The sequence below is a fragment of the Rhizobium nepotum 39/7 genome, from assembly GCF_000949865.1.
GTDB lineage: Bacteria > Pseudomonadota > Alphaproteobacteria > Rhizobiales > Rhizobiaceae > Agrobacterium > Agrobacterium nepotum.
Genome location: NZ_JWJH01000019.1, coordinates 113,934 through 219,533 on the forward strand (window position 1 = coordinate 113,934; position 105,600 = coordinate 219,533).

104 protein-coding genes and 2 pseudogenes (1 of these 106 cut by a window edge) are annotated in these 105,600 nt (G+C 59.9%); 62 read left to right on the forward strand and 44 right to left on the reverse strand.

Going from position 1 to position 105,600, the window contains the following annotated elements:
* The 3 genes in view from RS75_RS19250 to RS75_RS19260 are tightly spaced (each overlapping or abutting the next) and all read left to right on the forward strand, a layout consistent with a single transcriptional unit that may run on beyond the window.
* On the forward strand, positions 1-775 hold the 3' portion of the coding sequence (locus tag RS75_RS19250) for a heme/hemin ABC transporter substrate-binding protein (RefSeq protein WP_045023630.1). 119 nt of this gene lie to the left of the window's left edge; 775 of the gene's 894 nt are visible here — the last part of the coding sequence; its start codon lies off the left edge, out of view; its stop codon occupies positions 773-775.
* Entirely contained in the window at positions 772-1,860 is a 1,089-nt protein-coding gene (locus RS75_RS19255; RefSeq protein ID WP_045023451.1) for a FecCD family ABC transporter permease, read from the forward strand. The genes RS75_RS19250 and RS75_RS19255 overlap by 4 nt, the downstream gene beginning before the upstream one ends.
* Complete coding sequence (locus tag RS75_RS19260) at positions 1,857-2,642, forward strand: heme ABC transporter ATP-binding protein (protein WP_045023453.1); 786 nt, start codon at positions 1,857-1,859, stop codon at positions 2,640-2,642. The genes RS75_RS19255 and RS75_RS19260 overlap by 4 nt, the downstream gene beginning before the upstream one ends.
* A gap of 12 nt (positions 2,643-2,654) precedes the next feature.
* Here RS75_RS19260 and RS75_RS19265 read toward each other — a convergent pair whose 3' ends face one another.
* Positions 2,655-3,011 carry a YbaN family protein gene (locus RS75_RS19265; RefSeq protein ID WP_045023632.1) on the reverse strand — a complete coding sequence of 119 codons (357 nt, stop codon included), beginning with the start codon at positions 3,009-3,011 and terminating at the stop codon, positions 2,655-2,657.
* A 260-nt stretch (positions 3,012-3,271) separates the two neighbouring features.
* Between RS75_RS19265 and RS75_RS19270 the strand changes: the two genes are divergently transcribed.
* The 5 genes from RS75_RS19270 to RS75_RS19290 all read left to right on the forward strand — a co-directional run bounded on the left by RS75_RS19270 (position 3,272) and on the right by RS75_RS19290 (position 7,535).
* Entirely contained in the window at positions 3,272-3,667 is a 396-nt protein-coding gene (locus tag RS75_RS19270; protein WP_045023455.1) for a VOC family protein, read from the forward strand.
* Positions 3,668-3,681: 14 nt separating this feature from the next.
* Positions 3,682-4,374: a uracil-DNA glycosylase gene (gene ung / locus RS75_RS19275; protein WP_045023457.1), complete on the forward strand. Its 693-nt coding sequence runs from the start codon at positions 3,682-3,684 to the stop codon at positions 4,372-4,374.
* Positions 4,375-4,496: 122 nt separating this feature from the next.
* Positions 4,497-5,573, forward strand: a complete 1,077-nt coding sequence (locus RS75_RS19280; protein WP_045023634.1) for a siderophore-interacting protein — start codon at positions 4,497-4,499, stop codon at positions 5,571-5,573.
* A gap of 171 nt (positions 5,574-5,744) precedes the next feature.
* Entirely contained in the window at positions 5,745-6,689 is a 945-nt protein-coding gene (locus tag RS75_RS19285; protein ID WP_045023636.1) for a VOC family protein, read from the forward strand.
* Between the two features lie 231 nt (positions 6,690-6,920).
* Positions 6,921-7,535, forward strand: coding sequence for an alpha/beta hydrolase (locus RS75_RS19290; protein WP_045023459.1), 615 nt, complete (start codon positions 6,921-6,923; stop codon positions 7,533-7,535).
* Positions 7,536-7,763: 228 nt separating this feature from the next.
* Here the strand turns inward: RS75_RS19290 and RS75_RS19295 are convergent, their stop codons facing one another.
* Positions 7,764-8,348, reverse strand: a complete 585-nt coding sequence (locus RS75_RS19295; protein WP_045023460.1) for a transglycosylase SLT domain-containing protein — start codon at positions 8,346-8,348, stop codon at positions 7,764-7,766.
* Between the two features lie 679 nt (positions 8,349-9,027).
* On the opposite strand from RS75_RS19295, the gene RS75_RS19300 reads away from it, so the two are divergent.
* Positions 9,028-9,561 carry a transglutaminase-like cysteine peptidase gene (locus RS75_RS19300; RefSeq protein WP_045023638.1) on the forward strand — a complete coding sequence of 178 codons (534 nt, stop codon included), beginning with the start codon at positions 9,028-9,030 and terminating at the stop codon, positions 9,559-9,561.
* 54 nt (positions 9,562-9,615) lie between these two features.
* Here RS75_RS19300 and RS75_RS19305 read toward each other — a convergent pair whose 3' ends face one another.
* Positions 9,616-10,503, reverse strand: a complete 888-nt coding sequence (locus RS75_RS19305) for a DMT family transporter (RefSeq protein WP_045023461.1) — start codon at positions 10,501-10,503, stop codon at positions 9,616-9,618.
* Between the two features lie 243 nt (positions 10,504-10,746).
* Here RS75_RS19305 and RS75_RS19310 point away from each other — a divergent pair, with 243 nt between their 5' ends.
* Together RS75_RS19310 and RS75_RS19315 are read left to right on the forward strand one after the other, a co-directional pair.
* Positions 10,747-12,045: an adenylosuccinate synthase gene (locus RS75_RS19310; protein WP_045023463.1), complete on the forward strand. Its 1,299-nt coding sequence runs from the start codon at positions 10,747-10,749 to the stop codon at positions 12,043-12,045.
* A gap of 70 nt (positions 12,046-12,115) precedes the next feature.
* Positions 12,116-14,389, forward strand: a complete 2,274-nt coding sequence (locus RS75_RS19315; RefSeq protein WP_045023465.1) for a hypothetical protein — start codon at positions 12,116-12,118, stop codon at positions 14,387-14,389.
* Between the two features lie 341 nt (positions 14,390-14,730).
* On the opposite strand, the gene rpoH is transcribed toward RS75_RS19315, so the two are convergent.
* The 3 genes from rpoH to RS75_RS19330 form a co-directional block, all read right to left on the reverse strand.
* Positions 14,731-15,633 (reverse strand): RNA polymerase sigma factor RpoH, encoded by a 903-nt coding sequence (gene rpoH, locus RS75_RS19320; RefSeq protein ID WP_045023467.1) that lies wholly within the window; start codon positions 15,631-15,633, stop codon positions 14,731-14,733.
* A 165-nt stretch (positions 15,634-15,798) separates the two neighbouring features.
* Complete coding sequence (locus tag RS75_RS19325; RefSeq protein ID WP_045023469.1) at positions 15,799-16,623, reverse strand: class I SAM-dependent methyltransferase; 825 nt, start codon at positions 16,621-16,623, stop codon at positions 15,799-15,801.
* A gap of 286 nt (positions 16,624-16,909) precedes the next feature.
* Complete coding sequence (locus RS75_RS19330; protein WP_045023471.1) at positions 16,910-17,932, reverse strand: RluA family pseudouridine synthase; 1,023 nt, start codon at positions 17,930-17,932, stop codon at positions 16,910-16,912.
* Positions 17,933-17,970: 38 nt separating this feature from the next.
* Between RS75_RS19330 and RS75_RS19335 the strand changes: the two genes are divergently transcribed.
* Both RS75_RS19335 and RS75_RS19340 read left to right on the forward strand, forming a co-directional pair.
* The gene (locus RS75_RS19335; RefSeq protein WP_045023474.1) at positions 17,971-18,363 is read left to right on the forward strand and encodes a hypothetical protein; all 393 of its coding nucleotides are present in this window, start codon (positions 17,971-17,973) and stop codon (positions 18,361-18,363) included.
* Positions 18,353-19,213, forward strand: coding sequence for a TrmH family RNA methyltransferase (locus RS75_RS19340; protein WP_045023475.1), 861 nt, complete (start codon positions 18,353-18,355; stop codon positions 19,211-19,213). The genes RS75_RS19335 and RS75_RS19340 overlap by 11 nt, the downstream gene beginning before the upstream one ends.
* A gap of 257 nt (positions 19,214-19,470) precedes the next feature.
* Here the strand turns inward: RS75_RS19340 and RS75_RS19345 are convergent, their stop codons facing one another.
* Both RS75_RS19345 and RS75_RS19350 read right to left on the reverse strand, forming a co-directional pair.
* Positions 19,471-20,661, reverse strand: coding sequence for a coiled-coil domain-containing protein (locus RS75_RS19345; protein ID WP_045023477.1), 1,191 nt, complete (start codon positions 20,659-20,661; stop codon positions 19,471-19,473).
* Positions 20,662-20,965: 304 nt separating this feature from the next.
* On the reverse strand, positions 20,966-21,562 hold the full coding sequence (locus RS75_RS19350; RefSeq protein WP_045023479.1) for a DUF1134 domain-containing protein: 597 nt from the start codon (positions 21,560-21,562) through the stop codon (positions 20,966-20,968).
* A 251-nt stretch (positions 21,563-21,813) separates the two neighbouring features.
* Here RS75_RS19350 and chpT point away from each other — a divergent pair, with 251 nt between their 5' ends.
* From chpT to RS75_RS19365, 3 genes are all read left to right on the forward strand, one after another.
* Positions 21,814-22,461, forward strand: coding sequence for a histidine phosphotransferase ChpT (gene chpT / locus RS75_RS19355; protein ID WP_045023481.1), 648 nt, complete (start codon positions 21,814-21,816; stop codon positions 22,459-22,461).
* Between the two features lie 84 nt (positions 22,462-22,545).
* Positions 22,546-23,073: a GNAT family N-acetyltransferase gene (locus RS75_RS19360; RefSeq protein ID WP_045023483.1), complete on the forward strand. Its 528-nt coding sequence runs from the start codon at positions 22,546-22,548 to the stop codon at positions 23,071-23,073.
* Between the two features lie 118 nt (positions 23,074-23,191).
* Positions 23,192-24,238, forward strand: coding sequence for an alpha/beta hydrolase family protein (locus RS75_RS19365; RefSeq protein ID WP_045023484.1), 1,047 nt, complete (start codon positions 23,192-23,194; stop codon positions 24,236-24,238).
* A gap of 36 nt (positions 24,239-24,274) precedes the next feature.
* On the opposite strand, the gene RS75_RS19370 is transcribed toward RS75_RS19365, so the two are convergent.
* Together RS75_RS19370 and ctrA are read right to left on the reverse strand one after the other, a co-directional pair.
* Positions 24,275-24,790, reverse strand: a complete 516-nt coding sequence (locus RS75_RS19370; RefSeq protein ID WP_045023485.1) for a GNAT family N-acetyltransferase — start codon at positions 24,788-24,790, stop codon at positions 24,275-24,277.
* A gap of 82 nt (positions 24,791-24,872) precedes the next feature.
* Positions 24,873-25,577 carry a response regulator transcription factor CtrA gene (gene ctrA / locus RS75_RS19375; protein WP_045023486.1) on the reverse strand — a complete coding sequence of 235 codons (705 nt, stop codon included), beginning with the start codon at positions 25,575-25,577 and terminating at the stop codon, positions 24,873-24,875.
* Between the two features lie 479 nt (positions 25,578-26,056).
* On the opposite strand from ctrA, the gene RS75_RS19380 reads away from it, so the two are divergent.
* Positions 26,057-26,407 carry a flagellar export protein FliJ gene (locus tag RS75_RS19380; protein ID WP_045023487.1) on the forward strand — a complete coding sequence of 117 codons (351 nt, stop codon included), beginning with the start codon at positions 26,057-26,059 and terminating at the stop codon, positions 26,405-26,407.
* 313 nt (positions 26,408-26,720) lie between these two features.
* Complete coding sequence (locus tag RS75_RS19385) at positions 26,721-26,924, forward strand: DUF1059 domain-containing protein (RefSeq protein ID WP_045023488.1); 204 nt, start codon at positions 26,721-26,723, stop codon at positions 26,922-26,924.
* Between the two features lie 151 nt (positions 26,925-27,075).
* On the opposite strand, the gene RS75_RS19390 is transcribed toward RS75_RS19385, so the two are convergent.
* From RS75_RS19390 to cysQ, 4 genes are all read right to left on the reverse strand, one after another.
* Positions 27,076-27,357, reverse strand: a complete 282-nt coding sequence (locus RS75_RS19390) for a GNAT family N-acetyltransferase (RefSeq protein WP_045023489.1) — start codon at positions 27,355-27,357, stop codon at positions 27,076-27,078.
* A gap of 230 nt (positions 27,358-27,587) precedes the next feature.
* Entirely contained in the window at positions 27,588-27,863 is a 276-nt protein-coding gene (gene sciP / locus RS75_RS19395; protein WP_004430042.1) for a CtrA inhibitor SciP, read from the reverse strand.
* Positions 27,864-28,054: 191 nt separating this feature from the next.
* Complete coding sequence (locus RS75_RS19400) at positions 28,055-29,098, reverse strand: DUF2793 domain-containing protein (RefSeq protein WP_045023493.1); 1,044 nt, start codon at positions 29,096-29,098, stop codon at positions 28,055-28,057.
* Between the two features lie 386 nt (positions 29,099-29,484).
* Positions 29,485-30,276 (reverse strand): 3'(2'),5'-bisphosphate nucleotidase CysQ, encoded by a 792-nt coding sequence (gene cysQ, locus RS75_RS19405; protein WP_045023496.1) that lies wholly within the window; start codon positions 30,274-30,276, stop codon positions 29,485-29,487.
* A gap of 347 nt (positions 30,277-30,623) precedes the next feature.
* Here cysQ and RS75_RS19410 point away from each other — a divergent pair, with 347 nt between their 5' ends.
* From RS75_RS19410 to RS75_RS19435, 6 genes are all read left to right on the forward strand, one after another.
* Positions 30,624-31,526 (forward strand): branched-chain amino acid ABC transporter permease, encoded by a 903-nt coding sequence (locus RS75_RS19410; protein ID WP_045023499.1) that lies wholly within the window; start codon positions 30,624-30,626, stop codon positions 31,524-31,526.
* Positions 31,527-31,575: 49 nt separating this feature from the next.
* The gene (livM, locus tag RS75_RS19415) at positions 31,576-32,928 is read left to right on the forward strand and encodes a high-affinity branched-chain amino acid ABC transporter permease LivM (protein WP_407691575.1); all 1,353 of its coding nucleotides are present in this window, start codon (positions 31,576-31,578) and stop codon (positions 32,926-32,928) included.
* Positions 32,928-33,794, forward strand: a complete 867-nt coding sequence (locus RS75_RS19420) for an ABC transporter ATP-binding protein (protein ID WP_045023502.1) — start codon at positions 32,928-32,930, stop codon at positions 33,792-33,794. The genes livM and RS75_RS19420 overlap by 1 nt, the downstream gene beginning before the upstream one ends.
* Entirely contained in the window at positions 33,794-34,522 is a 729-nt protein-coding gene (locus RS75_RS19425) for an ABC transporter ATP-binding protein (protein WP_045023504.1), read from the forward strand. The genes RS75_RS19420 and RS75_RS19425 overlap by 1 nt, the downstream gene beginning before the upstream one ends.
* 169 nt (positions 34,523-34,691) lie before the next feature.
* The gene (locus RS75_RS19430; RefSeq protein WP_045023506.1) at positions 34,692-35,045 is read left to right on the forward strand and encodes a DUF6867 family protein; all 354 of its coding nucleotides are present in this window, start codon (positions 34,692-34,694) and stop codon (positions 35,043-35,045) included.
* Between the two features lie 117 nt (positions 35,046-35,162).
* Positions 35,163-36,281 (forward strand): branched-chain amino acid ABC transporter substrate-binding protein, encoded by a 1,119-nt coding sequence (locus tag RS75_RS19435; protein WP_045023507.1) that lies wholly within the window; start codon positions 35,163-35,165, stop codon positions 36,279-36,281.
* Between the two features lie 122 nt (positions 36,282-36,403).
* Here RS75_RS19435 and RS75_RS19440 read toward each other — a convergent pair whose 3' ends face one another.
* The 5 genes from RS75_RS19440 to RS75_RS19460 form a co-directional block, all read right to left on the reverse strand.
* Positions 36,404-36,940, reverse strand: a complete 537-nt coding sequence (locus RS75_RS19440) for an AAA family ATPase (protein ID WP_045023509.1) — start codon at positions 36,938-36,940, stop codon at positions 36,404-36,406.
* A 280-nt stretch (positions 36,941-37,220) separates the two neighbouring features.
* Positions 37,221-38,150 carry a response regulator gene (locus tag RS75_RS19445; protein WP_045023511.1) on the reverse strand — a complete coding sequence of 310 codons (930 nt, stop codon included), beginning with the start codon at positions 38,148-38,150 and terminating at the stop codon, positions 37,221-37,223.
* Entirely contained in the window at positions 38,147-41,554 is a 3,408-nt protein-coding gene (locus RS75_RS19450; protein WP_045023513.1) for a hybrid sensor histidine kinase/response regulator, read from the reverse strand. Before RS75_RS19450 ends, RS75_RS19445 begins: the two co-directional genes overlap by 4 nt.
* Before the next feature lie 43 nt (positions 41,555-41,597).
* The gene (locus RS75_RS19455; RefSeq protein ID WP_045023515.1) at positions 41,598-42,368 is read right to left on the reverse strand and encodes an SDR family oxidoreductase; all 771 of its coding nucleotides are present in this window, start codon (positions 42,366-42,368) and stop codon (positions 41,598-41,600) included.
* Between the two features lie 217 nt (positions 42,369-42,585).
* Positions 42,586-43,620: a glutamine synthetase beta-grasp domain-containing protein gene (locus RS75_RS19460; protein WP_045017676.1), complete on the reverse strand. Its 1,035-nt coding sequence runs from the start codon at positions 43,618-43,620 to the stop codon at positions 42,586-42,588.
* A 480-nt stretch (positions 43,621-44,100) separates the two neighbouring features.
* Between RS75_RS19460 and RS75_RS19465 the strand changes: the two genes are divergently transcribed.
* From RS75_RS19465 to RS75_RS19555, 19 genes are all read left to right on the forward strand, one after another.
* On the forward strand, positions 44,101-44,298 hold the full coding sequence (locus RS75_RS19465; RefSeq protein ID WP_052679715.1) for a DUF2735 domain-containing protein: 198 nt from the start codon (positions 44,101-44,103) through the stop codon (positions 44,296-44,298).
* 367 nt (positions 44,299-44,665) lie between these two features.
* Positions 44,666-45,955 carry an urea ABC transporter substrate-binding protein gene (gene urtA / locus RS75_RS19470; RefSeq protein ID WP_045023516.1) on the forward strand — a complete coding sequence of 430 codons (1,290 nt, stop codon included), beginning with the start codon at positions 44,666-44,668 and terminating at the stop codon, positions 45,953-45,955.
* Positions 45,956-46,237: 282 nt separating this feature from the next.
* Entirely contained in the window at positions 46,238-47,851 is a 1,614-nt protein-coding gene (gene urtB / locus RS75_RS19475) for an urea ABC transporter permease subunit UrtB (RefSeq protein ID WP_045023517.1), read from the forward strand.
* Complete coding sequence (gene urtC, locus RS75_RS19480) at positions 47,848-49,026, forward strand: urea ABC transporter permease subunit UrtC (RefSeq protein ID WP_045023518.1); 1,179 nt, start codon at positions 47,848-47,850, stop codon at positions 49,024-49,026. The genes urtB and urtC overlap by 4 nt, the downstream gene beginning before the upstream one ends.
* 7 nt (positions 49,027-49,033) lie before the next feature.
* Positions 49,034-49,795 carry an urea ABC transporter ATP-binding protein UrtD gene (gene urtD, locus RS75_RS19485; RefSeq protein ID WP_045023519.1) on the forward strand — a complete coding sequence of 254 codons (762 nt, stop codon included), beginning with the start codon at positions 49,034-49,036 and terminating at the stop codon, positions 49,793-49,795.
* 211 nt (positions 49,796-50,006) lie between these two features.
* The gene (gene urtE, locus RS75_RS19490) at positions 50,007-50,702 is read left to right on the forward strand and encodes an urea ABC transporter ATP-binding subunit UrtE (RefSeq protein WP_045023643.1); all 696 of its coding nucleotides are present in this window, start codon (positions 50,007-50,009) and stop codon (positions 50,700-50,702) included.
* A gap of 251 nt (positions 50,703-50,953) precedes the next feature.
* Entirely contained in the window at positions 50,954-52,207 is a 1,254-nt protein-coding gene (locus RS75_RS19495; RefSeq protein WP_045023520.1) for an alpha/beta hydrolase family esterase, read from the forward strand.
* Entirely contained in the window at positions 52,114-52,965 is an 852-nt protein-coding gene (locus RS75_RS19500; protein WP_045023645.1) for an urease accessory protein UreD, read from the forward strand. The genes RS75_RS19495 and RS75_RS19500 overlap by 94 nt, the downstream gene beginning before the upstream one ends.
* 109 nt (positions 52,966-53,074) lie before the next feature.
* Positions 53,075-53,377, forward strand: a complete 303-nt coding sequence (locus RS75_RS19505; RefSeq protein WP_045023521.1) for an urease subunit gamma — start codon at positions 53,075-53,077, stop codon at positions 53,375-53,377.
* Positions 53,378-53,387: 10 nt separating this feature from the next.
* Complete coding sequence (locus tag RS75_RS19510; RefSeq protein ID WP_045023522.1) at positions 53,388-53,642, forward strand: DUF1272 domain-containing protein; 255 nt, start codon at positions 53,388-53,390, stop codon at positions 53,640-53,642.
* A 20-nt stretch (positions 53,643-53,662) separates the two neighbouring features.
* Complete coding sequence (locus RS75_RS19515) at positions 53,663-53,968, forward strand: urease subunit beta (protein ID WP_045023523.1); 306 nt, start codon at positions 53,663-53,665, stop codon at positions 53,966-53,968.
* 1 nt (position 53,969) lies between these two features.
* Positions 53,970-54,326: a GFA family protein gene (locus RS75_RS19520; RefSeq protein WP_045023524.1), complete on the forward strand. Its 357-nt coding sequence runs from the start codon at positions 53,970-53,972 to the stop codon at positions 54,324-54,326.
* A 3-nt stretch (positions 54,327-54,329) separates the two neighbouring features.
* Positions 54,330-54,743: a lysozyme inhibitor LprI family protein gene (locus RS75_RS19525; RefSeq protein ID WP_045023525.1), complete on the forward strand. Its 414-nt coding sequence runs from the start codon at positions 54,330-54,332 to the stop codon at positions 54,741-54,743.
* Between the two features lie 5 nt (positions 54,744-54,748).
* On the forward strand, positions 54,749-55,393 hold the full coding sequence (locus tag RS75_RS19530) for a Urease operon accessory protein (RefSeq protein WP_045023526.1): 645 nt from the start codon (positions 54,749-54,751) through the stop codon (positions 55,391-55,393).
* A gap of 4 nt (positions 55,394-55,397) precedes the next feature.
* Positions 55,398-57,107 carry an urease subunit alpha gene (gene ureC, locus RS75_RS19535; RefSeq protein ID WP_045023527.1) on the forward strand — a complete coding sequence of 570 codons (1,710 nt, stop codon included), beginning with the start codon at positions 55,398-55,400 and terminating at the stop codon, positions 57,105-57,107.
* A 9-nt stretch (positions 57,108-57,116) separates the two neighbouring features.
* Positions 57,117-57,788, forward strand: a complete 672-nt coding sequence (locus RS75_RS19540; protein ID WP_045023528.1) for a TIGR02117 family protein — start codon at positions 57,117-57,119, stop codon at positions 57,786-57,788.
* A gap of 168 nt (positions 57,789-57,956) precedes the next feature.
* Positions 57,957-58,493 (forward strand): peroxiredoxin, encoded by a 537-nt coding sequence (locus RS75_RS19545; RefSeq protein ID WP_045023530.1) that lies wholly within the window; start codon positions 57,957-57,959, stop codon positions 58,491-58,493.
* Positions 58,494-58,818: 325 nt separating this feature from the next.
* Complete coding sequence (ureE, locus tag RS75_RS19550) at positions 58,819-59,301, forward strand: urease accessory protein UreE (protein ID WP_045017642.1); 483 nt, start codon at positions 58,819-58,821, stop codon at positions 59,299-59,301.
* 55 nt (positions 59,302-59,356) lie between these two features.
* Positions 59,357-60,058, forward strand: coding sequence for an urease accessory protein UreF (locus RS75_RS19555; RefSeq protein ID WP_045023647.1), 702 nt, complete (start codon positions 59,357-59,359; stop codon positions 60,056-60,058).
* A 19-nt stretch (positions 60,059-60,077) separates the two neighbouring features.
* Here RS75_RS19555 and RS75_RS19560 read toward each other — a convergent pair whose 3' ends face one another.
* Positions 60,078-61,103 carry a glycosyltransferase family 4 protein gene (locus RS75_RS19560; RefSeq protein WP_084687097.1) on the reverse strand — a complete coding sequence of 342 codons (1,026 nt, stop codon included), beginning with the start codon at positions 61,101-61,103 and terminating at the stop codon, positions 60,078-60,080.
* A gap of 312 nt (positions 61,104-61,415) precedes the next feature.
* Between RS75_RS19560 and ureG the strand changes: the two genes are divergently transcribed.
* Positions 61,416-62,027 (forward strand): urease accessory protein UreG, encoded by a 612-nt coding sequence (ureG, locus tag RS75_RS19565; protein WP_045023535.1) that lies wholly within the window; start codon positions 61,416-61,418, stop codon positions 62,025-62,027.
* Between the two features lie 151 nt (positions 62,028-62,178).
* Here ureG and RS75_RS19570 read toward each other — a convergent pair whose 3' ends face one another.
* The 12 genes and pseudogenes from RS75_RS19570 to RS75_RS19625 all read right to left on the reverse strand — a co-directional run bounded on the left by RS75_RS19570 (position 62,179) and on the right by RS75_RS19625 (position 76,422).
* Positions 62,179-62,649 carry a hypothetical protein gene (locus RS75_RS19570; protein ID WP_200893650.1) on the reverse strand — a complete coding sequence of 157 codons (471 nt, stop codon included), beginning with the start codon at positions 62,647-62,649 and terminating at the stop codon, positions 62,179-62,181.
* Positions 62,650-62,858: 209 nt separating this feature from the next.
* A complete protein-coding gene (locus RS75_RS19575; RefSeq protein WP_045023649.1) occupies positions 62,859-63,548 on the reverse strand; it encodes a Crp/Fnr family transcriptional regulator in 690 nt (229 codons plus the stop codon).
* A gap of 451 nt (positions 63,549-63,999) precedes the next feature.
* Positions 64,000-67,320, reverse strand: a complete 3,321-nt coding sequence (locus tag RS75_RS19580) for an efflux RND transporter permease subunit (RefSeq protein WP_045023539.1) — start codon at positions 67,318-67,320, stop codon at positions 64,000-64,002.
* Positions 67,321-67,333: 13 nt separating this feature from the next.
* A complete protein-coding gene (locus RS75_RS19585; RefSeq protein WP_045023541.1) occupies positions 67,334-68,527 on the reverse strand; it encodes an efflux RND transporter periplasmic adaptor subunit in 1,194 nt (397 codons plus the stop codon).
* A gap of 360 nt (positions 68,528-68,887) precedes the next feature.
* Positions 68,888-69,880 carry an ABC transporter substrate-binding protein gene (locus RS75_RS19590; RefSeq protein ID WP_045023543.1) on the reverse strand — a complete coding sequence of 331 codons (993 nt, stop codon included), beginning with the start codon at positions 69,878-69,880 and terminating at the stop codon, positions 68,888-68,890.
* 21 nt (positions 69,881-69,901) lie between these two features.
* A complete protein-coding gene (locus RS75_RS19595) occupies positions 69,902-70,774 on the reverse strand; it encodes an ABC transporter permease (RefSeq protein WP_045023545.1) in 873 nt (290 codons plus the stop codon).
* A complete protein-coding gene (locus tag RS75_RS19600) occupies positions 70,771-71,655 on the reverse strand; it encodes an ABC transporter permease (RefSeq protein WP_045023547.1) in 885 nt (294 codons plus the stop codon). The genes RS75_RS19595 and RS75_RS19600 overlap by 4 nt, the downstream gene beginning before the upstream one ends.
* Positions 71,656-71,877: 222 nt before the next feature.
* A complete protein-coding gene (locus tag RS75_RS19605; protein WP_045023549.1) occupies positions 71,878-72,672 on the reverse strand; it encodes an ABC transporter ATP-binding protein in 795 nt (264 codons plus the stop codon).
* Positions 72,669-73,112 carry an NUDIX hydrolase gene (locus tag RS75_RS19610; protein ID WP_045023551.1) on the reverse strand — a complete coding sequence of 148 codons (444 nt, stop codon included), beginning with the start codon at positions 73,110-73,112 and terminating at the stop codon, positions 72,669-72,671. The genes RS75_RS19605 and RS75_RS19610 overlap by 4 nt, the downstream gene beginning before the upstream one ends.
* A complete protein-coding gene (gene hydA, locus RS75_RS19615; RefSeq protein WP_045023553.1) occupies positions 73,109-74,566 on the reverse strand; it encodes a dihydropyrimidinase in 1,458 nt (485 codons plus the stop codon). The genes RS75_RS19610 and hydA overlap by 4 nt, the downstream gene beginning before the upstream one ends.
* Before the next feature lie 153 nt (positions 74,567-74,719).
* Positions 74,720-75,241 (reverse strand): annotated as a pseudogene (locus tag RS75_RS27455) (endonuclease domain-containing protein); the annotation flags it as partial.
* On the reverse strand, positions 75,175-76,422 hold the full coding sequence (locus RS75_RS19625; protein ID WP_045023557.1) for a Zn-dependent hydrolase: 1,248 nt from the start codon (positions 76,420-76,422) through the stop codon (positions 75,175-75,177). The pseudogene RS75_RS27455 and the gene RS75_RS19625, both read right to left, overlap by 67 nt.
* A 261-nt stretch (positions 76,423-76,683) precedes the next feature.
* Here RS75_RS19625 and rutR point away from each other — a divergent pair, with 261 nt between their 5' ends.
* The 3 genes from rutR (at position 76,684) to RS75_RS19640 (ending at position 78,196) form a co-directional block, all read left to right on the forward strand.
* Positions 76,684-77,325, forward strand: coding sequence for an HTH-type transcriptional regulator RutR (gene rutR, locus RS75_RS19630; RefSeq protein WP_045023559.1), 642 nt, complete (start codon positions 76,684-76,686; stop codon positions 77,323-77,325).
* A gap of 177 nt (positions 77,326-77,502) precedes the next feature.
* Complete coding sequence (locus RS75_RS19635) at positions 77,503-77,928, forward strand: DUF2325 domain-containing protein (RefSeq protein WP_045023560.1); 426 nt, start codon at positions 77,503-77,505, stop codon at positions 77,926-77,928.
* A complete protein-coding gene (locus RS75_RS19640) occupies positions 77,909-78,196 on the forward strand; it encodes a hypothetical protein (RefSeq protein WP_045023562.1) in 288 nt (95 codons plus the stop codon). The genes RS75_RS19635 and RS75_RS19640 overlap by 20 nt, the downstream gene beginning before the upstream one ends.
* A gap of 127 nt (positions 78,197-78,323) precedes the next feature.
* On the opposite strand, the gene RS75_RS19645 is transcribed toward RS75_RS19640, so the two are convergent.
* The 5 genes from RS75_RS19645 to uppO form a co-directional block, all read right to left on the reverse strand.
* Positions 78,324-78,689, reverse strand: coding sequence for a DUF423 domain-containing protein (locus RS75_RS19645; protein ID WP_045023564.1), 366 nt, complete (start codon positions 78,687-78,689; stop codon positions 78,324-78,326).
* Positions 78,686-79,087: a group II truncated hemoglobin gene (locus tag RS75_RS19650; RefSeq protein WP_045023566.1), complete on the reverse strand. Its 402-nt coding sequence runs from the start codon at positions 79,085-79,087 to the stop codon at positions 78,686-78,688. Before RS75_RS19650 ends, RS75_RS19645 begins: the two co-directional genes overlap by 4 nt.
* 103 nt (positions 79,088-79,190) lie before the next feature.
* On the reverse strand, positions 79,191-79,544 hold the full coding sequence (locus tag RS75_RS19655) for a HepT-like ribonuclease domain-containing protein (RefSeq protein ID WP_045023568.1): 354 nt from the start codon (positions 79,542-79,544) through the stop codon (positions 79,191-79,193).
* Positions 79,544-79,840, reverse strand: a complete 297-nt coding sequence (locus RS75_RS19660) for a nucleotidyltransferase family protein (protein ID WP_045023572.1) — start codon at positions 79,838-79,840, stop codon at positions 79,544-79,546. Before RS75_RS19660 ends, RS75_RS19655 begins: the two co-directional genes overlap by 1 nt.
* A 36-nt stretch (positions 79,841-79,876) precedes the next feature.
* Positions 79,877-81,292: a polysaccharide biosynthesis phosphomannomutase UppO gene (uppO, locus tag RS75_RS19665; protein WP_045023651.1), complete on the reverse strand. Its 1,416-nt coding sequence runs from the start codon at positions 81,290-81,292 to the stop codon at positions 79,877-79,879.
* Between the two features lie 258 nt (positions 81,293-81,550).
* On the opposite strand from uppO, the gene uppM reads away from it, so the two are divergent.
* Positions 81,551-83,185 carry a polysaccharide biosynthesis protein UppM gene (gene uppM, locus RS75_RS19670; protein WP_045023574.1) on the forward strand — a complete coding sequence of 545 codons (1,635 nt, stop codon included), beginning with the start codon at positions 81,551-81,553 and terminating at the stop codon, positions 83,183-83,185.
* Between the two features lie 20 nt (positions 83,186-83,205).
* On the opposite strand, the gene RS75_RS26795 is transcribed toward uppM, so the two are convergent.
* Positions 83,206-83,415 (reverse strand): hypothetical protein, encoded by a 210-nt coding sequence (locus RS75_RS26795; RefSeq protein WP_045023576.1) that lies wholly within the window; start codon positions 83,413-83,415, stop codon positions 83,206-83,208.
* A gap of 240 nt (positions 83,416-83,655) precedes the next feature.
* Between RS75_RS26795 and uppL the strand changes: the two genes are divergently transcribed.
* A complete protein-coding gene (gene uppL, locus RS75_RS19680; RefSeq protein WP_045023653.1) occupies positions 83,656-84,471 on the forward strand; it encodes a polysaccharide biosynthesis UDP-hexose transferase UppL in 816 nt (271 codons plus the stop codon).
* Between the two features lie 255 nt (positions 84,472-84,726).
* The gene (locus tag RS75_RS19685) at positions 84,727-84,975 is read left to right on the forward strand and encodes a hypothetical protein (protein WP_045023578.1); all 249 of its coding nucleotides are present in this window, start codon (positions 84,727-84,729) and stop codon (positions 84,973-84,975) included.
* A 23-nt stretch (positions 84,976-84,998) separates the two neighbouring features.
* Here the strand turns inward: RS75_RS19685 and uppJ are convergent, their stop codons facing one another.
* Together uppJ and uppH are read right to left on the reverse strand one after the other, a co-directional pair.
* Positions 84,999-85,943, reverse strand: coding sequence for a polysaccharide biosynthesis UDP-hexose transferase UppJ (gene uppJ / locus RS75_RS19690; RefSeq protein ID WP_045023579.1), 945 nt, complete (start codon positions 85,941-85,943; stop codon positions 84,999-85,001).
* A gap of 8 nt (positions 85,944-85,951) precedes the next feature.
* Positions 85,952-86,863, reverse strand: a complete 912-nt coding sequence (gene uppH, locus RS75_RS19695) for a polysaccharide biosynthesis endo-1,4-beta-xylanase UppH (RefSeq protein ID WP_045023581.1) — start codon at positions 86,861-86,863, stop codon at positions 85,952-85,954.
* A gap of 276 nt (positions 86,864-87,139) precedes the next feature.
* Between uppH and uppI the strand changes: the two genes are divergently transcribed.
* Positions 87,140-88,210, forward strand: coding sequence for a polysaccharide biosynthesis UDP-hexose transferase UppI (gene uppI, locus RS75_RS19700; protein WP_045023583.1), 1,071 nt, complete (start codon positions 87,140-87,142; stop codon positions 88,208-88,210).
* 2 nt (positions 88,211-88,212) lie between these two features.
* Positions 88,213-89,292 carry a polysaccharide biosynthesis glycosyltransferase UppG gene (uppG, locus tag RS75_RS19705; protein ID WP_045023584.1) on the forward strand — a complete coding sequence of 360 codons (1,080 nt, stop codon included), beginning with the start codon at positions 88,213-88,215 and terminating at the stop codon, positions 89,290-89,292.
* A 37-nt stretch (positions 89,293-89,329) separates the two neighbouring features.
* Here the strand turns inward: uppG and RS75_RS19710 are convergent, their stop codons facing one another.
* Complete coding sequence (locus RS75_RS19710) at positions 89,330-90,403, reverse strand: hypothetical protein (protein ID WP_045023655.1); 1,074 nt, start codon at positions 90,401-90,403, stop codon at positions 89,330-89,332.
* A gap of 516 nt (positions 90,404-90,919) precedes the next feature.
* Here RS75_RS19710 and uppW point away from each other — a divergent pair.
* From uppW to RS75_RS19755, 9 genes are all read left to right on the forward strand, one after another.
* Positions 90,920-92,290, forward strand: a complete 1,371-nt coding sequence (gene uppW, locus RS75_RS19715) for a Wzy-type polysaccharide biosynthesis protein UppW (protein ID WP_045023586.1) — start codon at positions 90,920-90,922, stop codon at positions 92,288-92,290.
* Positions 92,291-92,464: 174 nt separating this feature from the next.
* Positions 92,465-93,241: an ABC transporter ATP-binding protein gene (locus RS75_RS19720; RefSeq protein WP_045023588.1), complete on the forward strand. Its 777-nt coding sequence runs from the start codon at positions 92,465-92,467 to the stop codon at positions 93,239-93,241.
* A 43-nt stretch (positions 93,242-93,284) separates the two neighbouring features.
* Positions 93,285-94,055 carry a transporter substrate-binding domain-containing protein gene (locus RS75_RS19725; protein ID WP_045023590.1) on the forward strand — a complete coding sequence of 257 codons (771 nt, stop codon included), beginning with the start codon at positions 93,285-93,287 and terminating at the stop codon, positions 94,053-94,055.
* Positions 94,056-94,077: 22 nt separating this feature from the next.
* The gene (locus RS75_RS19730; protein ID WP_045023592.1) at positions 94,078-94,800 is read left to right on the forward strand and encodes an ABC transporter permease; all 723 of its coding nucleotides are present in this window, start codon (positions 94,078-94,080) and stop codon (positions 94,798-94,800) included.
* Between the two features lie 12 nt (positions 94,801-94,812).
* Positions 94,813-95,505, forward strand: a complete 693-nt coding sequence (locus RS75_RS19735; protein ID WP_045023594.1) for an ABC transporter permease — start codon at positions 94,813-94,815, stop codon at positions 95,503-95,505.
* Between the two features lie 20 nt (positions 95,506-95,525).
* Positions 95,526-96,440 carry a homocysteine S-methyltransferase family protein gene (locus RS75_RS19740; RefSeq protein ID WP_045023596.1) on the forward strand — a complete coding sequence of 305 codons (915 nt, stop codon included), beginning with the start codon at positions 95,526-95,528 and terminating at the stop codon, positions 96,438-96,440.
* A gap of 138 nt (positions 96,441-96,578) precedes the next feature.
* Positions 96,579-97,151 carry an NADPH-dependent FMN reductase gene (locus tag RS75_RS19745; RefSeq protein ID WP_045023598.1) on the forward strand — a complete coding sequence of 191 codons (573 nt, stop codon included), beginning with the start codon at positions 96,579-96,581 and terminating at the stop codon, positions 97,149-97,151.
* A gap of 2 nt (positions 97,152-97,153) precedes the next feature.
* Positions 97,154-98,356, forward strand: a complete 1,203-nt coding sequence (locus tag RS75_RS19750; protein ID WP_045023600.1) for an MFS transporter — start codon at positions 97,154-97,156, stop codon at positions 98,354-98,356.
* A gap of 441 nt (positions 98,357-98,797) precedes the next feature.
* Positions 98,798-100,747, forward strand: a complete 1,950-nt coding sequence (locus RS75_RS19755) for a methyl-accepting chemotaxis protein (RefSeq protein WP_045023602.1) — start codon at positions 98,798-98,800, stop codon at positions 100,745-100,747.
* Between the two features lie 334 nt (positions 100,748-101,081).
* Here the strand turns inward: RS75_RS19755 and RS75_RS19760 are convergent, their stop codons facing one another.
* The 3 genes from RS75_RS19760 to RS75_RS19770 all read right to left on the reverse strand — a co-directional run bounded on the left by RS75_RS19760 (position 101,082) and on the right by RS75_RS19770 (position 105,103).
* The gene (locus RS75_RS19760) at positions 101,082-101,780 is read right to left on the reverse strand and encodes a glutathione S-transferase (protein ID WP_045023657.1); all 699 of its coding nucleotides are present in this window, start codon (positions 101,778-101,780) and stop codon (positions 101,082-101,084) included.
* 527 nt (positions 101,781-102,307) lie between these two features.
* Positions 102,308-103,603, reverse strand: a complete 1,296-nt coding sequence (locus RS75_RS19765) for an ImmA/IrrE family metallo-endopeptidase (protein WP_045023604.1) — start codon at positions 103,601-103,603, stop codon at positions 102,308-102,310.
* 210 nt (positions 103,604-103,813) lie between these two features.
* Positions 103,814-105,103 (reverse strand): DUF6161 domain-containing protein, encoded by a 1,290-nt coding sequence (locus tag RS75_RS19770; protein ID WP_045023606.1) that lies wholly within the window; start codon positions 105,101-105,103, stop codon positions 103,814-103,816.
* A 37-nt stretch (positions 105,104-105,140) separates the two neighbouring features.
* Here RS75_RS19770 and RS75_RS25830 point away from each other — a divergent pair.
* Positions 105,141-105,600 (forward strand): annotated as a pseudogene (locus RS75_RS25830) (transposase); the annotation flags it as partial.

Below are 105,600 nucleotides of genomic sequence, written 5' to 3' on the forward strand. Positions count from 1 at the left end.
CGCGGTGGGCGGAACGGTGACGGAAATCCTTTATGCGCTGGGCGCGAAAGACCGCATCGTGGCGCGCGACAGCACCAGCAGCTATCCTGCGGATGCGCTTTCCAAGCCGGATATCGGCTATATGCGGGCGCTCTCGTCGGAAGGCATCCTGTCGCAGCAGCCCGATCTCATTCTGTCTGAGGACGGCTCCGGTCCGGCGGATGTCATCGCCATTCTGAAAGCAAGCGCTGTTCCTTTCGTCACCGTCGATACGCCGCCGAGCGGCGACGCCATCCCGCAGAAAATCGAGGATGTCGGCGCGGCAGTCGGTCTTTCAGACAAGGCCAAGACATTGGCTGCGGAAACCAAAGCGGGGCTTGATGCGCTTGCCAGGGATGTCTCTGCCGTGCCGGAAAAGGACAGGAAGCGTGTGCTCTTCGTGCTGTCAAGCGCCGGCGGCCGCATCATGGCGGCGGGCAAGGACACCGAAGCTGCGGCGATCATCGAAATGGCCGGCGGCATCAATGCTGCGCAGGAGATCAGCGGTTACAAGCCGTTGAGCGACGAAGCGGTCATCGCGGCAGCACCCGATGTGGTGCTGACCATGGATCGCGGCGATCATGCGGGCAAGGCGAACGAGATTTTTGCGCTGCCCGCTTTCCAGTCCACACCGGCTGCCGCAAACAAGGCGCTGATCAGCATGGACGGACTTTATCTCATCGGTTTTGGCCCACGTACCCCGGCTGCCGGCCGCGATCTGGCGATCAAGCTTTACCCTGACGTGGTGAAGCCGTGAGCCTTGCCGCCTTGAGTTCCACTGAGGGCAACGCTCCGGGCGACAGATCACGCCAAGGGGCCGTCACTCTCTTGGTGCTCGTCGGCATCCTGCTTTTCGCCTGTGGTGTGTCGCTTGTCAGCGGACCCACGGGCGTCGGCATGTCCGAACTCTGGGCCTATCTCACCGGCGGCGCGGATCAACTTGGCGCGCGCGACAAAGTCATTCTCGAAGCGGTGCGCCTGCCGCGCACGGCGCTCGGCATATTGATCGGCGCGGGGCTTGGCGTCTCGGGCGCCATGATGCAGGGCCTTTTCCGCAATCCGCTGGCCGATCCCGGCATTGTCGGTGTCACCTCAGGTGCTGCACTTTTCGCCGTCGCCGCCATTTCTCTCGGAGAGGGCGCGCTGGCCACGGTCGCCGTGTTTTTCGGTCCGCATTTTCTGCCGGTTATGGCGTTTTTCGGCGGGCTTTTGAACACCTGGCTGCTTTACGTCATCGCCACAAGGGATGGCGCGACCTCCACCACCACACTCATTCTCGCTGGCATCGCGGTTGCGGCGATCAGCGGCGCGCTGACCGGCCTGATGATCTTCATGGCCGACGACAGGGCGCTTCGCGATATCACCTTCTGGTCTCTCGGCTCCCTCGGTGGGGCGACGCCCGCCAAGGTGCTTGCCACCTTGCCTTTCATCGTGGTCGTGCTCGCCATCATACCCTTCGTCGCAAGGGGGCTGGATGCGCTGATCCTTGGCGATGCCGCCGCTTTCCACATGGGCATTCCCGTGCAGCGGCTGAAACGGGTCGTCATTCTGGCCGTTGCCGCCGCCTGCGGGGCAAGCGTGGCGGCTGCCGGTTCCATCGGTTTTGTCGGCATCGTCGTGCCGCATCTGCTGCGGCTCGCCATCGGGCCGTCGCACCGGTTCCTGCTGCCGGCCTCAGCGCTCGGCGGTGCAGCGCTTCTGCTGTTTGCCGACAGTTTCGCCCGCACGGTCGCTTCCCCGGCGGAATTGCCCATCGGCGTTGTCACGGCGCTGATCGGCGCGCCGGTCTTTCTGTTCCTGCTGCTCGGTCGTGGCGGCTTTTCCCTGCGGAATATGCCATGATCCGGGCTGAAAACCTCACCCTCATCCGCTCCGGCCGCCGCCTGCTCGATGCGGTCAGCGTCGATCTGAAGCCCGGCAAGGTCAATGTGATCATCGGCCCGAACGGTGCCGGAAAATCCACGCTGATGAAGGTGCTTTCGGGGGAGATGCGCGCCGAGGAGGGCGGTTCGGTGACCTATAATGATGTCGCCCTGCCGCTTTTCACGCCGGTTCAGCTTGCCCGCATCAGGGCCGTGCTGCCGCAGAATACCCAGCTTGCCTTTCCTTTCACCGCGCTTGAAATCGTGCGCATGGGCGCAGTTGCGCAAGGATCGCGCGCGCCGGAAGAGCAGGCCCGCCGGGCGCTTGCGAGGGCCGGGCTTCGCGGGTTCGAGCAGCGTTCCTACAACATGCTGTCGGGTGGCGAGCAGCAACGGGTGCAGTTTGCCCGTGCGCTGGCGCAGGTGCCGCATCCGGTGGAAAACGGCGAGGTGCGGGCGCTGTTTCTTGACGAGCCGACGGCCAGTCTCGATATCGGCCACCAGATCGCGGTGCTGGAAACGGCGCGCGATTTTGCGGCAGGCGGCGGTCTGGTGCTTGCCATCCTGCACGATCTCAATCTTGCGGCAGAATTTGCCGATCAACTTATCGTCATGCATGGCGGCCGGGTAACGGCGAGCGGGCCATCGCTTGAGACGATCAGCGATGAGACGATCGCAAGGGTTTATGGCATTGGCGGCGTCGTCGGACGGCTGCCGGCGCGGCACATTCCTTATGTGCTGCCGCAGTCGAGGCATCGCTGAGACCGGCCGGTTTCAGCTTTCCGGCCGGGTGACGATGAACAGCGCCGAACCGAGCATGACGGCGGCGACGATTGCCGCGCGCAGAGCCGGCGGTTCGCTCAGAAACCAGAAGGCGGCGTAACTCACACACATGGCCGAGAGCGCAGCGATCTTCGCCTTGCGGGCGATTGCGCCGCGTTCGCGCCACTGCCGAAGCGAAGGGCCGAATCTGGGGTGCGCCAGAAGCCATGCCTCCAGTTTCGGGGAGGAGCGGGAAAAGCACCAGAGCGCCAGGAGCAGAAACGGCGTGGTGGGCAAAACGGGAAGAAACGCGCCGACGATGCCGGTCGCGACCATAAGCCAGCCAAGACAGAGGTATAGAAGGCGCATGGGATATGCCGGTATCATGAGTTCTCTACTCATGATAGAGCGGCGGGGCGAAAACTGTCCGCTGGTTTCACCGGAAATCCCGGATTTACGGGCAACCCGCCGCTCCTTGCGCCATCACATTTGCCGTGATCGGGTGGTTTCCCCCGGTCCTAAATCCGTCTTTAGGGTTGAAAGCGCGGCACTCTGTCTTTATCCCCTTGGTCCGCAATGTCCGGAGCAAAACCGGGTTACGACGAGACAAGAAGCAGAAGGAAAACACCATGGCCAAGCTGATCCACTCGATGGTCCGGGTGCTGGAAGAAAAGCGTTCGGTGGAATTTTACACGCAGGTTCTAGGACTGGAGATTGCTGAACGCGTCGAGTTCGAAAACTTCACGCTGATCTATCTCAGCAATGCCGAAGGCGATTTCGAGCTGGAACTGACCGTCAACCGGGGTCGCGAAGTGCCCTATGCACTGGGCGACGGCTACGGCCATCTCGCCGTCAGCGTTGCCGATGTGGATGCGGAGCATCAGCGCCTCATCGAGCTTGGCCTGTCTCCGGGAAAGATCATCGAATCTGAACACAAGGGTCAGCCTTTCGCGAAATATTTCTTTATCTGCGATCCTGATGGCTACAAGATCGAAGTGCTGCAGCGCGGCAACCGGTTCAAGTAACAAAGAGGCACATCATGGCAGAGGCAGGCGTCAAACTCGAAGATAGCTGGAAACGCGTTCTTTCCACCGAATTCGCCAGCCCCTACATGCAGAAGCTGAAAGATTTCCTGCTTGCCGAAAAAACCGCCGGCAAGCACATCTTTCCCAAGGGCGCCGAATATTTCCGGGCGCTGGATCTGACCCCGCTCGACAAGGTCAAGGTCGTCATTCTGGGGCAGGATCCTTATCATGGGCTTGGCCAGGCACATGGGCTGTGCTTTTCGGTGCAGCCCGGCGTGCGTATCCCGCCTTCGCTCGTCAATATCTACAAGGAATTGCAGGCCGATCTCGGCATCCGCCCCGTCAATCACGGCTTTCTGGAAAGCTGGGCGAAGCAGGGCGTGCTGCTGCTCAACAGCGTGCTGACGGTGGAACAGTCGCGCGCCGCCTCGCATCAGGGGCAGGGCTGGGAAAAATTCACCGATGCCGTCATTCGCGTCGTCAATGACGAATGCGACCATGTGGTGTTCCTGCTCTGGGGTTCCTACGCCCAGAAGAAGGCGGCCTTCGTGGATCAGAAAAAACATCTGGTGCTGCGCTCGCCGCACCCTTCGCCGCTTTCCGCCCATAACGGCTTTTTCGGCAATGGTCATTTTTCCAAGGCAAATGCCTTTCTCGCCTCGCATGGCCGCGAGCCGATCGACTGGCAATTGCCTGAAACCGCTTAAGCAGCCTTGCCAGCCCACTCCGTCATTCCGGCCTTGAGCCGGAATGACGGGGAGTGCAGCAAACACCTTTACAGCGCAGTCGTGTCCGGTTTAAGAATACTCGACTACAAAGTGAAGGATTTATACCCGTGTCTCTCCTGTCTGCTGAAACCTCCGTCTCGCTGCCCGATCCGTTGTTGATTGTCGACGCATTCGAAGATCATTTTTCCGAGCACATGGAGATGGAGCGCGAGGGGCCAACGGTGCGTTTCAAGACGGAATACGGCCATGGCAGCTTCAGCGCCGAAGGCGGCCGGTTTGCCGCCCGGGTAAGCTGTACGACCGAACACATTTTGATGTCGGTCAAGGCCATGGTGGCCGAGCATATCGTCGAGTTTTCCGGTGAGACGGGGCTGGATTTCCGCTGGAGCGGCCACGGGGCTCACCAGCGCGAATTGCCCAATCTCTTCGTCGGCAGGGTTGCCCGCGCCTATAATCTGACGCCGCATATGCGCCGCCTCGTGGTTTCCGTCGAAAGTGGTATCGAAAGACTGCTCACCAGCGGCATGCATGTTCGCCTGTTGCTGGTGCCGGATCAGGCCCGCGCGCCGGTCTGGCCTTACCTTGCGCCCACCGGCGCCATCGTCTGGCCGGCGGACGAGGATCTCCTGACGCGGCGCGTTTATACCATCCGTTCCGGCGATGTGGGTCGCGGTGAGGTAGATATCGATTTCGTCATGCATGAGGGCGATCGCATGCCGGGCGCAAATTTCGGAGCCACGGCAAAACCGGGTGACGTCCTCGGCATCATCGGCGCCAGCGGCGTCTGCCCGGAAGCGGAGCGTTATGTCTTTGCCGGCGACGAGACGGCGCTGCCGGTGATGTTGCGCATGGCGGCGGAAATGCCTGTTGGCAAGAAGCTCAGCGTCTATGCCGAAATCGACGACGAGGCGGAACGGCAGGAAATCGCCTGCGCCGCCGATGTCGAATGGACATGGCTTTATCGTCGCGGCAAGCCCGCCGGCACCGCTGGCCTCATCGAACAGGCGCTGCGCGGCCACGCCTGGAGCGACAACCACGAGGGCCTGCATGTTTTCGTCGCCTGCGAGAAGACCGAAGCGAGGGCGGCGAAATCCTTCCTCACCGACGAAATCGCTTTCCCGAAAGCGTCGCTGCGTGCGGTCGGTTACTGGACGATGGGTCTCGCCGACGATCATTGAGGTCCAGACTGTTTTTGGGCAGGCAAGTGAACAGTAAATTTTATCGTTCACCATTTGGGAACAATCCGTTCCGCTTGTCTGGTCTATGCCTTTTCCGCCTCTTACCCCATCTTCACGCCATGAACACGGCTGGCCCGATCAATGGGCCGCCAAGGCGAAAAGGGGTTTATCATGCTGAACCAGATCAAGGGCCTGCACCACGTCACGTCCATGGCCGCCAGCGCGCGCCAGAATAATGGGTTTTTCACCGATACGCTCGGCCTGCGCCGGGTGAAGACGACCGTCAATTTCGACGCGCCTGATGTCTATCATCTTTATTATGGCGATGAGGCCGGTACGCCCGGCTCCGTCATGACCTATTTTCCGTTCCCGCATATCGCCCGTGGCCGTCCCGGCACCGGCGAGGTGGGCGCCACGCTGTTTTCAGTCCCGGAAGGCTCGCTCGCCTACTGGCAGGACCGCCTCTCCAAGGCGGGCGTTGATGGTCTGAAGACCGACGAGGCATTCGGCAACAGGCGCCTGCACTTCGCCGGGCCTGATGGCGATGGTTTCGCGCTGGTCGAGGTCAAGGATGACGCCCGCGCGCAATGGACTGGCAATGGCGTTGGCGCGGATCAGGCGATCCACGGCTTTCAGGGCGCTTCCTTGCGTCTTCGCGACGAAGGCGCGACCGCCGAGCTTCTGAAATTCATGGGTTATGAGGAAGTGGATCGTCAGGACGGCGTGCTGCGCCTCGGCATTGCCGGCGGCAATGGCGCTGACGTCATCGATATCGAGACCATGCCGAATATCTCCGGCGCGCGCCTCGGCGCGGGTTCGGTGCACCATATCGCCTTTGCGGTCGAGAACCGTGAAAAGCAGCTCGAAGTCCGCAAGGCGCTGATGGATACCGGCTATCAGGTAACCCCGGTGATCGACCGCGATTATTTCTGGGCGATCTATTTTCGCACACCCGGCGGTGTGCTGTTCGAAGTGGCCACCAACGAGCCCGGTTTTGACCGCGACGAGCATACGGCCCATCTCGGCGAGGCGCTGAAACTACCTTCCCAGCACGCGCATCTGCGCGCCCAGCTGGAAAAGCAGCTGGAGCCGCTTGGGGACGAGAAAACGGCTTAACCGTTCTCGCTGGCTTCTTCTCCCCGTCCGGGGAGAAGGTGGCCCGAAGGGTCGGATGAGGGGGCAACCTCTCAGCATATCTCTGGCCTAGCCCCCTCATCCCGCTGCCGCGACCTTCTCCCCGGCGGGGAGAAGAAACCAGCGGCGCTCGCTCGCTCCATATGGGACTCCGCTTGGCTGAAGAAGTCGTGCGGAAGCCGTTTAACCTCTCCTTCCAGAAAGGATTATCCGATGAACAAGGACACATATTTCCACAAATCCCGCCCCGGCGTTGCGGGTGCGCCGCTCTTCGTGGTGCTGCACGGCACCGGCGGCGATGAGAACCAATTCTTCGATTTTGGTGCGCGGCTGTTGCCGCAGGCCACCGTCCTCTCGCCACAGGGCGATGTCTCCGAACATGGCGCGGCGCGGTTTTTCCGGCGCACCGGTGAGGGTGTCTACGACATGGTCGATCTCCACCGGGCAACGGTCAAGATGGCGGATTTCGTGAAAGCCAACCGGGAGCATTATCAGGCCGGGCCGGTTATCGGCCTCGGCTTTTCCAATGGTGCGAATATTCTCGCCAATGTGCTGATCGAGCAGCCCGATCTGTTCGACGCCGCCGTGCTGATGCATCCGCTCATCCCGTTCGAGCCGCAGGCGGCTGCGGCCAAATCCTCGCGCCGGGTGCTGATCACGGCGGGCGAGCGTGATCCGATCTGCCCGGTGCCGCTGACCAAGGCGCTGGAGCAGAGCCTCATGGCGCAGGGCGGCACGGTGGAAACCATGTGGCATCCGGGCGGGCATGAAATCCGCTCGAACGAGATCGATGCGGTCAGGGGCTTTCTGGCGGCTTATGGGGAATAAGGCGTGCGCGCGATTGTCGGTGTGGCCTTCTACGTCAGGCGGTACCGTTACGTTGCCACGTAAGGGTTTTGGCAAAGGGTTGCACCAACTCGACGTCATCCTCGGGCTTGACCCGAGGACCCACAACCGTTGAAATCAATGGATCCTCGGGTCAAGCCCGAGGATGACGGAGGAGAGGTTTCGACACCTTCGTCCGGCATTGTGGGGTCGGGTTACTCCAACCCAGCCTCAGCGATACCCGCATTGCTGCAATTGCCCCTCGTAACGCAGCGCCATGTTGGCGGAGCGGCGGGCGGCTTTCTGGACGGCGGAATTGTTGCGCCAGCTTCCCTTCGCGTAACCGGCATGGCCGGAATAATAGGCAAGGTAGAGATTATAGGGGTCGTTCAGCGAAATGCCGTTTTCGCGCCGGCTCTTGGCGTGGTACCAGCCGACGAAATGGATCGCATCGGTGAAGTCCGTGCGGCTTGCCGACCAGCGGCCGGTTTCGCGCTTATAGACCTCCCATGTACCGTCCAGCGCCTGGGCATAACCGTAAGCGGTCGACTGGCGCGTCCAGGGAATGAAGCCGAGAAGCTTGGTGCGCGGCGGGCGGGCATAGGGGCGGAAGGCGGATTCGGTGTAGATCGTCGCCATCATGACAGGCACCGGCACGCCGAATTCGCGCTCTGCCGCCTTGGCGTCGCGCCGCCAATTGTTGAAGACGCCGTTCCGCTGCTCGAAAATCGCACAGGCATTGGTCACTTGCGACGGTGCGGTCGCACAGCCGGCCAGAACAGTCATCAGAAAAACAACGGCAAATACGCCACGCATCGCGGAACCCTTTCGTTCCGCTATTCTTAAATTGCTAACCATTAACGCCGGGTTTTAAGACAAGGTTAATTCAAATGCCGCCGATCAAGCGCCTGTTAACCCACTGAAAATTCCTGTGTCCGGGATGCGGCGAAACCATGGGGTAAGTGGCGCTTTTTTCCGGAAATGGCATTGGCCGCATCCCCGCGCGTCCCCGGTCTTTCAAAGCCGCTTATGATGATCCCATCCCGGTCATCAAGCGTGCGCGCGGCGCAAGGTGGACGGGGCAGGCGGCCGAAACCGGGGAGTTTCCCGATGTCACGGTTGAGGCGGCCGGCATATGCCCACCTTCCAAACAGGAACCGGTTTGGCGGGCGGGTCATATGTTGAAGCCGGGGCCGCATCGACTGCAAACCCTTACCACACCATCTTATACCCCCGCAGCGATGCGGCCCCTTTATAGCTTCTCAAGCGTTGCCTCGGTTTCGGGGCGACGGTATTTGCGCATACTCGAAAAAAGCGCCCGCTGTACAAAAATGAAAACCGATAAAATTGTAGCAATCGGCTTAAAGCGGCTGAAAACAGTGCTGTGCCATTGTGGGATCACAGACAAGGAGCGGACATCCTGCAAAGACAGGGCGCTTCGAAAACAGAAATCGAGACCGGCACAAGCCGGCGGATCGCCAAACGGGGTATGAAAATGCTGAAGAAGATCATTGCTGCCGCCATCTGCGGAATTGCCATTGCTTCCATGTCCACTCATGCCGATGCGGCGGGTGCCGCCGGTTTTGCCCGCAGCTTTGCCGCCGTCGAAAAAACGACGGTCGCGCAGATCGCCATTTCCGCGCCCGGCGGTTTTGATGGTTGTGTTCTTTCCGCCGGCCAATGCGTTTCGACGATTGCCGCACCGCTGACCGGCGAACGCCGCGAGGAACTGCTGCGCGTCAACCGTGAAGTGAACGCCACCATGGGCGCGCTTGATGACTATTTCTCCGGTTTTGCAACCGATGTTCCGGCAACGCCTGCGATGAGCGCTGAGGATTGCGGCGATTGCGCCGCGATCAAGCGAACGGCGCTTGCCGGCGCCGGCTGGTCTTCCGCAGCGCTGCGCCTCGCCTTCGCGCTTGATGATGACGGATCGCTCGAAAAAGTGCTGATCGTTACCACCGACAAGGGCGATATCGTGCTCGGAAATGCCGCTTTCTCTCCGGTTAAGCGCGAAACCGCGCTCTGACCCGAACCTTTTCATGCCTGCCAGACTGCGCCGGTTTTCCAGATCCTCACGGGATCATGGAGCCGGCGATTTTTTTCGTTCCGCCACGGCAATGCCGGCCAGCGCCATGACCAGCGCCGCGATCTGGTAGGTATGCAGGGTCTCGCTGAGCACGACGACGGAAAGCAGCGTGCCGAAGACGGGTACGAGATTTATGAAAAGGCCGGCACGGTTGGCGCCGATCTGCTCCACGCCCTTGATGAAGAAGATCTGCGCCACCAACGAGGCGAAGATGGCGGCATAAAACACCAGCACCCAGCCTTTTTGATCCGGCCAGATCACATTATCCTGCGACATCTCCCAGAAAATCAGCGGCACCGAGCTGACGAGTGCGAAAAAGGCGGGGATCGCCATCAGCGTGCGCCAGTCAACGGCGGGTTTCCAGCGCAGGATGACGGTGTAGATGGCATAGACCAGCACGGCGAGCAGCATGATGGCGTCGCCCGCATTCATTTCCAGCTGCAGCAGCGATACGGGATCGCCATGCGAGGCGAGAAGCGCCACACCGGCAATGGTGAGACAGAAACCGGCGATCTGGCCGAACAGCACGCGGGTGCGGAACAGGACGAAGTTCAGCACGAATATGACCATGGGAATGCCCGCCTGGATGACGGCGGCATTGATGGCGGAGGTGTGTTGCAGCGCCGTGTAGAGAAAGACGTTGAAGGCGGTGTAGCCGACGCTGCCGAGCACGAAGAAATAGGGCAGGCGTTTTTTCACCACCGGCCAGTCCTTAATGAGCTGCGGCACGGAAATGGCGAAGATGATGGCGACGGCGAAGACCCACCGCAGGAAGGTGAAGGCCATGGGGCTGATGTGGCCGACGGCGAGCTTTCCGGCAACGGTGTTGCCGCCCCAGCAGAGCGTGGCGATGATGAGGGCGATATAGGCTTTCGAAGGCACGCTGATGTTTCGCTTCTTCAAGGGGGGCGGAAAAACGAGAGGGGGTGAACGGCGGCCTCGCGCCCGCGCTTGTCCTCCCCACGGGGCGAGATAATGCGGAATTCGGCATTTTGTCACGGAAAAAGCAAAATTCACCATAAGAAACAGGGTCGCTTTCCGTAAAACAACACAGTATACATTCGCGGGTTTGGGTTTCCCATCGGGTTATCGGGCGCGCAAGCGCCATGAGCAGGAAAGCAAGAAATGACGAATGTTGTGGTGGTCGGCTCGCAATGGGGCGACGAAGGCAAAGGCAAGATTGTCGACTGGCTGTCCGAGCGGGCAGATGTCGTCGTGCGGTATCAGGGCGGCCACAATGCCGGCCATACGCTTGTCATCGATGGCATCAGCTACAAGCTTTCGCTTCTGCCTTCCGGCGTCGTGCGTCCCGGCAAACTCGCCGTCATCGGTAATGGCGTCGTGGTCGATCCGCATGCGCTGATTGCTGAAATCGGCCGTCTGGAAGTGCAGGGCGTCACGGTAACGCCTGAAAACCTGCGCATTGCCGACAATGCCACGCTCATTCTTTCCCTGCATCGCGAGCTGGACGGCATGCGTGAAGACGCCGCCTCCAACAGCGGCACCAAGATCGGCACCACGCGTCGCGGCATCGGCCCGGCTTACGAAGACAAGGTCGGCCGCCGCGCCATCCGCGTCATGGATCTTGCCGACATGGAGGCGCTTTCCGCCAAGGTCGATCGCATCCTGACACATCACAACGCCCTTCGCCGTGGTTTCAGCGCCGCTGAAGTCTCGCATGAGACCATCATGGAAGAGTTGAGCTCGGTTGCCGAGCGCATCCTGCCGTTCAGCGAAACCGTGTGGCTGCTGCTCGACAAGAAGCGCCGGGCCGGTGCACGCATCCTGTTCGAAGGCGCACAGGGTTCGCTGCTCGATATCGACCACGGCACCTATCCTTACGTGACCTCTTCCAACACGGTTGCCGGCCAGGCCGCTGCCGGTTCGGGCATGGGTCCGGGTTCGCTCGGCTATATTCTCGGCATCACCAAGGCCTATACGACCCGTGTGGGCGAAGGCCCGTTCCCGACCGAGCTGCATGACGAGATCGGCCAGTTCCTGGGCGAAAAGGGCCATGAATTCGGCACCGTCACCGGCCGCAAGCGCCGCTGCGGCTGGTTCGATGCGGCACTGGTGCGCCAGTCGGTCGCCACCAACGGCATTACCGGCATCGCGCTGACCAAGCTTGACGTTCTCGACGGTCTGGATGAGCTGAAAATCTGCGTCGGCTACAAGCTCGACGGCCAGGAAATCGACCATCTTCCGGCAAGCCAGGGCGCGCAGGCGCGCGTCGAGCCGATTTACGTCACGCTGGAAGGCTGGAAAGAATCTACCGTCGGTGCCCGAAAATGGGCGGATTTGCCTGCTCAGGCAATCAAATATGTCCGTCAGGTCGAGGAATTGATCGGTGCGCCTGTCGCGCTTCTGTCGACAAGTCCGGAGCGTGACGACACCATACTTGTGACTGATCCGTTTGAGGACTAATGTCCTCGACGATCTAGATTCATAAACCATATCGGGCCGGTACGTCGCCGGTCACGACGAGAAAGTGCTTATGGCGGATTTTGTAGCAGTCATTCGCAAGGCCGTGGATGGCTTGGCGAACAATACTCCCGAAAACCGGGCGAAGGTTTACGACAAGGCGCGCAGTGCGGTTGTGCGCCAGCTCGAGAATATGAAGCCACGTCCGCCGGAAGAATTGTTGCGTCGGCAGATCGCCAAGCTCGATGCCGCAATCGCCGAGGTGGACAGCGAATATGCCGAGGCCTTGCCAGCGCTGGAGGAGGATGAAGCCTTCTCCCCCGCTGCGGAAGAGGCGGCAGCGCCGTACCAGCAGGACTTTGCCGACGAGCCTACGGTCCAAGCCGGGGAGCAGGATGAGCGGCACGAGCCGGTTGAAGAAGAACCTGCTCCGGTTGAACCCGCAGAGCCTGAGCCGGTTTACGAAGAGCCTGCCCGTGAGGAAGAGCCTCTGCACGAGGCGCATGTTTCCGCTGTCATCCCGCATGAGGAGCAGCGTTACGGGCAGCACCAGCCGGAAGAGCTTTACGACGCGCCGGAACCTGTTCATACCGCCCCTTCTCACGAAGAGGTTGGCACCTATTTCACCCGCGCGGATGAAGAGCCGGCTCATCAGCCGGAAGACGAGCGTGTTGGCGATGTGGAGCCCCATGCCGACGATTCCGTTCCGCCCCATTGGGCGCAGCCGGTAGACGAGGACGACTGGCGCAAGCTCGACAAGGCCGATGACGAAGATGTCCGCCCGGCCGCCGAGGAATATGCCGAAGTGCGCAACGAGGCGGGCGACCATTCCGTCGTTGCCGGCTATTCCGCGCAGCATTATCAGGCACCGGATGTCAGCTTCGAGCCGGAAAGGCGCGACGAGGACGACCATGCCGACCACCGCGCCAGCGTCGATCCGGTTTTTGGTGGACGGGACGATTTTTCCGAACCTCGCCAGACGGAAGACACAGCCCCGAAAAAGGCGGCTGTCGTCGAGGATTTCTCGTCCTATTTCGAGGACACGGATCTCGCCATTCCCGCGAAGGATGCTCCGGCGCTTCCGCGCGCTGATAACGATCCCTTCGGTGACCGGACCGCAGTCAAGGACAACAAGGAACGCACGCCCTGGGACGACCTGGACGAGCTGATCGGTTATGACGGCGCGTCGTCTTCCAGCCGGGCAACTGCGGATGAAACGCCTGCTTTGGGTACTGCGGCTGCGACGCCGGCTTACATGGTCAAGAAGAAGCCGCGCCGCAATTATGCGTCGCTGGTGCTTGCCCTTGTCGGTGCCGGGCTTCTCGCCGGTGGCGGTTACGCGCTCTGGCAGAATCGCGACGCGCTGAACGACATGGTCGGCGGACTGGTGCAATCGGCGCAGAATGGCGGGGGAACCCAGACGCCTTCGACCGATACGACGCAGCCGCAGACATCCACCCCGCCCGCTGGCCAGCAGCCGCCTGCGGCCGGGCAGCAGCCGGCAACAAACCCGACCAATCACCAGGCGCAGCCCCATGGCGATGACGGTTCCGTCACCGGCACGAAGTTCACCCAGCGGCTTCTGGCCGACGGGACCGAACGTGACGAGGGGCCTGCACCGGGCGCCAACGGCCAGCCGGTCACGGCGGAAGGCCAGTCGGTCTACGAACAGAATGTCGCGGCGCCGCCTGCGGGCGAGGCTCCGGCCAACACAGCGCCCGCGCCCGCTGGCGCGCCCACGGGAACGCCTGCCGGTACGCCGCCTGCCCAGCAGCCTGCCGCTGCCGCCACCGGCGACCGCATGTTCCTTTACGAGGAAGTGCTGGGCCAGACGGTTCCGACCGCCATTCAGGGCAGCGTTTCCTGGTCGTTGCAGCAGGAAAACGACAATGAGGGCCGTCCGTCTCCAACGGTGCAGGGCCAGATCACGGTTCCCGGCCGTGGCCTCAGCGCGCTCATCACCTTCAAGCGCAACACCGACCCGTCCCTGCCGGCAAGCCATCTGATCGAAATCGTCTTCTCGGTTTCGCCCGGCTTCGAAGGCGGCGCTATCGACAGCGTCCAGCGCATCGCGATGAAGAGCACGGAACAGGATCGCGGCAACGCCCTGATCGCGGTTCCGGCCAAGATCACCGACGATTTCCACATGATCGCGCTCAATGACTTCCCGGATGCGATGAAGACCAATCTGGAGCTGCTGAAGAGCCGCAACTGGATCGATATTCCGGTCTCCTATCGCAACGGCCGCCGTGCGCTTCTGACCCTGCAAAAGGGTACCGACGGCATCGCCGCCTTCGATACGGCGCTGCGCGAATGGGCGGCTGCAAAGCCGGCGACCGGACAGTGATGGTTTGTGGGGGGCGTTCCACCGATAGCTCGCCCCCTCATCGCCTCGCTACGCTCCGGCACTTCTCCCCGGCGGGGAGAAGAATTTGCCGCGCCCTCTCGACCTCTCAACGCGCAACCCTGAAGTTTCATGCGGAATGAGACAGTGCTCCAGCTTCTTCTCCCCGGTCGGGGAGAAGTGCCGGAGCGTAGCGAGGCGATGAGGGGGAGCGCTCCCGTTTCTTCGCAAGGGTGCGTCTAACAAAAAACCCGCAGACCTTGCGATCTGCGGGACTAGCTCATTCCTAAATTCGACGTCATCCCCGGGCTTGACCCGGGGATCCATACCGCCGGAAGGCTTCCTTAAGCATCCACCACGCGCAGCGCGCGGGCGGCTTCGAGGGCTTCCTTCTGAACGGCTTCCTGCACCTTCTCGAAGGCGCGAACCTCGATCTGGCGCACGCGTTCGCGGCTGATGTCGAACTCGGAGGAGAGTTCTTCCAGCGTTACCGGGTCTTCGGCGAGGCGGCGAGCCTCGAAGATGCGGCGTTCGCGTTCGTTCAGCACGCCCATGGCCTTGGCCAGCATGCGGCGGCGGGTTTCCAGCTCGTCCTGCTCGATCAGCACGGCTTCCTGGCTTTCATGGCCGTCCACCAGCCAGTCCTGCCACTGGCCGGATTCGCCTTCGGACGCCTTGATCGGCGCATTCAGCGACGCGTCGCCATGCAGGCGGCGGTTCATCGAGATGACTTCTTCCTCGGAAACCTGCAGCTTGGTAGCGATTTCCTTGACGTGTTCCGGCTTCAGATCGCCCTCGTCGATCGCCTGGATGCGGCCTTTCAGCCGGCGCAGGTTGAAGAACAGGCGTTTCTGGTTGGCCGTCGTGCCCATCTTCACCAGCGACCACGAACGCAGGATGTATTCCTGGATCGAGGCCTTGATCCACCACATGGCATAGGTGGCAAGACGGAAACCGCGTTCAGGATCGAACTTCTTCACCGCCTGCATCAGGCCGACATTGCCTTCGGACACGACTTCGCCGATCGGCAGGCCGTAACCGCGGTAACCCATGGCGATCTTGGCGACGAGACGCAGATGGCTGGTGACGAGCTTATGGGCGGCGTCGCGGTCGCCATGCTCGGCGTAACGCTTGCCAAGCATGTACTCTTCCTGCGGCTCCAGCATCGGAAATTTGCGGATGTCGTCGAGATATCTATTGAGACCGGCTTCACCGGCCGTAATCGTAGGCAAACTATTGCGGGCCATAAAGCACCCCCTTATCTATGGTCTGGAACGGCACCCTCCTGAATTGACGATTACTCGCCCGAGGCACACCGCTAGTGGCGGGTCGTTACCGACCCCGCACGAACCCATGTAACAAATATGTACGCGCCCGCCGCGTTTCAAGCGAAGGGGGCGTTCACACATGCGTTATGTTCCGGCGACACTGTCTCTGACCTGTTTAACTTTCGAGCGGTAGATTCGTTCCGAAAATCCGCCGAGGCCGGAGCGCACCATCAGTTCATACATCACCCGCCTGCGCATGGGATTGTGCAGTCGCACGACGGCGGAGCCGAGAAATTGCGTTTCGACATGGCCAAGCGCCTGCAAATCGGGTTCGTCGGCGATGGCGCCGGCGTAAACCGCGTGAAATTCGCGGTGGCAGACATAGGTCTTGTATTTGGTCATGGCGAAGCAGGCGAGGCTGTGGCCATGCGTGCGCAGAAAATCGGCGACGCCAACAGTCACTTCCGGCCAGGCAGGGTTGAAGGTGTCGTCGAAGACGATGACGCCGTGCGGGGCGATCGCCTCCATCGCCAGTTTCGCATCGGCCAGCACATGATGCAGGTGGTGCCCGCCATCGATGCTGAAGAACCGAACCGGGCCGATCTTCGAGGTGATGTCGGCGGCTGCGAGCCGGGTGCTGTCACCCTTGATGATCAGGTCCCTGTCCATGGCAAAACCCAGCCGCCGGCCGTTTTCCATCAGACGGTCATACTGGTCGAGGCTGCCATCCTCCGGCGGGTCCATTTCGAACAGGTCGACGCCAAGTACCTTCTCCTGCACCTGCGCGAATTTGCGCAGCAGAAAATAGGAGCGGCCATAATAGACGCCGATTTCCGCCATGCCGCCCTCAAGGCCGTCTCTCGTCTGCGCCTGCAGAAGCGCCTTGAAGACAAGGGCGTCGGGTGGATCGATATAGCCTTCGACGCTGCGTAGATCCTGAAATATAAACCGGCGTTCATCGATGTTCATGCGCGATAGATCCCGTCATCATGCCGGTTTCGTTCAGCTCTGCGGATCGAACGAAAAGCGTCCCTTGCGGCGTTTGTATTCGGCAAGCTCGTTATGCGGCCACGGTATTTACGGGGACGATTTCAAGCAGGCCGGGGGGCCGAGGAGGTGCGATGATTGAAGCGGAATTGGGGCGGTCTACAAAAAGGACCATTCGTGGAATATCGCTATCCGCTAATCTTTTTTTATTATCCGGGGCTTCCGGCAAGATGCATGGCGCGGTTTTTTGCCGCGCCATGCGGCTTTTTCAGCCGCGCAGGGCGGTGATCAGTTCCTGCATGTCATCCGGCATGTCGGTTTCGAACTCCATCACCTCGCCGGTGCGGGGGTGTTCGAAGGCGAGCAGATAGGCATGCAGCGCCTGTCGCGGGAAGGCGTTGACGGTGCTTCTGGCCGGTTCGTCCAGCAGGTTCGCCTTGGTGCGGAAGGCTGCGCCATATTCCGGATCGCCGATCAGCGGGTGGCCGATATGGGCCATGTGCACGCGGATCTGGTGGGTGCGGCCGGTTTCCAGGCGGCATTCCACCATGGAGGCGAGGCAGGACGCATCCGGCCTTTCATGGAAGCGCTCCATCACTTCGTAATGGGTGATTGCCTCGCGGGCATCGTAGGTATCCTCGCGCTTGACGGCACGTTTGGTGCGGTCGGCGCCGCGGCCGAGTGCTGCGTCGATAGTGCCGCGCAGCGTGCGCGGCCGACCCCAGACCACGGCCTTGTAGGCGCGTTCCAGCGGGCCGGTGCGGCCATGGTCGGCAAATTGCGCGGCGAGATGGCGATGGGCGTTGTCGTTCTTGGCCACGACCATGACGCCGGAGGTTTCCTTGTCCAGCCGGTGCACGATGCCCGGCCGCTTCACGCCGCCGATGCCGGAGAGGCTGTCGCCGCAATGGTGAATGAGGGCATTGACCAGCGTTCCCGTCCAGTTGCCGGCACCCGGATGCACGACGAGACCGGCGGGCTTGATGAGCACGATCAGGTCCTCGTCCTCATATTCCACGTCGAGCGGGATATCCTCGCCCTTGGGTTCGGGGTCTTCCGGCTCCGGCATCACGATCTCGATGCGGTCCTGCGGGTGCACCTTCTTTTTCGGTTCGGTCACCGGCGTCCCGTTCAGGAAAACCGCGCCCTGCTCGATCAGCGCCTTCAGGCGGCTGCGCGACAGGTCGCCGCCAACTTCGGCCGCCAGCCAGGAATCGAGGCGGCCTTCGGCGTCTTCCCCGGCAATCAGGACTTTCCTTGCGTCTCCGCCTTGTTTAAAGGGGTCGTTCATTCTTATTTTTCCGATCAATCAGCATTTCAGGGAACCCGATGACGCAGATCGAGCAAGACGAACAGGAAGACAAACCGCTTGATCCGGCCATGGATAAAGTTCGCCGCAAGATGATCCGTTTGCAGATCGTGTCTGGCTCCGTGATGTTTATCAGCCTTATGGCCGTCTTCGGCGCGGTTGTCTACAAGGCGGTGGGGCCGTCGAAAACCGTTGCGACGCAGAGCGTACCGCAAAATCTGGGCGTTCCCACCGGCAATGGACCGCTTGCCGTGACCGCCAGCCTGCCACAGGGCTTTACGATCGACAATGTCAGCTATTCCGGCGGCGACATGCTGTTTTACGGCAAGCTTGCCAACGGCACCCGCAAGGCATTGGTCTTCAACGTCGCGACCGGCCGGTTCCTCGCCGATGTGACGGTCGATGCCCAGTGAGGGTATTAATCCGGCGCTCCTCGACGGGCGGACGCTGATCCCGGTCGAAGACCCGGCCGATCCGCGCATTGCCGCCTTTCGCGACATTCGCGAGCGCGACCTGACCGGCCGGCAGGGCCGCTTCATCGCGGAAGGCACGGTCGTGCTGCGCATGCTGGCCGCCGCGCACAAAACGGGCGGCGCCTTTGCGGCGGAAAGCATCCTCATCCTCAAAAACCGGCTTTCCGGTGTGGCCGATATCCTTGCTGATTTTCCGCCCGATGTCCCGGTCTATGTGGCGGAAGCACCGGTTCTGGACGGTATCGTCGGTTTTCACCTGCATCGCGGCATTCTGGCGCTCGGCCGCCGGGTGCGTGACATGACGCTGGACGGATTGACGGACACGCTTCCCGTCTCGTCGCTGGTGCTGGTAGGCTGCGGCATTTCCAACCACGACAATCTGGGTGCGATGTTCCGCAACGCGGCGGCTTTTTACGCCGATGCGGTGTTTCTGGACGAGACCTCATGCGATCCGCTGTATCGCAAGGCGCTCAGGGTGTCCGTCGGTTCGGTTCTGTCGGTTCCCTATCATCGCGGCGGCGGCGCGGTGGAAATGCTGGAGCGGCTCGCTGCCGCTGGTTTTGCGATCTGGAGCCTTTCGCCCAACGGAACGACCGAGATACGCGACATTCCCCGTTCCGAGCGCATGGCGCTGGTCATCGGCACGGAAGGCGAGGGGCTGCCGCAATCGGTGCTGTCTCGGTTCCATACCGCGCGGATTGCGCAGTCGCCGCAGCTGGACAGTTTGAATGCGGGGACGGCTTCGGGGCTGGCGCTTTATCAGATGGCGGGGGCGATAGGGCGGGTGTAAATCTTGCGGCGTTTGTGGGGGAGGGGTTATCCCTTAGCGAATGCCGCTCACCCCCCTCTGTCCTGCCGGACATCTCCCCCACAAGGAGGGAGATCGACCCGAGGCGGGGTCCCGCCCATCTCGACGTTTGAGAATGAAGTGACGGTAAAGCTTCTTGCCGATCTCCCTCCTTGTGGGGGAGATGCCCGGCAGGGCAGAGGGGGGTAAACCTCACGCGCAAAGGCGAGGATAAGCTCACCCGCCGAAGACCCGTAGTATCAACCCTTCCGCTTACCCATCAATTCACTCGCCCGCGTCGCGAGACTATCGCGGCCGGTCGAAGCGGCGGCTTTGGCGAGAATTCCCGGAATCGGCGATTTGTCGCCCTCCTGCGCAGCGGTGAGTGCGATCATCTGGGCGGCGATGCGGGCGATTTCGCGGCGGATCGGTTCGTCATTGCCGGTGCCGCGCACGTTCAGCAGGCGTTCGGTGAGCGCCGTTCCCTGATTGCGGATATCCTCGATCTCCTGCGCCAGACCTTCCGGGGGCGGTGTCGCCGGTTCCACGATGGGGGAGGTGTCTGCCGGAACGACGGGCGCGATTTCGGGGGCCGGGACCGCCTTTTGCGGCGGCGTTACGGTTTTCTCAACGGGCACGGCGGGGTTCGGCAGGCGGATGATCATGTCGTTGGCGCGGCCGCCGGTTGCCGCAAGCTGTTCCTTCAGGCGGGCGACCTCCTGATTGCGCAGCGTCAGCATGGTGTCGAGATCGGCGTTTTTCGCCATGAGACTGGCGAGCTGGTCCTCCAGCCGGGTAACCTTGCGGCTCTCTCGCGCAACCGCTGTCATGGCTTCCTTGTTGCGGGCCGCCACATCCTGCAATTCGCGGCTTGCCGTCTCGCCTTCCTTGCGGAAACGGGAAGCGCTCTGTTTTGCCTGCTCGGCCTCCAGATCGCGGGTGGCGGCGAGGATTTTCGAATCATCCAGCTCGCGCGTCAGATTGGTGAGGCGGGCGGTGATTTCCGACATCTGGCCGGCGCGCTCGTTTGCGGCCTTTTCCTGCTCCAGAAGACTTGCCTGTATCACGCCGGCGCGTTCCTCGCTGGTGTCGAGGGCGGCGCGCAGGTCGCCGATCTCCAGCGTCAGCTCCTCGATTTTCAGCAAAAGGCCACGGTTTTGTTCGCCGAGGCGGTAGGCATCGCTGGAAGCGGCCTCGTTGGCGAGGCGAAGCGAGGTGTTTTTTTCCCGCTCCGTATCCAGTTCCTGGCGGGCCTTGGCGTTTTCGGCGGCGTAGAGGGCGCGGGCCATGTCCTTCTGGGCGCGGACTTCCTGCGGGCTGATGGGCATCGTCGCGCGCAGGCGGTTTTCCGTATAGGCGACGATGCGGCGATGGATCGCGGGCGCGATCAGCAAGGCCAGCAGGGTTGCGGTGAGAAAACCCAATCCGAAAAGAATGGCATATTCAATCACGCGAGACAGTCTCCGAAACTCAGATACGCGCGCATTCGGAAAGAGGGCGCGAACGCACGTTACGCTATTATTGCAACCGTGGGGAGGGGGCTCCGCCAAGGCGTTGATAGAGGGCGACGGGGCTGCCGCTTGTTTCTTCTCCCCGCAGGGGAGAAGGTCGCGGCAGCGGGATGAGGGGGCGAGCGTTCCGAAATCCAGAGAGGGTGCCCCCTCATCCGACCCTTCGGGCCACCTTCTCCCCCACGGGGAGAAGAAACATGCCGCGACGTCTTGCCCTAGGTCAAATCCCTCAGGTGCCGGTCAATCAGAAGGGGTTCCAGGTCGGCTGCTGGGTGAGCTTCAGGTAGCCGACATTGATGCCGAGGCGCGCGCCGATGCCGGTGCGGATGGGCGCCAGCGTGACATCGCTGCTCTTGAGATAGGTCATGCCGACGCCGGCGACGATGAAGGCGGAACCGCTGACGCCGCCATAACGGCGGTAAAGCGCATCGACCGAAGGCAGGTTGTAGACCAGCATCATGGCGCGGGTGCCCTGGCCACCGTAATCGAGGCCGAGCGACGGACCCTGCCAGAAGACCGGATGCTGGCCGGCATTCTTGGTATAAAGTGTGCCTTCGCCATAGGTGAGGCCCGCGACGAAAGCGCCGGAGCCTTCCTGACCCAGAATATAACCGTTCGGAAGACCGTATTGCTGGAAGGCGCGTTCCACCACCTTGGCAAGGCCGCCGGTGGTTTCCCCAAAGAATCCGTGGCCTGCATCCACGACTTCCTGGAAAGAATATTGATCGCTGTTCTGGGCCGAGGCCGGCGCGACCCACATCAGGAGGCTGGCAAGGAGCGCAAAAATCTTTCCCAGTCCGAGGCGTGCAATGGTGCGGGTTTTCGTAAGGCGCATCGTCATGTCCGTCCGTCTGTTCGTTGGTGCATCAGTCCGAAAATCCGGATTCGATTTTCGACAGGACCGATGCGCAGATTCAAAGTGCTGGAACATTCCTTGTCCGTCCGAACGGATGCGGGGCGCTCCAGGGTGGCCTGTTAAGGCATTTGGCATTTTGAAACCATCCTATTAACAATCGGTTTACCAAATATGGTGTCATTATGGCTTAACAATTTCCACACCGTCCGCGCCTCCCTTGCGCAGGAGAGAATTTTATGACGAGCAAACTCAATATCACGCTGTCCGGTCCCGATCTGGCGGCTCTTCTGTGCAGTCGTGTGTGCCATGACGTGATCTCTCCTGTCGGCGCCATCAATAATGGCCTCGAATTGCTGGACGAGGGCGGCACCGATGACGATGCGATGGATCTCATCCGTACTTCGGCCCTTAACGCATCCGTGCGGCTGAAGTTCGCACGGCTGGCTTTCGGCGCCTCCGGTTCCGCCGGCGCTTCCATCGATACCGGCGAGGCCGAAAAGGCCGCCAAGGATTTCGCCGCCGCCGAAAAGAAGGCCGAAGTGAGCTGGAACGGCCCACGCGCCATCGTTGCGAAAAATCGTGTCAAACTTTTGCTCAACCTCTTTCTCGTCTCCTACAGCGCCATCCCGCGCGGCGGCAATGTGGATGTGGTGCTGGAAAACCCTGAGGGTGACGCCAAGTTCGAAATCACCGTCAAGGGAAAGATGATGCGTATTCCGGCGAAATTCGCCGAGATTTACGAAGGCAGGCTGGAAGAGGCGGTCGACGCTCATTCCGTGCAGCCCTATTACACGCTGCTCTTGGCGGAAGAGGCCGATATGGCGGTGGAATACAAGGTGCATGAGGATCGCATCGTGTTTACCGCAAAGACGATTGCCGCGTGATCGTTCAATTGCAGAGGTGAGTTTTCGAAAGGTCGGGCCCGCATCTGTCGGTACGCCGACCTTTTCTGTCCGGGGAACAGGTTCATGACACGTCTGACAACCGCTCGCCTCGTCTTGCGGCCGCACGTCATCACGGATGAAGCGCTTTATCGCGCGTTCTGGGGCGCGGACGTTCACCCCATCGAAGGGGTCAGATCGATTGCTCCGCTCGACCCTGAACTCGCTTTTGCCCGGCTTTTACGCTTCATCGGCCATTGGTCCGCTTTCGGCTTCGGCCCCTTTGTCGTGGAGGAGGCAAGCACCGGACGTATCGTGGGTGAGGTGGGTTTCGCCCATATGCGCCGTGGAAACGGGACCGATTTTGATGGCGTGCCCGAGGCGATGTGGAAAATCGACGCGGAACTGACCGGCAAGGGCGTGGCGACGGAAGCGGTGGCGGCGGCAACGGAGTGGTTCGACAGCAGCGGGATTTCGCAGCGCACCGTCTGCATGATCGATCCGCTCAACACCCCTTCGCTCGCCATCGCCGCCCGTTTCGGCTTTCGCCCGTTTCGCGACACGACGTTCAGGGACAGCCCGGTCCGGCTTTTCGAGCGGATGGTGGAGATTTAGCGCGGCTTGCGGCCGGCCGTCTCGATCGCGTTTCAGGACGACCTGAAACCTGTTTGAGGTCTCGGGCGGTGGCGGTTTGAACCAAGGGTTGGTCCAAGATCAACTCCTGGAGCTTCACATGCGCTATATTTTTCTGGTCGCAATCGCCATCCTCTCCATCGCTGCGCCCGCAATGGCGGAAACCGCCGTTGGTTTCAAACAACTTGAATTGCCCGATGATGCCGGGGCGAGAAAGCTGAACCTGTCATTGTGGTATCCGGCTGCGGCGTCCGGGAAAAGCGAGATCGTGGGTGAAAACGCGGCCTTCTATGGTCTCGAGGTCCAATCTGGTGCGTCGTTTCTGGCCGGTTCCCGCCCCCTCGTGCTGCTGTCTCACGGTTTCGGCGGAAGCTGGCGCAATCTGAACTGGATTGCCGGAGAGCTTGTGCAGCAGGGTTATGTCGTGGCCGCGCCGGATCACGCCGGCGAATCATTCACTGAAGAGAATGCGGCGGAGATCGTCCCGTTGTGGGAACGGCCGCGCGATATCAGCAGAACGCTGACGGCGCTGCTCGACAATGACCAGCTCGCCGGCAAAATCGACAGGACGCGCATCGCCGTGATTGGCCATTCTCTTGGAGGCTGGACCGCGATGGAGCTGACTGGTGCCCGCTACAGCGCCGATCTCGCTCTAAAAGACTGCAAAACGGAGAAAGTTTTGCCGCAATGCAAGGCGCCGCGGATGCTGGGCAAGGTCGGAATCGTTAACGAGGGCAAGGCCGATCCACGCCTTTCGATGGATTTGAGCGATGTTCGCATCCGCGCGGTGGTCGCGCTCGACCTTGGCCCGGCCGCCGGTTTTCTGCCGGAAACGCTAAAACGGGTGGACGTGCCGGTTCTGGTTCTGGCCGCCGGTGTGGAAACGCCCGAGATTGCCGCCATCAAGGCCGATTCGGAATATATCGCCGGGCATCTGCCAAAGGTGACGACGGTTTATCGGGAAATACCGGATGCCAGCCACTTCAGCTTCATGCAGATATGCAAGCCAAACGGCAAAAAAATCGTCGAGGAGCTTTCGCCGGGAGAAGGTTTCGTCTGCCGTGATGGCGGCGGCAGGGACCGCGCAGCCATCCACCGGCAGATCGCGGAGGCGATTGTCGGCTTCCTGAAAGTGGAAATGCATTAAGATGGGTGTTTGAGACGTCGCGCGGCGTCTTGTTTTTCAAACCGCGTTGATCTGATGATACCGATAGGCAAGGTCTTCGGGGTCGGAACGTGGTGCCGATGGGTCGAGAATGCCGCCGAGGCGCTGCGCAACCGCTGCGGATTTGCTGTTGTGCGGCGAGACATAGCTGACCAGCGTTTGCAGTTTCAGGGTCTCAAACGCCCAGTCGCGCAGTGCAGAAGCGGCTTCCGCAGCATAACCGCGGCCTTCCTGGCCGTCGTAAAGCAGCCAGCCCAGTTCTTTTTCCGGAAACAGCGGGCCGTGATTGATGCCGACCTGGCCGATACATTGCCCGGTTTCGCCAAGTTCGATCATCAGCGCGCCGTGGCCGAAAAAGTGCCAGTTGGCCAGATCGTGGCAGAAAACGCCCCAGGTCGAGGGCAGATCGTATGGCCCGCCGACGCCGATGGAGCGGGTGGACGCCATGAAATCCCGATAGGCGGGGAAATCCGCCATGACCTGCGGGCGCAAAGTCAGGCGTTCGGTCCTGAGGGTGGGGATAGAATGATCCATGGCACTACCCAATCATGAAATCGCAAGAAAAAACCCGCTGTCACCAGCGGGTTTTTTAAAAACTGCCATACCCTGAAAAGGATCAGGCGGTTTCGAGAAATTCCGCGGCGGCATCCGGCTCGCGCAGCACATAACCACGACCCCAGACGGTTTCGATGTAATTCGCGCCGCCTGCGGCGTTTGCGAGCTTCTTGCGCAGCTTGCAGATGAAGACGTCGATGATCTTCAGTTCCGGTTCGTCCATGCCGCCATAAAGGTGGTTCAGGAACATTTCCTTGGTCAGCGTCGTGCCCTTGCGCAGCGAAAGCAGCTCAAGCATCTGATATTCCTTGCCGGTCAGGTGAACGCGCTGGCCACCCACTTCAACCGTCTTGGCATCGAGATTGACGATCAGCTCGCCGGTGGAGATGACCGATTGCGCATGGCCCTTGGAACGGCGGACAATGGCGTGAATGCGGGCAACAAGCTCGTCCTTATGGAAGGGCTTTGTCATATAGTCGTCTGCGCCGAAGCCGAGACCGCGAACCTTGTCCTCGATGCCGGCCATGCCGGAGAGGATGAGGATCGGTGTCTTGACCTTGGAAAGGCGCAAGGTTCTCAAGACCTCGTAACCCGACATGTCGGGAAGATTGAGGTCGAGAAGAATAATGTCGTAATCGTAGAGCTTACCGAGGTCCACGCCTTCCTCACCGAGGTCGGTCGTGTAGACGTTAAAACTTTCCGACTTGAGCATCAGTTCGATGCTCTGCGCTGTCGCGCTGTCGTCTTCAATAAGTAGAACCCGCATAATTATCCCCTTTGCCGCCCGCAGATTGGTAAATCATTGCCTCGCGCGATGCGGATCCAGACGTTGCCTGATTTGCAGGCTGCCACCAAATGGTTAACAAATTCTAATTGCCTTTGGCAAGGTGTATCGAATTTATTAAGCAAAGTAGGCATTTTGCTGTTTTTGCACGTGAATCCACCATCGCCAAAATTGAAGCTTAACGTGAGGATATCGCGCTAAGTGATTCAATCGACTCTTACATCGTCTGGCCCGTTTTTTGGACCTGGCATTTACCGACCCTTAAATGATCGTGTTTATCATTAACGATGCCCGTAAACGAAAGGTTAACGGCGGCGTTTTTTTATTAACGCCCGGTAACTTTTGGGAATCATTCCGGCACAACGGGTTAACCCGGCCGGTTGAACGGGCGGGTTAAACGGGCCGATCAGGGGGCATAGTGCCTTTTTGATCCGGGTCTCGCTATCCATGGAGTATTGCGTATGAAGTCGCGTGACAGCCTGGTTCGCCTGAAGGAATTTCAGGTCAACGAAAAACGTCGGCAATTGCAGCAGTTGCAGCAGATGATGTCCGAGTTTGAACGGATGGCAAAGGAACTGGTGCATCAGATCTCTCTTGAGGAGACCAAGTCTGGAATTACCGATCCGACACATTTTGCCTATCCGACCTTCGCCAAGGCCGCGCGTCAGCGGGCGGACAATCTTCAGGTCTCGATCCGGGAACTGAAGGCCCAGCAGGAGGCCGCGGAGGCTTCTCTGGAAGAGGTGCAGGCCGAATATGAAAAGGCGGCGGCACTGGAAAACCGCGACGGAGCGATCCGCGCCCGCGCCTGAATATCGGCGCAAGATCAGATATGATCGTCCTCATTGACGGCTGCCAGTGGATCAGGAGGCGTCTTTCAATGACGGGATGCCATGTGTTTTTTTGAGAGGCCGCCCTTTGTGGCGGCCTTTCACTTTGGCGAACCGCCAACCTTTTCCAGGCAAGATTTTCCCCAGAGTGACAAGGGGCCGGGGGCATCCGGGATTTCGATTGTCCGGGGTTGGGGAAAGGCGTAATTTAACGGGGTTCCGACCGAGAGCCGGAGGCTTGTCCCACGCGCGTTCCGCGCGAACGCGGGTGGGCCAGACGCAGGGAGGAAAACAAATGGCCCGCCAATATATCGATTGCCGTGAATTCCCGAGCGACAGCAAATGCTCGATCGCCATCTCCGCCGATACGCCGGAGGAGCTTATGGAAGCGGCCGTCCAACATGCGATGACGGTGCACGGCGCAAAGGATACGCCCGAGTTCCGCGAGGAAATCCGCAGGAGCATGCATGCCGGGACACCGCCGCTGAAGGCGGCGTAACGGGTGGACGATGCCCTTGTATGAATAACGCGGTCTTGGAACGATTGCGAGGGGTCGAGTGTAGGCCGCTCGCTTCTTCTCCCCGGCGGGGAGAAGAAATACGCCGCGCCGCTTGTGATTATTCTGCTGTCAGGCTGAAGATGGAGCTGACCTACCCCTGAATAACATCCGCCCATTCGGGGTGGCGCAGCGTCTGGGCTTTGAAGAACGGGCAGAGCGGAATGATTTTCCATCCGCCCTTGCGGGCCTCGTCGATCGCGTGGGCCGCGAGCGCCTGACCGACCCCCTTGCCGCGCAGGGCATCGGGTACGCCGGTATGGTCGATGATAACAAGGGAAGGGGAGGTGCGGGAATAGGTCATCTCCGCCGTATGGCCGTCGACGGTTGCCGAATATTCGCCGCGCGATCCGGTTTCTGTGCTGAGGATGTCCATGGTTTGCGCCTCCTTGTTGCTGCTCGTATTCGCCACTGTAACGGCTCGCGCCTGAATTGAAACAGCGGGAATGTAAACGCAGCGGACACAAACCGGCGACAATGGTTTTTACCAAAGTGGGCGGACATGCTTCTTTCGGGAAGACCCGACATCAATCCAAAAGCCCCGTCGATGGTCCGGCGGGGTTTTTGAAAATCCGGCTTCGGCGCGTTGGGCTCGCGCGTGCGATATCAGTGACGATATTGCTGGATGCGCGTGGTGCGCAGGCCGGCAAGGCCATGATCGGAAATCGAAGACTGCCAGGACAGGAACTCTTCGACGGTAAGCGTATAACGCTCGCAGGCTTCCTCGAGGCTCAACAGTCCTCCGCGAACCGCTGCAACCACCTCCGCCTTTCTGCGAATGACCCAGCGACGGGTATTGGCAGGCGGAAGATCCGCAATCGTCAGAGGGCTGCCATCGGGGCCGATGACATATTTAACTCGTGGGCGTATCATTTCGGTCATTGGACACTCTATACAAACTCAAGACCATATGACGGGAACTTTATCCCGGTACCTTTAAAAATTGACTAAGCAGCTCGTGACAATTTATTAAGAATTTGAACGGTTTCGCCTGATTTGTTCGAGTCGCCTTATTTTGCCGGGAAAAATTTTTTCCAAAAATCGCATTTTTTATCGCCCATCGGTTGTTTGCTTCACAGCGCCGCAAGCGAAAGGCACGTTTTTCCGCTGCCGTGGGTAAATTCCGCCACGCCCCCATGCAGCAGCCTCAGGCGGTCGCCAGCATTGAGGGCAAGGATGACGGTGGCCGACTGCGAGGCGCCGGCATTGGATGCATTGCCGGCCACGCTGAGGTCACCTGCTGCGCCATTCACGGCAAGCGATACCCGGTGGCCGGAAGAGGACACCAAGGCAAGCGACAGGATGGCCAGATAGAGGCCCTTTGCGGGAACGACGAGTTCCTTTCCGCCGCCGGTTCCGACCGGATCGCCCAGACTAAAACCACCCTCATCGATGAAGAGCAGGGAAAACCCCGCCGCCGAACCGTTAGCCGGCTTCGTCGTGCCCGCCGGCAGGCCCGCCAGAACCACGGGCCGGTTGGGCATCGAGACCCTGCCGTCGCCGCCGCAGACTAGGGCGGTGCGCCAGGAAACGCCGTCCGTGCTGGTCTTGATCGAAAAACCGTCATTGCCGGCAAGGCCAATTTCCGCGCGTCCGCTCCAGCCGGACTGGAACAGCAGCGATGCGGTATCGGCCTTCGCCGCCTTGTTGATCGTCATGCGGTGGCTGCCATCCTCTTGGGCGTGGCTGAAGAGGCTGGCGGGGGAGGCAAGCGCCAGGCGGTTGGCGGCATCGGCCTGCGTGCCGATGCCGAGCCTTTCGAACCTGCCTGTCGCGGGCAGCGGCATGTCCCGCCATGCGCCGTCCCGCAGGACGCGGTGTTTGTTCTCAGCGGCAAACCACGCCGTCCAGCCGGGCTGCGGCGTGATCAGCAGCCACGCGCCATCCTGCCGGAAGGCGAGCTTTCCGCCCTTGCCGGCCCAGTCGCCGGCGGCGTCCACGGACAGGAGGAAACAATCGGCTTCCGGGGAATTGTCAGGCGGTGCGGCGACCACGTCCCCGATGACCAGTTGCACAATCGCGTCCAGCCTTTGCAGCGCCTCGTTATGGGTGACATGTTTCTGCGCCTGCGAGGGCAGGATGTAAGGAAGCCGAAGTCTCGCCGTCTGTTCCGTCATGATGTCTCTTCCGCGCTCGATTTGCCGTTCGCCAGCGATTGTGATGCGGCGGGGATGAGCGGGGATGAAATTATTTTTGGCGGCTTCGGCGGGAGTGTGTTTAGTGGTTGTGGGCGAGCGGGAGAGGCGATGTCTTTGCTTCGGTGTATGCGGCTTCACCCCCCTCTGCCCTGCCGGGCATCTCCCCCACAAGGGTGGAGATCGACTCGTGGCGAGGTCCCGTCAATCTCGACGTTTGAGAACGAAGCGGTGGTAGCGCATCTTGCTGATCTCCCTCCTTGTGGGGGAGATGCCCGGCAGGGCAGAGGGGGGTAAGCCGCATACACCGAGGCGAACGTCTAAAAACGCCCAATCACCCAAGCCAGCACCGCCGCTTCGCCGCAAACCTATCCCGCGATTTCCACCGCCGCCATTGCGCCCTCGGCAATAAAATCCGGGTTGGCCAGCGCATCCTCACTGTCGCCTCTCACCTCATAGGTAAGCGGACGGCCTTCACAATCGAGCGTTCGGCCGCCGGCGGCGCGCAGCACGGCGTCGCCGGCCGCCGTGTCCCACATCATGGTGCGGCTGAAGCGGGGATAGATATCGGCGACGCCTTCCGCGAGCATACAGAATTTCAGCGAGGAACCGACGGAAATACAGTCCTTCAGGCCGTGTTCGGCCACGAAGGCTTCCGTTTTCGCGGTGCAATGCGAGCGGCTGATCAGCGCCACCGGAGATGCGCCGCGTCGGCGCGCACGGATGGGGTGGCGCGCAAGGATCGCGCCTTCGCCGGAGATTGCGAGCTTTTCGGCGCTGTCGTCCTTGCCGGTCCAGGCTTGCCCGCGACAGGGGGCGTAAACCACACCGGCGACCGGAACGCCGTTTCGGATCAGGGCGATATTGACGGTGAAGTCATCCTTGCCGGAAATGAATTCCTTGGTCCCATCAAGCGGATCGACCAGAAAGAATTCCGTGCCCGTCTCCGGCAGGATGCCGTTCGAGACCGCTTCTTCGGCTATCACCGGGATTTCGGGAAAATGGGCGGCCAGCGCCTCGAGAATGATCGTCTCGGCGCGCTGATCGGCTTCTGTCACCGGCGAGCAATCATCCTTGTAGGACACATGCGGGCCAGCGCGATGGACCGCCATGATCGCCTGTCCGGCGTCCAGCGCCGCTTTCGTCAATATGTCGATCATCTCTGTGCCGTTGCCATCTCGTGACGGAATATTGCGATCTTCAATGTCGCTACTCCTTTGCCCGCCGTCCGTCAAACAATGCGGCGTACAATGCGTCAGGCAATGCTTAAATAAGGGTTCGGACGCCGTTTTTTTAGCACTTCCTGCCAAAATCATGGCTTATTTGATGGGGAAAAGGGCAGCGGATGTGGAAATTCCAAATTTTGTGCAGGATCGCCCGTTTTTGACTTCACATTTTTAGCGAACACGATATGGATTTTGCAGGTGGGGGGCTGCCTGAAAGGGTTCCCTCTATAATTAACATAAACGAGGCGTGGCTCATTTGAGGTCATGCCCAGGGGAAAGACATGGAGTATTTTATCCAGCAGCTCATCAACGGGCTGACTCTTGGATCGATCTACGGCCTCATCGCAATTGGCTACACGATGGTCTACGGCATCATCGGCATGATCAACTTTGCCCATGGCGATATTTTCATGCTTGGCGGTTTTGCCGCGCTGATCGTTTTTCTGATCGCAACATCGTTTTTTGCCGGTATTCCGGTGGCGCTTCTCCTGCTTTTGATGATGGTCGTCGCCATGCTGATGACCGGCCTGTGGAACTGGGTCATCGAACGCGTCGCCTACCGTCCGCTCAGAGGTTCGTTCCGCCTCGCACCGCTGATCACCGCCATCGGCATGTCGATCGCGCTGTCCAACTTCATCCAGGTGACGCAGGGTCCGCGCAACAAGCCGATCCCGTCCATGGTGACGGAAAACTATCATTTCGGCTCCGTCACGGTCTCGCTGAAGCAGCTGATCATCATGGTGGTGACCTCCGTACTGCTCTTCGCCTTCTGGTACATCGTCAACAAGACCCCGCTCGGCCGGGCGCAGCGCGCCACGGAACAGGACCGCAAGATGGCGGCGCTTCTGGGCGTGGATGTCGATAAGACGATTTCCATTACCTTCATCATGGGCGCGGCGCTCGCCGCCGTGGCCGGTTCGATGTATCTGATGTATTACGGCGTGGCGTCGTTCAGCGACGGCTTCATCCCCGGCGTCAAGGCCTTCACCGCAGCCGTTCTCGGCGGCATCGGCTCGCTTCCGGGCGCTGTGCTCGGCGGTCTGCTGATCGGTCTCATCGAATCCCTGTGGTCGGCCTATTTCTCCATCGCCTACAAGGATGTTGCGGCATTCGGCATCCTGGCTTTCGTGCTGGTCTTCAAACCGACCGGTATTCTCGGTCGTCCGGAAGTCGAGAAGGTGTGATCCCATGACCAATATCGCTTCCGAAACCGATACTTCCAGCCCAAGCCCGATGGCGGCGGCCGTGAAAGAAGGCTTGATTGCGGGCGTTGTCTCGTTCGGCATGTTCATTCTTTACGTCGGCATCGTCACCTATCAGGATATCAACAACCAGCTCATCTGGGGCACCCGCTGGGGGCTTCTGGCGATCTTCGTCGCCATCGCCGCTATCGGCCGCTTCCTCGTGGTCGGCTTCATCAAGCCGTCTCTGGATCGTCGCCGGCTTGCCAAGGCAAAAAGCGGCATTCTGGAAATCTCCGAGGAAAAGGGCTTTTTCCACAAGCACTTCCTGAAAATCGCGCTGGTTCTGCTGCTGCTTTACCCCATTATCGCCGTTCAGCTGTTCGGCTTTCAGGGTTCCCTGAAATTCGTCGACAATTTCGGCATCCAGATCCTGATCTACGTGATGCTGGCCTGGGGCCTCAACATCGTCGTCGGTCTGGCCGGCCTGCTCGATCTGGGTTACGTGGCCTTCTACGCGGTGGGCGCTTATTCCTATGCGCTGCTGTCAAGCTATTTCGGCCTGTCCTTCTGGGTGCTGTTGCCGCTTGCCGGCATTCTGGCGGGCTTCTGGGGCGTCATCCTCGGTTTTCCCGTGCTGCGGCTTCGCGGTGACTATCTGGCGATCGTCACGCTTGCCTTCGGTGAAATCATCCGTCTCGTGCTTTTGAACTGGACGGCCGTGACCAAGGGCACTTTCGGCATTTCCAGCATCGCCAAAGCCTCGGTCTTCGGCATCTGGTCCTTCGATGTCAGCGCGCCGAACAATTTCGCCAAGGCCTTCGGCCTGCCAATGTCGTCGGCCTATTACAAGATCTTCCTGTTCTACGTGATCCTGCTTCTGTGCATGCTGACGGCCTATGTCACCATAAAGCTGCGCCGCATGCCGATCGGCCGGGCGTGGGAAGCGTTGCGTGAGGATGAGATCGCCTGCCGTTCGCTCGGCATCGACACCGTCATCACCAAGCTCACCGCCTTTGCGACGGGGGCGATGTTCGGCGGTTTCGCCGGTTCGTTCTTCGCCGCGCGCCAGGGTTTCGTGTCGCCGGAAAGCTTCGTCTTCCTGGAATCGGCCGTCATCCTTGCCATCGTCGTTCTCGGCGGCATGGGGTCGCTGACGGGTATCGCCATTGCCGCCCTCGTCATGGTCGGCGGTACGGAGCTTCTGCGCGAAATGGAGTTCCTGAAACATGTCTTCGGACCGGATTTCACGCCGGAACTCTACCGCATGCTGCTCTTCGGCCTCGCCATGGTCATCGTCATGCTGTTCAAGCCGCGCGGTTTCGTCGGCTCGCGTGAACCCACGGCCTTCCTCAAGAAACGCAAGGCCGTTTCCGGCAGCTTTACCAAGGAAGGTCACGGTTGATGGCTTCCGGAACGACAACAATGACAACTGACACGATCCTCAAGGTCGAACATCTCTCGATGCGCTTCGGCGGCCTGATGGCCATCAACGACTTCTCCTTCGAGGCGAAGCGTGGCGAGATCACCGCGCTGATCGGCCCGAACGGGGCCGGAAAGACCACGGTTTTCAACTGCATCACCGGTTTCTACAAGCCGACGATGGGCATGATCACCATGCGTCAGCAAACCGGCGAGGCGCATCTTCTGGAGCGCCTGCCGGATTTCGAGATCACCAAGAAGGCGAAGGTGGCGCGCACCTTCCAGAATATCCGCCTGTTTTCAGGCCTGACGGTTCTGGAAAACCTGCTGGTGGCGCAGCACAATGCGCTGATGAGGGCCTCCGGCTACACCATTCTCGGCCTTCTCGGCCTGCCCACCTACCGGCGGGCGGTGGATGCCTCGATCGAGAAAGCCAAATACTGGCTGGACAAGGCCGACCTGACCGAGCGCGCCGACGATCCGGCCGGCGATCTGCCCTATGGCGCCCAGCGCCGTCTGGAAATCGCCCGCGCCATGTGCACGGGGCCGGAGCTTCTGTGCCTCGACGAACCGGCGGCCGGTCTCAACCCCAAGGAATCGCTGGCGCTCAACGCGCTGCTGCGCGGCATCCGCGATGAAGGTACGTCGCTGCTTTTGATCGAGCACGACATGTCGGTGGTGATGCAGATCTCCGACCACGTCGTGGTTCTGGAATACGGCCAGAAGATTTCCGACGGCTCGCCGGACCATGTGAAAAACGACCCGAAGGTCATCGCCGCCTATCTGGGTGTCGAGGATGATGAAGTGGAAGACGTGATTGCGGAAGAACTCGACGGAGGAGCGGCCTGATGTCCGGTGAACCGCTTCTCAAAGTACAGGGTGTCGAAACCTATTATGGCAACATCCGGGCGCTGGCCGGTGTCGATGTCGAGGTCAACAAGGGCGAGATCGTCAGCCTGATCGGCGCCAACGGCGCCGGCAAATCGACGCTGATGATGACGATCTGCGGCAGCCCGCAGGCGCGGGTGGGCCAGGTGACCTTCGACGGCGAGGATATCACCCATCTGCCGACACATCTCATCGCCCGCAGGCGCATCGCCCAGTCTCCCGAAGGCCGCCGGATTTTCCCGCGCATGACGGTGCTGGAAAACCTGCAGATGGGCGCCAATCTCGACAACCTCAAATATTTCAAAGAGGACGTCGAGAAAATCTTCGTCATGTTCCCGCGGCTGAAAGAACGCCAGAGCCAGCGCGGCGGCACGCTTTCCGGCGGCGAGCAGCAGATGCTCTCCATCGGCCGCGCGCTGATGGCAAGGCCGAAGCTTCTGCTGCTCGACGAACCCTCGCTGGGTCTCGCGCCGCTGATCGTCAAGGGCATCTTCGAGGCGATCAAGAAGCTCAACCAGGAGGAGGGGCTGACCGTCTTCCTCGTCGAGCAGAACGCCTTTGCCGCGCTGAAGCTTTCCGACCGCGCTTACGTGATGGTCAACGGCAAGGTGACGATGAGCGGTTCGGGCAGGGAACTGCTCGCCGATCCGCAGGTGCGCGCCGCTTATCTGGAAGGCGGACGGCACTGAAAGATTTTACTTGCGCCGGGGATTTTGCGGCGCAAGACTGCAAACGGTGTCCTGTCGGCCCTGGGGGCAAGTGGCGGGATGCAAACAATAAAATGCCTGCCGGGAAAACGGCGGGACGACAGACAAGGCAGGGTCTGGGCATTCACGCCCGGCACTGATGGGGAAAGCGATGCAGGGCCTTTTTTTCGAAACAGATAGCGGCGTGCGTTATATTCTGCGCGCACTGGTTGTTCTTCTGGGTTTCTGGACGGCGTGGCGCACGGGGAAATCCGTGGCCGATAGCTGGGGCGATTATCCGCGTGTGGTCATCTACACGCTGGCATTAGGGTGCGTCATGCGGTTTCTGCATTACGCGCTCTTCAACGGGCCGTTCATCAACGGCTTTTACTACGTGTTTGACGTCGTGCTTCTTCTGGCATTTTCCAGCATCGGTTTCCGCATGCGTCGGACGAGCCAGATGGTCAATAACTACTATTGGCTTTACGACAGGACGTCGGCATTCTCCTACAAGAAGAAAGATTGACAGGCGGATTCTTCCGGCTGCAAAATACTCGTTAAAGTGGAACGATTTCTGTTCGGTGAAGGTGGGTACTGAACAGGTCCTTGCAATCAACCCATCCAAGGAACTGGGAGTAAAATAATGAAGAAGTCTCTTCTTTCCGCTGTTGCGCTGACCGCCATGGTCGCGTTTGGCGGTTCGGCCTGGGCCGACGTCGTGATCGCTGTCGGCGCACCGCTGACCGGCCCGAATGCTGCTTTCGGCGCTCAGATCCAGAAGGGTGCCGAACAGGCTGCGAAAGACATCAATGCCGCCGGCGGCATCAATGGCGAGCAGATCAAGATCGTCCTCGGCGATGACGTATCCGACCCCAAGCAGGGTATCTCGGTCGCCAACAAATTCGTTGCCGACGGCGTGAAATTCGTCATCGGTCACTTCAACTCCGGCGTTTCCATTCCGGCTTCCGAAGTTTACGCGGAAAACGGCATTCTGGAAGTGACGCCGGCCGCGACCAACCCGGTCTTTACCGAGCGCGGCCTGTGGAACACCTTCCGCACCTGCGGTCGTGACGACCAGCAGGGCGGCATCGCCGGCAAGTATCTGGCCGACCACTTCAAGGACGCCAAGGTCGCCATCATTCACGACAAGACCCCTTATGGTCAGGGCCTTGCCGATGAAACCAAGAAGGCAGCCAATGCGGCCGGCGTGACGGAAGCCATGTATGAAGGCGTCAATGTCGGCGACAAGGACTTCTCCGCGCTGATCTCCAAGATGAAGGAAGCCGGCGTCACGGTCATCTATTGGGGTGGCCTGCACACCGAAGCCGGCCTGATCATCCGCCAGGCGGCCGATCAGGGCCTCAAGGCAAAGCTCGTTTCGGGCGACGGTATCGTCTCGAACGAACTGGCCTCCATCGCCGGCGACGCCGTCGAAGGCACGCTCAACACCTTCGGTCCCGATCCGACGCTGCGTCCTGAAAACAAGGAACTGGTAGAGAAGTTCAAGGCCGCCGGCTTCAACCCGGAAGCCTACACGCTCTACTCCTATGCAGCGCTGCAGGCGATCGCAGGTGCCGCAAAGGCTGCCGGTTCCGTTGAGCCGGAAAAGGTTGCCGAAGCTCTGAAGAAGGGCTCCTTCCCGACCGCGCTCGGCGAAATCTCCTTCGACGAAAAGGGCGACCCGAAGCTTCCCGGCTACGTCATGTACGAGTGGAAGAAGGGCCCGGACGGCAAGTTCACCTACATCCAGCAAGGGACGTAAGTCTTAGCCGGATCATAATCCATCGAAGCCCGGCAGCGATGCCGGGCTTTTTTGCTTTTACGGCGGAGCGGCTGCCGGGTTTGCGGGGCACTTAGCCCCGAATAGCCGTTGCACATCCCGTCTCACCCGCTTTTCGCCGCCAGTCTCTCCAGCACGATATCGGCGCGTTCCGAAACCGTAGCTTTCAGCAATATCACCGTTTCATAGTCCAGCCGGGCATAGTCCCGCAGCAGGCGTTCATATTCCTCGACCGCAGCATCGAAACCATGCTTGCGCTCGCTGTCGCCCCGGTAAATTTCCGGCCAGGGCGGGGTCAGGAAGACCAGCCTGTTGTAGCGATGTGCGTGCCGCAGCGTTTCGATGAAAGTGTCACCGGTCACATGGTGAAGTGCGGAGGCGGCGTCGATCAGGCCGCGGTCAAAAAAGACGAGGCCGTCTGATGGTGCTTTCTGCCGGTCTTCGAGGGCCATGGCGATCGCCCGGCGGGCAAAGGCCTCGATGTCGATCCAGGGCAGGGCGGTGCCATTATCACGGGTCTCCTCAATGACGATGCGGCGTCCCGGCTCCTCGACGGTTGCAAAGCCGCGCCGGGCAAGCTCGGCAAGAAGGGTGGACTTGCCGCCGCCGGAACAGCCGGAGAGAATGATGAAACGGTCCATGGGAGGTCCTCCTTGGTCGGGTTTTAGGGGGATATTCGAGGAATGGTCTGCGGCGTCGCCGCTTGTTTCTTCTCCCCGAGGGGGAGAAGGTCGCGGCAGCGGGATGAGGGGGCGAGGGTAGAGATATTCGGTGAGGGTGCCCCCTCATCCGACCCTTCGGGCCACCTTCTCCCCGGCGGGGAGAAGAAACAAGCGGCCCTCACTCGGCCAATAAATTGGTGCTCTGCGCTCAAGCGGAAAATATATGTTGGCGAAACCCTACCACATCACGCGTTGCTATTCACCCCTGATGCAGGATATGCGCGGCCTTGACGGCGGCGGAGGCGCGGTTTTCGACGCCGAGTTTCACATAGATCTGTTCCAGATGTTTGTTCACGGTTCTGGCGGAAAGGCCGAGAATATCGCCGATATCGCGGTTGGATTTGCCCTTGGCGATCCATAGCAGCACTTCCGATTCCCGCGTCGTCAGGGCGAAATGGCTTTTGAGCAGATGGTCGTCGGATTTCTCGTTGGCGGCGGTCAGGCGGAAGAGGTATTCGTCCGGCCCCATCGCGCCGAGGAAGGAGAGTTGCAGGGCGGGACGCCCGGCCTCTGTGATCGTCAGCGGCGCGTCACGGACGGCATCCACCGACGCCCTGTCTGCAAGCCAGCCGGAAATATGGGCAACGACGATCTCCAGCCCATCATCGCGGCCGGTGGCGGCGTTGACCAGCCTCGTCGCCTGCGGTGTGGACCAGTGGATGGCGCCATTGGCGCGCACGGCGAGCAGGTGGCGGCCGGCGGCATCGAGCGCCACGCGGGCGCTCTGCGCCGAGCGGGCATTGGAGAGGTGAACGCGGATGCGGGCGCGCAGCTCATCGATATTGATCGGCTTGGTCAGATAATCCACGCCGCCGGATTCCAGCGCCCGCACTACATGTTCGGTCTCCGTCAGCCCGGTCATGAAAATCACCGGCACCTGCGCCACGGCCGCATTGGCCTTCAGGCGGCGGCAGGTCTCGAAACCGTCCATGGCCGGCATGACGGCGTCGAGCAGGATGATATCGGGGGTGATGCGTTCGGCAATGTTGAGTGCGGCCTGACCCGAGGTGGCGATCAGCGCCGAAAAGCCGGATTGCTCCAGCGCTTCGGTCAGGAAACCGAGCGTTTCGGGGCTGTCATCCACCAGCAATACGATGTCTCTCGGCAGTGCCGCACCTGGCCCGCTCATGCCTTGCCGTCTCCCCTGTCGCTATCTTCAAACCGCTTGAGAAAATGGGCGTAACCGGCCAGATCGAAGGCCTGGACATAGGCGCCAAGCTCTTGCGTAAAGGGTAGGTTATCCGTGTTGCGGGCAAGATCGGCGAGTTTCGCCTCTATGCCGCGTATGTAGCCTATTTCGCCGAGCCGCTGCAAATCCTTGATATGAATTACGCCCGGATGGACGATCTGCGCCGGTGGCTGCGGTGCGGGTGCCGGAGGCAGGTCCGTATCGTAAACCCATTTCAGGCCGAGATGAACGGCGAGCCTGTCGCAAAGCTGGCGGATATCGACCGGTTTGGCGATGGCGTCGTTGTGATTGTCTTCGCCAGCACTTCCACTCCCACTGGCAATAGCGCCGTCACCGATATTGGCGGAGAGCATGATGAGCGGGGCCGTCTGGCCGGCTTCGCGCAGCTTCGTCACGAGCTGCCAGCCGGTCATGCCGGGCATGGAAATATCGATGAGGAAGAGATCCGGCTTCACGCCTTCGATCAGGGTCAGGCATTCCGGTGCGCTCTGGGCGGTCAGCACCACGAAATCCAGCGGCACCAGCACCTGCCGCATCAACTCGCGGTGATCCTCATTGTCATCAACCACGACGATGGTGCGGCGCGGGCCGGAATAGGAACGGATGGTCTTTTCCAGCGCAGGCGCTGTGCTTGGCCGGTGAATGGCGGACAGCATGAGGCGGACGCGGAAGGTGGAACCCTCGTCCTTTTCGCTGGAGACCGAAATCTCGCCGCCGAGCGTATTGGTCAGAAGCCTTGTGATGGTGAGCCCGAGGCCGAGACCTGGCATGGGCCGCACGCTTTCGGCCTCGCCGCGCTGGAAGGGCTCGTAGATGCGGGGAAGGTCCTTCTCGGCGATGCCGCGCCCGGTGTCGGACACGGTGAAGCTCGCGACCTGGCTGCGATAGGCGACATCGAAGGTGACGCTGCCTTCATCGGTAAACTTGATGGCGTTGGAAAGCAGGTTGACGAGTATCTGGCGCAGGCGCTTCTCGTCCGTGCGCACATATTGCGGCAAAGCGCGGGTGCGCTCATGGCGGAATTCCAGTCCCTTGGCCTGCGCCTGCGGGCGGAACATGTCGACGATCTGGTCGAGGAAATCCTGAATGTTGATCTCGTTGGAATAGACCTGCAACCGGCCCGCCTCGATCTTGGAGATATCCAGAAGCCCGTCGATCAGGCCGGAGAGATGGTCGGCGGAGCGGCGGATGACCTTGATGGCCGATTGCCGGGGCGGCGGAATGGTCTCGTCGCGTTCGAGGATCTGGGCGTAACCTAACACGGCATTGAGAGGGGTGCGCAATTCGTGGCTGAGGCCGACCACGTAACGGCTCTTGGCGCGGTTGGCGGCCTCGGCCGTTTCCTTGGCGTCCTGAAGGGCGGCGTCGGTCTTCTTGTGGGCCGCGATTTCTTTCAGGAGCAGCGTATTCTGGCGCGAGGATTCCTCTTCCGCCACCACCCGGCTGTCATGGGCAAGAACGAGGAACCAGCAGACGATGCCGGCGATGACCGCGAAGACGAAAAACACGACGAGGATGGTGCGGTTGACCACATCAGCGGTTTCCGGCGAGGCGGTGCCGACCTGATGGGCGATCAGCGCCAATATGCCGCCGATGGCGGTGACGGCAATCGCCGCCGCCATGCCGTAACGCCCGAGCCGGGTGGCGAGCTTCGCCACCAGTTGATGGGGTAGGAAGGATTTCGCGACGGTCGCGACCTGATAATTCAGCTTCGCTTTCGGCTTGCACATGTCATGGCAGCGGCTGTCCAGCGAGCAGCAGAGCGAACAGATCGGCGCGGCATAGGCCGGGCACCATGCCATGTCCTCCGGTTCGAACGGGTGTTCGCAGATCGAGCAGGTGATGGCGCTCAGCTCGCGCCATTTCTGCCGCGGCTTGCGGGCCAGATAGAACTTGCCCTTCGTGCCCCAGGCGATCAGCGGCGAGGCGATGAAGGCGACGATGAGGGTCAGATAGGGTGCGAGCGAGGCGGCGAGTGCGCCGAAGGTGCCGAAATGCGCCATCAGCGCGATGGTGGCCGAAAGCGCCATGGAGCCGACGCCGACCGGATTGATATCGTAGAGATGGGCGCGTTTGAACTCGATGCCGGGTGGGGCAAGGCCTAACGGCTTGTTGATGAAAAGATCGGCGGAAATGGTGCAGAGCCACGCCATGGCGATGATGGAGAAGATGCCGAGCGTTTCTTCCAGCAGGCGGTAGATGCCGAGTTCCATCAACAGCAGCGCGATCGCCACATTGAAGACCAGCCAGACGACGCGGCCGGGGTGGCTGTGGGTGAGGCGCGAGAAGAAGTTGGACCAGGCGAGCGAGCCCGCATAGGCGTTCATGACGTTGATCTTCAGCTGCGACACGACCACGAAGGCGACCATCAGCAGCATGGCGGCCGTGTGGTTGGGGATCATGTAGCCGAAGGCGGTCAGATACATCTGGGCCGGATCGGCGGCGCGGTCCACGGAAACGCCGGAACTGAAGGTCAGCACCACCAGGAAGGAGCCGGCCAGAAGCTTCGGCACGCCGACGACGACCCAGCCCGCACCCGCCAGAAAGACGGCGATGCGGTGGCGAAGCCTGCTCTGGCCTTCGGCGGGCAGGAAGCGCAGGAAGTCCACCTGTTCGCCGATCTGCGACATCAGCGCGAGGATGACGGCGGAAGCCGCGCCGAACTCGACCAGATTGAAATCCGCCAGGGTGCCGGGTGGGCCGGAGGCATGATGAATGCCGGCAAAGGCCCGCCAGAGATCATATTTTTCCCAGTCCATCAAAGCGATGAAGATGAAGGGCAGCACGTTCAGAACGATCCAGAAGGGCTGGGTGATGATCTGGAAGCGGCTGATGAGGCGCACGCCATGGGTGACGAGCGGAATGACCATGACGGCGGAAATGATGTAGCCGATCCACAGGGGAATGCCGAGTGCCAGTTCCAGCGCGCCGGACATGATCGACGCCTCGATGGCGAAAAGCATGAAGGTGAAGGAGGCGTAGATCAACGAGGTGATGGTGGAGCCGATGTAACCGAAACTTGCGCCGCGCGTCAGAAGATCGATGTCGACGCCATGGCGAATGGCATAGCGGCTGATCGGCAGGCCGACGGCAAGCATGGCGACGGCCGCGACGATGATGGCGTAAAAGGCGTTGGTGGTGCCGTAGGACAGCGTGATCGCGCCGCCGATGGCTTCCAGCGCCAGAAAGGAAATCGCGCCGATGGCGGTGTGGGAAATGCGGTTCGACGAAAATTGCCGGGCGCTTTTGGCGGTGAAGCGCAGCGCATAATCTTCCAGCGTCTGGTTGGCGACCCAGCGGTTATATTCGCGCCTGACGGGGATGATGCGTTGCCGTGCGGCCATGCCTAATATCCAGCGCCTTTCCGCAAAGTGGGTCCCGTTATCCTCATAGCCGCACCGACATGCCGCCATCCACCGTCAGCACATGACCGTTGACGAAGGAGGCCGCGTCGCTGGCCAGGAACAGGGCCGCGCCGGCGATTTCATCCGGCCTGCCCCAGCGCTCCAGCGGCACGCGCAGCTTTGCAAAAGCGACCATCTCAGGGTTTTCGGAAAGGGCGGCGTTGGTTTCCGTGGCGAACATGCCGGGGGCGATTGCGTTGCTGGTGATGCCACGCGCGCCATATTCCACGGCGATGGCGCGCATCAGCCCGGTCAGCCCCTGTTTGGCAACGGGATAGATCGCATCGCCCGGGCGGACGATATGGCCGAGAATGGAGGTGATGGTGATGATGCGGCCGTAGCCGTTGGTGTTCATCGCTTCAGCCGCGTCGCGCGACAGCGAGATGGAGGAGGTGAGGTCGGTACGGATAAGGTCCAGCACGTCCTCGTCATTAAATTCGGCAAGCGGGCGGCGGTCGCGCGCGCCGACATTGTTGACGAGAATGTCGAGATGGCCGAACTCGTCCATGATGCGGCGGATAAGGGCGCTTCCAGCGGCGGTATCGGCGATATCGAAGGCCGCATAATCGGCCTTTCCACCCGCTTGCCGAAGAATGCCGACCGCCTGTTCCAGCGTCTGTGCATTACGGCCGGTCAGCCACACATGGGCGCCAGCTTCGGCAAAGGCGCTGGCGATTTCGAAACCGAGGCCGCGGCCGCTGCCGGTGATGACGGCGATGCGGTTTTCGAGAGAGAACTTGTCGAGAATGCCCATCGCTCACCTTTTTGCTTCAGAGCATCGGATCGAAAAGCGCGTAGCGGTTTTCGCAAAAGCCGATGCGGTTGCTCAAAGCCACGCAACATTTGAATTTGCGCATAGGGAAGACTATGCCGCGCTGGGCAGATGGCGAAAGGTCACCTGTCCGGTCCGGTGGTTCGGTGGACACAAAAATGGCGTCGCCCGGCTCGGGGCGACGCCATGTCTTGGTTTATCAGGCAGCAGCCGACTTTGCGAGCGGCACTTCTGCAATCGTCTTCAGAACGACGGAAGCGATCTGGTAAGGGCAGCCCTGCGAATTCGGACGGCGGTCTTCGAGGTAACCACGGTAACCGTTGTTGACGAAGGAGTGCGGAACGCGGATCGAAGCGCCACGGTCGGCAACGCCGTAGGAGAACTTGTTCCACGGAGCGGTTTCGTGCTTGCCGGTCAGGCGCAGATGGTTGTCCGGACCGTAAACGTCGATGTGCTCCTGCCAGTTCTTGGCGAAAGCGGCCATGAGGGCTTCGAAATATTCCTTACCGCCAACTTCACGCAGGAACTTGGTGGAGAAGTTGCAATGCATGCCGGAGCCGTTCCAGTCGGTATCGCCGAGCGGCTTGCAATGGAATTCGACGTCGATGCCGTACTGTTCGCAAAGGCGTACCAGCAGGTAGCGGGCGATCCAGATCTGGTCGGCGGCGCGCTTGGAGCCCTTGCCGAATACCTGGAATTCCCACTGACCCTTGGCCACTTCGGCGTTGATGCCTTCGTGGTTGATGCCTGCTTCGAGGCAGAGGTCGAGATGTTCTTCAACGATTTCGCGGGCAACCGAGCCGACGTTCTTGAAGCCGACGCCGGTGTAATACGGACCCTGGGGAGCCGGGTAACCCTGCTCGGGGAAGCCGAGCGGACGGCCGTCCTGGTAGAAGAAATATTCCTGTTCGAAACCGAACCATGCGTCCTCGTCGTCGAGGATGGTCGCGCGGCTGTTCGATGCATGCGGGGTGACGCCGTCAGGCATCATGACTTCGCACATGACGAGCACGCCGTTGGTGCGGGCCGGATCGGGATAGATCGCAACGGGCTTCAGCACGCAATCCGACGAGTGGCCTTCGGCCTGCTGGGTGGACGAGCCATCAAAACCCCAAAGCGGCAGCTGCTCGAGCGTCGGGAATTCGTCGAATTCCTTGACCTGTGTCTTGCCGCGCAGGTTAGGGACCGGCTTATAACCGTCAAGCCAGATGTACTCGAGTTTGAACTTAGTCATTACGAACCTCTCATAGGTAAAGATGCGAAGCCTTGAGGCCCCGGTGGCTTTCGCCGCCGGAAGCGCTTTCGCGTTCAAGGGCTGACGGGTTAGATGCATGCCGCGTGCCAGATTGGCGATGTTTTGCGAATTCTTCGAAAAATCTTTCAGGCGCGCGTGAGGCCAATGGGGCCGATATGGCCGTCGTCCACTCGTGCTGCGCTGCGGCAGACAAATCGAACCCCAATGTTTCGTCAGTGATTCCTAACAGATAGCGGGTAGCATCGCCTAAAATGCCCTGTTGCGGTGCAATGTTTTCGATTGCGAGCGACGGATCGGCATTTGCCCCAAAAACCGGCGCTTCCGGAATGGTTTTCCTTGCCGAACGACCATTTAATGCCTATATTTTTTGCAACGTGATTTTTTTTTAATCAGATGGAGCGAATCCGATCTTTGCGGGTTTGCTTCAAGACCAAAGTGCTTCGATGCAAACAAAGTGAGATGTTCGATATGGCAACTGGCTTTCATCGCGAAACGGCAACGATCTACCAATTCCCGGTCGGCGGGCGCGCTGGCGTTCCCAAGTTCCGCAAGAGCGATCTCGAGGAACAGGCGAAAGCGCCGCATATCGACTTTGGCTCCTGGTATCACGACGACGCGATCCGTGACGAAGATCGGGACGACAAGCCTCACGCTTGATATGAGACGTTGCCGCTTATTTCTTCTCCCCGCCGGGGAGAAGATGCCCCGAAGGGGTAGATGAGGGGGCAACCTCTCAGTCTATATCTAACCTCGCCCCCTCATCCCGCTGCCGCGACCTTCTCCCCGGCGGGGAGAAGAAACAAGCGGCGCTCCCTTGCTCCACGGGCAAGCGTTGATTGGAGCGAGAATGTGTTTTCATTCTTTCGCGCTCCCCCCAAATCTCCCCTTCTGCACCTTTCGCCACCCCGCCTACGTCAATTGACGTATACGGTTTCTCACCCACGAGATCGATAGTCCCTTCCAGCAGCGGTCAACGATACCGCTGAGGCCCGACGAGGGCTAAACAAGGAGAGGGGTTCTTCCGATGATATTCCGCAAGACGCTTAGCGCCGCGCTGCTTGGCGCGATCATGTCCACCACTGCCTTCCACGGCGCATTCGCCGCCGATGACACGATCAAGGTCGGCGTGCTGCATTCGCTTTCCGGCACCATGGCGATTTCAGAGACGACGCTGAAGGACGCCATGCTGATGCTCATCGACGAGCAGAACAAGAAGGGCGGCGTTCTCGGCAAGAAACTGGAAGCCGTCGTGGTCGATCCGGCTTCGGACTGGCCGCTATTTGCCGAAAAGGCCCGCCAGCTGATTTCGCAGGACAAGGTCGCCGCCGTTTTCGGCTGCTGGACGTCTTCGTCGCGCAAATCCGTACTGCCGGTTTTCGAGGAGCTGAATTCCCTCCTGTTCTACCCCGTGCAGTATGAGGGTGAGGAATCCTCCCGCAACATCTTCTATACCGGTGCTGCGCCGAACCAGCAGGCCATTCCGGCCGTCGATTATCTCGCCAGCACCGAAGGCGTCGAGCGCTGGGTTCTGGCCGGCACGGACTATGTCTATCCGCAGACCACAAATAAGATCCTGAAGGCCTACCTGATGTCCAAGGGCGTCAAGGAAGAGGACATCATGATCAACTACACGCCGTTCGGCCAGTCCGACTGGCAGACGATCGTGTCCGACATCAAGAAGTTCGGCTCGGCCGGCAAGAAGACCGCCGTGGTTTCCACCATCAACGGCGATGCCAACGTGCCGTTCTACAAGGAACTGGCGAACCAGGGCATCAAGGCCGAGGATATTCCGGTCGTCGCCTTCTCGGTCGGCGAAGAAGAGCTGGCCGGTCTCGATACGACGCCGCTGGTCGGCCACCTTGCCGCCTGGAACTACTTCCAGTCCGTCGATACCGAGGTCAACGCCGAGTTCATCAAGACCTGGCATGCGTTTACCAAGAACGACAAGCGCGTGACGAACGACCCGATGGAAGCCGCCTATATCGGCTTCAGCGCCTGGGTAAAGGCCGTGGAATCCGCCGGCACGACCGATACGGACGCGGTTCTCGACAGCATCATCGGCGTTTCGGTGCCAAACCTTTCGGGCGGTTATTCCACCGTCATGCCTAACCACCACATCACCAAGCCGGTGCTGATCGGCGAAATCCAGGCCGACGGCCAGTTCGAAATCGTGCAGCAGACCCCGCAGGTCGTGGGCGACGAATGGTCCGACTACCTGCCGGATTCGAAGGACCTGATCTCGGATTGGCGCAAGCCGATGTCCTGCGGCAACTTCAATGTCGCCACGGGCAAGTGCGGCGGCAAGGGTAGCTGATAAACGGGGACGGTTGCCGCCCCCTTGTTTGGGGGGCGGGCAATTTGTTCTCCGATAGTTGAAAACTGAGCCAGAACGCCCCCCTCTGCCCTGCCGGGCATCTCCCCCACAGGTGGGGAGATCGATTTGCGGCAAGGTTTCGCCCTTCTCGTCGTTCGAGATTGAGCAATGCAGGCGCGTCTTACCGATCTCCCTCCTTGTGGGGGAGATGTCCGGCAGGACAGAGGGGGGTGGCGGCACCCACAGACGGCGCTTTTACCGGAAACGCTCTAAGGAACCGACATGACGATCCGATCTTTTCTCGGAGCTGTTTTTTTCTGGCTCACCCTTGGGATCGCGGCCCAATCCGTGGCGCAAAGCGATCCGAAGGCGTTGATCGATGCGCTCGGCACTGCGGATTTCAAGCAGGCCGAAACTTTGATCGGCCAGATCGCCGCCACCGGCGATGCGCGGGTCGTGCCGGCGCTCGAGGCTTTCGCTTCGGGTGATCTTTACGTGCGCAAGACCGACAATCTGGTTTTCATGACGCGGCCCGCCGGGTCCAACTTCACGCTGATCGATCCGCTGTCGGGCGAAAGTGCAGGCGAAGCGCCGAAGGCTACGGTTACCAAGATCAGGGTCAATAATAATCTTCGCCGCGTCATTCGCGCCGCAATGGGCGGGCTGACCCTGCTCAGCCCGGAAAAATCCGTGCGACTTTCGGCGGCCGATGCCGTTCTGAAGGCACCGAGCGCGGAAAATCTCGAATTGCTGGAAACGGCCATCGCCAAGGAAACCGACAATGAAGTGCGGACCCGGATGGAGGAGGCGCGGGCCGTTTCGCTGCTTTCCTCCGACCGCCCGCTCGAACAGAAGAAAGACGCGATCGCGACCATCAAGAAGCTGGGCGGGCGCGACGCGATCGGCATTCTGATGGCGGCGTCCGCTTCCGTCGATCCAAGCCTGAAACCCGATATCGACAGTGCGATATCAGGCATTCAAAGCTCGCTTGCGTTCTGGGACTACGCGCAGAACATCTGGTACGGCCTGTCGCTCGGTTCCGTACTTCTGCTCGCCGCCATCGGCCTTGCCATCACCTTCGGCGTGATGGGCATCATCAACATGGCGCATGGCGAGATGGTGATGATCGGCGCTTACTCCACCTTCATGGTGCAGGAGGTGATCCGTTCGAATTTCCCCGGCCTGTTCGACTGGTCGCTGGCCATCGCTCTGCCCGTCGCCTTTCTGGTCACGGCCTTTGTCGGCCTCGTCATGGAACGCGGCGTCATCCGCTTCCTTTACGGGCGACCGCTGGAGACGCTGCTGGCCACCTGGGGCATCTCGCTGATGCTGCAACAGGGCGTGCGCTCCATCTTCGGCCCGACCAATCGCGAAGTCGGCAGCCCCGGCTGGATGTCGGGTTCCTTCAGCGTCGGTTACCTCAATTTCACCTGGAACCGGGTGTGGATCGTCTGCTTCTCGCTGTCGGTGTTCTTCGCGCTGCTGGTGCTCCTGAAGCGCTCCTCCTTCGGCCTGCAGATGCGCGCCGTGACCCAGAACCGCCGCATGGCCTCCTCCATGGGCATTCGCACGCCCTGGGTGGATGCCTTCACCTTCGCGCTCGGTTCCGGCGTTGCCGGCCTTGCGGGCGTGGCGCTTTCGCAGATCGACAATGTCTCGCCCAATCTCGGCCAGAGCTACATCATCGACAGTTTCATGGTGGTGGTGTTCGGCGGTGTCGGCAATCTCTGGGGAACGCTGGTCGGCGCGCTGTCTCTCGGCGTGCTCAACAAGTTCCTTGAGCCGACTGTCGGCGCCGTGCTCGGCAAGATCCTCGTGCTCGTCCTCATCATCCTGTTCATCCAGAAGCGGCCGCGTGGTCTCTTCGCACTCAAGGGAAGGGCGATCGAAGCATGATTACCGGCTTCCTCCTGCGCGCGCTCGATCGCCGCATTTCCATCGCCATCGCCATCATCCTGGCCATCGCCGTGCTGGTGCCCGCCTCCAACCTGTTGCTGCCGGCTGACAGCGCATTCCGTATCCCCACCTACATCATGTCGATGCTCGGCAAATATCTGGCCTATGCGCTGCTCGCGCTGGCGCTTGATCTGGTCTGGGGTTATTGCGGCATTCTCTCGCTTGGCCACGCCGCCTTCTTCGCGCTCGGCGGTTATGCCATGGGCATGTATCTGATGCGGCAGATCGGCACGCGCGGCGTCTACGGCCATCCCGTGCTGCCGGATTTCATGGTGTTCCTCAACTGGAAGGAACTGCCGTGGTTCTGGCACGGCTTCGACATGTTCTGGTTTGCGGCGCTGATGGTGCTGGTGGTGCCGGGTCTTCTCGCCTTCGTGTTCGGCTGGTTTGCCTTCCGCTCGCGCGTCAACGGCGTTTATCTCTCCATCATCACCCAGGCCATGACCTACGCCCTGCTGCTTGCCTTCTTCCGCAACGACATGGGCTTCGGCGGCAATAATGGGCTGACCGATTTCAAGGACATTCTCGGCTTTTCCGTGCAGGCGGACGGCACCCGTGCCGTGCTGTTTGCCATGACGGCGGTGATGCTCGCGATCTCGCTGCTGATCGCGTCCGGCATCGTCAATTCCAAATTCGGCAAGGTGCTGGTGGGCGTGCGTGACGCTGAAAGCCGGGTGCGCTTCCTCGGTTTCCGGGTGGAAAACATCAAGCTCTTTACCTTCGTCGTCTCGGCCATGATGGCGGGCATTGCCGGCGCGCTGTTCGTGCCGCAGGTCGGCATCATCAATCCGGGCGAATTTTCTCCCGCCAATTCCATTGAAGTAGTGGTGTGGACGGCGGTGGGCGGGCGCGGCACGCTGATCGGGCCGATCATCGGCGCTATTCTGGTCAATGGCGGCAAGAGCTATTTCACCGGCGCTTTCCCCGAATTCTGGCTGTTTGCGCTGGGTGGCCTGTTCATCGCGGTGACGCTGTTCTTCCCGAAGGGCATCGTCGGCACCGTGCAGCATTATCTGGCCGGACGTCGCGAAAAACGCATCGCGCGGGCGGCGAGCAAGGCCGCGCAGCCGGGCAATGACGGTGCCGCGACAGTGTCCCAACAGGCGGCGGAGTGAGACGGATATGAACACGATTTCCGAAAACAGAACCAAAAGCCTGCTTTATCTGGATGGCGTTTCCGTCTCCTTCGATGGGTTCAGGGCGCTCAATTCTCTTTCCTTCGTGGTGGAGCCGGGCGAGCTTCGCGCCATCATCGGCCCGAATGGTGCGGGCAAGACGACGATGATGGATATCATCACCGGCAAGACGAGGCCGGATAGCGGCACGGTGCTGTTCGAAGACAGCGTCGATCTCACGAAAAAGGACGAGGCGGATATCGCCCAGCTCGGCATCGGCCGGAAATTTCAGAAGCCGACGGTGTTTGAAAGCCACACCGTCTGGGACAATCTGGAACTGGCGCTGAACCGCAAGCGCGGTGTTTTCGCCACGCTGTTCTACCGGCTGACGGAAGAGGACAAGGCGCGCATCGAGGAAATCCTCGCCACCGTGCGCCTCAGCCACCGCCGCAGCGATCTTGCCGCCAATCTCTCGCACGGTCAGAAACAATGGCTGGAAATCGGCATGCTCTTGGCGCAAGAGCCGAAGCTGCTGCTGGTGGACGAGCCGGTGGCCGGCATGACGGATGCGGAGACAGCCGAGACCGCCGTGCTTCTGAAAGAAATCGCCAAGACCCGGTCGGTGGTGGTGGTGGAGCACGACATGGGCTTCATCCGCGAGTTGGGCGTGAAGGTGACGTGTCTGGCCGAAGGCTCGGTGCTCGCCGAAGGGTCGATCGATTTCGTGTCCAGCGATCCGAAGGTGATCGAGAATTATCTGGGGCGGTGATGGAAGCGTCTGCGTTGGCCATACCCCCCTCTGCCCTGCCGGGCATCTCCCCCTCAAGGGGGGAGATCAGATGCCGCACCCGCTCGCTCCATCGCCAAGGTGTTATGGGGCAGGGTGTCGGCCGCTTGCCGATCTCCCCCCTTGTGGGGGAGATGCCCGGCAGGGCAGAGGGGGGTAGCGCCTCCCACCAATGCGCCAATGGAGTTTCACCATGCTGAACGTCGAAAACATCAACCTCCACTACGGCGCGGCACAAGCCCTGCGCGGCGTGTCGCTCACGGCAGAGATGGGCAAAATCACCTGTGTTCTCGGTCGCAATGGTGTGGGCAAAAGCTCGCTGCTGCGCGCCGTTACCGGTCAGCATGCCATCAGTGGCGGGTCGATCAGCTTCGAAGGGGCGGCACTGGATGGGCTGGCGCCCTATCATCGGGCCAAGCGCGGCGTCGGTTACGTGCCGCAGGGTCGTGAAATCTTCCCGCTGCTCAGCGTGCAGGAGAACCTCGAAAGCGGTTATGCGCCGTTGCCGCGCAAGGAGCGTTTCATTCCCGACGATATTTTCAGCCTGTTTCCGGTGCTGCAAACCATGCTGGGCAGGCGCGGCGGCGATCTCTCCGGCGGGCAGCAGCAGCAGCTGGCAATCGGCCGGGCGCTGGTGACGCGGCCGAAAATTCTGGTCCTCGACGAGCCGACCGAGGGCATCCAGCCGTCGATCATCAAGGATATCGGCCGGGCGATCAAATATCTGCGCGATTCAACCGGCATGGCCATTCTGCTCGTCGAGCAATATCTGGATTTCTGCCGCGAGCTTGCCGACTATGTCTACATCATGGACCGGGGCGAGATCGTGCATGAGGGGCTTGCCGAAACACTGGATACGCCCGAGGCACGGCGTCATCTGACAGTATAATTCGAGACTAAACCGGCGCGCGCCGATCACGGCGTGCAAACGGCCGATTAATATTTTGAAAGCCTATGCGCCTCTGCATGGCTTTCATGCTTGATTTAACATTTCATTGAATAAAAGCCTGTGATATTGGCAGCGGAAATGCTGCATGCGAGACACAGGAAAAGTCTATTCGCACGCCGCGACAGTTGATCCCTTACATTCCATGCACGTCCGACGTATCGTCGGAGAAATAGTGCCAAAAAGGCGTGTCAATGCATCAAGACTTTGCCCCTGGCCGGGCCGTCCGGCTGTTCCGCTCCGTCCGCACCCTCGTTCTGGGCCTTGCGATATGCGCGAGCGTTGGCGCCGCAGCGTCGGCATCGACCTGCGGTCAGGTTTCCGGACCCGGCATGGCGCCGGGCAGGCATGATTTTTCCATTCTCTCCAGTGGTCAAAAACGCGACGGCGTCTATTTCGTTCCCTCTGCCTATGACGGAAAAAAGCCGTTGCCGGTGGTGTTCGATTTCCACGGTTCCAACAGCAATCCGCACGGCCAGCTGAACCGCAGCGGCTGGGACAAGCTTGCCGAGCGCGACGGCCTTGTCGTGGTGGCGCTGGCGGGCAGCCTCAATGGCGAAATGCCCGGCACCCATGCCTGGAACGTTCCGGGCGTCACCACGCGCCCCGGTGGGCTGGACGAGGTGAGTTTCATTCGCGATACGATCGACATGGTGAAGGGCAAGTTCTGCGTCGACGAGGAGCGTTTTTACGGTTCCGGTTATTCCGGCGGCGGGCGCATGCTGTCGCAATTCATCTGCAACGGCAGCGCGGATTTTACCGCCGCCGGCTTCGTCGCGTCGCTGCGTGCCGGTTATCCGCTGGAGACCGAGGGCAAATGGGGACCGGATGCGGCAAGCTGCAAGCCGGCGCGGCCGATGTCGATCATCGCCTTTGCCGGGTTGAAGGATCCCGCCAATCCCTATCAGGGCGGCGGCAAGTCCTATTGGCAATATGGCGGCGAGACGGCGCTGAAGCGCTGGGCCGAAATTGACGGCTGCAAGGGCGGCGCAAAAAGCAGGACGGGCGAGAGTTTCACCCTCAATTCCTACGATGTCTGCAAGGGCGGCGCGCGCATCCAGTCCTATCTTATCGAGAATTGGGACCATGCCTGGCCGCGCGCCACCATGAAGGCGGAAGTGCTGGCCGCCAGCGCCGTCCTCACCCGCAAACCGGGCGGCGAACAGACGCCGAAGGCGGAACCCGCCGTGGAGCGCAAGATGCCCACAGGTGAAGTGACGCGCACGGTTGATGCAGCGGAAAGAATGTGGGACTTCTTCCGCAACACGGAAGGACAGCTGGTGGTGGACGCCGTTGTCAAAAAGGATTGCGGCGCCAAGGCCGGGTCCGCTTCCGCAACCGCTTCGGAGACCGCGTGCAGCCAGAACAGCAAGTCATCCGCCCTTCCGGTATCCAAGACGCTGAACCTGTCCGGCAGCAACGCGCCCGTGGCAGAGGACGCATTGTAACCAAGGCAGTCGAAGGGCGCAGCCGGCTGGACCAGTTGTTTCAGGAAGGTTGCGCCAAGATCCGCCTGCCGGATACGTTTTCCAATGAGATCGAGGCTATTCTCATCAATTCCTCCGGCGGTTTGACCGGCGGAGATGAAATCGAGTGGCAGGCGGTTGCCGGTGCCGGCACATCGCTGGTGGTGACGACGCAAGCCTGCGAGAAGGTCTACAAGGCATCCTCCGGAACCGCCACCGTCACCGCCCGCGCTACCGCCGGGCCGGGTGCGAGATTGCACTGGCTGCCGCAGGAAACCATTCTTTTCGATCGCGCATCGCTGACCCGCAGGCTGGAAGCCGATCTCGACGCATCTTCCGAATTCATCGCCGTCGAAGCTGTGCTGCTCGGGCGTCAGGCCATGGGCGAGGCCATGGAGCATGGCCTGTTCCGGGATCGCTGGCGCATTCGCCATGGCGGCCGGCTGGTGCATGCCGAAGAGCTGCTGCTTGCGGGCGAAGTGGCGGAACTGACCGCGAAACCGGCGGTGCTTGCCGGCCAGGTGGCCTTCGCCACGCTTCTCTATATCGGGCCTCTGGCCGAGGCGCTTTTGCCTAAAATCCGGGCTATTGCCGGGGAAAGCGGCGGCGCCAGCGAATGGCAGGGCAAGCTTGTCGTGCGCGTTTCCGCCACTGACGGTTTCTCCCTCAGAAAAATACTTTTTCCGATCATTTCGCTCTTGCGAAACGGTGCGCCAGTGCCGAAAGTCTGGAATCTGTAAAGCTCCGGATTGCCGGTTATCGGCAACGTCCGGGGTCTGTCAAACAAGTCGGATTTTGCCCCGGAACGTTACCGGTAAAAGGGGCTGATGCGAAAGCTGCGGGACGACGATGAACCTTACTCCGAGAGAAAAAGACAAGCTGCTGATTTCCATGGCCGCCATGGTGGCGCGCCGCCGGCTGGAGCGTGGCGTGAAGCTGAACTATCCCGAAGCGATTGCGCTGATTAGCGATTTCGTGGTCGAGGGTGCGCGCGATGGCCGTGCCGTGGCCGACCTGATGGAAGCCGGCGCGCATGTCATTTCCCGCGATCAGGTGATGGAAGGTATCGCCGAGATGATCCATGATGTGCAGGTGGAGGCGACGTTTCCTGATGGCACCAAGCTTGTGACCGTTCACGAACCGATACGGTAAGGGGGCAGATATGGCGCTGGAACTTCGGCCCAATTGCGAATGCTGCGACCGGGATTTGCCGCCCGCGAGCGAGGCGATGATCTGCTCGTTCGAATGCACCTTCTGCGCCGATTGCGCGACGGATGTGCTTCACGGAGCCTGCCCGAATTGCGGCGGTGAGCTGGTTCGCAGGCCCATCCGCCCCTTGGCCAAGCTCGTCAACAATCCGGCATCGACGAAGCGGGTCCTGAAGGCCGAAGGCTGCGCGACAGTCACGGCCGCTTGAGAGAGATAAAGGGGAGCACCATGAAACCAGGCGAAATCATTGCCGCAGAAGGCACCATCGAACTCAACGCCGGCCAGCCGACGGTGACGATCGAGGTGGCCAATACCGGAGACCGGCCGGTTCAGGTGGGCAGCCACTACCATTTCTTCGAGACCAATGCGGGTCTGGTCTTCGACCGCGACAAGGTTCGCGGCATGCGTCTCGATATTCCGGCGGGAACTGCGGTTCGTTTCGAACCCGGCCAGAAGCGGGAAGTGACGCTGGTGCCGCTTGCCGGCAAACGCGAGGTTTACGGTTTTCGTCAACAGATCATGGGGAAGCTCTGACATGGCCACGGCGCATTATCATGGAAGCTGCCAGTGCGGCGACGTCAGCTTCGAGGTCGATGCCGATCTCGACCACACCGTTGTGTGCAATTGCTCGCGCTGCAAGCGCCTCGGCTCGACGCTTGCCTTTGCGCCGCGTGACAAGTTCACCCTGCTTTCCGGCGAGGACAAGCTGACGGAATATCTGTTCAACAAACACCACATCCGTCATCTCTTCTGCTCCACCTGCGGCATTGAAAGTTTTGCCTATGCCGACGGGCCGGACGGAACGCCGATGGTGGCGGTGAATGCCAATTGTCTCGATGGTGTCGATCCGCGTGCGCTGAAGCCGCAGGCTTTCGATGGCGCGGCTGCCTGAGCGATGGCTGTGACTGTGCAAAAACTCCATGCCGCAGCGGCGCTGCTGTTTCTGGCCGTTGGCCCAGCACTTGCCGACGATGCGCCCGATTGCACATCGCCGCAAACCCAGACCGACATGACCGAGTGCGCCGGCGAGGATTACGAAAAGGCCGACAGGCAACTGAACGCCGAGTACCAGAAGGTTCGCAAGCAGCTTGCCGAGCGTGACAGAAGCGCGGAGGAGAGCGACAAGGGCGCAACCGACGCATTGATTACCGCCCAGCGCGCCTGGGTGGCGTTTCGTGATGCCAATTGCGATGCCTTCGGCTTTCAGGCGCGCGGCGGCACGATGGAGCCGATGCTGGTTTCCGCCTGCCTTGCCGATATGAGCAGCAAACGCGCCGACGAATTGCGCCAATTTTCGGAAGGTTTCTGACCGGCATGGGGCGACGGATCACGATTGTCGGAAACGGGGAACTGCCGCAGGGCGTGGCGGATCTTATCGACCTTTCCGACGTCGTCATCCGCTTCAACGATTGCCGTTCGCTGGGCGTTGGCGGCAGCCGCACGGATGTGGTGGCCGTCTGCAATACCGGGCGGCCCGGCCGCGAGATGAGCGAAGGGACCGAATGGCGTGAGAGTGACGGGGTGCGGCAGGCTTCCGCCATCTGGTCGGTTCGCGACCCGGCGAAGTTTGCCGAAATGGAGCCGGATATTCGCGCGCACTGGCCCGAACTCACTGACTTCTGCGCCGATTATACGCCCCGTTTCGCCGCGATCGCCGAGGAAACCGGCAAGAGCCACATCGTCATTCCGCGCGGCGTGCATGAGCGGCTGGACCGCGCGTTGCAGGCCTATGCGCCGGCCCCTTACGTCTGCCCGAGCACCGGACTTTTGGCGATTGCCCATGTTCTGGAAAGCCTGAGCGGCGATGATGACGAGGTGGCTATTGCCGGTTTTGGTCATCACGGCTGGAACGGCCATCCGTTTGCCGCCGAAAAACAACTGGTCGAGGCCCTCACACACGAGGGCAGACTGACACGAATTTCTCCCACATCGATTTTCTCCGCGTCCGAAGGAGCCTGAACCCATGCCTTACAAGATTTCCCGCGCCGCCTATGCCGGCATGTTCGGTCCGACCGTTGGCGACAAGGTGCGCCTTGCCGATACCGAACTCTTCATCGAGATCGAGAAGGACTACACGACCTATGGCGAGGAGGTGAAATTCGGTGGCGGCAAGGTCATTCGCGACGGCATGGGCCAGAGCCAGGCGACACGGGCCGAGGGCGCCGTCGATACCGTCATCACCAATGTCGTGATCGTCGACCACAGCGGCATCTACAAGGCGGATGTCGGCCTGAAGAACGGGCGCATCCACGCCATCGGCAAGGCGGGCAACCCCGATACGCAGCCGGGCGTCACGATCATCGTCGGCCCCTCGACGGAGGCAATCGCCGGCGAAGGCAAGATCCTGACGGCCGGCGGCATGGATGCGCATATTCACTTCATCTGCCCGCAGCAGACCGAGGAAGCGCTGATGAGCGGCGTCACCTGCATGCTGGGCGGCGGTTCCGGCCCGGCGCATGGCACGCTCGCCACCACCTGCACCGGCGCATGGCACATCGAGCGGATGATCGAAAGTTTCGATGGATTTCCGATGAATCTGGCGCTGGCCGGCAAGGGTAATGCCTCGCTGCCAGCACCTCTGGAAGAGATGATACTTGCCGGCGCATCCTCGCTGAAGCTGCATGAGGACTGGGGCACGACACCGGCCGCCATCGACAATTGCCTGACGGTGGCCGACGAATATGATGTGCAGGTGATGATCCACACCGATACGCTGAACGAGAGCGGCTTCGTGGAAGACACGATTGCCGCCATCAAGGGCCGCACCATCCATGCCTTCCATACCGAAGGGGCGGGCGGCGGCCATGCGCCTGATATCATCAAGGTCTGCGGCAATCCGAACGTCATTCCGTCTTCCACCAACCCGACGCGGCCTTACACTATCAATACGCTTGCCGAGCATCTGGATATGCTGATGGTGTGCCACCATCTGTCGTCGTCCATTCCCGAAGACATCGCCTTTGCCGAAAGCCGTATCCGCAAGGAAACCATCGCGGCTGAGGATATTCTCCACGATATTGGCGCGTTTTCGATCATTTCCTCCGACAGTCAGGCCATGGGCCGTGTCGGCGAAGTGGCGATCCGCACCTGGCAGACGGCCGACAAGATGAAGCGCCAGCGCGGCCGCCTGAAGGAAGAGACCGGCGAAAACGACAATTTCCGCGTCCGCCGTTATATCGCCAAATACACCATCAACCCTGCCATCGCCCAGGGCGTCAGCCACGAGATCGGCTCGATCGAAGTCGGTAAACGCGCCGATCTGGTGCTGTGGAACCCGGCCTTTTTCGGCGTGAAGCCCGAAATGGTGCTGCTTGGCGGCTCCATCGCGGCAGCGCCGATGGGCGATCCGAATGCGTCCATTCCCACACCGCAGCCGATGCACTACCGGCCGATGTTTGCCGCCCATGGCAAGCTGCGCACCAATTCCTCCGTTACGTTCGTCAGTCAGGCGTCGCTGGATGCCGGGCTGGCCCAGCGTCTCGGCGTTGCAAAGAAGCTTTTGGCGGTGAAGAATGTGCGCGGCGGTATTTCCAAGGCGTCGATGATCCACAATTCGCTCACCCCGCATATCGAGGTCGATCCGGAAACCTACGAGGTGCGCGCCGATGGCGAGCTTCTGACCTGCGAACCGGCGTCGGTATTGCCGATGGCGCAGCGTTATTTCCTGTTTTAACGGCGTTTCGTGTTGAGATTTATCACAAGGTGGATCGGCGGTGGCCTGCTGCTGATCGTCCTGCTTCTGGTGCTCGGCACCGTCGTGCCGCGTCCCTTTTTCTCTGACGATGCAAGTGGAGGCGCGGGGGATCGCGAAATCCTGCTATTGTCCAACCCGATCCACACCGATATCGCCCTGCCGGTCGATGACGGTCTGCGGCAGACCTTTTCCGAATTGCAGGAGGGCGGTATCGCGGTCAACCATCCCGCCGCTGCCTATCTGGTGTTCGGCTGGGGCGGCAGGTCGTTCTATATACAGACGCCTACCTGGGCCGACCTGAAACCCATGCCTGTCCTGCGCTCGTTGACGCTGGACCGGTCGGTTATGCATGTGGACGTGACGGGCGGCCTTCCCGCCGACCTTGTCGGGGCAAAACGCCTTCGCATTTCCGAAACCGGCTATCAGCGTCTTGTGGCGGGCATTCGCGCGAGTTTCCTGCGGGACAATGGCAAGGTCCTGATGGTGCCGGGTGTTACCTACTATCTTACGGACTCGTTTTTCGAGGCGAGTGGCTGGTTCAATGCGTTCGCCGGCTGCAACACATGGTCGGCCGCCATGCTGCGCGAAGCAGGCATTCGCACCGGTTGGTGGACGCCATTGCCGCTGCTGCTGCGGTGGTCCGTCGATCTGCATAATTGATCTTTTGCCGATGCGACGTTTCGCTCATTTGACGTCTGGTAATCCCATTTTTATGCTGCACCGCAATGCATCTTGCGCTATGGAAGCGCCAAAAGAATTCCGTGCGGAGCGATCCCAAGCAATCCGTGCGAAACGCTGGAAAATTGACGACAGATCAGGAGACAAGACATGCTCGGCAAAAAAGTGCCCGCCGTTACATTTCGCACCCGTGTTCGTGATGAGGCCGTTGGCGGCCCGAACCCTTTCCGTTGGCAGGACATGACCTCCGACGATTATTTCAAGGGCAGACGAGTCGTTCTCTTCTCGCTGCCCGGCGCTTTCACGCCGACCTGCTCGACCTTCCAGCTTCCCGATTTCGAAAAGCTTGCGGGCGAATTCCGCGCGCTCGGCGTCGATGAAATCTATTGCCTGTCGGTCAACGATGCCTTCGTGATGAATGCCTGGGCCAAGGGCCAGAACCTCGAAAACGTCAAGGTCATTCCTGACGGTTCGGGCGAGTTCACCCGCAAGATGGGCATGCTGGTCGCCAAGGACAATCTCGGTTTCGGCATGCGCTCCTGGCGTTACGCCGCTGTCATCAACGACGGTCTGGTGGAGCAGTGGTTCGAGGAAGAGGGCTATTGCGACAATAGCGATACCGACCCTTACGGCGTTTCCTCGCCGCAGAACATTCTGGAACACCTCAAGAGCCGCGCTGCGGCCTGATTGCGGATTTGCGAAGACCCGGCGATGATGCCGGGTCCGTCTTGGTTGGTGAGGACTGAAAACCTCTCCTCCGTCATGCTCGGGCCTGTCCCGGGCATCTGCAACCGATTGATTTCATTGAACGGTGATAGATCCTCGGGACAAGCCCGTGGATGACGTCGCGTTCGAAGGGACGCTCGTAAACAGGGTGCACCCCGCCCGGCACCCTTTCGGTTTTTTCATGCTCCGTGGCGTATCCCATTCGTCTTGAAATCACGCCTTGAAATCACCCCGCCTATCCGTCAAAAATCGAAACCCCAAGACTGTTTCTGAAACGGATCATCCCATGCTGCGCGTCACCTCCTATCACCCCGCCGGAACTCCTGCCGACGAGCCTTCCGGTTATGTCACTCTGGCGCATGACCAGCGGCATCTGCGTCGCAAACTGCTGCATTTGCAGAATGACGAGATGGTGATGCTGGATTTGAAGGAAGCCGTGCTTTTTGCCCATGGCGATCTTCTGGTGGTGGAGAACGGTGATTTGGTGGAGGTTCGCGCGGCGGATGAAAAGCTGTTCGAAATCAAGGCGAAAGATCGCCTTCACCTGATCGAGCTGGCTTGGCACCTGGGCAACCGGCACCTTTCCGCGCAGATCGAGGAGGAGCGTATTCTCATCCTGCGCGACCACGTCATCCGCGCCATGCTGGAAGGTCTCGGCGCAACCGTGCGCGATGTCGAGGAACCTTTCCAGCCGGCCCGCGGTGCTTACCACGCCCATGGCGGCCATTCCCACGGGCACGATCATGGCCACCATCACGACCATGGCTGAAGCATGGGCGAAGATCGCGGCGTCGCCGCGATTAAATGCCATGAAAGGGGAGGAGATGCCAACTAATCTGCCAAGCAATTCTGCGGCTGAGACAGGGCTGAACACGAGGGCGCTCCTGCGCTTGATGGCGTGGCTGTCACCTGCCTTTCCAATTGGGGGATTCGTGTGGTCAGGCGGTTTGGAGAGGGCGGTCGCGGACGGGCTGATAAAAGACGCTGCGGATTTGGAGTCTTGGCTGGCAACGTTGCTCGGCCACGGTTCGCTGTGGAACGATGCGGTACTGTTCGCTGAGGCCTGGCGGCAGACAGGAGAAAGCTGCGGCCTTCACGACGTGGCAGCGCTTGGCTTGGCTCTTGCTGGATCGGCGGAACGCCACATGGAGACCTCCTCGTTGGCAAAGGCTTTCTGCGCTGCAGCGTCAGCCTGGCCAACTCCGGTTCTTCAGCGCCTTCCCGCAGACGCGCCATTTCCCATTGCCGTTGCCGCAGTTGCATCGGGCCATGATGTGCCGCTGGTTCAGGCGCTTGCCGCCTATTTGCACGCGGCTGTGTCGCAGGCTGTCTCGGCGAGCATCAGGCTAGGTGTAACGGGCCAGAGAGACGCCGTGGCAATCATTGCATCTCTTGAAACGCAAGTAGAAGATATCTCCCGGCGCGCAGCGGAAACGACACTCGACGATCTGGGCACCGCAACTGTTCAGGCGGAGATCGCCTCGCTCCGGCACGAAACGTTGCACGTCAGGCTGTTCCGTTCCTGAGCGGTTGGGCGGCGTCTGGCTAATCGAGGGAGGCGGCCACCTCACCCATTATAGTCCACAATAGTGTCGCCGACCGATCCCAGGAGTACTTCTTGGCCTGATCGTTGCCCTTTTCTATCAGTTCAGCTCGTAATGTTTCATCTAGGCAAACCCGATGGATGGCGTCGGCGATCGAAGGGACTGAAAAGGGATCGACAAGAACAGCTGCATCCCCTGCTACCATAGGCATTGAAGTGACATTGGAGGTCACAACGGGGACGCCGGCAGCCATACCTTCGATGATCGGGAGGCCGAAGCCCTCTGCCAGAGAGACATAAGCTATCATGTGGGCGCCCTGATAGAGTTCGGGCATGTCGTTCGCGGCATATTCGCCCAGAAAATGCACGAACGATGTGAGGCCCGCATTCCGGATTTGGGTTTCGAAATGCGCTGTCATGGATGTCGTCAGAACAAGGTGGATGTCTTGTTCCCAAACCCTGGAAACCGAATAGGCTTCAATCAACCGCTCAAGATTCTTGTACTTGCGCGCATTGCCGGGATACAGAATGTATCTGTAGCCCAATTGCACCCGGACGGCTGGGGCGACCTTGAAGAAGGCGTCGTCGACTCCGTTCGGAACGACGAACACTTTCCGCTCCGGCATCTGCGACCATTGCAGGAATTCCCGCTTTACGAAATCAGAAACACAGATCACTGCGGCGCAGCGACGATACAGACGACGCAGTATTACGGTAAAGTACACTCTGTGGAAAACTGTATAGTGTCGAAGATGAGTTAAATCATGTATCACGACTACTGATTTCCTGCATCCCAGCAGTGGCGGGACGAAGCCGGGATTCCAGAACAGCTTTGTGTTCTTTCCATGGGTTTTTAAAGAAATATACAAAAGCAACGGGCCGAAAATACTGCCGATCCGCCCGGAAACCGGCAAGGCGACGATCTCGAAAGGCTCCGGCATTCGTTTGGTCATTTCATTTTGAACTCGGCCGATACCGGTTGTATCTGGCCAGCGTGTATCTGCGGCAACGCGGATTTTACAATTCATATTTATATCTTTAAAAGTAAATTCTAAAATTATTTTTGTAATTTTAATATTTAAGGCACTGTATCCAGATATATACTTGAATTGAAAGTTTCAATAGTAAATATATTATAAGTATTTTTGTATATATTAATATGATATATTTCTATATTCTAGCGCTATTATTTATTTGGTAGGGTTGGAGTCGCAAGTGATGAAGGGATAGAAAATCTGGGCGCCCCTGATCCTATTGGGGTTTTCTCGTTGCACGCGGTCGTTGGGGTGATATTGTCTGTTTTCCAGAATATTGAAGAAAACAGAGTGGAGAAATCAGGCATGAAATCGGGTAATGGTCCGCTGCGTGTCGGCATTGGCGGGCCGGTCGGTTCCGGCAAGACTGCGCTGACGGAAAAGCTCTGCAAGGCGATGAGCGCCGATTATTCCGTCGCCGTCGTCACCAACGATATCTATACCAAGGAGGATGCGGAGGCGCTGGTGCGCATGCAGGCGCTGCCCTCCGAGCGTATCGTCGGCGTCGAGACGGGCGGGTGTCCGCATACCGCCATCCGGGAGGATGCGACGATCAATTTGCAGGCGATTGCCGGTCTCAATGCGCGGTTTCCCGATCTCGACGTGGTCTTCATCGAATCCGGCGGCGACAATCTCGCGGCGACCTTCTCGCCCGACCTCGCCGATATCACCATCTATGTGATTTCCGTCTGCCAGGGCGAGGAAATTCCGCGCAAGGGCGGGCCGGGCATCACCCGCTCGGATCTGCTTGTCATCAACAAGAAAGACCTTGCTCCTTACGTCGACGCCGATCTGACGGTGATGGACAGCGACGCGACCCGCATGCGCAAGGCCATGCCCTTCGTCTTTACCGATATGAAGCGCGGCGAGGGTGTCGATCGCATCGTCGGTTTCCTGAAAGAGCAGGGCGGTCTCTGAGATAAGGCCACGCCCCGCCGTTTCGGTCCCTGTCGTTTCCCTCTTCGTCGCCGGTGTCCACAAGGCACCGGCGGCCATCTGATCCATCGGCAAAGCGAGGCGTTCTGCCTCGTGCTGCAACCGGCCTGGTGATGGCTTCGATGGGAAAAGATTATTTCAGCGCGAATGAGTCCGCGCTGCATGCGCCGAGAGAATTGGGGTTATATTTGTGCCAGTCCTTGATGCTGAGCATGCCGACGCGAATGGCGCCTGCACCAAGGGTATCGCTTGAATCCTTGACTGTGACCCACCGGACCGGCTGATCACAAAAGCCGTTCTTGCCCTTGTTCAGCGAGAAAAACGCATCTGCGTTCAGCACCTGATAGACGTCTCCGCCGAATTCCGTATCGCCGCTGTTTTTCCAGGTATCGGAATACTGAAGCTTCATTTCCCCCTTCAACAGGGAAAAATGTGCGGAGGTGCGGCTGAGTTTCATTGTTTCTCCGAGCGTTGCCGAAGTCCCGTTAGACACGGCCACATAGGTGCGCGGGCTGTTCGTCGGCATGGCTTTCACACTCGATTGGGCTACAGCACTATGCTCCATGAACGCACTCAGCGAAGCTGCGGCAAACAGGCCTGTCAAATGTCGGTAGCGTGGCATGGACGTCCCTCTTCAACGTTGCGGCTGCATATTTTTTGCAATGCTATTATAGCGGGCGGCCGGGTAAAGCGGAATGGGCAACCAATTCAATGCTTAAGATAGTCTTGTGATCTGATGTGAGGGCAGTCTCGCCAGGCCTCTGCTGCGGCGCCCTGCGGAAGGGTGGCGCCGGCACGTTTCTCGTCAGCCTGCTAGATACGCTTCAGCGCCGCGACATCGTTGACCTGTACGATGCGGCCGCGCACGGAGACACCTACCTTCTTCAAGGTCGAGAATGCGCGCGACAGGGCTTCCGGCGCAAGGCCGAGCTTGCCGGCGAGCAGGCTTTTCTGGAAGGGCAGCCGCAGCGAAAAGGAAGTGGCGTCACGCGGACCCTCATTGATGAGATAATGGGCGACGCGCTGCGGCGCGGTTTGCAGCCGGTCGTTGGCGATACAATCCAAGGTTCCGAGCAGGCTGTTGGAAAGGCAACGCATGACGGCCTTGGCGATTGCCGGCTCCTGATCGATGAGGTTTCGGATTCGTGTCAGATCGAAACGCGCAAGCGTGCAGTTCTCCGCCACCTGCGCATTGTAGCGATAGCTGTCGCTGCCGAAGATCAGGCATTCGTTGAAACTCTCGCCCGGGCCGCTGACACGCACATCCGCCTCGCGCCCGTGCCTGTCCAGCCGGTAAAGCCGCACATAACCCGAAAGCACGCAGTAGAAATATTGCGCTGCCTCGCCTTCCTTGAAGAGCACATGACGGGCATTGAGACTGGTGACTGTCGCCGCCTCCATCAGCTTCAGCGCCGCCGCGTCATCGGCAATCCCTATCAGGGGCGCGCGCAACAGAATGTTCCTGTCCCTGTTGCTCAGCTTCACGGTCTTGTTCACGTCCATCCGGCTCCCGCCCAAACCTTTTGCCGGGTTGTCCGAAGCGATATGAAACCGGGGATGTTCCTTTTCCCGCGCGCCTATCTGAAAAGAACTCATCGCATTATCCTTCGACCGGCAATTCCCGATGCGAGGGAGATTAGCAGCCGGGTCGAAAAGCGAATTGATTTCGATCAAATGGGTTTTGGTGTTGTTGTGCGGGCTAGGCCATTCGTGCTCCAGACCGCAGGGGGAAATATGGAGCGAGTGTGTGCCGCTTATTCTTCTGCCCGCCGGGGAGAAGGTCGCGGCAGCGGGATGAGGGGGCGAGGGTTCGGTTCATCACTGGCGTTGCCCCCCTCTTCTGACCCTTCGGGCCATCTTTTCCCCGGCGGGGAGAAGAAATATGCGGCGACGCTGCGCATTTCGAATTCGTCAGAAAAAGAAACGCCGGGCACTGGACCCGGCGTTGTAACTTTTACTCAGCCGCGAGTGGCGGTAGCCGCAGGATGTTGCTGCCCTTGTCTCCGGATTTTTCACCGGAGCCCTTTTCCATGCTGGCGACACGCGCCTCCAGCGAGGAGAGCGCCAGGCTGTTTTCGCGGGCGATGTCGGAGAGTTTCTCGTTGGAGAGGGACTCTTCCTCCTCTTCCTTCTTGCCGACGAAGCGGCCGAAGAGGTGAGCGAGCAGGCGCGACAGGTCGTCCATGATCAGGAAGAAGGCCGGGACCACGATCAGGGACAGCACCGTCGAGACGATGATGCCGCCGATCACTGCGATCGCCATCGGCGCGCGGAAGGAGCCGCCTTCGCCGACGCCGAGTGCGGAGGGCAACATGCCCGCCGACATGGCGATGGAGGTCATGATGATCGGGCGGGCGCGCTTGCGGCCGGCCTCGACCATGGCATGCACCCGTTCCATGCCGTGCCGGCGCATCTCGATGGCGAAGTCCACCAGCAGGATGGCGTTTTTCGTCACGATACCCATCAGCATCAGGATGCCGATGAGAACGGGCATGGAAAGCGCGTTCTGCGTGATGATGAGCGCCACGGCCACGCCGCCGATGGCGAGCGGCAGCGAGAACAGGATGGTGAAGGGCTGGATGACATCCTTGAACAGAAGGATGAGCACCACCAGCACCAGCAACAGGCCGAGCAGCATGGCGTTGACGAAGCCCTGCTGCATTTCGCCCTGCACCTTGGCGTCGCCGCTTTCGGCGAGGCGAACGCTGGCCGGCAGATCGGTTTCCGAAACGATCCGCTTGAACTCGGCCGTCGAGGTATCGAGCGCCGTGCCGAAGGGCACGTCGGAGCCGATGGAGACGACGCGGTTGCGGTCGTTGCGCTTGATCGAGCTTGGACCTTCCGAATAGTCGATATCGGCAACGCTGTAGAGCGGCACCAGCGAGCCGGAGGCGGTCTTGATCTTCAGCGCGCGGATGGTGGCGAGGTCGCGTCGGGCATCGATGGATGCCTGCACGCGGATCGGGATCTGCCGGTCATCCAGCGAAATCTTCGTCAGCTGTGCGTCGATATCGCCAATGGTGGCGACACGCACGGTCTGCGAGATCTGCTGCGGCGTGATGCCGAGGCGGGCGATTTCATCCTTGCGCGGGCGGATCTGCAGTTCGGGACGGGGAAGCGCGCCTTCCGAGCTGACATTGGCGAGGATGGGCGAAGCGCGCAGGCGGCTTTCAAGCACACCGACGGCGTCGTTCAGATCCTTTTCGTTCGACGACAGGAAGTTGAAGCTCAGTTCGCGTTCCGCACGGTCGTTCAGCTTGATGATGCGCACATCCGGAATGCCACGAACCTGTGCGAAAATATCCCGCTCCACATCCCATTGCGGACGTGTACGGCCCTTTTCCTCCACCTTCGGAAGATATTCGCCGATGAGCGGAATAGAACCGAGACCCTTGTTGATGAGCATCTTCAGCAGCGAATGGTCGATATGCTCGAGAATGACGTTGACCGTTGCGCGGCGAAGCTCCAGATCGCCCTTCGGCGATGCGCCGCCGAGGATGAAGACGCTTTCCACACCGTTGATATCGCGGATCGCCTGGTTGATCGCGGTCGTTGTCCGGTCGGTTTCGTCCAGCGTCGCATTGGGCGGCAGTTCCACCGAAAGCGTCACGCGCGAGGCGTCGTCCGGCGGCAGGAAGCTGCCCGGCACCTGGGCGAGAAGCATGACGGAAGCGACGAGGAAGCCGATGGCGCCGACCAGCGTCAGATAACGCGCCCACCACTTGCGGGTGGTGGCGGAAACCATGCGGGTATAGGCTTTCATCAGCCAGCCGTCATTGTCGGCGTGGTCGTCCATCGCGTCTTCGGCGCGCATCAGATAGGCCGCCATCAGGGGTGTGATGAGGCGGGCCACCGCCAGCGAGAAGAACACCGAGAAGGCGACGGTGAGGCCGAACTGGATGAAGTACTGGCCGGGAATGCCGGGCATGAACGAGACAGGCACGAAGACGGCGATGATGGTGAAGCTGGTCGCGATGACGGCGAGGCCGATTTCGTCGGCGGCCTCCAGCGAGGCGCGATACGGCGTCTTGCCCATCTTGATGTGGCGGGCGATGTTCTCGATTTCCACGATGGCGTCGTCCACGAGAATACCCGTGGCGAGCGTCAATGCCAGGAAGCTGACGAGATTGAGCGAGAAGCCCATCAGGTCCATGATCCAGAAGGTCGGGATCGCGGAGAGCGGCAGGGCGACGGCGGCAATCAGGGTCGCGCGCCAGTTCCTGAGGAAAAGCAGAACCACGATGACGGCGAGGATCGCGCCTTCGATCAGCGTATCGAGCGCCGCCTTGTAGTTGCCATAGGTGAAATAGACGGCGTCATCGACCATCTCAATCGATACGTCAGGATGGTCCTTGCGGACCTGATCGAGGCTTTCCGCCACCGTTTCGGCGACCGAAACCTCGCTTGCGCCCTTGGAGCGGAACACCGCGAAGGTGACGGCGGGGTTGCCGTTGAACCGCGAGAAGGACTTCTGCTCCTCATAGGTGTCCGTGACCGTGCCGAGTTCGGAAAGCTTCACGAAGCGGCCGTTGGAGAGCGCGATGGTGGTGTTGGCAAGCTGGGTGACGTCGCGGGTGTCGCCTAGCGTGCGGATCGTCTGCTCGTTGCCGCCGACCTGGCCGCGGCCGGAACCGAGATCGATATTCGTGCCGCGCAGCTGGCTGTTCACCTCGGTGGCGGTGATGCCGTAGGCATCGAGTTTCTGGGGGCTGAGCGAAACGCGCACCTCGCGGTCCGCGCCGCCGTAGCGGTCGATCTTGCCGATGCCTGACTTGCCCTGCAATGCGCGCTTGATGGTGTCATCCACGAACCAGGACAGTTCTTCCAGCGTCATGTTCGGTGAGGAGACGGCGAAGGTCTGGATCGCCTGGCCTTCCACGTCGATCTTGCTGACGATCGGCTCCTCGATATCGGCCGGCAGATCGCTGCGGATCTTGTCGATCGCGTCCTTGGTGTCCTGAACCGCCTCTTCCGTCGGCTTTTCGATGCGGAAGATCACGGTCGTGGTCGACTGGCCGTCAACCACGGAGGACTGGATTTCGTCGACGCCACTGATGGCGGCGACGGCGTCCTCGATTTCCTTCGTCACCTGCATTTCCAGCTCGGAGGGCGAAGCGCCGCTCTGGGTCACGGTGACGGCGACGACGGGAACGTCGATATTCGGAAAACGGGTGATCGGCAGGGCGTTGAAGGCCTGTATGCCGAGGAACATCAAAAGCGCGAAGCCGAGCAGCGGCGCAATCGGGTTACGGATTGACCATGCGGAGAAGTTCATTTCATTCCCTCAGTCAGTTGGACGCAGCCGTCTGGGCTTCCACCGGTCTTATCCGGTCACCATCACGCACGAATGCTCCAGCTTTCTCGACAACCTTGTCACCAGCGGCAAGCCCGCTGACGATCTCAATGAAACCGCTGTCTTCGATGCCGGTCTCGATCTTCACCTGCTTGACGATGTCGCCTTCCACCCTGCGGGTGGTCGAGCCTTCACGCCCGGCAGTAACGGCCGAAAGCGGCAGGGCAAGCGCATTCGTCTCTTCGACGATGATTTCCGCGCTGGCATACATGCCGGACCGCGCTGGGCCATCGCCGGGCAGGATCACATGCACGGAACCGAGGCGCGTCGACGGATCGACGGTGGGCGAAACGAGGCGCACCGTGCCCTCTATTTTTCTGGCTCCGCCCGCAACCGTCAAATAGGCTTTCTGGCCGGGCTTGACCTTCATGATGTCGGTCTCGGAAAGATCGGCGACCAGCTCGATCGCGCCGTCCTTGATGACGGTGAAAAGCGGGTTGCCGGCGCCGCTGGCAATGGCGCCCACCTTGGCATTCTTGGCCGATACGATGCCGGCGACCGGGGTTTTCACCCCTGTGCGCGTCAGCTTCAGATCGATGTCTTCGATCTGTGCATCGACGACCTTGATGTCGGCCTCACCGGCGGTAACGGTCTGTTTGGCCGCGTCGAGGCGGGCCTGCGCAACCTGGGCGGCTGCTTCGGTCTTTTCCGTCTCGGAAACCGAACCGGAGCCGCTCTGGCCGAGTTTGGCGGCGCGGTCGCGCTGGCGAAGGGCGTCGGCCAGATTGGCCTGCGCCTCCAGCACCTGCGCCTTCGTCTGGGTGACGGCGGCTTCGGCCTTGGCCCTGTTGGCCTCAAGCTGGCTTTTTTCCAGGAGAAGACTGTCGGAAGAGAGCACGGCCAGAACCGCATTGGCCTCCACCCTGTCGCCGATATCGACATTCAGCCTGTCGATCGACAGGCCGTCGACCAGCGGCTGGACATAGATCTCGTCCACCGGCCGGATCGTGCCCGTGGCGATGATGCGGTCGACAAGGTCCCGTTTCGTAGCGTGCGCCACGATGATGGAGGGCAGGTTCTGCTGTTTGACCGGCGCCTGTGCTTCTCCCTCGGCCGCAGCCGAAAAGGGCAGGGCCGTTGCGGAAAGAAGAAGGAAAACAAAGCGGTTAAACGTAAATCTATGCTGCATGTGTCTTGGCTCGCGCAATATTCATTGGCATGTCCTGCAGCCCGTAGGCGTATATTAGAAGGTCATGCGGCAACGAATGTGAAACAAGGGATCACAATACTTCCTTCTCGATCCTCCCGATTCAAACGCCCCTCAACGCGAATCTTAAGCACCTTTGCCCAGTGCTTTTTTACAAGATCAAATTCGGCAGTCTTGTTGGCGGGGACTCTAATTGTTGTTGTCGTACAAATCAATCCGCATAGCCACGAGGGTTGATATACATTTTTGTATATGTCAGGATATTGCAATTCATGAAACGGGGTACCAATGAAAAAAGAACGCGCGGGCAGCGCCGCGCGTTCCATGGTTGGAGCTTGATTTCTATTTCAGCGCCGCATCGGTGATTTCGGTGGTGTAGGCACCTGTCGGCTCCTTGGTGATAACAGGATCGGAACCGCCGCCGAGCAGCGTCTTGACGGTGCGCTCGTAATCCGCCTTGTCCAGCGCGCCTTTCGAACCGGCCGTCAGCTTGGCGACCTCGCCCATCATGCGCTTCTGGTGCTTTTCGGTCTGGGCGCCCGAGGCGTCGTTTTCGAGAACGATACCGGCGGCATCGTCAGGGTTTTCTTCCGCCCATTTCCAGCCCTTCATGGAAGCGCGGACGAATTTGACCATGTCTTCCTTGAATTTGGCGTCCTTCAGCTTGTCTTCCAGAACGTAAAGCCCGTCTTCCAGCGTCGCCACGCCTTCCGCCTCGTATTTGAAGGTGACGAGTTCCTCCGGCTTGATGCCGGCATCGAGGACCTGTCCGTATTCATTGTAGGTCATGGTGGAAATGCAGGCGGCCTGCTTTTGCAGCAGCGGATCGACGTTGAAACCCTGCTTGAGAACCGTGACGCCATCCGCGCCGCCGGTGGTCGGGATTTTCAGGTGCGCCATCCACGACAGGAACGGATATTCATTGCCGAAGAACCATACGCCGAGTGTCTTGCCCTTGAAATCCTCAGGCTTGGTGATGCCGGTTTCCTTGAGGCAGGTCAGCATCATGCCGGAGGATTTGAACGGCTGGGCGATGTTGACGAGCGGAACGCCCTTTTCGCGGGTGGCGAGCGCCGACGGCAGCCAGTCGACGATCACATCCGCACCGCCGCCGGCCAGAACCTGCGCAGGCGCGATATCCGGCCCACCGGGCTTGATGTCGACGTCTAGGCCTTCGGCTTCATAAAAGCCCTTGTCCTTGGCGACGTAATAACCGGCGAATTGCGCCTGGGTCACCCATTTCAGCTGAAGGGTAATCTTGTCGGCGGCCTGAGCCCCAAATGCGGTCAGAAGTGACGCGCCGGCAAGAAGCATGGAGGCAAGTTTCATTTTCATCGCTGTTCCCTTTTTCGTTATTTACGTTCGTCCCCCACGGACGGACGGATGCCAGAAGGTGACGGCCCGCTCGATGAGCGCCACCAGACCATAAAAGCCCGAGCCTGCGAGCGCCGCTACAGCGATTTCGGCCCAGACCATATCGACATTGCTGCGGCCCATTTCCGCCGAGATGCGGAAACCCATGCCGACAATGGGCGTGCCGAAGAATTCCGCGACGATGGCGCCGATCAGCGCCAGTGTGGAATTGATCTTCAGCGCGTTGAAGATGAAGGGCCAGGCGGCCGGAAGGCGCAGTTTCAGCAATGTCTGCCCCCAGCCGGCGGCATAGGTTTGCATCAGGTCGCGCTCCATGTGGCTGGAAGCGGCAAGCCCCTGCACCGTGTTCACCAGCATCGGGAAAAACGTCATGATGACGACGACGGCCACTTTCGACTGCCAGTCGAAGCCGAACCACATGACCATAATCGGCGCGATGCCGACGACAGGCAAAGCGGAGACGAAATTGCCGATGGGCAGAAGCCCGCGCTGGAGGAAGGGCGAACGGTCGATGAGGATGGCGACAACGAAACCGAGGCCGCAGCCGAGCACATAACCCGTCAGCACCGCCTTGATGAATGTCTGGCGGAAATCCGCCCACAGGATCGGCAGCGACGTGAGAAGACGCGCAAGAATGGCGCTCGGGGCAGGCAGCAGAATGGGCGGGACGGAGAAGCCGCGCACCACGCCTTCCCATAGCGCGATAATGGCAAGTCCGAAGAGGATGGGGACTGCGATGCGGCTCAGGCGTTTTGCTGGAGCAGAGGCGAAGGAGCGGCGCACCAGCCATTCGTTGAAGGCCCAGGCGGCAAGCCAGAACAGGATTGCACCGATAAACCAGACGGGGTGGGTCATGGCCGGGCTCCCATTCTTTTGAGGACGGCCGCGTGGGCGATGCCGATGATCGACACCAGAATGGCCGCCACACCAGCCGCCATGAACAGCGCCGCCCATATCTGCACCGTCTGGCCGTAATAGGAGCCGGAGAGCAGGCGAGCGCCAAGACCGGCAACCGCCCCTGTCGGCAATTCGCCGACGATTGCGCCGACCAGCGCAATCGCGATGGCGATCTTCAGCGAGGTGAAGAGATAGGGCAGGGCCGAGGGCCAGCGCAGCTTCCAGAAGATCTGGCCAGGTGAAGCATTATAGGTGTGCATCAGGTCCAGCTGGATGGTTTCGGGGCTTCTGAGGCCCTTCACCATGCCGACGACGATCGGGAAGAAGGAGAGATAGGTGGAGATCAGCGCCTTGGGCAATAGCCCGGAAATGCCGATGGAGTTCAGGACGACGATGATCATCGGCGCGACGGCGAGGATCGGGATGGTCTGGCTGGCGATGATCCACGGCATGACGGAGCGGTCCATGGCGCGGTTATGCACGATGGCCATGGCAAGCAGGATGCCGAGCACCGCGCCGATGGCGAAACCGAGCAGCGTGGCCGAGAGCGTGACGCCGGCGTGATAAACGAGGCTGCGCTTGGAGGTGATCGCCTTGTTGACAGTGGTGTCCCACAGTTCGGCGGCAATCTGGTGCGGGGCGGGGAGAACCGGGCGCTCCTGCGCGAAGGTTTGCGGCAGGAGTTCTGAGAAGCTCGGCGTTTGCCCGGCACGGTTTGCCTGATCGCGGGCGAAGGGCATGTTGAGATAGACGACGGCGAGGTGCCAGATGACGAGAATGGCGAGGAGGACGGTGAGGATGGGGAGGATGCGGTGGATGCGGTGGCGGATGAGGGTCATCGCGGCGCCCTCGGTGGGTGGGGGTTACCCTCACTCCGTGGGTGCGGCTTACCCCCCTCTGTCCTGCCGGACATCTCCCCCACAAGGGGGGAGATCGATCTGAGGTGAGGTTTCGCCCATATCGAAGTGTGAGATTGAAGCGATGTTAGCGCGTCTTGCCGATCTCCCCCCTTGTGGGGGAGATGCCCGGCAGGGCAGAGGGGGGTAATGCTGGCGCTGACCTCACCCCTCATAGCTATGCCCCGCCTTCAACCCCTCACGCACACGATGCGCAATCGCCAGAAACTCCGGCGTTTCGCGGATTTCAAGCGGCCGTTCCCTCGGCAGCGTGGATTCGATCACATCCGTCACCCGGCCGGGCCGTGGCGACATCACGACGATTTTTGTCGAGAGATAGACCGCTTCCGGGATGGAATGGGTGACGAAGCAGATGGTCTTGCCGGTCGTATCCCACAGTTTAAGCAGCTGCTCGTTCAGATGGTCGCGGACGATCTCGTCCAGCGCGCCGAAGGGTTCGTCCATCAGCAGCAGGTCGGCATCGAAGGCGAGTGCGCGGGCGATGGAGGCGCGCTGCTGCATGCCGCCGGAAAGCTGCCAGGGATATTTCTTGCTGAAACCGCTGAGATTGACGAGATCGAGGGTGCGTTCGATGCGCTCGCGCTGTTCGGCCTTCGTATAGCCCATGATTTCAAGCGGCAGCGCGATGTTCTTTTCAATGGTCCGCCAGGGATAAAGGGCGGCGGCCTGAAAGACGTAACCGTAGGAGCGGTCCTTGCGGGCGTTTTCCGGTGTCGTGCCGTTGACGGTGATGTCTCCGGATGTGTGCTTTTCGAGATCGGCGATGACCCGGAGGAAGGTCGTCTTGCCGCAGCCGGAAGGACCGATGAAGGAAACGAAATCGCCCTTGCCGACCTCCAGATCGACATTGGAGAGCGCGTGCACCGGGCCATCGCCGGTCTCGAAGGTGAGGCCGAGATTTTTGGCGGAAACAACGGAATAGGACGAGGTTTGGTTCATCGTGGCTTGTTTCCACTTTCCGTCAGGGCTGCGCGTGCCAGCGGCAGCATACGGGTTTCCGTGAGTTTGGCGATCGGCAGATTTGAGGCCGCATCCAGATCGAGCCAGCGCACCTCCTCTATTTCCGCCTGCGGGGCGACGTCGGTATTCAGATGGGCGACGAAGGCATGGGCGACGACTTCCGCGCCCGTCTCATTGGCGGCTTCTTCACGAAAGACGCCCTCATATCGCGCGGCATTTTCGGGAAGCGTCAGGCCGATTTCCTCGGCAAGCTCCCGGTGCAGCGCCTGTTCAGGCGTTTCGCCCGGATCGATCTTGCCGCCCGGCTGCATGAATTGCGTGGTGCCGCGCTTGCGCACGACAAGCATTTGCCGCCGCGCATTCAAGAGAACGGCCGCGGCAATGACGATTTCACGTTTCTGCCCGGTGCTCACGGTCATACACCCGATGCCGGAATGCCGCTGCGCTCCACCTTGCGCGGCGCGACGAGTTCCTTCCATGTGGAGAGCGCTTTGCTGACGGCGGGATAGGGATCACGGGCGACGAACCGGCCGTGGCCTTCCTGGGTTTTGATGGTGTTTTCCTCGATGCTGACAACGCCGCGCGACAGGGTGAAGCGCGGCAGACCCTTGACCTTCTGCCCTTCGAACACGTTGTAATCGATGGCAGATTGCTGGTTGGCCGCGCTGATGGTCTTTTCCCGCGCCGGATCCCAGACGACGATATCGGCATCGCTGCCGACGAGGATCGCGCCTTTTTTCGGGTAGATGTTCAGGATCTTGGCGATGTTGGTGGAGGTGACGGCGACGAATTCGTTCATCGTCAGGCGACCCGTTGCCACGCCATGGGTCCAGAGCAGCGGCATGCGATCTTCCAGCCCGCCGGTGCCGTTCGGTATCCTGCGGAAATCGCCGAGGCCGAAACGTTTCTGCTCGGTGGTGAAGGCGCAATGGTCGGTCGCCACGCATTGCAGCGAGCCGGAGGCGAGACCCGCCCACAGGCTGTCCTGATGCTGGCGGCTGCGGAAGGGCGGCGACATGACCCGGCGGGCGGCATGATCCCAGTCCGCATTGGCATATTCGCTTTCGTCTAGGATCAGATGTTGGATCAGCGGCTCGCCATACACGCGCATGCCGTTCTGACGCGCGCGGCGGATCGCCTCGTGCGCCTGCTCACAGGAGGTGTGGACGACATAAAGCGGTGCGCCTGCCATATCGGCGATGATGATGGCGCGGTTGGTCGCCTCGCCCTCTACGGCAGGAGGCCGGGAATAGGCATGTGCCTCCGGGCCGACATTGGCTTCGGCCATCAGTTTTTCCTGCATCTGCGCGACGATATCGCCGTTTTCCGCATGCACGAAGGGAATGGCGCCAAGTTCGGCGCAACGCGAGAAGGAGGCGAACATCTCGTCGTCGTTCACCATCAGCGCGCCCTTATAGGCCATGAAGTGCTTGAAGGAGTTGATGCCTTTCTCCTCAACCACCGTCTTCATCTCGTTGAAGACCTGCTCGCCCCACCAGGTAACGGCCATGTGGAAGGAATAATCGCAATTGGCGCGCGTCGCCTTGTTGTCCCATCTTTGCAGGGCATCGAGAAGCGGCTGGCCGGGTTCGGGCAGGCAGAAATCCACCACCATGGTCGTGCCGCCGGCAAGCGCCGCCCGCGTACCGCTCTCGAAATCATCGGCGGAATAGGTGCCCATGAAAGGCATTTCCAGATGTACATGCGGATCGATGCCACCCGGCATGACGTAACATCCGGTCGCATCGAGTACGGTGCCGCCGGTCAGATCGGGTCCGATCCCGGTGATCCTGCCACCTTCGATTTTCACGTCGGCCCGGTAGGTCAGGTCGGCGGTGACGATGGTGCCGTTCTTGATGATGGTGGCGGTCATTGTTGTGTGTTCCCGGTGGCAAGGGCAGGCGAATAGCGGTCGGGGTGATCGGGCAGGAAAGTTTCGGCGTTTAGGACGGCCAAGATGGTAGGAGAGTTCTTCGAAAATCTCATGATTCCAGAACCGCAAAACCGCATAGCCCTGTGTGTTTAGCCAGAGCGTCCGTCGCCGATCGTGTGCGGAAGAGGCGTGCTGCGATCCATCCAGTTCGACGATCAGCATTTTTTTGCGGCAGACGAAATCCGCTATGTATGGACCAAGTGGAACTTGCCGGCTGAATTTAAAGCCGTTGAGGCCTCGGTTTTTCAGTTCGTACCAGAGGCGGTATTCCGCATCGGTTTCGTCGTGGCGGAGTTTTCGGGCTTGCGTGGTTTTGCCGGGGTGGCGTTTCGATGTCTTTTTACCGATGTGATCGGCCATAAGCCTTGCCCCCTCATCCGGCCCTGCGGGCCACCTTCTCCCCGGCGGGGAGAAGAAATGGGCCGCAACGTCGCAGATTTTTACGACGTGGTTGAGAGAGGCGAAAACATTGCCGCGTGTTTCTTCTCCCCGCCGGGGAGAAGGTGGCCCGAAGGGCCGGATGAGGGGGCCTAGCATCATGGGTACGATCACTCCACGATCTCCGCAGTCTCCAGCACCGCATGCAGCAGCACGTCGCAGCCGGCGGCGGCCCATTCCTGGGAGATGTCCTCAGCCTCGTTATGCGACAGCCCGTCCACGCAGGGGCAGAAGATCATGGTGGAGGGGGCGACTTTTGCCGTCCAGCAGGCATCGTGGCCCGCGCCGGAGATGATGTCCATGTGGCTGTAGCCGAGCTTTTCGGCCGCCGCGCGCACGCGGCCGACCAGAACCGGATCGAAGGTGACGGGATCGAAGTGGCCGATGGCTTCGATGGTGCAACCCACACCGAGTTCTTCGGCGATAACAGGCACTTCGCGTTCGAAAATCGCGCGCATGCTGTCGAGTTTCGCCTGCGAGGGGGTTCTGAGGTCGATGGTGAAAACCACTTTGCCGGGCAGCACGTTGCGGGAATTGGGCGTGAAGATCATCTGGCCGACGCCGGCGACTGCGCCCGGCTGGTGGGCCATCGCCACTTCCTGCACCTTTTCGAGGATGCGGGCGCTAGCGAGGCCGGCATTGACGCGCATGGCCATCGGCGTCGAGCCGGTATGCGCTTCCTTGCCGGTCAGCGTCACTTCCAGCCACCACAGGCCCTGGCCATGGGTAACGACGCCGATCTGCTTGCCTTCCGCCTCCAGAATCGGCCCCTGTTCGATGTGATATTCGAAATAGGCGTGCATTTTTCGCGCGCCGACCTCTTCCTCGCCCAGCCAGCCGATGCGTTTCAGTTCGTCGCCATAGGTCTTGCCGTCGGTGTCGGTGCGGCTATAGGCGGAATCGAGATCGTGGATGCCGGCGAAGACGCCTGAGGCCAGCATGGCCGGGGCAAAGCGTGCGCCTTCCTCATTGGACCAGTTGGTGACGGTGATCGGGTGTTTGGTTCTGATGTTGAGGTCGTTCAGGCTGCGCACCACTTCCAGCCCGGCGAGAACGCCAAGCACGCCGTCGAATTTGCCACCGGTCGGCTGGGTGTCGAGGTGGCTGCCGATATAGACCGGCAGCGCGTCCGGGTCCTCACCGGGGCGGGTGGCGAACATCGTGCCCATCCGGTCGACGCCGAGCGTCAGGCCTGCGGCCTCGCACCATGTCTTGAACAGGTTGCGGCCTTCGGCATCCTCATCCGTCAATGTGCGGCGATTATTGCCGCCGGCAATGCCGGGGCCGATCTTCGCCATGTCCATCAGACTATCCCAGAGACGGTCGCCATTGACCGTCAAGTTTTTACCCGCCGCCATGAAGTGTCGTCCTCACCCTGTTTTGTTTTTTATCGAAGCAAAGCTTGTGCCGTTCCCGTTTTTGCCGGTTAAGATAACAGCCATTGCCTTGTTATGGCGATGGGGGATAAATTGACCGGCTGGTAAACATTGCAAATTCGTGGTGACGTCAGCAAGGGATATTCGTGACGAATCGCACTAATTTTGCCTAAACTGTACGCGCAGATTATTTTTTAAGCATACTGTAACGGCAATTGCATCGAAAAGAAACAGAGAGCGCAGATGGCCACACCGCGAGCAGCGAAAACACAGAAGCGGACCCGTATTCAGGAAGAAAAGCAGGAAGCGATTCTCGAGGCCGCGCTCAATGTATTTTCCGTTAACGGCTTTCGCGGCTCCACCATCGACCAGATTGCCGAGGCGGCCGGCATGTCGAAACCGAATGTGCTTTATTATTTCCGCACCAAGGAAGCGATGCATCGCGCGTTGATCGAGCGGGTGCTGGATACCTGGCTCGATCCGCTGCGGGCTTTCGATGCGAATGGTAACCCCGAGAGCGAGATCCGCTCCTATATTCGCCGCAAGCTGGAAATGTCGCGTGATTTTCCGCGCGAGAGCCGCCTGTTCGCCAATGAAATCCTGCAGGGCGCACCGCATATCGAGGATGAGCTGAAGGGGCCGCTGAAGCAACTGGTGGATGAAAAGGCGGAGGTGATCCGCGCCTGGGTCAAGGCCGGACGGATCGCCAAATGCGACCCCTATCACCTGATTTTCTCGATCTGGTCGACCACGCAGCATTATGCGGATTTCGACGTGCAGGTGCGGGCGGTGCTGGGCGACAAGAATGGCGGCGAGGGCCGTTTCGAGGATGCGGCCCGGCATCTGGAGCAGCTTTTCATGGGCGGATTGCGCATAAGCGGCTGAAGGATACGGTTCTCGCGACTATGTGATCGATTCTTTATGTCAAAACATGAGGAAAATTATCATCTTTATACTTTACTCTAAAACTCATCTTTACTATGGTGCCGTCATCCTGATCGACAGGGCCGCTTAGAGGCCCCGAATGTCGGGCATTGAAAAAGACAACCGACAGGTGAGGGAATGGCACGCAAGGAAAAGAAGAAGGCCGAACGCAGCGGCAAGCATGGCAAAGTGGCGGCGCCAGCTGCAAAGGACGTAGCCAAACAGCCGCTTTCCGGGCCGAAAAGCTTTCTTTATGTCGGCGGCCGTGACTGTCAGGTTGCGCATCTTCGCCAGATAGCGACCAATTTCGGTGCCGAGCTTATCCACCACGACGGTGGCTTGCGTGAGGCGGTCTCACGCATCGATACCGTTCTTCCCTCCGTCGACTGCGTTTTTTGCCCGATCGACTGTATCAGCCACGATGCGTGTCTGCGGGTGAAGTCCGGTTGCAAGAAATTCGGCAAGACGTTCATTCCGCTGCGCAATGGCAGCAAATCCAGTCTGGAGCGGGCGCTGCAGACGATGAATGAACGGACCTCGAACGATGAGCGACGAGCGCAATAATGTCTACGATGCAGCACCTGCTACGGCTGAGGCCTGCCGCGTGGAACTGCACAAGATGGCCGAACAGGCCGCCGATCCGGCCTTGACGGAAATGTATGAAATCGTCGGCGAACGCGAGCGGCGCAACCGCGCCGCTGCACATGGCGGCAATGTCGTGACCTTTCCCCATCTGCGCACCCGCCAGCCCGGCGAAACGCCGTCCTTCGAGATTGGCGATGCGGCTGAGAAGGGCCGCAACATTCTGACGTTTCGCTGGACGCGGCGTTAGGGTCGACCCCTCTCCTCCGTCGTCCTCGGGCTTGACCCGAGGATCCACTCGAGGGTGAGGATGACGCCGAGTGTGAGGAAAGCTCCGCGCGCAATATGCGTCACAACGCAGATGCTCTAAAACACAATCAGCCCTTCGGCTTCAAAAACGCACCGGCGCAGAGCACCAGCCATCCGGCAATCATGCCGAGGCCGCCTGCGGGTGCGGCGAAGGGAAACAGGCTGTGGCCGGAAAAATGCCTGACGACGAGGTCGCCGACGAAAATCGCCGTGCCGAGGCCGAGGATCAGACCCGCCGGAATGGCGGTTCTGATGCGATCCGCACCGATATGGAGTGCCACCAGCACCGGCGCGTGCGCAAGCGCCATGGCTGAGGCATTGCCCAACATATAGGTTTCGCCGGTATGGGTGGCGGCGGCGGCGAGCATGACGCCGGAAGCACCCAAAAGGCCGCCCAACAGGAGAATGAAGGCGCGCAATCTTTCGTGGGTCATGAATTATCCGCTTCCTGGTTCTGCATGTGAAAGGCCAGCCGCTCCACCGGCGTCCAGATGATGTCCCGCAGCTTCGGATTTTCGATGGTTTCGTCCATCGCGCGGCGGAAGCAGAGCAGCCATTCATCCCGCTCGGCAGGGCCGATCGGGGCCGCGAAATGACGCCTGCGCAACATCGGGTGGCCGTGTTTCTCGACATAGACCGGTGGTCCACCGAGATATCCCGTCAGATAATCGTAGAATTTGCTCTCGCTGCCGGAAAGATCGGCGGGATGGACGGCGCGGCAATGCGCCGCCTCGGGCAGGGTGTCCATCAATTCGTAGAAGCGCCGGGTCAGGGCCCGCACAGTCACATCGCCGCCGATCGCTTCATAAAGGGTAATGGTCTCGCCGCTCACATCCCGCCTCCTTGAACCCTGTGGCCCTTATCGCTTTCCAAAGCGCCAAGAGCAACAGGTAAAGGCGGGATGCGACATTTGCGACACCGTGCTGGAAAAGTCTTCAGGTCTCGTTTCCGACGGACCGTTGGATAGTCTCAACGGCGATTTTTAGTGGTGCTACATGTTCGGTAACAACCGCCCAAACCACGTCGTCCGCGATTTTGTGATATTCATGACGCAGAATATTGCCGATACCGCGAATCTGTTTCCATGGTACATCCGGCGCAAGGCTCAGCAATTCTTCGGGTATGTGACGCGATGCCTCGGAAACGATTTCCAAAGCGCGCTGCACTGCAAGTTTGAGGAGCCAATTTTGCTGGAAATCAGCAAGCGACAGGCCGGCAGTGTGGGTCTCGATGCCGTCAATCGCCTCCAGAATTTCGCCCAGCACCGGTCCGACCTTGCGCTTGATCATCAGAATATTCGCACTGCGGATTGCTCGATGTCAGTTCGAAGCATTGGGTGAAGGCTGTTGCGCGTCGTGACGTCCACCTCCACCGCCAACTCTTCTTCCAGAAGCTGCTTGATGCCGATCAGATCGAGCAACGAGAAACGGCTGCCCGGATCGTAGTCGATGAAGACGTCCAGATCGCTTGAGACCAAGGCTTCATCTCGGGCGGTTGATCCAAAAAGGTAAAGCGAAGTCGCACCCATGCGTTTCACCGCATGGGAATGTCGTTTGAGTTTCCTGATTGCGTCCGCTCTCTTCATGCGTTCAGCTTATATCATCCCGTATGCGCCATCCACTCATCCAAAATTGCGGATGAGATCGAGACCCTTGCTCAGAAGCGTTTCGGCCTCGTCCTGATTGGCGGCCTCGACGTAGCAGCGCATTTCCGGGGCATTGCCGGAAGGGCGGAAATGGATGGTGCTGCCGTCGGTGAGCGATACGCGCAGGCCGTCAATGTCGCTCAGCGCCCTGACCTTGCCGACTGGCGCAAGGAAGGTTTCGAGGTTGTCCCTTGAAGCGCGCAGATGCGCCATGAGGGCCGCACTCTTTTCCTGCGCGAAATTCTCGAGGCGATCGGCGGCGGCGACTGGCAGCTTGTAGGCGGCGGCGATTTGCGACAGCGGTTTTTTCTGTTCGGCGGACAGGAGCAGCACGGCGAGAATAGGCAGGAAGCTGTCGCGCGTCGGCAGCGGCGAAAGCGGCTTGCCGTTGAGGGTGAAGGCGGAGGCCGTCAGCAGGCCGCCATTGGCCTCGAACCCCATGACGCCGTTCTTTCCTTCGGCGAGCGCCTGCGCCATGCCGGCGATCACGAAAGGCGAGCCGACCCTGGTGCGGATGACCTCGAACGAACCACTCGCTTCAATGCCGGAATTGGAGGTGACGGGGGTGACGACCACACCGGCATCGAGAAAATTGGCCGTGATAAGCCCGATCAGGTCGCCGCGCAGCGGTACGCCGTTTTCATCGGCAAGCAGGGGCCGGTCGCCGTCGCCATCGGCGGAAACGATGGCGTCGAGGCCATGCTCTGGCGCCCATGCCTTGAGAAGCTCCAGCGTTTCCGGCGAGACCGCTTCGGTATCGACCGGAATGAAGGTTTCGGAGCGGCCGAGCGGCACGACATCCGCGCCGTAGTGGGCAAGGACGTTGACGAAGAGATCGCGCGCAACCGTGCTGTGCTGGTAGACGCCGATCTTCAGGCCCGACAGCGCCTTTTCGGGCAAAAGCGCGATGTTGCGTTCGTAAAAGAGTTCGGCTGCGATTGCGGAATGATCGTCCGCCGTCGCCGCCTCGTCATTCAAGCCTTCCGCCTCGATTTTGGCGGCAAGGGCTGCAATCGCCGTCTCGTCCTGCTTGTCGATTTCGCCGTCGGGGCGGTAAAATTTGATGCCGTTGCGGTCGGCCGGAATATGCGAGCCGGTGATCATCAGCGCTCCGGCTTTCAGGGAAAGCCCATAGAGCGCAAGTGCCGGTGTCGGCACCGTGCCGCAATCGAGCGGCGCAAGACCCGCCTTTTTCAGCGCGGCGATACAGGTTGCGGAAACATCCGGGCTCGAATCGCGGAAATCGCGGGCCACGAGAATGGGGTCTCCCGCCTTTGCCTGACCCGATGTGAGAAGATGCCTTGCAAATGCCGTAGCGTAGACGGCGGAGGCTTTTCCTTTCAGATCGACAGAGAGGCCGCGAAGGCCGCTCGTTCCAAATTTCAGGCTCATGCCAAACTCCGTTTCGATAAAATCTTTGAGGTTCAAATGGATAATACAAAAATATAACGTCTGAAAGAACCGTATCGATCCATTCAAGTCAATCGTCCCTTTCATGGCGGTCGGGAATAGGCGATGATGACGGGGATGAGGCGGGTAACTTAAAATTCACCCGTTATATCTAAACTTGCCCGTTAATAGCGGCCTTGGCGACGGTGAAGACCATCTGTTGCCGGCCTTTTTTGTGGTTCGTTCGAGTTGGATTGGCTGATGTACAGGCTTCAAAAGGCGGGACATAAGCAGGCACGTCCGCTGGATGAAAAAGCGGCGCCCGCCGCCAGACCCCACGGTTCCCTGCTGGACGATCTGGTGGATGAGGATGAGGTTTTCGAGCGCACGGTGCTGAAAGAGCATCTTGAGCCGAAGCCGGCGGCCGTCGTTGCCGAACCCGCTCCGGCTGAAAAACCCGCAAAGGCGGCCTTGCCGAGCGCGAGCGGCGGTCTTGCGGCTGCTTTGCCGGGTCTGAAACATATCGACAGGATCGGCGTGGACGACGTGCTCGTCTGGCTGCGCGACGGTATCGTCTGGATCGTGCTTGCGATCATTCTCTGCGTCGCGGCGGCCCTCTCCTACGCCTATATGACGCCGCCGCGCTACACGGCCTATTCGGATATCGTCGTTAATCCCTCCAATCTCAATGTCGTCAATGACGGGGTGTTTTCACCCAACCAGCAGCGCGACACCCAGATCCTCGAGGTGGAGAGCAAGCTGCGCACCATCACCTCGCGCAACGTGCTGGCGCGGGTGGTGGACGAGCTGAAGCTCGATCAGGACCCGGAATTCATAACTCCGCCGCCTCTTGCCCGGCTGAAGGCGATTTTTTCACCGAAGCCGGAAGACGGCGACAACAAGGTCGGCGCGCTTCGCTCGCTCGGGGAACGGGTTGCAGCGGAACGCGATCCGCGTTCCTTCGTGGTGACGCTTTCGGTGTGGACCAACGATGCGGAAAAATCCGTGACGGTCTCCAGGGCCATGGTGAAGGCGTTCGAAAGCGAGCTGTTCCAGACGACCTCCGACAGCAGCCAGCGCATCGTTGACGATCTCAAGACGCGGCTGGAGGAAATGCGTGGGAACGTGACGGTGGCCGAAAAGCGCGTGGCCGATTTCCGCCGCGAAAACGGCTTGCAGGAAAATAATGGCCAGCTGGTCAGCAATCTGGCGTCCGGCGAACTGAATGCGCAGGTTCTTGCCGCGCAGCAGCGCGTCATTCAGGAAGAGTCGCGCCTGAAACAGATGCAGGCCGCTATCGCCCAGAACCGCACCCAGAGCGACGCAATCTTCGACAGCCAGACCATGAACACCATCCGCGCGCAATACAGCACCTTGCAGCAGCAGATCGGGGCGATGACGCTGACCTATGGCGCCCGACATCCGCGTCTGGCGACGGCGGGAGCGGAACGCGACATGCTGGAACGCGGCATAGCCGAAGAGGCGCAGCGGATTTTGCAGGCGGCGAGAACCAATGTCGCCGAGGCCCGCTCCTCGCTCGACGCGCTGCGGCTGAAGGCGGTCGCCGAACGCGCCAACGTGTTCACCGACAATGAGGCGCAGGTGCGGCTGCGCGATCTGGATCGCGACGCCCGCTCCGCCGCCGCGATCTACGAGACCTATCTCAACCGCTCGCGCCAGATCGCCGAGCAGCAGGCAATCGATTCCACCAATGTGCGGGTGATTTCGCAGCCGGTTGCGCCGAATTCCAGAAGCTGGCCGCCGGGCAAGCTGACCTTCCTGATCGCCGGCGGTGCGGGCGGTCTCTTCCTCGGTCTCGGCATTGCCGTCGCACTCGGGCTTCTGGGTTATCTGCGCCGGGACGATCACCCGGAAACAGCAGCACGCCAAGCCTGAAGACGGTGAGCGTGCCGCAGCTATTCCTCGGACATAAGGCCGTCATAAACCTCGAGCAGGGCGGCGGCGATGGCGGCGCCCAGCGCATTGCCCGCATCGCGTATGCCGGCCTCGTCGCCGTTTCGCACCGAGACTGCAAGATCGGACGCCTCGTTGGCGACGATTTCCTTTGACCGCTCTATCGCCCAAAGGCCGAAATCGCCGCGGTTGTCGATCGATATGGTTTCCATGGCCGGACCCTTTCCGTGGTGTGGTTTCGCCGTCCCTTAACTCATCGGCCGTAAAACCGGAATAGGGTGGAGGCGAGGAGAGGGTGGTCACTCAACCTTCAGACGTGGATTTGCCTGATTGAGGCGGCGGATTTATAAAAATATTAATGATAGTTCTTCGTAGTGTTTGAAGCCTTACACCTTAAGCATATGCGTGAATATAACGATGAAACGATGCCTATCTTGGACACCGGACAGAATATGACAGGGAGAGATGTCCCGGATGCGGAAAGGCCAGGCGAGTTCTGGCCGATTGTTCCGCTTGCGGCTTTACCCATCGCCGATGCGACCATTGAAGAGACGGCGCAGGATTTCATTCTGCGTGCCCAAAGCGCGCGCGTGGCTGACGCAAGGCCCTTCTATTCGACATCGGCGAACGGCCAGGTCATCGCGTTCTGCCATCAGGACAAGGAATTCGAAGCGCTGCTGCGGCAGGCCGACCAGATTCATGCCGACGGCATGTCGCTGGTGATCTTTTCCCGCCAATTCTGTCTGAGAGGGCTCAGGGAACGCGTTGCGACGACGGATCTCGTTCACGCGGTGGCCCAGCGGGCGGAAGAGACAGGCACAAGGTTCTATTTTCTCGGCGGCTCCGAAGAGGTGAACCGCGCCGCCGTCGAGGAAATGCAGAAGCTCTATCCGCGTCTGGTTTTTGCGGGCCGGCGCAACGGCTATTTCAAAGAGGGCGAAGAGGAGGCGATTCTCGCCGATATCGTCGCATCGCAGACCGATATTCTCTGGGTCGGTTTCGGCATACCGCTGGAGCAACGTTTCGTCTCGCGCAATCTGGACCGGCTTTCCGGCGTCGCAGTGATCAAGACCTGCGGCGGCCTGTTCGATTTTCTCGCCGGCAAGAACAGCAGGGCGCCGCAATGGATGCAGGATATGGGGCTGGAATGGCTCTACAGGGCCATGCTTGAGCCGAAACGCCTCGGGAAGCGCTATCTGCTGACCAATCCTATCGCCATATATTCGCTGCTGAAACACTACTACCGGCTCAAGGCCGGCAAGGTCTGAACCGGCGCGCATCTGCCGTTGGATTTCGCGGGATTGCCGGTTGTATCCGTTCAGGGCCGGAACTGTGCAGGCAAGATATTTTGGCGCATCACAATCATCGGATCGCCGTCTGCACCTCACCGCCACCCTATGAGATCGCCTTAACGTATTGAACGAATGCGTCTGCTGCCGAAATTCGTTGCAACTGCGAACAACGGCGGTACACTGGCCAGATATTATAAATTTATTCGAATCAGAAATATATTGAGGACAGCGATGGTGATTACGTCCATTTCTCTTTTCGTATATGGGATTGGCACCGTTACTTCTCTTGCCATGACCTATATTGAGGGCGCCCGCCGCGACAAGGAATGGGACTTTTACCGGGTGACCGGTATCATCCTTTGTTTCTTCTGGCCGGTTCTCGTGCCGCTTCTCATTCTCGCGGCTGTTTTTTCGTCGTTCGCTTCCCGGAAACGGCATGTGAATACAATTTCTCTGGGCCGGGGGAAAACCCTGAACTGAGATATGTGGACGGAACGATCCTGTTAGACCTTTTTCACTGGCGCCTTGTAGGGCGAGAGCGTGATGCCAAGGCTTGCCATGACGCGGCCGATGGACATCAGCGGCGGATGGGTGGCGGGCAATAACGCCCCGGTTTTCAGAAAAGCGGAAACGGCGCGGACCAGCGACAGGCACAGGCTGACGGCGTTTTTGGCGGCAAGCAGAAGCCCGCCTTTCAGGCCCGGTCGGCGGGCGCGGTCGATGCTGTAATTGATGATGCCGGTTCTGAGCGACCGCTCCATGATCCAGCGCGGCGCCATGCGGTTTTCCGGCACATATTCGATGATGAGGGCCTTGGCGTTCCAGGCGAATTTGAAACCCGCCTTGCGGCAGCGGGTGAAGAAATCCATATCGCCGCCGCCGAGGAAATTGAAGCGCACGTCGAATTCCGGTTTCGCCAGCGTTTCGAAAACCCGCTTTGAGATCAGGCAGTTACCCGAACCGTGGATTTGATCGACCGGGCCGGTGGGCGCCTCGATGGAGCCGAATAGCGGATGCTCCAGAACCGCCTTCGGCGCCGGCGCATCGAATTCGCGATTGACCGGCCCGCCGACGATATCGACGCCGAAGGACCTGGCGGCTGAGACCATTTCAGCCAACCAGACGGGCGAGGCCGCTTCGTCGTCATCGATCATCAGGAACCACTCGGCGGACGGGTAGCTCTGCCGCGCGGTGCGAAACGCCGTATTGATGGCGTAACAATTACCCTGTGTCGGCTCCACCAGCGCCTGGCCCGTCATTCCGCTTCGTGCAAAAAACGCGCGCGCGACGGCAAGGCCCGCCTGGCCTGCACCGTCATTATCAACCACGACGATGGCGAAGGGAAAATCGACCTTCTGGGCCGCCAGCGACACCAGCGTCTTTTGCAGGCCTTCCGGCCTGCGGAAACTCGGAATGCAGACCACCGCTTCCGGCATGATCTCGGACATGGAAACTCCTAAATTCCTGCAAGCGCTGCGGCGGAAAAAATGACGGCGCGCAGGCTTTGGCGCGGGCGGTGAAGAAACGTATCGGCAAGCGCCGAAAAGGCCTCGCGATAGCGCCGGGCGCGAAATGCCTGCGCCACCGTATAGGCATTCATGTGGTTTTCGGATTTGCGGCGAAGCCGCTTTAATTCCTGCGGAGAAATGGCGGCGACGATGGCGGGGTCGGAAAACACCGCCTCGATCGCCGGTTGGCAATCCCGGAAGGTCAGAAGGCGGTTCATCATCACGCTCGTCCTGTGCACCCGGTAATCCAGCACATGGCGACCGGGCAGATAGGTGAAACGGCCGGCAGCGGCCAGCCTGCACCAGCCATACCAGTCTTCCGCATAACGCAATGTCTCGTCGAAACCGCCGAAATCCTGAAAGATGCGGGTTCTGACCAGCATGATGCCGCCATTAACGATGAAGTTTCCACCAAGCAGCGGCTGCAGGATGAATCCATCGGGCTTTTCCCGCCGGCGGATGAGATTGCGCCGGCCGATCTTGACGCCATTCTCGTCAATGCGCTCGTAATCGCCGTAGACGGCAACGACATCCGGCCCGGAGACCCCGGCGCACAATGCGGCAATGGCGCCCGGTTTCAGGCGGTCGTCGGCATCGAGAAACATCGTCCATTCGCCGCGCGCCTGCGACAGGCCGAAATTGCGGACGGCGGAAACGCCCTGCCGGCCCTGCGGCCGCGCAAGCAGCTTGACACGCGGATCGGAGAAATCCTGCACCTTTCGCGCCGTGGCGTCGGTGGACCCGTCATCGACGACGAGCACTTCGCAGACGATTTCCCCCTGAGACAATACGCTTTCGATCGCTTCCACGATGTAACGCTCGCCGTTGCGAACGGGAATGACAATCGAAACGGAAACCAAGACTTTTACTCCATCACGGACGGGCCAAGAATTCTCACAGCGAAGTTACTACCGGATTAAGTCCGCTTGCGCCAATTGTGACGTGGTATAGCGTCAGTTAACCTTGCAAATCTTTAATATCCTTTTGGCATGATCGGAATGTTATGTTTTGAGAATTAGAGCACCCCAGCGTCTGTTCGGACGCACCGAGGATGCTCTGACATTTTTGATCTGCGCATCTTCCTGTTGGAAATCGATTCCGATTTTCGGGCCGATGCGCTTGGGGGAGGCGGGCGAATGCGGATCGGGCGGCGGAGTTTCATGGGCGGTGCGGCAAGCGCGGGCCTGCTGCATGGCATGGCTGGCCAGAGCTTTGCCGCGTCCAAGAAAGCGCCAGCCAAAATGGCCCCTTTCGGCTCGGCCATCTATCTGCCGGACCTTACCGCCGATAGCCGCCTTGGTGAGGCCGTGGTCAAATATTGCTCGCGCATCACCCCCGTCACGGAAATGAAATGGGAGGTCATGCGGCCTTCGGAAGAGACCTTCGACTTTACCGCTGCCGATGCGCTCGCGAACTTCGCGCGTCAGCACAAACTTTCCATGCATGGCCATCCGCTCATCTGGTACGCGTCCAACGCGCCCTGGCTTTCCAGCATCGGCAATGGCGCGAAGGTCGAGCGGCTGATGGAAAACCACATCGTCAAGACCATGGAACGTTACAAGGATGTGATCCATAGCTGGGATGTGGTCAACGAGCCGATCCCCGACGTGCCCGGCAATGTGCGTTCACGCCGCGATGCCTGGTATTACGGCGCAGGCCCGGACGCGATCAAAAAGGCTTTCGAGATCGCCCATGCCGTCGATCCGAAGGCCCAGCTGGTCCTCAACGAATATGATGTGGAATTTTCGGTCGAGAAATCGCCGGCCAAGCGCGCGGCCTTCCGCAATCTCATTCTCGAACTGCTCGAGAAGGGCGCGCCGATCAACGCCGTCGGCCTGCAGGGTCATCTGCGCGGCGGTTGGCCCATCGCCAAGGACGAGCTTGCCGCCTTTACCAAGGAAATGCGCAGTTACGGTCTTGCCGTTCTGGTGACGGAACTGGACGTGATGGACCAGACATTGCCCGGCCCGGAAGCCGAGCGCGACATGCTGATAAACGGCCAGGTCCGTGATTTTCTCGAAGCGGCCTCAGAAGGCGGCCCGCTTTCCTCCATCACCACCTGGGGCATTTCGGACCAATATACCTGGATCCGCTGGGCCTATCCGCGCCGGGACGGCACCGCGAACCGTCCGCTGCCGCTCGACTGGAGCTTCAAAGAAAAACCCATGATGGCCATCATCAATGAATTCCGGAACCGTGGTGCGTGACTATGAGTGCAGAAATACCGCTTCCTCCCGTACAAAAGGCACTGCAAATCAATCTGCATCCCTTCGACGCGCCGCATGCGGCCCTTACCGTTCCGCATCAGCTGCGGGTCTGGGGCGGGCAGGTGGACCGTATTCTCCTGACGGTGGATACCGGCCAGGTCGGGGCAGGCCGCTACAAGGGCAACGGGTTCGAAGCGGCCAGCACACGCCTCTTCGACATGCTGGACGAAATGCAGGCCAATTATCCGCATCTGCATGTGGATACCGTCGATTATAGCGAGGCTGCGCGCCGCGCCGTGACGGAGACATTCTTTTCGCGCTCGCCGGTCCCTTATCCGGCCAAGGCCTTCGACGGTGGGCCTTTCCATGTCTATTTCCACGGGCTGAAACGCGCCAACGCCCGCTATGTGCTGCATATGGACAGCGACATGATGTTCGGCGGCGGCAGCCAGAGCTGGTTCGGCGAGGCCATAGCGCTCCAGAAGGCCAATCCGGACGCCCTGTGCATCACGCCCTTTTCGGGACCGCCGACCGTGCGCGGCGATCTCGATGTCTCCCGCCATGTCGGCATGCCGGGGGTGAAGAACATTCCTGAGCCGCGCAAGCTGCCGTCGCGTATTCCCACATGGCGTTTCGCCACCGTTTCCACCCGCCTTTTCCTGATCGACATGGATCGTTTCGCCAAGCGGATCAGCTCGCTCGAACTGCTGAGACCGGACGTCAAACGGCGCATCCGCTCCTATGCCTATAACCAGCAGCCGGTCTCGATGCCCGCCGAAGAGGTGCTGAGCAGCAATATGATGCGCATCGGCTTGCACCGGCTGGATTTTCTCGGCACGGGCAAGGGCATGTATTCGCTGCATCCGCCCTATCGCTCGCCCGAGTTTTACGCGGCGCTGGGGTCCATCGTCGAGCGCATCGAAAAGGGTGATATTCCCGAAGGCCAGCTCGGCGATTTCGATATCAACGGATCGATGGTGGACTGGGGGAGCGCGCTTGCGGCCAAGACGCGCTCCAAACGTTACGCGAAAGCGCTACGCCATCTGATTTCGGCCAATGTGCAGCGTTTCACCGGGGCATAGAAGGCTAGGCACTCTCTTCACTACCAGTGAAGGTGCCTTAGAAATCGGTGATGAGCTTGCTCCAGCTTTCCGAGCTTAACCCGCCAATATAGATATCGCTGGCCAGCGCCCGGTCTTTCAGAGTTTCATCCCGGGTGGCCATGCAGAAATAGCCGCGATGGTGGAAGGTCATGTGGTTCTGGCGGTAGAGCGCGTTCATGAGAAAGGGCTGCGACATGCCCGTGACATGAGCATAGTTCTCGTCATCGAAATGGTGGAACAGCGCGCCGAGCGCGTCGTTTTCGCGACCGGCATCGCAGACGAGGTTCAGCACATAGGCGGTGGTTCGTCCCGGCTGGCCGAAAAACAGCGCAACGCCGATCGCACGGCCTTCGGCATTCTCGATCGCCAGGCTGCCCAATGCGCCGAGAGTGTCGTTGGTCTTGCTCATTTCTATCAGCCAGTGGAATTCCTCGTGGGACCATTCCGGGCGGACGGAAAATCGCTCGATCATCGCCAGCGCGTTGCGGCGGAACGTTTCGAAATCGACCGGTCTTACCCTGAGGCCGGCAACCTCATGGCCCCTTATGCCTTTTTTCCACGAGCGCAGGACACGGTCCACGAAGCCGAGCGCCATGAGACTGACCGTGGATTTGACCAGTTTCGAACGGCGCGGCATGCGCAGGGCAATCGCGCTGAAGGGCTTTAGCGCCTTATGCCATTGCAGGCTTTCCATCGGCAGCATAATGCCGCCGATCGCAATCCAGTGATCGGCGCTGACGGGTGAGGCCGTGTCCGAAAACAACATGTCGTGTTTCGTCGCCCTCATGCCGCGAGACAGGCGTGCGGCTCCGAGCGCGCCGAGTTTTCCCTCCGATGCAAAAGCACAGAGCAACCGTGCGGTAATGGTTTTTCCATTCGCAACGAACCGCATGGGAACGGCAAGGATAACGCTTGTGACGCCGCTTTCCCCCGCATCATAGACAACGCTGCCATATTCCGGGTCAAAGGCGGGACTATCGAAGAACAATGTCTCGACGTAAGAGCGGAAGTCGAAGTTGCGATCTCGTCCGGTCTTCTTGAAAGCGCTGTTGAGCACTCTCTCGACCGCGGGGACGTCTTCCCTGCGCATGGGACGAACACCGGGCGCACTCGGCTGAACCGGGCGTTGTGTCGGCTGATCGTTATTGCTATCGTCCGTGTTGGTGTGTATCGGAACGTCCACCGTGGGTTTCCAGCTTTTCCGCGTTTATGTATTAACAGATCAAAGATATATTCTGAGTTGTTAATATACGTTAAACAGCGGTTGGGATCGTCTGGTTGGTATATCCGCAGCACAGCGGACGGACACTTCCGTGAAACGCATGCCAGAAACCTTATCGATGTGAAACTTCCAGCAAATAATAGGGAAATCAGTAACTTAAATTTGAGCGACTAAGATCGCTCCTGATCGGTATTCTACGGGGGTTTTCCATGTCGACTTCGAAAACTCCACTCCGTTTCTTTGCCTCCCGTTTCTTTCCTTTATAGCGGGACTACTATTCATACGTGTATTCAGAATAACTAAAAAATAGGGTTTTAGCGGGATATTCACGTTACCGGAATGAAGTGTCGGGCACGCATGGAAAAAGGCAGGGAAGATCCCCTTATGGATGCAGCGCACGAAGAGCAGGCGCGTGGAAATTGGCGAAACGTACTGTTTTATGTGACGTTCTTTTATTTCACGGTCGGCTTCTCGCCCTATATTTCACTCTCCTCGACCTATCACGGATCCGCCATGGCGGCCGGGTCCAACCTGCTCAACCAGCTTACGGCGATCATTCTGCTTTTCAGTTTCGTGGCGTTCATGGCCAAGGAACGTTCGTTCTCCCTCGTCTTCACGCCGCGGCTGCTGATGGCGGCGATCTTCGGCTGGTATATCTATACCTCGCTGGTGGGGGAGGCGCCGATGTTTTCGCTGCGGCGGCTCGTCATGTGCGCCTTCATCTGCGTGTTTGCCGGCGGCTTCCTGCAATTGCCGCGCACGGAGCGGCATTTCACCACTTTGCTTGCCAGCTGCGTGCTGATCATCCTGTTCCTGTGTTATTTCGGCGTCGTCGCCCTGCCTTCGCGGGCGATCCATCAGGCAAGCGACGCGCTGGAGCCGCTTCTGGCGGGCAACTGGCGCGGGGTCTTCCAGCACAAGAACGAGGCCGCCTCGGTCATGGCGGTGCTGATCATCGTGGCGATTTATCTCTCCAGGCGCTGGTCCTTCATCGGCGGGCTGCTGGTGCTGCTGCTATCGCTGTTCTTTCTGGTCAAATCGGGCGGCAAGACAGTGCTCGGCCTGATGCCGATCGTCATCGCGACCGGCTGGTTCATCGTGCGCTGGCCCCGGTGGCGTTATATGGTCGTGACCCTGCTTCTGCTGGTCTTCGCCGTCGTTACCGTCGGCACCACGGTCGATCCGGTGTTTTCGCAGATGCTGACGAAGATGGGTATCGATGCCAGTTTTACCGGCAGAACCGATATCTGGGCCGTCGCCATCGATTATATCCGCCGAAGCCCGATCGTCGGTTATGGCTATCAGGCCTTTTGGCGCAGCGACACCCTGATGTCGAGCTTTACCGAAAACAATACCTGGGCGACAACCGCACCGGCTTCCCACAGCGGCTATTTCGACCTGTTGCTTGCGGGCGGCGTACCGGGCCTGGTTCTGGTGCTGATATGGATCTATCTGCTGCCGCTTTATTATCTCGGCAAAATGGACGATGCCACGCGCAAGAGCCCGCTGACGCGGCTTTATGTCGGCGTCTGGCTCTATGTCCTGCTCTACGGCTATCTGGAAACGCTGTTCCTGCTCAGCACGGGCTTCGTCTGGTTTTTCCTTCTCGTCGCCGTGATGGGCCTGCATTTGCAGGCGAATGCCAGCCTTGTCGACGACGAGGCGGGGCCGGAACCTGCGCGAACCGGTGGCGAGATGGACGGCGTGGCGAAGCGCATTCGGCGGCAAACCGCGCACGCCGTTCGTCCCGGATGATATTTTGAAATGATTTTTCGTCGCAGATGTGTAAAAGAACCGATTGTTGCGCGCGTTTACGGCGGATTTCGCTAAACATGCGTGGCTTAAGTCTTTGTTGTTATGCATGTCCCCCCGCAAAACCGCTCCGCATTTTGCCAGACACGCACTGAAACGGATCGGCAAGGTCAATCGATGGCAGATACAGGCGCCTGTGCGCTCGAGGCGGATGACATCCACAAGAGCTTCGGCACGCATGAAGTTTTGAAGGGCGTTTCGCTGAAAGCCCACAAGGGCGACGTCATATCGATCATCGGCTCGTCCGGTTCCGGCAAGAGTACCTTTCTGCGCTGCATCAACTTTCTCGAAACGCCGGATCGCGGCCGGGTCATCGTCAATGGCGAGGAGATCGCCACCAAGACCGGCAGGGACGGCAAGGCCGTGCCGAAAAGCTGGCGGCAGGTGGAAAAGCTGCGGACCGGGCTTGGCATGGTGTTCCAGAATTTCAATCTCTGGGCCCATCGCACCGTTCTCGAAAACGTCATCGAGGCTCCGGTCCACGTTCTGGGCATGAAGCGGCAGGACGCGGTGGAGAAGGCCGAAGCCCTGCTGAACAAGGTCGGCCTTTACGACAAGAAGGACGCCTATCCGGCATTCCTTTCCGGCGGACAGCAGCAGCGCGCCGCGATTGCGCGCGCGCTCTGCGTGGAGCCGGCGGTGATGCTGTTTGACGAACCCACCTCGGCGCTTGATCCGGAGCTGGTGGGCGAGGTGCTGAAGGTAATCCGTGATCTGGCCGAGGAAGGCCGCACCATGCTGCTCGTCACCCACGAAATGCGTTTTGCGCGCGATGTTTCCACCGATGTCCTGTTTCTGCATCAGGGCCGTGTGGAAGAGGCAGGGCCGCCGGCACAGGTGTTCGGCAATCCCGCAAGCGCCCGTTGCAGGGAATTTACCGGCGCACTGGCGTAATGACCGTTTCGCTTCGCCGTTTGTTTTAACAGGAGAGACTTGCATGAAATTCTTCGCCACGCTGCTTGCCGGAACGGCATTTGCGGTTTCCGCCTTCACGGCCAGCGCCGATGTCCGCTTCGGCATCATGAACGAATCCTACCCGCCCTTCTTTGCTAAAGATGCCAGCGGCAAGTGGCAGGGCTGGGAAATCGATCTCATGGACGCCGTCTGCGCGGAAATGAAGGAAAAGTGCTCGATCGTCGAGCTTTCCTGGGATGGCCTCATCCCGGCGCTGCAGACGAAGAAGTTCGATGTCATCTGGTCGTCCATGTCCAACACGGAAGAGCGTGAGAAGGTCATCGATTTCACCAATAAATATTACAACACGCCGAGCAAGCTGATCGGCGCCAAGGACGGCAAGCCGGGTGCTGCACCGGAAGACGTCAAGGGCAAGACCATCGGCATTCAGGTCGCGACCATCCAGTCCGAATATTACAAGAAATATTTCGCAGCTGTCGCCGACGAAAAGACCTACCAGACGCTGGACGAGGCGTTTCAGGATCTTGCTGCTGGCCGTATCGACTATGTGTTCGGCGACTCTCTCGTTCTCGACGCCTTTGTGAAGAGCGACGCGGGCAAGGATTGCTGCGCCGACATGGGCAATGTGGCGGATGACAAGGAAATCCTCGGCCTTGGCGTTTCCGGCGGTCTGCGTAAGGACGATACCGAACTCAAGAACAAGCTGAACGCTGCTCTCGCCGCCGTGCGCTCCAGCGGCAAGTATGACGAGATCACCAAGAAATACTTCACCTTCGATATCTACGGTAAGTAATTTCTCCTGACCGGTCCCGTAAATGGCAAGCCTTGAAACCACGCTGCAACTGCTGTCACCCTATCCTCCGGGATGGGGCGGCACCCTTTTGAAGGGTGCGGCGTCGACGCTTGCCATTTCCGCCGGCGCCTATCTGATCGGCATCGTCATCGGTCTTGCCGGTGCGCTCGGTAAGCTTTCCGGCAATCGGCCGCTTGGCCTGCTGCTCAATCTTTACACGACAGCTATCCGCGCCGTTCCCGAACTGATCCTCATCGTCGGGCTTTATTATGCCGGCACTGATGGCTTGAACCGGCTGCTGCAACTGGTTGGCATGCCGCCGCTGGAGGTCAACGGTTTCGTTGCCGCCGTCGCGGTTCTGGGGTTCGTGCAGGGGGCCTATATGACCGAGGTTCTGCGCGGCGCGATCCTTGCCATTCCGAACGGCCAGATCGAGGCGGCGCGCGCTTTCGGCATGTCGCCGGCCCTGCGTTTCCGCCGTGTCGTATTGCCCGCACTTTTGCCGAATGCATTGCCGGGTCTTGCCAATCTCTGGCTCGCTGTGACCAAGGACAGCGCGTTGGTGGCGGTCGTCGGTTATCAGGAGCTGGCGCTGGCGACACGGCTGGCGGGGGCCAGCACCAAGCAATATTTCCTGTTCTTCCTTGCCGCTGCCCTGCTTTACCTCGCCATCACGCTTGTCTCCAACCTCGTCTTTTCGCTGGTGGAACGCCGCGTGCGGCGCGGCCAACCGGCTTTGGCCTGAGGGGGAAACGGCATGGATTTTTCATGGATCGCCAAATATTGGCCGCTGCTTCTGTCCGGCGCATGGCAGACGCTGGCGCTGCTCGCCATCTCCGTCAGCATCGGTTTCGTGCTTGCCATCGGCCTTGCGTTTGCGCAGGTCAGCGGCGGGCGGGTGACGAAAATTCTGGCGCGCGCCTATTGCACCTTCTTTCGCGGCACGCCGCTTTTGATCCAGCTCTGGCTGCTTTATTACGGGGTCGGCTCGTTTCTGCCGATGATCCCCGGCTTACGTCAGAGTTTCATGTGGCCGGTGCTGCGCGAGGGCTTCTTTTTCGCCGCCGTCAGCTTCACGCTGAATTATGCGGCCTATGAGGCGGAGGTGCTGCGCGGCGCGCTTCTGGCCGTGCCGAAGGGCGAGCTGGAGGCAGGCCGGGCGTTCGGCATGGGCCGTTTCACCCTCATTCGCCGCATCTGGCTGCCGCGCGCGATCCGCATCGCGCTGCCGACCATTGCCGGCGAGGTGGTGATGCAGCTCAAAGCCACACCGCTTGCCTTTACCGTGACGGTGATGGACCTCTACGCCGTGGCCTACAAGGTGCGGCAGGACACGCTGCTCGTTTATGAGCCGTTGATTATCGTCACCGTCTTTTATCTCATTCTCACCGCCATCATCGCCCGCTGTTTCGGTTTCATCGAACAGCAGGTGCCGGTCCTCCGGCGGTAAACCGTTCAAGGAGTTTGAACATGGGCACTATCCGTATCCTCGACGGCGGCATGAGCCGCGAATTGCAGCGGCTCGGCGCCGAGCTGAAACAGCCGGAATGGTCGGCGCTGGCGCTCATCAATTCGCCTGACATTGTCCGGCAGGTACATCAGGAATTCATCGAGGCCGGTGCCGACGTCGTCACCACCAATTCCTATGCGCTCGTGCCGTTCCATATCGGCGAGGAGCGTTTTCAGAAGGATGGCGCATCGCTGATCGCCCTTTCCGGCAAGCTGGCGCGCGAGGCGGCGGATACTTCCGGCCGTGACGTGCTGGTGGCCGGTTCGCTGCCGCCGATCTTCGGCTCCTATGAGCCGCAGAATTTCGATGTGACGCGGGTGCAGGGCTATCTCAAGGTGCTGGTCGACAATCTCGCTCCTTCCGTCGATGTCTGGCTCGGCGAGACGCTGAGCCTGATCGCCGAGGGCGAGGCTGTGCGTCAGGCCGTCGCCGCAACAGGCAAGCCGTTCTGGATTTCCTTCACGCTCAACGACGATGCTGTTGCGACAGGCGGCGGCGAACCTGCTTTGCGTTCCGGTGAAACGGTAAAGGCGGCGGCCGAATGGGCGGCGCAATCGGGCGCTGCTGCGCTGCTGTTCAACTGCAGCAAGCCGGAAATCATGAAAGCCGCCGTCGAAACGGCGTCCTCCGTGTTTGCGGAAAAGGGTGTGTCGCTGGAAATCGGCGTTTACGCCAATGCCTTCGAAGGCGAACAGGGCGATGCCGCCGCTAATGAGGGCCTGCATGGCACCCGCACCGACCTCACCGACGATGTCTATTCGCGTTTCGCCTGCTCCTGGGCGGATGCGGGCGCGACCATGATCGGCGGCTGCTGCGGCATTGGCGCCGCCCATATCCACACGGTCGCGACAGCGCTGCGCCGCGCCGCCGCCTGAGGCCTTCGCACCGCTTTCAGCGCAACGTCCGGAATGGATGCGGCAGGCTCGATGCTGCCGCTTTTTTTGCGCGTGGCCCTTGACCTCAACTATGGTTGAGGAATTATCAGGGAGTGGAACATGACTGAAGGACGTTCCATGAGCGAGAATACACTTTCCATCCGGATCATATTTGGCAGCGCCCGCGATCCGCGGTTCTGCGATGTCATCGGCAAATGGTTGCTGGACCGGCTCGGCCTTTTGCCGGGGATCGAATTTGCGGTGGTCGATCCGCGTGAGCTTGATCTGCCGCAAGGCCACACGCCCGACCGCGCCTCGGTGCGGCAACTTCGGGAAAGCCTCGATGCCGCCGACGCGTTCATCGTCGTCACACCGGAATATAACCGCAGTTACCCTGGCGCGCTGAAGGTGCTGATCGATTCCGCCTATGAGGAATGGGGCGCCAAGCCGGTGGCTTTCGTGTCCTATGGCGGGATTTCCGGCGGTCTGCGCGCCGCTGAACAGCTTCGCCCGGTGTTTGCGGAACTGCATGCCGTGACGATCCGTGATGTCGTCAGCTTTGCAAACCCCTGGGACCGTGTCGACGAGGCAGGGCAGTTCGACCCCGGAGCGGCGGCGGAAAGCGCGCTTAAGACGATGATGGGCAAGCTTGGCTGGTGGGCACATGCGCTGAAGCAGGCGCGTTCCACAACGCCCTATAAAGGGGCGTGAGAATGACTGACAATTCCACGGCGCTGAAACTCACGCTTCTGTTCGTCGCAACACTTACCATCATGGCCGGAACCACGGTCGCGCCCTCGCTGCCCGCCATCGAGCAAAGCTTCCTGTCGACGCCTGATGTCGAGATCATGAGCCGAATGGTGCTGACGCTGCCGTCGGTTTTCGTGGCTCTCTGCGCGCCTGTCGCCGGTGTGTTGGCGGACCGTTTCGGCCGCAAGCGGCTGCTGCTCGGCGCGATCCTGCTTTACAGCCTTTCCGGCATATCCGGCCTTTTTGCCGATAGTCTTGCGGGCCTGCTCGTCGGCCGCGCCTTTCTAGGGTTGGCGATCGGCGGCATCATGACGATCGGCACGGCACTGGTGGGCGACTATTTCGAGGGGCCGGCGCGGGAGCGTTATCTCGGCCTGCAACAGGCTTTCACCCAGCTCGGCGGCGTTGTGTTCGTGGTGGCGGGCGGCTTGTTGGCGGATGTTCACTGGCGCGCACCCTTCGCGGTCTATGCCGTGGCCCTGCTCATTCTGCCGGCGGCTTTGCTTTTTCTGAGAGAGCCGGCAAGGAACAATAGCGGCGTCAAGAGTAGCGGTGAACAGGCTGTTGCAGCCAACTGGCTGCTGGTGGCCGTGCTGGCGCTGGCGGTGTTTCTCGTCAACGCCCTGTTCTATACCATTCCCTCGCAATTGCCGTTTTTCCTGCGGGAACTCGGGTTGTTTTCCGGCAGCATTGCCGGATACGCCATCGGCATCTTCAATCTGGCCGGCGCGCTGGCGGCGCTCAACTTCGGACGATTGCGGGCGCGGATCGGCGTGACCGTCATTCTGGCGGCCGGGCTGGTCCTGATGGCAACGGGATTTGCGCTGCTTGCCGCGGCCGAAGGGCTGGTGCCCATGCTTTCGGCGCTTGCCGTGGTGGGGTTCGGCCTCGGCCTCGTGATGCCGTCGATCATGTCCACCACGATCATGCTCGCGCCGCTGCGGCTGCGCGGGCGTATCGCCGGCATCGTCACGGCGTCGATGTTTCTCGGGCAATTCATATCGCCGCTGGCAAGCCAGCCATGGATTGCCCGGTTCGGTTTTGCCACGGCCTATCGCGATATCGCCGTAGTGTTCGCCGTCATGGCTGGCCTTGCAACAATGGCGGCCCTCATTCAGCGGTGGGCGGCGCTGCGAAAACCACGGCCATTTGCCCAGCGCGGATAATATGTAGTCGACAAGCGGGACGGGGTGAACGGGCTATGTCTTGATTGGCAAGGGCTGGGGCAAACGCCCTCGCAATTTACCGGCTCATGTTTCATCCGCCCGCTTTTGCGCGTGAAGAAATTGTAAAGTTTTTAACTATAATGATTTTTCAGGGAAATGAATTGAGAACAGCGGCCGAAAATCGGCCGTCTTGCGCTCTTTTCCCTCGAAACGTGGCTCTGCGTTTCCGCTTGCGGGTGGGTCGCCGCGCTGCCGGGAAGTGACCTGTCGTTGTTTGAAGGGCAGGAGTGCTTTTTACCGCATATTGATTGCGGCTGTCGCCAAAGCCGATGATGCGGCTGCCGAAGCCTTGATGACCGAGGTGTCCGACGTGCAATGTCAGTCTTACCGAACACCTCCGGCACGGGGAAGGAGCGGTTTTTCGTTGACGTGAGGTTCCCCGTGTCCTTCCTCCAAAATGCCAGTATCCGTACCAAAATCCTGTCACTGATTCTCCCCCTCTGCATCGTGGGCGCCAGCGCGACCGCCTTCATGTCCAGTCGCTTCAAGGAAGCAGACACGGCATATTCCGATTTTATCGCCAACGACAATGCCGCTCTCGTCGAAATTGCGCGCGCCAACCGCAATCTGTTGTCGGTGGCCTACAGCGCTTATCAGGTCATGGCATATGATGTGAACGGGCCCGAGATAAAGACCGCCAGACAGAACTACACCGATAGCAAAGCGTTGCTCGTGGAGCGCCTCAACAAGGTCAAGACCGTTTTCCCTGAGGAAACCGCCGCCATAGAAGCCTTCATCGCGCAGGCCCAGGCCATAAGCCTGATGACGGACAAGGCCGTCGAGCTTGGCATGGCGAACCAGAATCAGGAATCTGCCGCGCAATTGGTCAAGGCGGACGCTTCTATTCAAACCACTTCGCTCGCCATGGTGGCGCTGCTCGACAAGCTCGCCAAGGGCGTCGCCAAAGAAAGCGACGGTCTGACGGACCAGACCGATTCGACCATTCTGACATCGCTGACGGTTGTCGGGCTTGTCTTTGCAGCCAGCATACTTCTCGCCCTTTTCGTGGCGTCCCGCGGTATCACGGCACCTATTTCCCGTCTGCGGGAGCGTATGGTGTCGCTCGCCGGCGGCGAGACGACGGCGGAGATCGACGGTACGGGCCGCAGGGACGAAGTGGGCCAGATGGCGCAGGCAGTTCAGATTTTCCGCGAAAATGCGATCGAGCGCATCCGGCTCGAACGGGAAACCGAAGCCAATCGCAGCCTGTCGGAAAAAGAACGCATCGAGCGCGAAAAACAGAAGGCCAGCGAAGCGGCCGACGTCAAATTCGCCGTCGACAATCTTGCTGCCGGTCTTTCAAAACTTTCTGACGGCGACGTTTCCTATCGCATCGACCAGTCGTTCACCGCGACGCTCGACGGCGTTCGTAACGACTTCAACATGTCCGCCGAAAAGCTGCAATCGGCATTGACGCGGGTTGCGCAGAACGCCGGTGGCATCGGTGCTGGCGCAAACGAGATCAAGTCGGCCGCCGACGATCTGGCCAAGCGCACCGAACAGCAGGCCGCAGCCGTGGAGGAGACCGCCGCCGCTCTGGAAGAGATCACCACCACGGTGAAGGATTCCACCAAGCGCGCCCAGGAGGCCGGCCTGATCGTCAGCCGCGCCAAGGCAGGCGCCGAACAGTCCGGCGAGGTGGTGCGCCGCGCCGTGGTCGCCATGGAGCAGATCTCCAAATCCGCCAACGAGATCAGCAATATCATCGGCGTGATCGACGAGATCGCCTTCCAGACCAACCTTCTGGCGCTGAACGCCGGCGTGGAAGCCGCGCGTGCGGGCGAAGCCGGCAAGGGTTTTGCCGTCGTCGCACAGGAGGTGCGCGAACTTGCGCAACGCTCCGCCAGTGCGGCCAAGGAAATCAAGGCGTTGATCAACACCTCGAACGATCAGGTGCAGCAGGGCGTTCAGCTGGTGGGCGACACCGGCAAGGCGCTGGCGACCATCGTGTCGGAAGTGCAGGAAATCAACCGGCACGTCGTCTCCATCGTAGAATCCGCGCAGGAGCAATCCTCCGGCCTCCAGCAGATCAATACGGCGGTCAACCAAATGGACCAGGACACGCAGAAAAACGCGGCCATGGTGGAAGAGACCAATGCCGCAAGCCACAACCTGGCCAAGGAAGTGGCGTCGCTCAACCAGCTGCTCGCGCAGTTCAAGCTGGCCGATGTCGCCTCTCAGCAAAAGAGCCAGCCCGCTCCGGTTCGCAATGCCGGCGGCAACGACAAATATGTGGCATCTCCCGTGCGCGCGCTTGGCCGCAAGATTGCTTCCGCATTCTCGGGCAATGCCGCTGTCGATACGTCAAAGGACGACTGGCAGGAGTTCTGATCACCTCTCGATCGGCATCATGCCGATCTACGCCCGGGGATGACTAGAGGCTCGCGAGCCTGATATCCGGGTCATAACCTGACAACATGCCGCGCAGGATCTGATTGCCTGCGCGGCATGGCTGGAGATGCGGTGGCTTCAGATATGGTGCCGAATGGCAGGATGCGTCGGTCGGCATCTACGCCGTTACCCAAACGCGCGTGATGCCGGCTAAGACCCAGCGTTCATCGAATTCCTGTCCTCCAGGCTAGCGGAAGTTTGAACACGCAGGAGGTTGCCACGGAAGCGCGCGGGATTGCGATCTTGACGGTGCTGGTTCGGACGCGGGCGGTGACTATCCCGCTACCTTTCGGAGCGATTTCTCGATCTCTCCGCCGCAATAGGCATCACCATAGTCTTCAAAGCTCCTACTGTTCAAGGCAGCCAGTGGAGCCGTAGCGCGCACTCGTTCGGAAAGGCCCCAGATCACTGGCGAAGTTTCCTTGACGATGGCCCTAATGGCTGGGAAGCGGTCAGCCATCGTCGCCCACAAAATGGCGGTGACGATATCCGCGATACCGGGTTTCTCCGTTCCAAGCATATAACCGGAACCAGCCGTCAGGCCGTTTCTTGCTCCTGTATCCTCGAAAATGCGGACCCACTTTTGTAAACGAGGGACGAACTTTTCCCACTTCTCAGGTGTCCACATCTCGCGACCGCCGTTGAGCGTCAACTCATCAAGGACGTCGTTGGCGTCGTTTACGACCTTGGCGGTGAGCGCGCGACCCTCGGCGGCGGCCGGCAGGATATCCAGCCGCTCGCCAAGATAGAGGGCGATCGCCGGCATCTGGGAGATCGCAAAATTACGCTCACGGTCAATCAGAACCGGCGGCCCCATGAAAGCAATCGGCTGTTTTCGCACCTCACGACCCATAATATCTTTGATCGCATCGACATCGTGTTCGTCCCAGGAGCATCCACCATGAGCCAAAATTCCCCGGATGAACTGGCCGCGAAACGGAACGGGCCAGTAATAAAGGTCGAAGTTGCTCATGCCGTACTCCTCTTTGTCACGCAAACCATTAACGGGGCTGGCTGTTGCCAGTTCCCATGCGGTGCGCTGAGAGCAAACGCGGAATTTCGATGAGGTGCGTTTACGCTTTGGTGGCTCCGTGACCGAACGAGTGCGAATTCCTGAGCAAGGCGGTGCGCAAAGTGGAACTGTCGATCAGGGTCTGGACTTTGGGTAAAGCGGGAGATGCGAGAAGGGCCGGAAAAACGGGTAAATTCTGGCTCATTGTCGCGGAAATGGCAGGAATGGCGCACCCGACATCATTCGATTGGCAAAATATAGGCGAAATTCCCTTTTAAAATCAATGATTCTTATTCGGCCAAATGACGGTTTTTGTACTCAGTTTTGTACCTTGAATAGCTTGCCGGTAACGTACTTGGCCACTCTGTGGCGCGCTGATCTCAAAGCGGGCGGTTCAATTCCGTGATATCGCCTTTGACGCAGGAGCCACAGTTGAAGGAAAGCGATATCCGCGGTGCGGAGCTCGCCTTCTGCGAAGCTGTCGAATTTTACACCTTTCGGTATTTTGCAAGGAGCTTGCCTATGTCTGGGAGCTGCGATGCTCGTCTTGTCCTTTGATCGGTGAGCATGCCTAGGTTGTTGAGTTTGACGTGTATGGCCTGTTTGGAGACTTCAAAGTACGTAAGAAGCTGTGTGAGAAGCTGCTCGTATGCTTGATAATTGTGGGGCTGATCGTCTACGAAAATGTAACCGTGACCCCTGTCTGTTATATCTAGCATGCGCCGAAATTCGGCCGTCTTTCTTTTGAAAATCTCGTCCGGTAGGATTAGGTTAGATGCAAACGAATTTGCTTGGAATTCGAGCCGCTCGTACTGGAAGCTGTTTTCCTTTTCGCTAGTTATTCGAAGATCGTTTTCAATGACGCTTTCGGATGCGAGATATAGGTGGTGTTTAAGGAAAAAGTGGCCAATCTCGTGGGCGAGCGTAAACCGCTCCCGAGTAACGTTGCCGTGAGCATTAATAAAGATTGTCCTGCGATCAAAATTTGCTGTTCCCAATATCTCTGTGCCATCAAGGTCGTGGACATGTTGGTCCGTGAGCTGAAGATCTATTGAAAGCGCGGTGCAAATCTCCTCTAGATTAATTGGACCTTCTTGATATCCCACCAGTTCTAACAACTCGCGCGAAGCGCTTTTTATCGCATCGGTCGAGAGGTATGGAGCGACCAGATTGGCATCTCCGCGACTGGGTTGGCTTGAATTTGCGTCGTGTTCAAGGCTCTGCAAGAGTTCCCTGACGGTTCCAAAAAAAAGACCGTCATGAAAGGCCGAGAACTTCAAAGATTTTTCAGAAGCTCTACTCCTGAAAATTTGTTTCTTTACAAAGTTATTCCCAATCAGTGAACCGCTGCGACGGTCCGCAACGATTTCCAGCCCATATTCATCGAACTTGACGATACCCATCTTGCTGTGTCGGGCAACATGTTCGGCTCCCGACTGGAGGCGTGACGAGATGACCAATACACCTTTTGCCGCATGGCGAAAGATTCGGCTCAGCTTGTGCGAAAAATCATTAACGTGAATTTCTGGGATGTTTCCATCGTAATTCTTGCACTCGAACACGATATACGAGTGTGGGGTAGAGCTCCCTCTACGATAGAACTCAATAACTACATCAAATTCTACTTTTGCGCCTCGTTCGGAGCAAAAGTACTCTTGTTTCCGTAGAATTTTGCAGTTCTCTGGGGGGTAGGCATCGAAGATCAGTTCGCCACGCTCTTTTTGGGCGATAAGGTACTGATAAAAGGCCTCTTCGAGCTTATCGCCCTTCAGTGTTGAATTCACGGTTTTCCTCAGGATACCTTGAGGGTTTTACCATGATTGCTCCATACCAATACATAGGGGGATTCCATAACGCACAGGTTTAAGGATTGTCAGTTTACTTCCAGAAAGCGAACAACAAAGCGATTTCCAATCGTTGGAAAGGTGATATCTGAGAACGTGCCTTTGTGAGGGGTACCAAGGCTAAATCGCCGAACGGCTGTCGGACTGGTGTTAGTCTTTCCCCTTGCCTATCAGTTCAATGAAATTTGGCGGCTCAACATTTTCCTGTGCCGTGGAGAGGCTGGGCCGAAAAAGTGCATTTAGGACAAGCGCGCGCTCATTTGCGGAGGCATTACTTGTTTCGATGAGATGGACATAGGTGTCCATCATGGTTTCGCGCTGGCGCGCATCGTCCATCATAAGCATAGAACGACCGTTGAAGCGGACGACAAGTCTTATTGCCCAAAAGTAAAGGACGAGCGGCGTTGTAACGATCACCAATTTACTGATGGTAATCGCCGTCAGGTGCGCGCCATCATTGGGGTTGAGGCCTGTGCTAGCGGCTTCGCTAATTTTCCTAAGCAACTCGCTTGCCTCGCTTATGTGTGTAAGCAGTAATAATGGCGGAAATCCCAGCATGATAGCCAAAACAAATGCGGATATCTGAAAGGCTTTTGCTCCTTCATTCGCGCGCTTAGCCCACAGTTTGCGATTAGAATCGATACGCAGCTCCTCGCGGACCGCTGTAGAAAAAGCCGCAATGTTGGCTTTACTCGTCTCTACGGTACTGTAGATTTCCTCGACAGTCTCTCTCAGTAAAGCAAAGCTCTTCTCGGCCTTCTCTGCGCTTTCGATTACTGTAGTCGCACTCGCTACTTTGGCATCAAGAGTTTCCAGAAGGGAAGCGGCTGCATTGCTGCTCGCTGGGAGGTTTGTCTCTTTCCAAGCGCAATAGGCTCCCATGTGTGCGCTTATAATTGGCGGTGGAGTATCGATTGCATCAACGACTACGCCAAATTCGACTATAAGAGCGGCTACAATGGCAACAGTAATCATGATCTGGCCATCGTTTCCTGCCGATGACTGGAGGTGATGCCATTTGACCTTGAAGTCGTTCACAGCAGTCAACTTGACCTGTGGATACTTCAAACGCTTGCTGCCCCTTTCGAAATGCGCCAGCTGCTCCAGATAACGCGCGACGAAATTTGCGACCTTGGGACTGCTCTCCTGCAACCTGTTTTCTATCAGCAAAATTGTGTCGCCAATTTCGCGCAACATCGCAGCTTCTGGCACTCGATCAGTGATCGGCTGTTCGTGCTGATCTCCAGCGACTGTCTCTCCTTGTTGAACAAACATATCTCTCACGATCGAGAAAGACTCTTCCGCATACATAATGGCCCCCACGCGAAGCTGTCCCCAAATGCAAGCATAGATACGCTGCTCGGAAAATTCGGGCGAGTTTTTTCTGCGCGCGCGCTCGAGAGCTAGTCCACGTGACCTTGCCCCGTTGAAATAATCCATTTTGAAGTAAGCTCTGGCCCATTGAGAGGACCAGGGAATGAAGCGCAATCGTTTTACAGACGAACAGATCATCGGCATTCTGAAGGAGCACGAGGCTGGCACGCCGGTCTCGGAGCTTTGCCGCAAGCACGGCGTCAGCGATGCCAGCATCTATAAGTGGAAAGCCAAGTTCGGCGGCATGGACGTATCCGAAGCCAAGCGATTGAAGACGCTGGAAGACGAGAACACGAAGCTGAAACGGCTCCTAGCAGATGCGATGCTGGACAATGCGGCTTTGAAAGACCTTTTGGGAAAGAAGTGGTGACGCCCGCAGCAAGGCGAAAAGCTGTCGCGCATCTGATGGATCACCACCAGATGAGCGAACGGCGGGCGTGTAAAGCCATCGGCTTTTGCCGGATGACGATCCGTTACGAAACCAGGCGCAGCGATGACTATGACCTTCGCGAGCGGATGAAGGCGCTGGCGCATGAACGTCGCCGCTTTGGATATCGACGCCT

Bases quoted from the DNA above. Each gene is read 5' to 3' on its own strand.
- uppI (WP_045023583.1), top strand. From the start codon at position 87,140: ATGCGGATCGGGCGGCGGAGTTTCATGGGCGGTGCGGCAAGCGCGGGC.
- RS75_RS19265 (WP_045023632.1), bottom strand. From the start codon at position 3,011: ATGCGCCTTCTATACCTCTGTCTTGGCTGGCTTATGGTCGCGACCGGC.
- RS75_RS19575 (WP_045023649.1), bottom strand. From the start codon at position 63,548: ATGGACGTGAACAAGACCGTGAAGCTGAGCAACAGGGACAGGAACATT.
- RS75_RS19495 (WP_045023520.1), top strand. From the start codon at position 50,954: ATGCATCAAGACTTTGCCCCTGGCCGGGCCGTCCGGCTGTTCCGCTCC.
- hydA (WP_045023553.1), bottom strand. From the start codon at position 74,566: ATGACCGCCACCATCATCAAGAACGGCACCATCGTCACCGCCGACCTG.
- rpoH (WP_045023467.1), bottom strand. From the start codon at position 15,633: ATGGCCCGCAATAGTTTGCCTACGATTACGGCCGGTGAAGCCGGTCTC.
- RS75_RS19515 (WP_045023523.1), top strand. From the start codon at position 53,663: ATGAAACCAGGCGAAATCATTGCCGCAGAAGGCACCATCGAACTCAAC.
- RS75_RS19555 (WP_045023647.1), top strand. From the start codon at position 59,357: ATGCCAACTAATCTGCCAAGCAATTCTGCGGCTGAGACAGGGCTGAAC.
- RS75_RS19510 (WP_045023522.1), top strand. From the start codon at position 53,388: ATGGCGCTGGAACTTCGGCCCAATTGCGAATGCTGCGACCGGGATTTG.
- RS75_RS19385 (WP_045023488.1), top strand. From the start codon at position 26,721: ATGGCCCGCCAATATATCGATTGCCGTGAATTCCCGAGCGACAGCAAA.
- RS75_RS19645 (WP_045023564.1), bottom strand. From the start codon at position 78,689: ATGACCCACGAAAGATTGCGCGCCTTCATTCTCCTGTTGGGCGGCCTT.
- RS75_RS19260 (WP_045023453.1), top strand. From the start codon at position 1,857: ATGATCCGGGCTGAAAACCTCACCCTCATCCGCTCCGGCCGCCGCCTG.
- cysQ (WP_045023496.1), bottom strand. From the start codon at position 30,276: ATGATCGACATATTGACGAAAGCGGCGCTGGACGCCGGACAGGCGATC.
- RS75_RS19760 (WP_045023657.1), bottom strand. From the start codon at position 101,780: ATGAGCAACTTCGACCTTTATTACTGGCCCGTTCCGTTTCGCGGCCAG.
- RS75_RS26795 (WP_045023576.1), bottom strand. From the start codon at position 83,415: ATGGAAACCATATCGATCGACAACCGCGGCGATTTCGGCCTTTGGGCG.
- RS75_RS19525 (WP_045023525.1), top strand. From the start codon at position 54,330: ATGGCTGTGACTGTGCAAAAACTCCATGCCGCAGCGGCGCTGCTGTTT.
- RS75_RS19685 (WP_045023578.1), top strand. From the start codon at position 84,727: ATGGTGATTACGTCCATTTCTCTTTTCGTATATGGGATTGGCACCGTT.
- RS75_RS19640 (WP_045023562.1), top strand. From the start codon at position 77,909: ATGAGCGACGAGCGCAATAATGTCTACGATGCAGCACCTGCTACGGCT.
- RS75_RS19290 (WP_045023459.1), top strand. From the start codon at position 6,921: ATGAACAAGGACACATATTTCCACAAATCCCGCCCCGGCGTTGCGGGT.
- RS75_RS19380 (WP_045023487.1), top strand. From the start codon at position 26,057: ATGAAGTCGCGTGACAGCCTGGTTCGCCTGAAGGAATTTCAGGTCAAC.
- RS75_RS19770 (WP_045023606.1), bottom strand. From the start codon at position 105,103: ATGGATTATTTCAACGGGGCAAGGTCACGTGGACTAGCTCTCGAGCGC.
- RS75_RS19335 (WP_045023474.1), top strand. From the start codon at position 17,971: ATGACGCAGATCGAGCAAGACGAACAGGAAGACAAACCGCTTGATCCG.
- ureG (WP_045023535.1), top strand. From the start codon at position 61,416: ATGAAATCGGGTAATGGTCCGCTGCGTGTCGGCATTGGCGGGCCGGTC.
- uppM (WP_045023574.1), top strand. From the start codon at position 81,551: ATGTACAGGCTTCAAAAGGCGGGACATAAGCAGGCACGTCCGCTGGAT.
- RS75_RS19745 (WP_045023598.1), top strand. From the start codon at position 96,579: ATGAGCGAGAATACACTTTCCATCCGGATCATATTTGGCAGCGCCCGC.
- RS75_RS19390 (WP_045023489.1), bottom strand. From the start codon at position 27,357: ATGGACATCCTCAGCACAGAAACCGGATCGCGCGGCGAATATTCGGCA.
- RS75_RS19585 (WP_045023541.1), bottom strand. From the start codon at position 68,527: ATGCAGCATAGATTTACGTTTAACCGCTTTGTTTTCCTTCTTCTTTCC.
- urtB (WP_045023517.1), top strand. From the start codon at position 46,238: ATGACGATCCGATCTTTTCTCGGAGCTGTTTTTTTCTGGCTCACCCTT.
- ctrA (WP_045023486.1), bottom strand. From the start codon at position 25,577: ATGCGGGTTCTACTTATTGAAGACGACAGCGCGACAGCGCAGAGCATC.
- RS75_RS19460 (WP_045017676.1), bottom strand. From the start codon at position 43,620: ATGACTAAGTTCAAACTCGAGTACATCTGGCTTGACGGTTATAAGCCG.
- RS75_RS19330 (WP_045023471.1), bottom strand. From the start codon at position 17,932: ATGAACGACCCCTTTAAACAAGGCGGAGACGCAAGGAAAGTCCTGATT.
- urtE (WP_045023643.1), top strand. From the start codon at position 50,007: ATGCTGAACGTCGAAAACATCAACCTCCACTACGGCGCGGCACAAGCC.
- RS75_RS19605 (WP_045023549.1), bottom strand. From the start codon at position 72,672: ATGAACCAAACCTCGTCCTATTCCGTTGTTTCCGCCAAAAATCTCGGC.
- RS75_RS19595 (WP_045023545.1), bottom strand. From the start codon at position 70,774: ATGACCCACCCCGTCTGGTTTATCGGTGCAATCCTGTTCTGGCTTGCC.
- RS75_RS19410 (WP_045023499.1), top strand. From the start codon at position 30,624: ATGGAGTATTTTATCCAGCAGCTCATCAACGGGCTGACTCTTGGATCG.
- urtC (WP_045023518.1), top strand. From the start codon at position 47,848: ATGATTACCGGCTTCCTCCTGCGCGCGCTCGATCGCCGCATTTCCATC.
- RS75_RS19435 (WP_045023507.1), top strand. From the start codon at position 35,163: ATGAAGAAGTCTCTTCTTTCCGCTGTTGCGCTGACCGCCATGGTCGCG.
- RS75_RS19270 (WP_045023455.1), top strand. From the start codon at position 3,272: ATGGCCAAGCTGATCCACTCGATGGTCCGGGTGCTGGAAGAAAAGCGT.
- RS75_RS19520 (WP_045023524.1), top strand. From the start codon at position 53,970: ATGGCCACGGCGCATTATCATGGAAGCTGCCAGTGCGGCGACGTCAGC.
- RS75_RS19655 (WP_045023568.1), bottom strand. From the start codon at position 79,544: ATGATCAAGCGCAAGGTCGGACCGGTGCTGGGCGAAATTCTGGAGGCG.
- sciP (WP_004430042.1), bottom strand. From the start codon at position 27,863: ATGACCGAAATGATACGCCCACGAGTTAAATATGTCATCGGCCCCGAT.
- uppO (WP_045023651.1), bottom strand. From the start codon at position 81,292: ATGAGCCTGAAATTTGGAACGAGCGGCCTTCGCGGCCTCTCTGTCGAT.
- rutR (WP_045023559.1), top strand. From the start codon at position 76,684: ATGGCCACACCGCGAGCAGCGAAAACACAGAAGCGGACCCGTATTCAG.
- RS75_RS19560 (WP_084687097.1), bottom strand. From the start codon at position 61,103: ATGAATTGTAAAATCCGCGTTGCCGCAGATACACGCTGGCCAGATACA.
- livM (WP_407691575.1), top strand. From the start codon at position 31,576: ATGGCGGCGGCCGTGAAAGAAGGCTTGATTGCGGGCGTTGTCTCGTTC.
- RS75_RS19740 (WP_045023596.1), top strand. From the start codon at position 95,526: ATGGGCACTATCCGTATCCTCGACGGCGGCATGAGCCGCGAATTGCAG.
- RS75_RS19325 (WP_045023469.1), bottom strand. From the start codon at position 16,623: ATGAACATCGATGAACGCCGGTTTATATTTCAGGATCTACGCAGCGTC.
- RS75_RS19750 (WP_045023600.1), top strand. From the start codon at position 97,154: ATGACTGACAATTCCACGGCGCTGAAACTCACGCTTCTGTTCGTCGCA.
- RS75_RS19590 (WP_045023543.1), bottom strand. From the start codon at position 69,880: ATGAAAATGAAACTTGCCTCCATGCTTCTTGCCGGCGCGTCACTTCTG.
- RS75_RS19420 (WP_045023502.1), top strand. From the start codon at position 32,928: ATGGCTTCCGGAACGACAACAATGACAACTGACACGATCCTCAAGGTC.
- RS75_RS19545 (WP_045023530.1), top strand. From the start codon at position 57,957: ATGCTCGGCAAAAAAGTGCCCGCCGTTACATTTCGCACCCGTGTTCGT.
- RS75_RS19445 (WP_045023511.1), bottom strand. From the start codon at position 38,150: ATGAGCGGGCCAGGTGCGGCACTGCCGAGAGACATCGTATTGCTGGTG.
- RS75_RS19720 (WP_045023588.1), top strand. From the start codon at position 92,465: ATGGCAGATACAGGCGCCTGTGCGCTCGAGGCGGATGACATCCACAAG.
- RS75_RS19440 (WP_045023509.1), bottom strand. From the start codon at position 36,940: ATGGACCGTTTCATCATTCTCTCCGGCTGTTCCGGCGGCGGCAAGTCC.
- uppL (WP_045023653.1), top strand. From the start codon at position 83,656: ATGACAGGGAGAGATGTCCCGGATGCGGAAAGGCCAGGCGAGTTCTGG.
- RS75_RS19340 (WP_045023475.1), top strand. From the start codon at position 18,353: ATGCCCAGTGAGGGTATTAATCCGGCGCTCCTCGACGGGCGGACGCTG.
- RS75_RS19660 (WP_045023572.1), bottom strand. From the start codon at position 79,840: ATGAAGAGAGCGGACGCAATCAGGAAACTCAAACGACATTCCCATGCG.
- RS75_RS19530 (WP_045023526.1), top strand. From the start codon at position 54,749: ATGGGGCGACGGATCACGATTGTCGGAAACGGGGAACTGCCGCAGGGC.
- chpT (WP_045023481.1), top strand. From the start codon at position 21,814: ATGACGAGCAAACTCAATATCACGCTGTCCGGTCCCGATCTGGCGGCT.
- RS75_RS19735 (WP_045023594.1), top strand. From the start codon at position 94,813: ATGGATTTTTCATGGATCGCCAAATATTGGCCGCTGCTTCTGTCCGGC.
- RS75_RS19285 (WP_045023636.1), top strand. From the start codon at position 5,745: ATGCTGAACCAGATCAAGGGCCTGCACCACGTCACGTCCATGGCCGCC.
- ung (WP_045023457.1), top strand. From the start codon at position 3,682: ATGGCAGAGGCAGGCGTCAAACTCGAAGATAGCTGGAAACGCGTTCTT.
- RS75_RS19400 (WP_045023493.1), bottom strand. From the start codon at position 29,098: ATGACGGAACAGACGGCGAGACTTCGGCTTCCTTACATCCTGCCCTCG.
- RS75_RS19350 (WP_045023479.1), bottom strand. From the start codon at position 21,562: ATGACGATGCGCCTTACGAAAACCCGCACCATTGCACGCCTCGGACTG.
- RS75_RS19625 (WP_045023557.1), bottom strand. From the start codon at position 76,422: ATGGCGGCGGGTAAAAACTTGACGGTCAATGGCGACCGTCTCTGGGAT.
- urtD (WP_045023519.1), top strand. From the start codon at position 49,034: ATGAACACGATTTCCGAAAACAGAACCAAAAGCCTGCTTTATCTGGAT.
- RS75_RS19610 (WP_045023551.1), bottom strand. From the start codon at position 73,112: ATGACCGTGAGCACCGGGCAGAAACGTGAAATCGTCATTGCCGCGGCC.
- RS75_RS19300 (WP_045023638.1), top strand. From the start codon at position 9,028: ATGCTGAAGAAGATCATTGCTGCCGCCATCTGCGGAATTGCCATTGCT.
- RS75_RS19370 (WP_045023485.1), bottom strand. From the start codon at position 24,790: ATGGATCATTCTATCCCCACCCTCAGGACCGAACGCCTGACTTTGCGC.
- RS75_RS19360 (WP_045023483.1), top strand. From the start codon at position 22,546: ATGACACGTCTGACAACCGCTCGCCTCGTCTTGCGGCCGCACGTCATC.
- RS75_RS19635 (WP_045023560.1), top strand. From the start codon at position 77,503: ATGGCACGCAAGGAAAAGAAGAAGGCCGAACGCAGCGGCAAGCATGGC.
- RS75_RS19365 (WP_045023484.1), top strand. From the start codon at position 23,192: ATGCGCTATATTTTTCTGGTCGCAATCGCCATCCTCTCCATCGCTGCG.
- RS75_RS19315 (WP_045023465.1), top strand. From the start codon at position 12,116: ATGGCGGATTTTGTAGCAGTCATTCGCAAGGCCGTGGATGGCTTGGCG.
- RS75_RS19455 (WP_045023515.1), bottom strand. From the start codon at position 42,368: ATGGGCATTCTCGACAAGTTCTCTCTCGAAAACCGCATCGCCGTCATC.
- RS75_RS19725 (WP_045023590.1), top strand. From the start codon at position 93,285: ATGAAATTCTTCGCCACGCTGCTTGCCGGAACGGCATTTGCGGTTTCC.
- uppW (WP_045023586.1), top strand. From the start codon at position 90,920: ATGGATGCAGCGCACGAAGAGCAGGCGCGTGGAAATTGGCGAAACGTA.
- ureC (WP_045023527.1), top strand. From the start codon at position 55,398: ATGCCTTACAAGATTTCCCGCGCCGCCTATGCCGGCATGTTCGGTCCG.
- RS75_RS19730 (WP_045023592.1), top strand. From the start codon at position 94,078: ATGGCAAGCCTTGAAACCACGCTGCAACTGCTGTCACCCTATCCTCCG.
- ureE (WP_045017642.1), top strand. From the start codon at position 58,819: ATGCTGCGCGTCACCTCCTATCACCCCGCCGGAACTCCTGCCGACGAG.
- uppJ (WP_045023579.1), bottom strand. From the start codon at position 85,943: ATGTCCGAGATCATGCCGGAAGCGGTGGTCTGCATTCCGAGTTTCCGC.
- RS75_RS19580 (WP_045023539.1), bottom strand. From the start codon at position 67,320: ATGAACTTCTCCGCATGGTCAATCCGTAACCCGATTGCGCCGCTGCTC.
- RS75_RS19310 (WP_045023463.1), top strand. From the start codon at position 10,747: ATGACGAATGTTGTGGTGGTCGGCTCGCAATGGGGCGACGAAGGCAAA.
- uppG (WP_045023584.1), top strand. From the start codon at position 88,213: ATGAGTGCAGAAATACCGCTTCCTCCCGTACAAAAGGCACTGCAAATC.
- RS75_RS19450 (WP_045023513.1), bottom strand. From the start codon at position 41,554: ATGGCCGCACGGCAACGCATCATCCCCGTCAGGCGCGAATATAACCGC.
- RS75_RS19430 (WP_045023506.1), top strand. From the start codon at position 34,692: ATGCAGGGCCTTTTTTTCGAAACAGATAGCGGCGTGCGTTATATTCTG.
- RS75_RS19710 (WP_045023655.1), bottom strand. From the start codon at position 90,403: ATGCGCAGGGAAGACGTCCCCGCGGTCGAGAGAGTGCTCAACAGCGCT.
- RS75_RS19425 (WP_045023504.1), top strand. From the start codon at position 33,794: ATGTCCGGTGAACCGCTTCTCAAAGTACAGGGTGTCGAAACCTATTAT.
- RS75_RS19600 (WP_045023547.1), bottom strand. From the start codon at position 71,655: ATGACCCTCATCCGCCACCGCATCCACCGCATCCTCCCCATCCTCACC.
- RS75_RS19295 (WP_045023460.1), bottom strand. From the start codon at position 8,348: ATGCGTGGCGTATTTGCCGTTGTTTTTCTGATGACTGTTCTGGCCGGC.
- RS75_RS19505 (WP_045023521.1), top strand. From the start codon at position 53,075: ATGAACCTTACTCCGAGAGAAAAAGACAAGCTGCTGATTTCCATGGCC.
- urtA (WP_045023516.1), top strand. From the start codon at position 44,666: ATGATATTCCGCAAGACGCTTAGCGCCGCGCTGCTTGGCGCGATCATG.
- RS75_RS19465 (WP_052679715.1), top strand. From the start codon at position 44,101: ATGTTCGATATGGCAACTGGCTTTCATCGCGAAACGGCAACGATCTAC.